The following is a 115,343-nucleotide window of genomic DNA, read 5'->3' as shown; positions in this document are numbered from 1 at the left end:
CCGCTAAAAACGACGCCGTATACACCTACCCCGGTGAAGGCGAAGGCCAGACCGAGCGCATCATGAAGGACCTCGTGGAAACTGGCTACAACGGCTACATCAGCATCGAGCCCCACGTCGCTGTCGTCTTCCACGGTGCCGGCGCCGCCGATGACCTTTCCCCCGAGCAGAAGGCCAAAGAGCAGTACGACAGCTACATCAGGTATGGCCGCCAGCTCGAAGCCATGCTGCAAAAGCTGGGGGCCAACCTCGGCTAATCCCCCGCCTCTTTCGACTCCACCCCCGGCCCTCTGGCATCCCCAGAGACCAGCCGGGGGTATTTTGTTTTAAAAGCTCATCCATCTTCGACAAACACCGGCCCCGAGAGGAGCGCGGACACTTTGTCCGCATCCTAAACCCATCGGATGCGCAGCATCCCACTCCCACCGTCCGCCCCCGCCATCTCCGAGCTTCCCCAACGCCCCCAAGGAGCGGGACTTGCCAAGTCCCGGCCTCTGAACCTGCACATGCCCTCACGGCCCCACCTCCCAGAAATAGGCAAAAAGATGCTCAGTAAAAAATCCCCCCACTTCACCTAACTACAAGTGTTTCATACTACTGAGCGAATCCCCCCTCCCCCTCAAACCACGGGACTTGGCAAGTCCCGCTCCTTGGGCCTTTCCCTCATCCCTCCATCCCTCCCCCTCCTGTTAATCCTGCCCATCCTGCAATCCTGTCTAAAAAATCCCCCACAAAAAAGGGTGGAGACGGAAGCCGTCTCCACCCTCAAAACCTAACCAACAACGCAACCAAAAATCACGCTGGATTCGCCGAAAGGTCCTTGTTGAAGAACACCTTGATGTACTTCATGCCCTTGTTGTCATCGTAGCCGCGCTCCAGCACCGGCTCATTCTCCGTGGAGAGCGTGGACTTCACGTGGATCTCCACCCCCGTGTCCAGTTTCAGCACCGCGTTGATGCGCTTCTTCGCCTTGGTCACGTCCTTCTTGGAAATCTCAAACGAGGTCTCCAGCGGCTGCCCCTGCTCTTCTTCCAAACGGGCGCGATGTTCCTGGAACTTCGTCTTCGCCTCCGGCGTCTTCAGCACCTCTTCTTCGAACTCCTGCAGATCGAATTTTTCACGCTCTTCGAAGTACTCCAGCGCACCGCGTGCGGCATTGCAGGTGTCCCACGGCGGCGTGTCGTCCGCAGGCTTTTCCTCCTCCAGAAACTCCACCGCCATCTTCGTGTACGCATTCGTCAGGAAGGCCGCATCCGGCACTGCCTCCACCCCCAGGAAATCGCGCACCCAGAAGCGCGAATCCGAGCCGCTGCGATCAAAGGTCAGCACGTAGTAGCCCTTCTTTGACCAGTAGTCCAAGATCAGGCAGCCCTTGTCAATCTTGTCTGGGTTGATCCCCTGCTCCGTCGAAATTTGCAAGTCGCCATCCTTTGTGGAGATGCTCAAAAACGGCACCACACTTTCAGATTTCAGGATGCACAGACCCTGCACAAATTCGCCCTCCACCTGCGCCTCCTTGATGTGGGCGATACACAGATCTCCAGCCTTGATGTTCGGGTGGTTCGACTTCGAATACAGGCGCTTAGCGATCTCCACCCCGCGCTGGTAAAGCCCATCCTTCGTTTCAAAGATCGCCTTCACGCAGGTGTTCATTTCATGCTGGTCCAGCGAGGAATGATGCGTGAATCGATGCGCCATCAGGTTCTTGAACGGCTTCAGGAAAATGGCCGTCAGCGAGGGCTGATCTTCGTCTGAAATTGGGAACACTTCCTTCGAAGTCTCCAGCGGCTCCTCCCGCTGGGGATTCCCGACCTTGGCAAGGACGACGTGGGTGGCAGAGGCAGTATTGAGACGGATCTTAACGGACATGGGGGGACTGAGTCTAAAAAGGAAATGCCTTTCGCAAAGCAATTCATGCACCCCATTTTCGTCACTTCCGCCAGTAGGCCAGAAAGGTGAGAAAAAAACAGATCGCCCTCGACACTTACCGCGCCAGCAGCTTCGTCTTCTCAGCGGCAGAGACGGTTTCCGGATCTGAAAAGGCCATCGTCAAGCTCGCGCCATCGCCTTGCAGCACACGCAGTTGCAGCAGGCGAAAGGTCTTCGGAGAAATCTGTAGATCGAGCTGGCGCAGGTGCCGCCGGATGAAGGGGGCCTTGGGCCGCAGCGTGATGGCCGTCACCTCCGCTGTTTGCTCCGCCGCATCCACCAGGAAGTGCTGCTGCAGTTCCTCGGGCGAGGCTTCCTGCCCACTGAGAAAGCGCGACCACATGCGGTAGCGGGCATCCTTTTCATCCAGGGCCTGCCAGGCACCATCGGCCCCTTCGCGCACACGAAATTCCGTGCCATCCCGCACCAAGATTGTGGCCGCAGGCTGGCCCAGTTCCCAGCGGAAAGCCCCATCCTTGAATCGCCAAAACTTGCCCGGCGTACTCACTGGCTGCTTCAGCGCCGGAGTCGTACGCGTCTGGCGAAAGGCCACCACCATGTCTGGCATGTCCTTTTGCGCCTCGGCCCATTGCAGAAGCACGGGCGGCAGTGGTTTCGGTGCCTGGGCCTGGACCGTCAAGGCTGAAACAACCAGCAAAAAGGCGATGCGTAGCACAGGGACGAGGGCCATAAAATCAGGGCAGTGAAGATTTGATCTGTCGTACATACGCCTGCACATCCGGGGCCAGCAAAAAAGCCGACACCACCACCACACGACGCGCGCCTGCGGTGAGTATTTCCGGCAGCCGTTCCGCATTCACCCCACCGATGCAAAAGATAGGGAGCTGCACCTTTTGATGCACCTCCGTAATGTCCTGCAGGCCGATGGGGACATAGTCCGGCTTTGTCCCGGTGGCATACAGCGGGCCAAAGCCGATGTAATCCGCCGCCTCCGCCTGGGCCGCCACGGCCTGGGCCAGACTGTGGGTGGACTTGCCCACAAAAACACCCGGCCCCACGGCTGCACGCGCCCTGGCCACCGCCTCATCATCCTGGCCCACATGCACGCCTTCACTGCCGATGCTGGCGGCGATTTCGAGGTGGTCATTGATGATCAGCGGAACGCCGTGGTCGCGGGTGATCGGGTGCATCCGTCGTGCCAGTTTTTCGATCTCCGGCAGTGTGAGCTTTTTCGCCCGCAGTTGCAAAAGATCCACTCCGCCCTCACACAGTGCCGCCGTCATCGCCTCCACCTGCGCCGGAGTGCAATAGCCGAGATCCACAATTCCATACAGCCGCGCAGATTGCAGCCGGGGGAAGGATGAGGCAGGAGATGACATGCGGAATGGGAGGAAGGGGCAGCAGCGCTCGGGATTAAGACTCGGTGGAGTCTGCCTCAGGTGTTTCAGATGCTTCTTCAGCCGGGGCCTCGCTGCCCGCAACCGGGGTGTCTCCACCTTCGGCGACGATGGCGGCTTCGCCTTCTTCGCTGGTGGCGGAGTCATCCTCTTCATCTGCGATCACCGTGGCCACATCCTGAATGGTCTCGTCTTTTTTGAGGTCCATCAGCTTCACACCCTGGGCCACACGACCCGTTTCGCGGATGCCTTTGTCCCCACCCACACGGATGCGCACGTTTTGCCCTTTGCTGGTGATCAGCATCAGTTCATCATCGTCATGCACCGCGATGGCGGCCACCACCTTGCCGGTCTTCTCCGTGATGTTGATGGTCTTCACGCCCTTGCCGCCACGGTTGATCAGGCGGTAATCTTCAAACGGCGTGCGTTTGCCCAGGCCTTTTTCAGAAACAACAAGGAGCTGGGTATCTGGCTCCACCGCCGTCAGCGCCACCAGGTAGTCGCCTTCATCCAGGCGAATGCCGCGCACGCCAGCGGCCCCACGGCCCATGGCGCGGATGTCCGTCTCCACACAGCGCAGACACATGCCCTCGCGGGTGGCAAAGCAGATCTCGCTGCTGCCGTTGGTCAGCACCACGTCCACGAGGTCGTTTCCTTCCTCGATGTTGATCGCGATGATGCCGTCCTTGCGGTAGTTTTTGAAGGCTTCCAGCGCCGTCTTTTTCACCGTACCGTCCTTGGTCGCAAAGAGCACAAATTTCTCCGGGCTCCACATCGCATCGTCTTCCACGCCTTGGGCTTCCAGACGCAGCACGCTGTTGATCTTCTCTTCGGGGCGCAGGTTCAGCACGTTTTTGATGCTGCGGCCACGGCCTGTGCGCGGGGCCTCGGGGAGCTGATACACACGCTCCACATAGACACGCCCGGTGTTCGTGAAGAATAACAGGAAGTCATGCATATTCGCGCTGAACAGCGTCTCCACGAAGTCATTCTTGTCCTCCTTCGTCGCGGCCTCGCGGGCCTCCATGCCTTTCAGGCCTTTGCCGCCACGTGCCTGCAGGCGGTACTCGGTGGTCAGCGTGCGCTTCACGTAACCAAAGTGCGTCAGCGTGACGATGTTCGCATCATTCGGGATGAGGTCGATCGTCTCGATGCCGCCGCCAGCCGCATCAATGCGGGTGTAGCGCGGGGTGCCGTGCTTGGCCTTGATAGCCTGCAACTCATCCTTGATGATGGTCAGCACGCGGTGCTCTTTCGCCAAGATGTCCATCAGGTCTGTGATGGTGGCCAGCAGCTCATCGTAGTCCGCCTTGATCTTCTCGCGCTCCATGCCCGTGAGCTGATAGAGGCGCAGTTCCAGGATCTGATCCACCTGCGTATCCGTGAAGACGTAGCTGTCTCCCTGGATGCTCGGTTGGCTGCGAATGAGGATGCCCAGGTTTCGCGCCGTCGTCACACTGAACTGGTAAGACTTCAGCCCGGCACGCGCTTCGTCACGGTTGCGGCTGTCGCGGATGATCTTGATGAAGTCATCCAGATGGCCCAAGGCCAGCAAGTAAGCCTCCAGCTTTTCCGCCTGTTGCTCCGCCTTACGCAGGAGGAAGCGGGTGCGGCGGATGATGACCTCGCGGCGGTGCTCGATATAGCAAGCGATGGCGTCCTTGATGCTCAGCACGCGCGGGCGACCGCCATCAATGGCCAGCATGTGAATGCTGAAGCTGCTCTCCAGCGCCGTGAATTTATACAAATTATTCAGCACCACCTGCGGGCGGGCATCGCGCTTTAGCTCCACCACCACACGGGTGTTTTCATCGGACTCATCCCGCACGGAGGTGATGTCTGTGATGATCTTCTCATTGGCCAGTTCCGCGATGCGCTTCACCAGCTCCGCACGGTTCACGTTGTACGGGATTTCCGTGATGATGATCTGCTCGCGACCGCCATTTTCCGTGATTTCTGCCTGGCCGCGCACACGCACACTGCCGTGGCCGGTCTCCATGTATTCGCGGATGCCGTCCAGCCCGTGAATCACACACCCCGTCGGGAAGTCAGGACCTTTGATGAACTGGGCAAGCCCACTGTTTGTGATGGCCGGATTGTCAATCTGCGCGCAGACACCGTCCACGATTTCGCCCAGATTGTGCGGCGGCATGTTCGTCGCCATGCCCACGGCAATGCCGGTGCCTCCGTTCACCAAAAGGTTAGGAAACGCCGCCGGGAACACGGTCGGCTCCGTCAGACGTTCATCGTAGTTCGGGACGAAGTCCACGGTGTCCTTCTCCATGTCGGACATCAGCGTGCCGCCAAGGGGCGTCATGCGGGCTTCCGTGTATCGCATGGCAGCCGGCGGGTCACCTTCCACCGAGCCGAAGTTCCCCTGCGGATCGATCAGCGTCTCACGCATCGCCCACGGCTGGCCCATGTGGACCAGAGTCGGGTAGATGACGGCCTCACCGTGCGGGTGATAGTTACCCGAAGTGTCACCGCAGATCTTCGCGCACTTCATCTGCTTCTTCGGCGGATACAGGCCCAGCTCATGCATCGCATACAGAATGCGGCGCTGGGAAGGCTTCAGCCCGTCCCGCACATCCGGCAGCGCACGGGAGATGATGACTGACATCGAGTAATCAAGAAAGGAGTTCTTGACCTCGTCAGCGACTGAGATGGGACGGGTGTTGGATTCTTGCATGGCGGGAAAGGCTGGAGTCAAGGCGTCAAGACCGTCAAAAGGTCAAGGCCGGTAGAAAAGTTAGGAGGCTGACGAATCGAATTGGGCTAAAAATTCTTCCAGAGAAGGAAGTTCAATGAACGAAGAACCATCGTGAGGAGGATCTTCGCTGAGTGTGGAGGCAGAAGACCGTCCGAGTGAGTGAATGTAGTTGTCGAGTTGCCGGCGCAAAGCGTCGAGCTTCATGGGCAGGTCCAGGTCAAAGGGCGGAGGGACCAATGCCCGCTCAAAAGACTTGGCCAGCCAAGTCTCCGTTTCGCGGAGTGAACCTCGGGCATAATAGCAAAACCGGGCGTTCTCCTTGAAGGAGAAACGACCATAGCCCTCGCTGATATTGGCAGCGATGGAATCCGCCGCACGAACCCACTGCAATCCAAGGGCCTGTTTGCTGAACCAGGGCCAGCCGTCCACAATGGACCACACATCGCTCCCAACCCGCATCGCGAGTTGGTAAACACGAAGTTCTGTGAGATCGACAGTGGCCATGCTAATCAAGTTTTGAGTCACCGATGGCTGGCAGCTTGACCGGCCTTGACCGTTGACTCTTGACTTCCCTTACACATCCAAATTCCGCACATTCAGCGCATTCTCTTCGATGAAATGCTTCCGGGGCTCTACCACATCACCCATCAAAATGGTGAAGATTCGCTCGGCTTCCTGGGCGTTCGATTCATCAAGCTTAACCTGAAGCAGCGTGCGCTTGTTCGGGTCCATCGTGGTCTCAAAAAGCTGCTTGGCGTTCATTTCACCCAGACCTTTGAAGCGCTTGATTTCCATCCCGCGTTTGCCGATCTCCATCACCTTGTCCAGGATGCCGGGGATGCTGAAAACGGGGTGGACTTTGGCGTGATCTCCCTCGCCTTCGATGACCTCGAAAAGCGGCACGTCCTGGCTGCTGAAATGGTCCACATGCAGGCCCAATTCATCCAACTGCTGGAAGCGTCTTTTCATGCCGTGCGCTTCATGAATTTCGATGAGGCGAGCGCGGCGATGCGCCTTCGGTGCAGCGGCTCCATTGCCTTCCGGATCCACCTCGGGTTTGCCAAAGAGATGCAGGTCGTTGTTCTCGCGAGCAAAGGCGGCAAGCTGCTCATTGCCGAGGAAATAGAGAATCTTTGCCTCGTTACCTTCACGGATTGAAACGAGGTAGTGCGGCAGGTTGCCGGAGACCTCATCACGAGCCTGGAGATAGGCCTCGAAATCGCCGCCATGACGGCGGATGATGTCGGCAAATTTCGCCACTGGCACCAGCAGTTCCAAGATGGATTTCAGGCGGTCATCCGCCACCGTGCTGCCATCGGAAATGTTGCGCAGGCTGATTTCGCCCGAACCCATTTCCAACAGCATGGCGTCCATTTCCGCGTCGTCCTGCACGTACTCCTCGCGCTTCTTGCGCGTCACCTGATAAAGCGGCGGCTGCGCCACGTAGATGTGGCCGCCTTTCACCAGCTCCGGCATCTGGCGGAAGAAGAACGTCAGCAGCAGAGTGCGGATGTGGGAGCCATCCACGTCGGCATCGGTCATGATGACGATTTTGTGATAGCGCAGCTTCTCGATGTTGAAGGAGCCTTCCACCTCGCTATCGCCACCGATGCCGGTGCCGATGGCGGTGATCATGGTCTGCACTTCCTTGTTCTGCAGCACCTTCTCCAGGCGGGCCTTCTCCGTGTTGATCAGCTTGCCTCGCAGAGGCAGGATGGCTTGATTGTGACGATTGCGGCCCATTTTGGCAGAGCCACCGGCGGAGTCACCCTCGACAATAAACAGCTCAGTCTTCGATGGGTCGCGCTCGGAGCAGTCTGCCAATTTCCCAGGCAGACCACCGCTGCTCATGGCATCCTTGCGGATGGCTTCACGAGCCTTGCGGGCTGCTTCACGCGACTTGGCCGCAATGATGATGTTGTTGATGACGGTGACCGCGATGTCCGGGGTCTCATCAAAGAAACGCATCAGCCCTTCATAGACGATGGAACTGACCACGCCCTCCACCTCGCCATTCACCAGCTTCACCTTCGTCTGGGAGTTGAAGCGCGGGTTCGGCAGCTTCACGCTCAGCACGCAGATCAGACCTTCGCGGCAGTCATCACTCTCGATATCCGGCAACTTATCCTTAAAGCTCTTTGGATTGGTATTGATGTAGGCCTTCACCGCACGGGTGAGGGCCGCTTTCAGGCCGCTGTAATGCGTGCCGCCGTCCGGGTTCGGAATCGCGTTGGCAAAGCACAGCGTTTGCTCATTCAGCCCCTTGTTCCACTGCAACACGCAGTCCACCAGGATGAACTTATTCTTGTCATCAATCACCACTTCGCGGCGACCCGCCAGCGCGATGGCATCCGGGTGAATCTTGTCCTTGTCCGCGCCAAGTTCACGCACGAACTGCTTCACGCCTTCCTGGTAATACAGCACTTCCTGGCGCTCCGTCTCACCGCGCTCATCGGTCAGCGTGATGCGGATGCCCGGGTTCAGGAAAGCGAGCTCCCGCAGGCGTACCAACAGGCGCTCAAACACAAACACCGTCGTCACGGTAAAGATCGTCGCATCTGGGAAAAACGAAATCTTCGTTCCTGTCGTTTTCGGGTCATCCAGATCGCCCAGCACCGTTAGCGGCTCCGTCGTTTTGCCACGCTCAAAGCCGATCGCGTAGATCTTGCCATCGCGGAAAACTTCGCACTTAAACCAGTCCGAGAGAGCATTCACGCACTTCGCCCCCACGCCGTGGAGACCGCCGGAAAACTCATACGCCCCATCGCCGAATTTGCCACCTGCGTGCAGGCTGGTGAGCACCAACTCCACCGTCGGGATTCCCGCCTTCGGGTGCATTTCCACTGGGATACCACGGCCATCGTCCTGCAGGCTGATGGAGCCATCCGTATGGATGTTGATCCAGATGTTTTTGCAGTAGCCAGCCAGGTGCTCGTCAATCGAGTTATCCACCACTTCGAACACGCAGTGGTGCAGGCCGCGCTCATCCGGATCGCCAATGTACATCCCTGGGCGGAGGCGCACCGCTTCCAGTCCTTCGAGCTTCTGGATCTGGTCGGCACCGTAGGCCTGGTCAACAGCTACAGCGGTGGAGTTTGAATCAATGGATTCAATGATTTCGTCTGGCATAAAAGTGGTCGTTGTTCCATCGCCTGAGTCTGTCCAAAAACCCGCTTCAGAAACGTGCTCGATGGGGAGGTTTCCAGGGTAGCAAGCTGCCCCCTCCTGCCAAGGAATTTTGACGAAAAAAACACGATTTTTTACAGGTCGATTTTCACCCTCGTAAAAACCCAGCCCAGCCCGCTGAAATCGGGCGTTCCACACACTTTTACCCACCCACGTTCCACAAGCAGAAAAACACGCCTGCACACCCGCCTCCGACCACGTCTCAAAAACCCTCCTCCTCCAGCCTCTTTTTTGCCTCTCACCGCCGCCCCGGAATGCCCCCTCCCACGCCGTCAGGAATCCTGGCTAGGAACGAGCCACAACCTCGCCCCGTCGCAAACCCGGGACTTGGGCTGCCCATCCTGACAACATCGCTTTTCGAAAGCTCATTCCCCTTCGTCCGCCCAAACCCCACGCCTTGGCGGGCGCAGCCACACCGTCGCAAAGCGTCCTGGACTGCGCCAGTCCTCTGGCACTCTCGTAAGCTCTCCCACCTCCGAGCTTCTCCACGCCCCAAGGAGCGGGAATTGCCAAGTCCCGGCCTTTGAACCCCTGTAGCCCCTTACTGCACCGCCTTCACGCGCCAGAACTCATCAAAGAAGTCCGCCACCACCACCCTCCCTGCGCTCTCCGCATTCGGGGCCTGGGTGATGTCCAAAATGGCCCAGTCTGGCAGCTTCGGGTTCTGCAGCGAGTTCGTCCGGTCATGCGCTTCCCGGAAAGTCAGGCCGGAGTTTAGCACGATTCGGTGCCACTGCTTATCCTGCACCCAGGCATAGCTCATCACCGGCACGTGAGTCGCCACATCGTAGCTCTTCCCAGCCATCGTCAGTTCAGACACCGTCCATTTCACTGGCAGATTTTTGAGCGCACGCGCCACCACCGCATTGCCCTGCGGATCGCCCCACAGGCACAGATTGGCCAGCTCAGCATCAGCGGGGATTTCCGAGGCCTTCACCACTTTCGGGTCTCCCCGCATCAGACTGCGCCAGCGTTGGATGAAATGGGCGGATTCTGTTTTAACCCAAGCATCCACCTGCGGGTTCGCACAAGGCTTGTCTGGTAGCACAATGGTAAAGCTCTCCTGAAACGTCGAGTCAATCAACCCATCCTCTCCCCAGCCTTTCGCGCCAAGCCGTTGATTCCGGCCCGCCCCTGTCCAGCCAGGCTTGGATTCCCCATTCAGCGTCATCCAGGCGTATCCATGGGCATTAGGCTCAAGAGGTGCTGAATCATTGATCACCACTTTATAGCCCGCCTGATCCCCCTGATCCCAGAAAGGCAGGTCCAGATCAAAGACGGCCACGTTGGTCGTCTTCACCCGCACCAGCTTGGCTTTGCCGTCGATCTCCGCCTCGATACGCCCATCTTCCCATTGCTTCTCGAGCGCCCCCAGAGTGACCCAAAACATCTTGTTGTACCGATTCGATTTCGTCTGGAGCACCACCTTCTTCGGCATCGGATTCCTGCCCTTCTCCACCGCAGCTTCGATCTTCGCCTGTACCTCCTTGATCACCTCTGGGTGATACTTGTGCCCCATGCCGGGGCCGATGAGGTGCGGGATCGTCAGCCCTTCGTTTTTTAGGATACCCTCCATGTAGGCCGCTGCATCGCGCTGCGTGTCATTTTCACCGCTGTACACCACCAGGGGCACATTGAAAAAATTGCGCGCATAGTCCGGCACATCGTACACGCCCCACAGCTTCTGCTCATACCAAGCGGGATACTTGTCCGGCGTCAGCTTTTGATAGCGCTTCACATCCGCAAAGCCCGCCCCGGGATGCACACAGGCCCACTGGTCCGCAAAGTGCGCCCCCATGTGCCAGGCCCCCGCCCCACCCATGCTAAAGCCCGTCAGCGCGATGCGGTCCGCATCCACGTTAAAGCGGGCCTTCGCATCGTCCCGTGCCTCGAAAACATCCGTCTCCCCCGCACTCTTCCAGCCATTGCAGTAACGGCCAAAAGGATGAATCACAATCGTGCCCTTCGGCTGAAACTGGCCCGGCTTTTTCGCATTCAGGCGGCTGTAAACAAAGTGCAAATCCGTGGCCGTATCGCCCCGCCCATGCAGCCAGATCCACATCGGCACCGCCTTCTTGCCTGGGCCATATTCCAGCCCCTCCGGTACCTCCACCCCATAGGGCTGGGCACTGCCATCAATGGCCGAGTAAAAGCCCAGCACCTTCTGCCCGCTGCCATCCATCCAGGGCGTCTTGCCCGCCTTCAGCGCGGCGATGCGCGTCTTCGCCTCCGCCAGCAGCGCCGTCGCTTTCTTGACGCCGTCCTCGGCCTTCTTGTCGTACCACTCATCGAAATCCAGCGCATAGCGCACTGCCTTCAAAAAGATATCCGCATCTGCCGCCCGCTCATGCTTCTTCACCGCCTGGAAGGCCTGCGTCACCTCGGCCAGATCCTTTTCGAGCCCCGCCTCCTGCTCCGCAGAAAGCGCCGCCACCGGTTTTGGCGGCAGGCTACCCCGGAACGAGGCCGTGGCCCCATCCGGACGAAGTTGAGCGGAAGCCAGGGTGGCGAAAGAGAGGGGCAGAAGAAGCGAGCGCAGCATAGGAGAACGGATACAAGCTAAACGACGCCCTCCATCACGGACAATCAGGAAAAGCGCTCGTGCCCATTTATCTACCCCTCCGCCAGAAGCCAAATCACCAGCACCAGCCAGACCCATGCCCCCACTTCCGTCTCATCTCATATCCCTTCCTGTAAATCTTGTCCATCGTGTCAATCCTGTAAAAAACACCTTCTCCAAGCTCTTCCGCCCGAACCTCCATCTCTTCCCCCATCCCCCTCCCCACCTACAAATCCTGTCATCCTGTCTAAAATTCCCGTCCCACCACCTCACGGCTTCCGCCGCACCTGCCGGCTTCCAGGCGCACCCTTGTGCCAATATGTCAGCCCTTCCTCAAAGCACGTCCCCGCCAGATCCTCCACCTTGTTGGCAAAGTACGCTTTCGCATCCTCCACCCCCTGATTGTACGCAAACGGCCCGATCTCCTTCAGAAAGTACTCCAGCAGATGCCCCGCCTGGATGTCCCCCAGCTCACAGCCCAGCTCCTGCGAAGCATAACGCTGCAAAGACGCGACTACCTCGCGCTTCTTGTCCTTGAAAAGGTTCATGTCCATGGCCACCAGGCTCTTTCCACCCTTCACTGGAAGGGTCAAGCCGAATGAAAACGAATGGATCTGCCGGGCTCTCTGTCATCAAGCACACTCGACGTTAGGCCATTTGCCAATTTCCGTTCAAATCCCGACGGGAGATTATTTTCCCCTCTTCTTCCAGGGCATAGAGATGCAGCCAACCGTGGTTGACGAGCTGCCGCACATTCTCGTGTTTGGCCAGGACATGCTCAATATTCACGCGGGGTGCTTCAATGAAGACGCTGAGACGCAGAGGTTCATGCATCCATGCATCTCCATTGTGCAAGCTTTGGATCGGCAGCCCAGACTGCAAATCACCGCCATTCCCCTGCTGAACACCGAAAGTGCCTACCACATTATGGGTGACCTTACTGCCGCTCCCCCAGAGACGATGGTTCACCGTGCTGGCGAAGTATTGCAAGTTGATCCAGCTCGTGACAATCATGGGCGCGGTCATGATGAGTTCTAGCGTGCTACCTGTGCTATCGCTTTGGTGGTCATAGTTATGCAGGAAGACCCGGCCATGGAGATTTAACGCCTGAGTGCGAGCACGTGGGGCCACGATAAAGGCAGCATTGTTCACCAGTCCCCATTCGGGCCGCACTTGCGACCAGTCGCGGCTACGTTCGATGATGAGGTTTTCAACCTGAAGCCCCCCTTTCTCATAGATGCCGAGACTCGGGGCGCGTTCGTCACGACAGCGCCGTGTCGCATCGGCAAACCAAAGCCGGAGCTGCTGAACATCCAATTCATGTGAAGGCGGGACCTTTTCTGCATCAAGCAGCCTAACTACATCCGTGGTCGTGTCATGGAGAGCTGCGATGAAGTAAGTGTCACAGGGAATAAAGAAACCTTCTTTTTCCAAAGCCCTGCGAACAGATGCCTCGTTCAGAATAGTCGTCGCAACTCGCGCATTGATATCCCCTGCATGACCGCCGCACGCACCGCAATCCAGCCCCGCAGCATACGGATTATTCTTCGTGTTGCTGCCATGACCGCAAAGCACCACCAGCCTGGCGAAGTTTTCCGTCAGCCCCATGTTTTTCAGAGCGGCCAGAGCAAGCTGCACCTGATCGTCCCAGGGGATTCCCCCGGCTTTGAAGGAGGTATCCCGAGGATTGTTCGGCAGACTATTGGGCGAGTTTAAGATCAACTCCGTGCAGCAGCTCTCTTTCGTTTTGTCCACCCAAGGTCCCCATTGAAAACTGTCCCTCAGCAGATGCCAGGCGTAGCTCACTCCCGCTGCCTCCACAAAGCTGAAACTGCTCACCGCAGAGGTTCTAAAAGCATTCCACGAATATGCGGTGCACCTCGCCATCTGTTGCTTGACGCGAACAAGACGCTCTTCTTCGGGCGTCGCACATACCGGCTGCTCTCTCACGCGATATTTAGGCGCAATCAGCACCGGCAGCCGAGATTCCGCATGCCTCTGGCCCAGAGGCACATGCTCAATAGGCATCCCAAAGAAGCCAGCAAACCCCAAGGTTTCCACTTCAGCAGAGACGCATTCCAATGACCTGCGCATGACCTCAGAGCGCACATCAATGCAGAAGACCGCCTGGACAGCAGGGCGGGCTTTTCCTGGCGTCATCCTGTCTTGAGGTGCTTTTTTAAATTGGCCGCACAACTCCCGCTGAAAGCCGATCTCCAGCGCCGTGTGCCACAACGTCTGCTTTTGGATCATGAGCCCCGTCTCTGGCTTCACCCCGGTCAGTGCATGGAACCATGTTTCATGAATGCCACTGGTCTTAAATTGTTTCATCAAAGTCACCTCAAAGACCAGCAGGACGGCAAGCAGGTCTAACAATGAATCCTTACACATCCCCTGTCTGCCAGCTTGATACTGCAAATAACTGCTCCACCCAGGCAACGTCATCAGCAGACGATGCAGATAGTCCTCCACCTTATCGGCATTTACAGCCAGGGTATCGAGCATCACAGGGATGGCCTCACAGGACTTGTCTGGGAGTTCATTGAGGACTTGATGAATCCCGCCAAGGCCGAGCAACCTAGGTGTGGCATCAATCGCATAGGCCTTTTTCCAGGCCGTGTAGAGTGGCTGGTTTTTCCAGGGCATTCGCCAGGCTGCCTGGCCTTCGTCACAATAGCAGGCACACCATTTGGATACTTCCTGTGTGACGAAGTCACTCCAGTTTTTCTTTGAGGATGCCGTGGCAATTTCAGCCACACTTTGGATACCCGCTCCAGGATCCATCTCAGGTTGCTTCAGCCAGCCGAGAAGTTGAGCCACCGTAAGCTCGGAATCCGAACGTGCCAGTGCCTCCTCCAAATCACGAGAGTTGATTCTCCCACTCGCAAACTGCTGGCGGAAGTATTCCACACTCATCAGCATGCCCCCCTTTGTGACTCGCTGCATCAGCTCACACACTTCAACAAAAGGCCGGTCCGTGAGGCCGACAAATGGGTTCACCGCCACGAAGCTTTGTAGCGGCCACAGTGGTGGAATGCGTTTGCATGCCCTGCGGGCGTGGGTGAGCCAGACTAACTTACCGTCTGTGGTTAGGCTGGATGAGCAGAGAGTCTTGGAAGAGGCAGTCATGGGGTCGAGTGTGGTATTCATGAAGAGAAGTTAGGCGATGATTTTTTGAATGAGCCGATTGAAAATTGCCCCCAGGTAAAAACCGTTGCTGGCATGCACATACAGACGTGCCATGGTTGGGTGCGTGCCCCAGGTTGGTAGTTGTGTCTGGAGGAAGAGCACCGCAAAGAAGAACAGGGCCAGTAGGGCCATCATCCCATATTCCAGGCTCCCACGTGGCGGCATGTAGGCGGGTATCGTTTCATGCAGCCACTGCTCGAAAACGCCGTGGATGGCGAAGCAAGCCACCGTGGTCGCCAGCGCCAGGAGTAATCCTCGGACTACCAGCCCCCCCCTCAGGCTGCTGCTCCACAGAGTCCACAGCAGGTGGGCCAAGGCCATGATAAAGACAGCCACCAGCAGCATCCGCCCAGGGGCCATCTCCACCTTCAGTCCGGGTGATAGCGCCACCCCTATCCCGATTACCCCAGCCGCAACCAGCGCCCCCAGGATGACCCAGGGATGTGCCGCAGGCCTGCCCACGGGAGTCCAGGCGGACTTAACCATGCCCACCACACTTCCACTGCTGAGAAACGCATGGGCCTTGTAAAGCGAGTGCGCCACCAGATGCATGATCGCCAGGGCAAAAGCACCCAGACCACATTGCAACATCATGAAGCCCATCTGTGCCACAGTGGACCAGGCGAGCGACTTCTTAATACTCGTCTGAGTCATCATGACGACCGAGCCTAACAAAGCCGTCACCGCTCCCGTTAGAGCAAGCACGTTGAGTGCCGTCGGTGACTGGATGATCAGCGGGCTTAACCTCACGATGAGAAACCCTCCCGCATTGATGATGCCCGCATGCATCAGTGCAGAGACGGGTGTAGGGGTCTCCAGCGTGTCCGGCAACCAGGAGTGAAAAGGAAACTGGGCAGACTTCAGCGTGGCCGCAGCCACGAACAAACCAGCAATGCCACCCGAATGCGGCCCCACAGGATGGGCAAACAGCTCATGAAATTCCCAGGTGCCATATCCCTGCCAGACAAGCACCAGTGCACCCAGCATGCATAGATCTGCCAGCCGACTGAGGTAAAATTTCTTCCGCGCAGCTAGCAAAGCCGCTGGTCTCTCGCGGTAGAACGTCAGCAACTGATGCAAGCAAAGGCTTGTCCCGATCCATGCCAACGTGAACATGAGTAGATTGCTCGACACAGCCAATATCAGCACACAACTCAAAGTGAGAACAAGCCAGCGCGAAAACCTCGCCTGGCCGGGATCTCCATCCAGATAATGGATGGAGAAGCGCGTCACCACCAGCCCCAAAAAACTCACGAGTGCTAACAGAGTGACAGAAAGAGGATCCACTAAAAACGCCAGCTTCGCAGGTCCATAAGCCGCGATTTCAATCCGCATCGATCCTGCCAGCAGCACCATGCCCCCGAATACCACAGCCCCTGCAAAGTAAAGGCGTGCCAACAACGCCGCCCCTTCCGCAGCTTGTCTTCCCTCCCGCATCAGAACGAGGACCGCCGCCATAACAAAAAGCAAAATCAGCGCAAACCATTCAGGACATTCAAGCAGGTGCGGAAACAATAGGGCTAGGTGCTGCATAAGATAAGATGAAGTGAGGTGACGGCCAACCTCTCCCGCAAATTCTCACTTCGCTCCAATTCATGTTTTGGCATTGATCGTTCGTTTTGTTAAAAGCATAAATTCATGTCATTCTTAAACTACCACCACCTTCGTTACTTCCGCGCCATTGCCACCGAGGGCAGCCTGACAAAGGCAGCCCGACATTTAAAAATCTCCCAGTCCGCACTCAGCGTGCAGTTGCGCAGCCTGGAGGAAAATCTCGGCCAGTCTCTCTTTGAGCGTAAACACAAAGCCCTGGTGCTGACGGAGTCCGGCCGCATCGCCCTGGAGTATGCAGACTCCATCTTCCGCAGCGGCGAAGAGCTGGCCGACCTCCTACAAAATCGTGCCAGCCGCAGCCGCAGCTTCCTACGGGTAGGCGCAGTCGCCAATCTCTCGCGCAATTTCCAGCTCACCTTTCTTCGCCCTCTGATCGGGCGTGAGGAAGTGGAATTGATCATCCATTCCGGTACCCTGCGGGAACTCTTGATGCAGCTCCAGAATCACACCCTCGATGTCGTCCTGTCCAACACACCCGTGCGTCGCGACGCGGAAACAGGCTGGCACAGCCACCTCCTGGATGAGCAGTCGGTCAGCCTCGTCGGCCACAAAACCCGGAGAATGAAGCCCTTTCGTTTTCCCGATGATTTAAAAACAACCCCCATCGTGCTACCCAGCCTCGAAAGCAGCATACGAACCGCCTTTGATGTGCTGATGGACCAGACGGGAATTCGCCCCATCATCGCAGCAGAAGTGGATGATATGGCCATGCTACGACTGATGGCCCGTGAAACAAAAGGAGTCACGCTGGTGCCCCCTGTCGTGGTCAAAGACGAACTGGAAAATGGCACCTTGGTGGAAAGGCATCACTTTCCCCAAATCAAAGAAACCTTCTACGCCATTACTCCCAGCAGACGATTTCCAAACTTGATCCTGCGCGAGCTGCTGACCAAGAAAAAGTAAAATCAAAGGTAGGTCATGGCACAGCTTAACGCAGCAGCGACGCGACAACCACACACAGAAGATAGCCTCATAATCCGCTGGGTAGATAACAACACCGAGAACTCGCCACACTCCGCCCAAGCCCCTGAAGGCCCTGCACTACCAACGCCAGATCACGGCCTTTGCTCACCGGAGAAATCATGTCGGATCGGTTTCCTCAGGAATCAGGAGGTGCCGCACCGTCTTAAACAATTCCGGCCAGCCGCTAAGCCCTCATTACAGAATCCGCCCAGCCAGTCAAAAAAACACACCTCACCTTTGGTTAGACCAGACTAGCCCCACCCCTGCCGCCGCAGCCGCTCCATCACCGCGTGAAACCTCTCTGCCTGCCGTGATGACAATATCGCCCGTTTGAGACGCGGCACCAGTTTCTGATGCATGTATTGCGAACGAAAGAAATACGGCCGCACCTCCACAAAGGCCAGAGCCTCCTCGATGGCCCTCTCCTCCCCCGCCTCCAGCCGCCTCAATCCCGATTCAAAGCCGCCCGGAAAAGCCAGCGCCTCATACTCTTGCCTGAATTCCGCACAGGCACGGCTCCACGCCTCCCAGGCCTCACGCCCCTCGCTCCGCCGTGCAAAGGTCTCATGAATGCGTTCACGCATCTGATTGATGCGCCGCGCATTCTCTTGGATCACACATCGAAAATGAAGGCTCTCTTTCATGCTCACTCGGCAGTCTTGCACCGCAGATCTCAGGGAGTCCCCGCAGGCTTCTTCAAACCTTCGAGAAACTGGATCGCCTTGTCAATCCTCTCACCGCTAGCCGCAGGTTCCCCAGCAGGCGTGACCGCCGCCTTTTCATCCGGCGAAAATTTCTTGCCCAAGTACACCTCCAGCGCCGTCGTCATGCGGTCCAGCTTCTGCCCCTGCGCCGTCGTGTATTGCGTCAGGCCCTCCAGCTTGCGCTGCACCAGCTCACTGTTGCGCCGTACCTCATAGGCATTGTAGGCCGTGCCTGCGAGGATCATCAGCGCTTCCACACCCGCCACTACCCACAAGGCCAGCAGATTGTGTGAGGACTCTCCCGATTCAGATGATTTCATATAGTTAAACAGAACTCCAGGCCGCAACACTCCAAACCTACATTCACCAGACACTGCAATCCTGCTGACGTTGTAAAATAGCCCACCACCTAACCACCTCCAGGCTGCTGACCCGTAGGACGGATGTGTTTGGCGCAAACCCACTTCGATCTCATCTCAAAACAACTTCGCCAAATTATCCGTCTGGTTTGGAACCCTCGAAGCCCCCAGACAGCCACCCATTCTCTACCTCATCATTTCAACTTTCCACTTTCCTTCCTTCTACTTTCCCCCACCTGCCGTCCTGGCCAATAAGTCACCGCAAAAAGGAAACCAAGGAAAGCAGGGATGCTCACCACCGCAGGAAGCCGCGACCGCGTCACCTCATCCACCTCTTCATAGACCGTCTGGGTCAGCCCCATGGATTCCCCATAGAGCAGAAGCACCAGGCAGACCGTCAGCAGCAGCACAGCCACCTTCGGGTTCCCATACCAGCACCGCCCCAGGGCATGAAAGCGCAACCCCTGCCCCAGCAGCACCACCACCGGAAACACTAGCACCGTCAGCACCGTGGCCACAATCGGTGCCCCCATGACCGAAGTGAACCCATCGTAATCATCATACAGCTTCAAAAGCGCAAAGAATACCCAGCACACCGTCAGGCCTAACAAATACCTCGTTCGTCGTTGAAAAGCGGGCGGTGTCATGGTGAGGTTGATGTCAGAAGATCCCACCCTTCACGCTTCCTGCCGGGTTTCCAGAAAATAGTCGAAGAGATCAAAATTGAAGAGATAGGATGAAGGATATATCCCGTCTATACAGTGTAAACTTCTGGGCGGTTCACACCTCGTTCGATCTTTCATACAGAGCTTCCAAAAGCGCGTTCCCTCTCCCCCAAGAATCGGGGGATGAGGCCAAGGTGAGGGGGTGGTCGCAGCACGCAGAAAGTCCGTCCGCAAAGGCAGCCCTCAAAAATCCTGAAATCAAGCTTGCTTCATAACACAGTTGCTGGCCTCTCCCCGCAAGCGGGGAGAGGGGGAACGTCTTTCCCCCTCGTTTGCCGAAGACTTGGCGAGAATTGAAAAATGAATGCAATCCAGCAATCCTTCGCAATTCAAGGATTCAATCTTTACGGTGGGTTCCACAATGATTTAAAACGCTCAAAACAGAAGGCTTCATATCAAAGGATCGGTTGCAACTTCCCCTCACAACCTCAGCGAACCGCGAAAGCCGCGCGCGTTGTAGTAGGACTGCGCGCCGTTGTAGGTAGATGAAGACGCGGCCAAAGCGGCGGTCGCCGAAGAGGGCACCGCCCAGCTTGCGGATGTCCGCCGGGGCCTGCACCCAGCTCGAGGTCTTCATATCAAAGCTACCCAGCTTCTGCAGATCCCGATACTCCTCCTCAGTCAAAAGCTCGATGCCCATGGCCTCGGCCACGTCCACCGCATTGTCCTTGGGCTTGTGTTCCTTCCGCGAATCCAGCGCCTCGCGATCGTAACACAAACTCACACGGCCTTTGGGACTCTCTGCCGAGCAATCGAAAAAGACATACTCCCCCGTCTTCGCATCGTGCCCCACCACATCCGGTTCACCGCCAGTGCTTTCCATCTCATGCAGGGACCACAGCTTCTCCGCCTTGGCTTCAAGCCGGGCCTTCACCTGGGCCCATTCCATTCCCGGATGGCGCTTTAGGTTCTTTTCAAAACGGGTCTCCAGCGTGGCCAACTGCTCCTCACGCAGTTGCGCTGACAGCTTCTTTTTAGCCTCAATGCTTTTCATGATTTTTTTGAACCACTTGGTTAGGCCACTCCCCCCCCCGCCAGCAGCGCCTGCAGCCGATCCAGCACCTGCTCATTGGCCGTGTCACTCAGCGGCCGCATCCGCTCGGCAAATTCGGGGCTTTCAAATTCCTGGTCCCAGGCCAGATGCGTGTGCTCCCCCTGCGGGGTCAGCGTCACCGTCAGCCGAAACCAGGGCTTCACCACATGCTCGATCACGATCTTCTCATCCGGCACGATCTCCCGGAAGAAACTCTCATTCGGATAGTTCGCCCCATTCGGCGCATGCATCATAAAGACCCACTGGCCGTCCGGCTCAAATTCGAACCGCTCAAACGTGTTCGTAAACCCCTCCGGTCCCCACCACTGCGCCAGCCGATCCGGCTGCTGAAAGGCGGCGAAGACCTGTTGGGGACTGGCTGGCAGCACACGCCCGGTGCTGACCACAGAGTTCAAAGAATGCGTCGAAGACATGGCGGAAAGGGATCGTAGCAACGCAGACTCCCGGATCTAAAAAGACCCGGCAAGGCGGCATCAGAGCCATCATAAAAACCCAAATCCACCTGTTGACCAGCCCAGAGTTCAGGGGAATCAAGCCCGGTTCTGTTTCGCCAGCAGATGCGCCAGAAAACCAAAAGCCCCCACCGAGGCCCAAAGCCCAAAAGGCGACGCCGAAAGAAACGCATGCACACCCCCAGCAAGGCCCGTGACCAGCAAACCCACCAGGGCCAGCCCCAGCATCAAGGACCGAGGATTGGAATCAGAGGGATCAGGCATAACGTGTGATTGGATCAGGGACCGTGTTTTCCAGTCTTATCAGAGATGGAAGAACTGCACAGCCCAAAATCAGAGATCAGTCGGCGAACCACCTCTGAAAGCTGTGCAAAGTGCTCCGAATGGTTATCACACACTCAGCCTTGCTCCGGCAAGCCTTCAAGAACCTTTGACAACCGTGTGTTTGTTCCAATCAATCGGCTTTCCCGCATGCTTTAATCCCAGAGGAAAAAGCGATTCAAAGCTGAAGTGAGTTTCCAGAAATACAGGTCGTGCTGAAGGATCCTCCACTTCTTCACATTCCTGAAAACGCCAAACAGGGAAAACCAGTTTGACCCCCGTCACCTTGAAATCGCGATAGGCTTCACTCTGTGCCATGTTGGGGGCCGATGGAGTCCATTTCTTCTCAGAGGCGAACTCACCCACAAGAAAGATGCCCTGCTCCCACCTGACTCCCTGGTGGTCTTCAAATCCCTTGGTGCCATAGATCCGCTTCTTCTGAAGAGCCTGAAAAACCGCCGCTGATTCATGATCCACAAAATCGAGTTTGACCGTCGTTTCCCTCCCTTCCGCATCATAGATGAGATCGCACAGGCCCGTGACTACTCCCTGACATCTGAAACGGTATTCTCCCGCTTGAGCGCCAAGGCTACCGATGAGAAACAGAACGAGGATGAGGAGATGATTCATTTCAGACAAGGATACTGGTGAGACAGGCAAACTCGCCAGTTTCAGACAGAGGAGAAGCAGGGCTGTTCATCCACATGAGGGATTTTAGAGACCACATTCCCCCCCTCAAGAAGAGGCCTCTTCCCTCACATCCTCCAAAGCATTCACCAGGGCCTGGGCAGTCTTGGGTTCCAGGTGGCTGTCGAGATCCACATGCTTCCCTTCGACGTAGAGGGCGACATGCCGGTAAAACTTGCCGTCGATCACCACTTCTGTGACGCCATCAATCTGGCTCCAGGCATAGGTCCAGGTTTTGCGGCCTAGAATCGAACGGCGCACTAGTCGAAGGCCGTCCTTGTCAGCCACCCCTTCCACCCGCACGAACGCCTTCCGGTAACCATCCTTGCAACTCAGTGCCCCGAGCACCGCCCAGCCCAAGGTCCAGAAGCAAAGAAATGTCCGGGTCACCGGAGTCATGGTCTCCGGAGACACAAAACCCAGGATGCCGCCCAGCATAAACACCCCTGCTCCCAACCAGATTAAGTACAGGACCAGAAAAGCAGGGATGGCCGCATAAGGCCAGCGGTTATGGATGACAAACTCCACCCGGCCCGCTTTCCGGGTGATGCGGCCTATTCTGGAAGCAAACATGGTTAGGTTTAAACGGTTTACCCAAGATCATCGGGCGGGTGCTTGAAGACGATTACAATTTGGATCGAAGATCCTTTTGCGGCTGGATCTCTCCAGCCCACCTCTTTCAAAGATCACTCGAAGTACTCTGGATGATGCTTCGGGCAGATGCATCGCCGACTGTCCACGGGTGGATCAATCCTCTCCAACGGAGCCTTCTCCAGCAGCTTTTCGAGCATCTCCGCCCGAGCCACGGCGGCGTCGGTAATTTCGAAACCATCATGCACGCCCAGAGTGACCTCACCACCATGGGCATATATGAAGACGGCCTGACCGGCGACTTGGCAATGAGACGGTTGCTCAATCCATTCAGTGCCTTGAACCAGGAAGGGAAACTGGTCATAGACATCCCCGGGATAAGGAACCCCTACCTCGGGCTGTGGCGGTTTCTCCGCATAGACCACGGGCTCAAGACCGAGGAAGCGGAAGAAGTTCAGTAACTCATCGGAACTGTGATACCGATAGGCAACATCCAGGGAGTCGCCATCACCTGCATGGCCACCTATAGCCCAAACTACCCTGAAGAGATGTAGCCGGTTTACCCAGTTTCTTAGATCCATAGGAACACGGCTATCCCATGTTTTTAGATTGTCTATTTCCCACCCCTACTCCACATCCAGCTCCGGCTTGAAGTCGGCGGCATGATAGGAGCTGCGGACGAGCGGGGCGCTGGCGACGTGGCGGAAGCCTTTTTTGCGGGCGATCTCTTTGTAGTTCTCGAACGTGTCCGGGTGGATGTATTCGATGACGGGGAGATGCTGCGGGGAGGGGCGCAAGTATTGGCCCAGAGTCAGCACCGTGACGTCGTGCTCCAGCAGGTCATCCATGGCCTGGAAGAGTTCCGTCTCCGTTTCACCGAGGCCGAGCATGAGGCCGCTTTTCGTCGCGCACTTGGTGCCCAGGTCCAGAGAGATCTGCTTGGCGCGTTTCAGCACCTTCAGGCTGCGATGATACTGGGCGCGACTGCGGACGAGGGGGGTCAGGCGCTCGACGGTTTCCAGGTTGTGATTGAAGATGTGCGGGCGGGCGCGCATCACCACATCCAGCGAGTCTTCCTTCTCATTGAAGTCAGGTACCAGAATCTCGATGGTGATGTGCGGCACGGCCTCGCGCACAGCCTCGATGGTGCGGGCAAAGTGCTCGGCACCGCCGTCCTTCACATCGTCGCGGGCAACCGCGGTGATCACGACGTGGTTCAGACCGAGCCGCTTAGTGGCGGCGGCCACGCGCTGCGGTTCATCGGCCTCGAGGGCGAAAGGCTTGGCGGTCTTGACGGCACAGAAGCCACAGGCGCGGGTGCAGCGGTCACCGGCGATCATGAAGGTGGCCGTGCCCTGGCTCCAGCATTCCCAGCGGTTCGGGCACTGGGCCTCTTCGCAGACAGTGTGCAGTTTCAGGTCAGAAATCAGGGATTTAGTGCTCCAGAAAACGGGGTCGCGGGGCAGCTTCACACGGATCCAGTCGGGCTTTTTTTCCGTGTGCAGAGCGGGGTCAATTTTACAGGACATGTCTTTCACTACGAATGGCCTGAAACGGCCAGATGGCAAATGATGAATGAGCTCACAGCCACTGCACGCCCCGCAGCGCCCCCTTGCATCCCAGGGAAATGCGGGCCTTCATGCGGGATGACGTCACCGCGCGGTCCCGGCGCTTTTTGGGCCCTCATTCTTTTCATCCTCATCGGCATCATCGGGCCATTCCTGGTCTGGGGCGCAGCCTTTGACCAGACGCTGAGCCTGGAGGGCACCCGCACTTGGCTGGGCCAATACGGGCACTGGGCCTGGGCGGCAGGCATGGCCCTGCTGATGAGCGACATCGTGCTACCCATCCCTGGCACCGTCGTCATGTCCGCCCTGGGCTGGATGTATGGCTGGGCCTGGGGCGGCCTCATCGCGGCGGCGGGCTCGTTTTTATCCGGCCTGCTGGCCTATGCTCTGTGCCGGGGCCTGGGGCGACCCGCCGCACGCTGGATCGCTGGGGAGGTGGGGCTTGCGAAAGGCGAGGCCTTCTTTGCCCAGCGCGGCGGCTGGGTAGTGGCCCTCTCCCGCTGGGCCCCCGTGCTGCCGGAGGCCGTGGCCTGCCTGGCGGGCCTCACACGTATGCCCTGGCGGACCTTTGTCCTGTCCCTGGCCTGCGGTTCCCTGCCCCTGGGCTTCGCCTTTGCCGCCATCGGCCATCTCGGGCACGCCAGCCCCACTTGGGCCATCGCCCTCAGCGCTAGCGTGCCCATTCTGCTCTGGGGCGTGCTGTGGCGGCGCTGGCAGGCCCGGTAGCCCAAAGTCCCATCCTTTTCTGCTCCGACCTTCAAGCACCCTCCACGCCCAACCTTCGAGCCTTATGTTCATTAAAAAACCGCTGTCGTTTTCCGGCAGCGGTTTTTCAAAACATTCTCGAGGGGCTTGGTAGATCAGGCCAACTTACTCAATACCTGCGCCACCGTGTTTTCCACCGTGAGGCCATGTTTTTTGCGCAAGATGGCAGGCGTGCCGTGCTCGACAAATTCATCCGGCCAACCCACTCGCACCACCGGCGTGGTGATGCCAGCAATGGCCAATTGCTCCATCACAGAACAGCCAAATCCATTCATCAGCACATGGTCTTCCAGAGTGCACACCACCTTCACTTTGCGGGCATAGGTTTCGATGACGGCATGGTCCAGAGGCTTAATCCAGCGCGGATTGATGAGCGCCACGGAATATCCTTTGGCCTCCAGTTCCTTCTTCGCCAATTCAGCCGTTGCGAACATGTCGCCCAGGGCAATGAGGGCCACGTCGTGACCATCGGCCACCACTTCAGCTTTGCCGATTTCAAGAAGATGTGGCTTCGCCTTGGGCGTCATCCCCGGGCCATTGCCACGAGGGTAACGGATGGCGATCGGCCCCTTGTCGTAGTTGGCCATCGTCCACAGCATGTCCACAAACTCATCCTCATCCTTCGGCTGCATGTGCACGAGGCCAGGAATCGCACGAAGATAAGCGATGTCGAAAAGACCATGGTGAGTCGGGCCATCATCTCCGCTGAGACCACCACGATCCATGCAAAGCCGTACCGGCAGATGTTGGATGGCCATGTCATGCAGGATCATGTCCACAGCCCGCTGCATGAAGGTCGAATAAATGGTTAGGAAAGGGCGCAGTCCCTGGACAGCCATGCCACAGGCGAAAAGAGCCGCGTGCTCTTCCGCAATGCCCACGTCAAAATACCGCTCCGGAATCTCCTTCTTGAAGGCCATCAACCCCGTGCCGCCAGGCATCGCAGCCGTGATGGCGACGATCTTTTGATCTTCCTTGGCAAAGTCCGTCACCGTGCGCGCATAGATCTGTGAGTAGGTCGGCTTATCCGTGGCCTGCACCTCACCTGTCTCGATGTTATACTTGCCCAGACCGTGGAACTTACCTGGATCTTCCAGAGCCGGTTTATAACCTCGCCCCTTCTCCGTCAGGATGTGCAGGATCACCGGCTCATTCTGCGTCTTCAAAAACTCAAACGTTTGGATCAGCAAAGGCAGGTCATGCCCATTGATAGGACCATAATAACGAATGCCAAATTCTTCAAACAATGTGCTACGATTGTGCGCACCTTCGCTCTGCGGCAGCAGCAATCCTTTGGCCGAATTCTCCACCCGCTCCGCCAGTTTGCGGGCTCCGTCGCCGAGGACAAATTCCACAAACTTCGCCGCCTTGTCATGCAGATTGGCAAAACCAGGATGGGTAGCGATGGTGTTGAAATATTTGGCGATGGCACCGACGTTTTTATCAATGCTCCACTCATTGTCATTCAGCACCGTGATGAGGCGCTTCGTGTGAGAGGAAATGTTATTCAGGGCCTCAAACACCGGGCCGCAGGTAAAGGCCGCATCGCCAGAAACGCAGACCACGTGCTCATCGGTCCCCTTCAGGTCCCGTGCAGTGGCCATGCCCAGGGCAGCGCCCAGAGCTGTACCTGCATGGCCTGCTCCATAACAATCATGCTCACTCTCACTGCGGAGTAGAAAGCCATTCAGACCTTCATACTGGCGGATGGTGTGAATCTTATCCCAGCGGCCCGTCAGCATCTTATGGACATACCCCTGGTGAGCCACGTCGAAGACAAATTTGTCCTTCGGCGTGTCAAACACACGATGCATAGCAAGGGTGAGCTCGACCACGCCCAGGTTAGGACCAAGGTGGCCCCCCGTCTGGCTTAGGGTCTCAATCAGAGTGGCACGGATCTTTTCAGCTAGCGCAGGCAGTTTTTCCAGCGGCAGAGCTTTGAGATCAGCAGGGCAAATAATGGCGGGCAGGGTGGTATCCACGTGGTGTCAAAAAAGTCGGATGTCGTCAGTGTCTTCCTCAGGCTCCGCAGGCTTCTTTTTGCGTGCAGGAGCAGTAGCGCGGGGCTTGTCTTCAGGGAGTTCAGTCGCCGTCGCGGGATCGAAAGGAGCCAATGCAGGCTTTCCCTCAGCATCGGCCGTGATCATCTCGATCCGGCGTCGCGCCACCTCGATCCTTTGTCGGCAGACTTTCAGCAAGCCCATGCCTTCCTCATAGCTGGAGACCATTTCATCCAGCGGCATGCGATCTCCCTCCATCAGCGCCACGATCTCCTCCAGGCGGTCCATGGCCTGTTCAAAGGAAGATTCGGGAGGGGCAGCGGCGCTCATAAGGAGGGAGTGATTCGAGGGCGCGCATTATCAGGACACAGGCAGCAGCCGCAAGCAGGAAAAAACAGAGATCTTCAGAAGAAGAAACCTGTCTTGATTCATTTTGCCAGCGTTCTTATGATTCTGCGACCATGAAAACCATCCTTTCATCCCTATCTTTTCTTTTTATTGCCGGCATTTCCGGCCTTCAGGCAAATCCTGAAGTCCCCGTAGCCGTCGCCCAGAGCTTTGGCACAGCCACGGCCGAAAGCCTCCTCCTTTTGAAAGGCACCGGGGCCACCGCTGAGCCCACGGAATGGACTGCCTACTCTCGCGATGCCTTTCGCCCAGAAGATATCCTCCGCATTTCCGTCAAGCTCGAAGGTGCTCTTTGGAAAGCTGCCCCCGCAGGTGCAGGCACCCGCATCCTAGACCGTGTGCCCTCCCGCCCACTCGACTTCACAAAACTGCGTTACCGCAGTGCCGATGCCCGAGTGGTCGCCGCTAAATCCGCAGCACTCGCCCAGACCACCTTCGCCAGCATTGACTACCAATTGGCCACCAGCAGCGAAACCGGCACCCCAGAGTGGGGCATGGCGCTGAAAGATGACACAGGATATGAAGTCGGGTTCGTCGTCGTCTCCGCAGAAACCGGCGCTGTCACCTTCCAGGACTGGTCCCCACGCGTCCCCAGCACAGCTACCACTCCAGAAGACGAAGGCGAACGCGCTGCCCGCGCCGTCAAACGCGCCGCCCGCAAGACCTGGAACTGGACGGACAACGCCCGCAAAGAGACCCGTGGGTTCTTCCGCGAACTCTTCCGTTAAGCGCTAAAATACGCGTTTTTCTCCCAAAACCCGCCGTCCTCCACCAGGATTCGGTGGGTTTTCTTTTGTGTAACTTAGAGATCAAACCTGTTTTTACACCTTGACGCCCCTTGTGAAGGTCAGCATTACTGCGGGGCTCCTTGCTCTTTAGGCTCGGGGTCATCAGTCCTTCTCCCGAACACCTCTCACGTCGTTATGATCCACGGAGTCCTCTCTTCTCCCCAAAACGCTCTGCGTCCGCTCTTGGTCGCTGCCTTCGTCACATTCGCCACCGTTGGCACTCACGCCCAGGTTTCTCTGGAGTCCCCAGCAGCCGCTGGTCGCCGTATCGTCCGTCAGGTGGATGTCGTATTCAAAGGCGCAGCTACCATGGACCCAGCCCGCGTCCGGGCCCAGATGTCCACCCGGGAAGGTGAGCCTTACACCGATGAGTCTGTCGAGCGTGACCTGCGCACCCTTTATGCAACCGGGGCGGTGGAAAACGTGGACATCCAGGCCGTGAACGTCGCTGGTGGTGTCCGTGTAGTCGTCACCATCTCTGGCCGTGGCGGCATCGGTGAGATCGGTTTCCTGGGCAATGCCGCTTTTGACAACGACAAGCTTCGCAAAGAGATCGAGGTGAAGGTCGGTGATCCAGTGGATGACGCCAAGCTCAGCGCCGCCCAACAAAAGATCCTGGAGATGTATCAGAAGAAAGGCTTCTCCGACGTGCTGGTGACGTATGACGTCACGCCATCCAGCAAGGAAGGTTTCTCCAGTGTTTTGTTCAAGGTTGAAGAAGGTGGCCGTGGCCTCATCGGTGACATTCGTTTTGAAGGCAATAACGCCATCAGCGCCCGCACACTGAAGTCAAAGCTCACCTCGAAAGAGAAGACCTTCTGGCGCCTCTGGGGCAAAGCTGGCAAGCTGGACAATCAAGCCGTCCTCGAAGACGTGCGCAAAATCGAACAGGCCTATCAGGACGAAGGCTATGTCTATGTGAAAGTGGGTTATCGTCGCGAAGCAGAGAGCGACACCAAAGTGGCCCTGGTCTTTGAAATCACGGAAGGCACCAAATACGACGTGGCAGCCGTCACCATCGAAGGCATCACCATCTTCTCTCAGGACGAACTGACCCCCGCGATCCTCACTGAAGCAGGCTTCGCCTACTCAGGCAGTGACGTCCGTGGCGACGAAAAAATGATCCAGGACTACTATGGTTCCCGTGGTTATGCCGATGCTCGTGTGGAGACACGCCTTTCCGATGCCGGCCCAGGCAAGCTCAATGTGACTTACAGTGTCTATGAAGGCACCAAGTCCTTCATCCGCAAAGTTAACATCAGCGGTAACATGAAGACCAAGGATGAAGTCATCCGTCGTGAGCTTCCCTTCTCCCCTGGCGATGAGTTGAACACCGTGCAGATGGAAACCGCCCAGACCCGTCTGGAAAACTTAAATTACTTCGAAGGCAAGGGCGAGGCCAATCCCCTCACCGTCCGCCCAGTCTCCACCGAGGTGGACGGCTTCAAGGACATCGAAGTCAACGTCGCAGAGAAACCCACCGGTTCTGTGAACTTTGGTGCAGGCTTCAGTTCCATCGACAGCATCGTCGGTTTCATTGACGTCACTCAGACGAACTTTGACATCACCGACTGGGGTGATTTCCGTGGCGCCGGTCAGCGTTTTAACATGAACATCCGCTACGGCCCACGCCGCCAGGACTTCAACCTCTCCTTCACGGAGCCTTGGTTCCTGGGTCAAAAGCTCGCCTTCACCACAGAGCTCTTCTATCGCAACATGTTCTACTTGTCTCAGGCAAACCGCTATGAGCAGACCAATGCCGGACTTTCCCTGGGCCTGCGCAAGCCCATCGGTGAAAACGCTTACTTCGAGACCACCTACACCCTTCAGAGCATTGATCTGAATGTTCAGGATGACGAAGATCCTAGCCAGCTCATCCGCAACGAAGATGGCGAATTCATCCAGAGCAAAGTGGACTTCGGTTTCGTCCATGACACTCGCGACAGCGTCTTCATCACTCGCAAGGGGCACAAGTTTGAGGCTGGCCTTATGGCCTCTGGTCTCGGTGGCGATGTCGAAGTCTGGGGCGGTAACATCGGTGGTCAGCAGTTCTTCTCCCTCCCAGGTGATACCATCCTCAGCTTCGAAGGTATGGCTCGTTTTGTGGACGGCTGGGGCAACTCTGGCACCTCTAGCTCGGACGTACCTATCTTTGAGCGTCTCTTCCTCGGCGGTGCCAATAACCTGCGTGGTTATGACTACCGTGAAGCTGGTCCTAAAGACAGCACCGGTGAGCCTATCGGTGGTAACGTCTCGCTTTACGCCAGTATTGAATATTCCTTCCCCATCATCGAAAAAGTGCGTGGCGCCGTTTTCTATGACGTCGGTTATGTTTCCACAGACATCACTGCCACCAATGCGAGTGTGGGTGGTGTGAAAAACGGCGGTCCTATCGTCGGTGATGGAGAAGTTTATTCGAACATCGGTATCGGTCTGCGCATGTTCCTCCCTGTCGGCCCGATCCGCCTGGATCTCGGCCTGCCGCTTGTGAAGGACGACTTCACGGGCGACAGCCCACGCTTCCAGTTCAACATGGGATACAAATTCTAACTCTCCCTACCTGAGCGCATTGAACAAAACCCCTTTCCGACCCCTCTCATCCTTCTCTATGATTCGTCTTCTGACTTTAGCCTTCCTTGCTACCAGCCTCACCCTCGCCAGCGCTGCCGACCTTAAATTCGGCGTCGTGGACATGTCCAAAGCCTTCTCTGAGTTTCACAAAACCAAAGATGCTGCTGAAAAGTTCAAGTCCAATGTGGATAAGGCTCAGAAGGAAATGAACGACCGCTGGGCCGTTTATAAAAATCTGATGACAGACATGCAGAAGCTGAAGAAGGAAGCGAGCGATCCGATCATGACACCGGATGCCCGCGCTAAGAAAGCGGCTGAGTTCGATGAAAAGGCTAAGGAACTGCGCACTCTGGAACAGGAAATCGGCGAGCAGCAGAACCGCCGCTCCACCCAGCTCAAGCAGGAAGACGTCCAGATCCGTCGTGGCATCTACGATGAAATCCTCGTCGTCGTCCGTGACAAAGCGAAGACCGAAGGCTACGACTTCATCTTTGACAAGTCTGGCATGAGCCTTTCCACCGTTCCTGTGCTTATCTACTACAAAGATGCCGTGGACGTGACCGACCAGATCGTGGTCGAGCTCAATAAAAACGCTCCGGCCGCTGCCGCCGCTCCAAAGGCTGAGGAAACGAAGAAGCCCTAATTTTTTCCTTACTTATTCAGGGCACGCCGAAGCGATTTCCGGCGTGCCCTTTTTTCTGTCTCGCGAAGCATGAGCACCTCCATCACGCACCAACGTCTGGCTGAATTGGTCGGCGGACAATTGTTCCAAGGAGATCCAGAAGGAGTTATCTCAGGACTGAATTCGATTTCAGAAGCTGAGCCCGGCGATATTACTTTTTTAGGAAATGAGCGTTATCTCAATGCGCTTCGTTCCACCCGTGCAACGGCGGCTCTAGTGGCAGCGGACTTTGCAGAGCCACTCCCAAACATAGCCCTCATCCGCGTCGAGAATCCCACCCTGGCGTTCTCCAGTGTCATCCGTTTTTTTGGTCCACCTTCACGTGAATTTCATGCGGGAGTACATCCTTCCGCAGTCGTCGCACAGTCCGCGCAGTTCAATCCTGAACAGGTCTCCATTGGCCCCTGCGCGGTCATTGAGGAAAATGTCATCATTGGAGACGGAACCACCATTCATGCGGGCGTTTTCATCGGCCACGGGGCCAGGCTCGGCATGGACTGCGTCCTCCATGCCAACTGCACCATCCGGGACATGACTCAGATCGGGAATCGCGTCATCATCCACAGCGGCTCCGCGATTGGTACCGATGGCTTTGGTTATCAATTCAGCCAAGGCCGACACCAAAAAATCGAGCAAGTGGGCATCGTCCAAATTGATGACGATGTTGAAATTGGCTCCTGCACCACCATTGATCGTGCCCGCTTTGGCCGCACTTGGATCGGTGAAGGTACAAAGATTGATAACCTCGTCCAGATCGCCCACAACGTTGTGATTGGTCAGCATAGCATCGTCGTCTCCCAGGTCGGTATTTCTGGCAGCACTCACATCGGCAGTCATGTCACCATCGCTGGTCAGGTCGGCATTGCCGGGCATCTGGAGATCAGCGACCAAGTCACGCTCTTGGCGAAGGCTGGCGTCACCAAAAACATCACCGAACCTGGTGCCTACACTGGCTTCCCCGCCAAGCCTCTCATGGAAGGCCGCCGCATGCTCTCCGCCCCTGCCAAAATTCCTGAGATGATGGAGCGCATTCGGGAATTGGAAAGAAAACTCGCCGCTCTCGAAAGAGCATAAGGTTAGACCGATTTCCAAAAAGATTGTCCGATCGAAAAGGCGGGCGCGGTGGGATGAGTGGCAAGGCAAGAACGCAGGCTGCTATCTTGACGATAACAGCCAAGTCCCGCTTGCGGTGACCGCCAATCGTCCCACCCCGTCGCCGCTTTTCGGACAAGATTTTTGGAAATCGGTCTAATTTGCTTCATCAATCCTGCATCCTTCCAGGCACTGCCCTCGATGTAGGCGAATGTGTCTGCGTTTTAGTCAGCACGAATGCTTTCATTCCCTGCGACCATATCCATCATCGGGCAGGTGCTGCCACTGGCGCTGGAGCAGGTGCCCCAGGAGCAGGAAGTGGCATCGGGCTCAGGCTTGTCGGCGTGCCTATGGTAGAAGACGGGCGCGCATCCATTGCCTGCGCAGCTTTGCCAAATCGCAACACATAACCCAGCAATGCCTTCATGCGTCCTGTCTGCGTGAATCGCCCAGTGACACGCCACCGCTCAGAAAGATCATAGGTCGCCTGCACGCTGTCACTGCTACGATCTGCCCCTGAAGGATTGAATGTCATGTTCAGCCGAGGCGGTTCTTCACGCACCACCTTCTTTTTATTGAAGGTCTTCCGGTAAAACTCACTCAGAAACAAAAATGCAGCGCGAGTGGCCGCTTCGGACGCAAGTTCACTCGCAGATCCATTCAGCGTCGTTCCCGTGGCCAGCAAGGTCACGATGTCCGGCTCAGTCATCGGCGGAGTGCTGGTGAACCGCGTCTTTGGATTCGTCGAGTCGCCATAAATGTAAAGAGTAATCTCGTTGCTGCCGATCCGGGACTCCCCTCGAATGTCCAAGTCAGGATCAAAGGGGTGCGCTGGGCGCAGAGTGATGACACCCTTCGTAATCTTGACCATGCTGAAGGGCAGCTTCAGCAGCAGACGATCAATCGTTGCCCCCCCTGTCAGTTGAGGAGCTGATCCCCGCCCACTTAGCAGCACATCTGCAGAGATCGCCCCATTGGCCAAATTACCCGCCACTAAAAGCGGATCGCGTGTACGCACTTTCAGATCAAAGATCCAATCCTTCAGCAGTGGCGGCAACGTCAGCTTAGCCTCACTGCGACTTGTATCCGGAGGTACTGGAGGCACGTCAGCAGGCAGTTTCAAAACTGGCAGCAAGTCAATCTCCTTGAAGACACGGCCACGCACCGCCTCCACCACGCCTGCCACCGTGGCTTGTTGCAAAGTTCCCCGGCAAGTAATATCTGCATTCGCCCGCAGAGACGTTGTCGGATCGCGAAATACCAGCGCTTCCCTCGCCTCCACCTTCAGGTCCAGGGCTGGGTTCGCACCGTCCGTCACATCCACGGTTCCGTCTAATTTCACACGCCCCCCCGCCAAGACCGCCGAAATGTCCTCCAGCGTGATCTTGCGGTCATTGCCCACGATCCGCACCCTCACATTCCGCACGGAAGGCAGGTCAGGTTTCGCCCACACCACCTCCGTCACATCCACATCCACCTCACCTTTCACGATCGGCTTGCCCACCGTTCCCGTCACCTCCGCATCAATCTTGGCGCGCGCGGGAATGCTGCGGATCATGTCCGGCGCATACTCTCGCAAAAAGCTCAAGTCGGTCTCGGGTAGCTTCACACTGAATTTCAGCGGTGTTTCATTCAGTGTCTGGGGAGACTTCACCAGCGCTGCGACATCCAGAGGCAAATCACCTTCCACCGTCAGCGGTTGCAAAGGCGGCTGAGTGACAGTGGTCAGCGTCTTCACACGCTTCTTTTCCAGAAGGGTTTCGGAACGCAATGTCGCAGGTCGAAATGCCTTCGGCCCTTTTGGCACAGTCACATCCTTCACCTCCACAAAGATGCGCCCCTGCGCGGATTCCAACCGCCCATGGACCTGAATATCCGCATTCAAAATCCCCGCAGGAATGTCTTGGATACCGGCAGCAGCCAAGATCTCGTGAAAACGCAGATCTTTGGCCGTGATTGCCACCTTGATCGGTTGGCCGTTCACCACGTCGGGTTGGATCACGTCAAACGGGGCACTCACGGCACCATCCAACAGCAAAGTTTGGTTTTGCCACACTTTCAGTTCGGCCAACTGTGCTTGCTTATCATCCACCGTGCCCGTAGCGGTCAACCGCCACGGTCCCAGGCTGGCCTCCAGCTTTTGCAGACTCGCTCGGGTGCCTTCAAAGGTCGTCTCTACCACCGCTGTTGCGGCTTGAGGCATGGTCGCCGTGCGCACGGTTGTTGCATCCACCTTCACCGTGCCCTGGCACAACCAAGGCTTGAGTTGCCCCGTTACTTTCAGGTCACCTATCATCGCACCACTTTCGATTGCGGGTGCACCCACGCTTTTCAGCAGCGCATTCATTGCCGTCAGTTCAGGTAGGCCAATATCCCCTTGAGCCGTAAAAGCAAAGGGAGCTTGAATGTCCATGCCCCCCGTCAGACTCACCGCATTTTTCGGGTTTAGCTGCACCCTCGCCACATCCACCACAGCGCGGCCCTTTTCCACTCGTGTTTGCAAGGCTACCCCCTGCAACTGCCCCTCACCGTAAGCAGCCTCGCTGACTTTCAGATTTAGATCTGCCACCAGCCCCTGATAATTTTGGGCGCTCAAATCCTGGATATTGAACTTTGCCAACCCGACACTTTCCACCCTGCCCTTCACGACCTTCTCCAATGGAGCTAGGCCAATTGTTTTCATCAGGTCCGCTGGATCAGCCACATTCAAAGTCCAGTTGGCCTGCACAGGCATCGCGTCCTGCATCAGCATCGTGGCAGTCAGGGTGACTGCGTTACCCGTGCCCAATTCCAAAGAAGGTAGCTCAAAGCGGGCCTCTTTACCCGTCAACGAAAAGAGGCTCCGGAGCTTCGGCAATTGATAAGTTTCAAAAGACAGGCGCTCGCCGGTCAGTTCTCCATTCACTTTCAGCGGCGTTGCCCCCTGGCCTTCGGCAGAGACATTTAGTGCCAGGGGCCCCTTGAACGGCGGCGGCTGGTCTAAAAAGTCCGTTACCTCTGGCAGCGTCGCCCTCACCTGCGCAGTCCAGGGAGTCGCCATCAGGTCCTTTAAATCCGCCGGTAAAGTCGCCTGCGCTGTAACCTCCAGTTGGTTAGGCCCGCGAGTTACTTTCGCACCCTTCACTTCGGCTCTCCCTTCTTTAACGGTAGCAGCCACAGAGATGGCATCCACCGTGGCACCTGCTGTGCGTAAATGAGCCAGGGATAGGGCGGCATCCACACTCAAGTTGACAGGAGCCGCCGGATCTCCAGCCACATTCAAGTCCAGTGTGCCTTTCTCAAAGAACACTTCCTTCGGCAGTCCCAGTGTCTGCAATTCTTCGGAGCGTAAATCTCGCCCCAGGACCTTGGCCCGCATCTGCATCGGCCCCTTCAGCAGACCTGCAGCCCTGGCATTCACTTCAAACTTGGCCGCCCCTAGTTTTGCCAGCAGCACCACGAGAGCCGAATGATCAGCCTCCCAGAGCCCCTGCACGTCCACTTCCAATCGCTCAAGAATGACAGCCTTTGGCAATGTCAGGTTCTTGACCACCAGCTTTCGCGTTTCCCACTCCACATCCGCACGCAGGTTTTCCAGTTTGACGTGACCCGGCTCCTGACTGAATTCGCGACACTCAAACACCCCAGGCATCCCCTCCCCCATCTGGAGCGTCAGACCTCGCAAAATCAGCTTGCGACCATCCCCCAGAGTGACTTCCGCATTGATGTTTTTGATATCCACGGTTCGCGGCCAGACAATGGGCGGCATCGCATCCGACTTTTGGTTAGGCGCAGGTGGTTTATCCTTCGGCTGACTTTGAGGAAGGCGGCGCAGGTCAGCCTCAGCCTCCACATCATGCAGCTTGATCCGTTTCACCGAATTCTCATAGTCGCCGTGTGCGAGAGCCCGCCAGTCATAGTCCGCCGCGAACTCCCCGATCCTCGCCTTCGGCAGCCAGTGTTCTGGCCCACCGCCGGTTTCCAAGCTTGTGATCTTCAGATCATTCCACAAGGACCCGTCCACCGCCCAGCTCAGAGGCAGATCCAGTTTGTGCGCAGCCTTCGGGCCAGCCCAACGAATCAGCGACAGCAACAAGGGACGGTGAAATACCGCCACCCCTACGAGTAGGAGCAAAAAGGTGATCAAAAAACGCCGACACCATTTCCAAAAACGGCGGCGAGGAGGCGGTGACGGGGGCGACTGCGACACGTTTCAGCCATCGCCCTTGAAATGCCAGCCTGCAATCAGCATCGAAGGCAAAAAATCACTCCTCACTGAAGAGTGATGGATCCAGAAAAGCCTTTGCGAACGAATCGCGCTGACCGCCTAGATTTCATTACTTGCCAGATGACTTTATTTGGCCGCAGCAGCTTTGGCCTGTGCCTGACTTTCTGCCGAAAGGCGACTGAGGGGAAAGGTAAATTCCCTTTGAGTATCTGACATCCGGAGTGTGATCTGATCCCCGACCAAAGTCACGAAGCTCGCTTCAATAGCCTTACCATCGCTGCTGGTCCAGGTCAGTGGTGCGTGAACCGGAGTCTTAGCCGCCGAACTGGTCAGGCTAGCGCCTTCTTTGATCCATGTTTCCAGCAGGGCGATTTCAGCAGCCGTTAGACGATTTTTTCCTCTAGGAGGCATCACGTCCTCATCATCATCCGGCAGTTTACAGATGCGGAGCATGACACTTACAGCCGGATTTCCTGGAATGATGTATTGGTCAGGGCCAATGATGGCCTTCAATTTCGCTTCCGTATCCAGCGCCACGTCTCCCTTCTCTTTCCCCTTCTCCTCACTGTGGCATTCATAGCATTTGGCGGCCAAGATGGGCTTAATCTGTCGCGCATAGTCCACACTCAGAGCAGAGGCGGTGGAGGCGATGAGAGCCACGGTCGTCGGAATGGTTTGATTCATCGAGGGAGACTCCAAAGCAACGGACTCCGCCATCGAATTGTTGGCACCCATCACCGAAGAATTTCCCGGCTCCATGGTCTGCACTGCGGAGGTCACCTTTGGAGCTTCAGTCATAGGTTCTACTTGGGGTTCTACCACTGGGGAGGGCATGGAGGCCAGGGCCTCGCTTTCAGTCAAAACCAAGGGCTTTTGGAAATGATCTTTCCAAACCAACCAACCTAGGCCCCCTAACGCAACCACACATGCCAGTGCCCATCCCAGCGTTCCCAGCCAAGCAGAGTCGGCCACTGGAGTTGGGGCCGTCTGCATGGGTGCAGGATAACGTCTTGGCCCTGCTGTCGGCGGATTCACGGGAGCTATGGCTGCTTTTTTCTGTGCCGTCGCCGCTGCGGCAAGAAGGGCCGCACGCACATCACTGGCTTTTTGGTAGCGCCGTGCAGGATCATGCATGAGGCATTTGGAAAGTACGCCGGCAAATCCATCCGGCAAACCAAGCCCAGCGGAAGCACCAGCCGCACGCGGAGTCTTGCCCGTGAGAATTTCATGGATCACGACCCCCAATGAATAAACATCCGCACGGTGATCCACCGGTGCACCTGCGATAAAACGCTCTGGCGCAGTGTAATCAGGTGTGCCGTATTCGGAAACATCCACTGAAGGCTGGAGGGTCAAGTCTCGCGCCAGGCCAAAATCCACCACCTTCACCTGCCAATCCGGCGTGATGAGGATATTGGCAGGCTTAATATCGCGATGAATCACCCCGTGCTCGTGCGCGTATTGCAAAGCCTCACAAAGCTGGGCGATGACGGCTCTTGCTCGCTCGGGCGTGATTTCCCCTGCCCGAGTTCGCCAATGCAAGTCTGCACCCTCCACGTATTCCATCGCTAGATACAAATGCCCCGCAGCCGTCTGCCCAAAATCAAACACCGCAACGATGTGCGGGTGAGCTAACCGTGCCATGGCACGAGCTTCTGTATTAAAGCGTTCAGAATCTTCCGGATTTTGAGCCGCTGAGGCAGGCAGTACCTTCAAGGCAACCCATCGATCCAGATGCGGTTGTCGCGCCAAATACACGGCCCCCATGCCTCCGATTCCAATCACTTGGTGCATCTCATACTGGGGCAGTAGTTGCCCCAACTCCTCCAGAGAGGGAAACCCATCACTTGCACCCGTCCTCCCCTCTGAAAGCAGCTCAGGAAGATCATCGGAGAGGGAATCAGACATAAGGAAAGGAATAACGAAATTAGATAGCTATGTTTATGCCTAATGAGGCAGAAAATATGAAACTATCCAGCAATCTGCACGATTGAAAAAATTTGCCATGACACTGGCCAGCGCTCTTACAGTCGCTTAACATAATCTAAGCATGGACGAACACGCCGCTCGACTAATCCACTGGCAGCAGCAGGCAAAGCTGACGGCTAGGAAGGTCAATCTAGGCTGGTTCCTCGCTTGCCTCACCCCATCTCTTATTATGGGAGGTATCCTGGGTTTTATTGCCATCCTTTGGTGGCGCACCCAAGATCAAAATGAGGTCCCTCTCCTCTCCGGGCTCCTCTTAGCACTGGCGCTCGCTTTGTTCACCGCGTTCTGGCGCGCACGGGCTCACTTCATCACTCCCACACAAGCACTGATACGGCTGGAATCGCACCTCCATCTACACAATGCCCTCAGCGTGGCCCAGGCAGGGCATGGCCCCTGGCCAGCTATTCAGGCTGCTCCTACGGATGGTTGGAAGTGGCACTGGTTCCACATCACCACCCCATGGCTGAGCAGCGCTGCATGCCTAGCCCTCGCCTTCTGGATGCCCTTATCGCATGAAGTCCTTCCCTCATTGCCCGCGATGCAGCCCCAAGCCTGGCAGCAGATGGACGAGTGGCTCCAAAAGTTAGAAGAAGAAAAACTCATCACTCCAGAAGAAAAGGAAGAGCAAGCGGCCAAGGTCACGAACCTACGAGATCAGCCACCAGACCAATGGTTCAGCCATGACAGCCTGCATGCCACAGACACACTGAAAGAACAACTGCAGCGTGATCTGGCTGAAATCGCCCAAAATTTAAAGACTGCCGAGAGAAGTCTGAACGCACTGCAAAATCACGCGGACAAGTTGTCTCAGGCAGGCAAAGAACAACTGCTCAAAGACCTGGATGAGGCCGTCAAAGGATTGCAATCCAGTGCGCTGGAACTCAATCCTGCCCTGCTCAAAGAGCTGGCCCAGATGGATCCAAAGAACATTCCTTCTCTATCCAAGAACCAGCTTGATCAACTCCGCGAGACCCTAAAAAAAGGAGCCAAAGAATCCCAGGGCCTCAGCCAAAACCCAGGTTTTTTAGGCGATGGTGAAGGCGAAGATGATGAACTTGCCGAAATGCTGAATCAGTTCAAACAAAGTCCCGGCACTGGCGAAGGCGAGGGAGAAAGCCCAGGCGCAGGAGACGTCAGCCGTGGCCCAGGTACTGCACCCTTGACGCTTGCCAATGAGGAAAATGACTTTGGAACGGAGAAGAATGAAGCCGTTTCCAACAGTGACCTGTCACGTGCTCAACTCAGCAGTGTCTTGGGCATTAAAGACGGCAAACATGAGGTGGATAAAACCTATGCAGGACCGATCGCTGCAGGCCAGGCTCAACATCAAGGTCTGGGGGGAGAGCAGGTCTGGCGGGAAACCCTGACCCCTGAGGAGAAAGCCGTGCTCAAGCGAGTCTTCAAGTGAGTCAGCCCCCGACCCCACGACCATCACAACGTGGCGAGGTGAGTCACACAGATTTGCGACCAACTTTCCAAGCTGTCTTTTTGAGCTAAAAGCTCCTCCAAAGAAACAAAACGCAGATCCTGGATAGCATCTTCATTGGACTGCACATCATCACTGCTGAGTTCAAAGACATGCACCACTCCTAAGTGCACACTCCCCACCTCACTGGAGTCATCGTTGATGAGACCGATGACCCGCTGCGTGTGCGTGCCACCCATCTGGAGCTCTTCGGAAATCTCGCGTTCGATGCTGTTAAAATACATCGCCTCGCCCATTTGATCCTGCGCCTGATCCACGGGATTGATATGTCCCCCGATGCCGATGCTGCGCTTTGCCACCAGACGTTTTTCACCAGAGCTACCGCCACGGGTGTAACAGAGATAACGATCTCCGTGTTTGAAGATGGAATATGGAATGAGTTGCTTATGCGTCGGGTCTGCCTCTGCCGCAGGGCGTTCCATAAAAAAATTCGCGCCAGGAGCCAGAATGGCGTTCAGGTAGCGCTCCACCTCAGGCTGAAAACCTTGAAAGCTACCGAGGGAATCAAAAAGGGCGCGGGGGATAACGAGAACGTGTTCCATGAGAATGGCGAGTGTGCCGCTGCTGGGCGCTGGGTCAATCAGCAATCCATCACGGATCTTTTTCTCCTTGAGGGGCATGACCTCACCTGAAATAACCAGGAAATGCGCCTTCCTCGCTTTGTTTATTTTCTCCCCGCAATCATTGCCCTTGGTTGGTTCGGATGGTGGGTGTGGGGCACCCCCGCTGAAAAGCAGATGCTCGCAGCGCAGGCTGAGTTTTTAACAGCCCTTGAGGATCGTGACTGGGACGAAGTGAAAGGCTTGCTTGCCACGACCTATACGGATGCCATGGGCCATACCCGAGAGACTGCCGTGGAAGATGCACAACAAATCCTCAGCCAGTTTATCAGCATTACCCTCCAAACGCAAAACCTCCATTTCCAGACGCAGAAGGATCAGGGGCAAACAGCCATTCAGATTCGCATGGATGGGCAAGGGTTAGGCTTTGGCCCCATGGTCATGGCGCGAGTCAATGCCATGCAGGAGCCCTGGCAATTTCACTGGCATAAGGAAGGACTCTGGCCGTGGACATGGCGCATTCTCCGCATCCACCATCCAGAACTACATCCCATCCAGTTACCCTAAACGGAGTTCATTCAGGCCACAAAAAAACCCGGCAGCGATAACGCGGCCGGGGTTTCCAAAGAGTGAGATCAGTCCCCTGCGAGCAGACGTTCCCACAGGAGATCATTCATCAGCACCTTCGTCACAAAGTCTCGGCTACTGGTAGCGACGGCGGGAGGGTTTTCCGCCAAGAGAGGAATATCAATCTTAAACTGAGCCCCTTGGCCGATGTTATTTTCGGCCTGGATATTACCGCCATGGTGATAAACCAAGAAGAATACCGCCATCAGATTGAGCCCAAAGTCTGGGGCATCTTCCAGACGAATGGCAAACGGATCAAAGACGGAGCGTAGAGCCCCCTGAGGCAGCCCTGGGCCATTGTCTTGTAGGGTGAACTGAATAGAGACAGGACGGTCTGCAAAGCGCTGCGCATGGGCACGGAGGGCAATGCGGGAACCTGCGGGCAAGACATCAATCTCGTCCTGTAATAGCAACTGGAACATCCGTTCGAAACGGGCGCGCTCCGTAGAAATCTGGGGCAACCCATCTGCGATATCGAGGTCTAACTGAATGTTCTTCGCTTCCAGTCCAGAGCGCAGTCCTGCAACGACGTTGTTAATGCTGACCTCCACATTAAGCGGAACTTCCGCCTTAATCGCATCGGCCAAACTTCCGCCATCCAGCTCGCCAATAAGCTCGGAAATCCGGCCAGCCTGCTTGAGCACCTGAGAGTGAAAGTCACGCCAGAAGGAAGGATCCTGCAAGCGATCCATATCCACACTTTCTTGACGCAGCTTGGTCGGTGTCAGATTGAGAAAGGTCTGCACGGCCTCAAGCGGGTTGCGAAGATTCTGACAAAGGCCACTGGCCAGCACGCCCAGGCTGATGACTCGATCTGTGATGACCATGTTTTGCAGCACACTCAGCTTCTCACGCAGCAAGTCATCCCGCTCGCGCTGGAGGAGGAAGAACTCCATCGCACGGCGCAGCGTGTTGCGCATATCTTCCACCTGTAGAGGCTTTGATACATAACGAAAAACATTGCCCAAATTCACCGCGTCCACTGTGACTCCAAAATCAGCAAAAGCAGTGATCATCATCCGCACGATTTTGGGCCGGATCTGGCGGGCACGCTCCAGTAACTGTACCCCTTTTTGACCAGGCATGCGTTGGTCCGTCAGCAGTACTCCGATTTCATCGCCACGGGACTCGATCAACTTCAAACCTTCATTGGCATTTGTCGCGGTCAGGATACGGAATTCACTACCGAAGGTTTTCTCAAAGTACTTCAGCGCCATTTCTTCGTCATCCACGTAAAGGACTGCGTAGCGTTTATAATCGTAGAGGTTTTGCATGAGGGAGTCTATTAGACGTTGCTGCGTCAGGCTTCGAGTATCGGAGCGGTAACGGGAAATTCCAAAACAAATTCGCAGAACTCACCAGGAGTGCTTTCAAGGAGGATACGCCCTCCATGCTCAGCAATAATCTGGTGGCAAATGGATAAACCTAGGCCCATTCCTGCCCCCACATCCTTCGTGGTGAAAAAGGGATCGAAGATATTGTTCCGATTTTCCTCAGGAATGCCGGGGCCGTTATCACGGATGTGTAGGGCCGCCATGGTGCCGGACTGCACGGCCCAGATGGAGAGGCAGCGCTCCTGACCTTCCGGATAAGTCTTCTCGGCCATCGCATCCATGGAGTTTTGGATGAGGTTGATGAGGACTTGGATAAATTGGTTTTGATCCCCTACGGCTTCAACATAAGGCGGCAGGTCTAGTTTCACCTCTACCCCGTCCTTGATCGCGTGAGAGAAAAACCTCAGGGTTGTTTCCACGGCCTGGCTCAAATTGAAATTCCCCGCGACTTGATGGGTCGTCCGAGAAAAACCTCGAAGGTCACTGATAATGCGGGCTACGCGGTCCACGCCATTTTCAATATCTCCCAAAGTCTCAACGAAATCTGGGCGGTCTGCATCCGTCAATTTATTCGCCGTATCACGCAGCACAAACAGTGCTTGTTTGGCATAGTTCAAAGGGTTGTTGATCTCATGGATCAAACCCGCACTTAGACGTCCTAGTGAAGCAAGCTTTTCATTGCGGACGAGAAGGGCTTCAGTCTCTTTCACCTGTTCCAGCGCAGCTTCCAGACGCTGCTTCTGTACCTGCAATTCACGCTGGAAAAGGTGGGAGTCGGTCAAGTTTTTCAGTCTGACTGAAAGCTCCGTTAGTGAAAACGGTTTGCCTAAAAAGTCACTCGCCCCCGCCATAAGGCAATCAATCTTGGTCTTCTCATCCGCTCGCGCCGTAAGCAATACCACGGGGATGCTGCGGGTGGTGGTGCGCTCGCGCAATTCCCGGCAGACCTGCAGCCCATCCTTTTCAGGCATCATCATGTCAGAAAGAATGATGTCAGGTAGGAATTGCGCCGCCTTTTCCACAGCTTGATGTCCATCTACGGCCTCAATGACTTCAAAGGTGTCAGCAAGCTGGGTGCGAAGAAACCGCAGCATGTCAGGCTCGTCATCAGCAATGAGCAATTTCGGCTTCTTGCTACGACGGCCTAACCCCACTTCGACAGGACGTAAGGTAGCCTGAAGAGACGTCATGGCGGGGAACATCTCAGCACGGCGGTAGAGATCACTGATCCATTCTTTCTGAGCCACTGGCTCCAGATCGAGCTGTTCGTCCTCGGTTTCCTTTGCAGACGTTTCCTCCGCCTGCTGGAAGGGGAGAACGACTGACATGGAAGTTCCCTTACCACGCTCACTCTGCACGGCCACACTGCCGCCATGCGCCTCAGCGATTTCTTTGACGAGAGAGAGGCCGATGCCCATGCCCTGATACTTGCGCTGAGAGGAGGTATCCGCCTGCCAGAAACGATTGAAAATGTTCGGCACATCTGCCGCCGCGATGCCTACGCCTGAATCCTTAACCTCCAACTGGAACCAAGAACCATTGCGCGTCGCATTCAGTTCCACCGTGCCGCCGGCGGGCGTGAATTTGAGGGCATTGAAAAGGAGGTTTAGACAGATGCGCTCCAGTTTTTCAGCATCAGCCAGGACACGCCCCAGGCCACCTTCGCATTCTACCTTGAGATGAATACGCTTATCCTTCGCCACGCCAGCCACAGCATTGCCTAACCCGCGAACGAAATCTTCTAAAGCCACGGGCGCACGCCGAATTTGAATGGTGCCAGATTCCAATCGAACTAGATCTAACAAATCATTGATCAGCTTCAAAAGACGCATGGCATTGCTCTGCATGGTCGCCAGCAAGTCAGATCTTTGTTCCTCACTCAGATAATCTTTTTGACTGATCAAAGACTCGATAGGCGCAATGAGCAGCGTCAATGGCGTGCGCAATTCATGGCTGACATTGGCAAAGAAACGGCTCTTGGCTTCATCCAGTTCCCTCAGCTTGGTATTGCTCTCCTCTAACAAAACGTTGGCATCCAGGAGCTCAGAGCTTTTCTCATTCAGCCGCTTCCGCAGCATGTATTCATTGAAACGAATCCCGGTGTAAACCCAGGTCCCTACGACGACCATGACGGCTGTGAGAGTCAGGAAAAAAAGATTGTTGTAGAGGGTTTTTTCATGCCCAGCAAGGTCGTTGCCCAGGCAGGCCGCACCGTACGAAAGCAGGGTGAGGCTCACAATAAAAAGACTGTCCCAAGTGGTCCAACGCATGAGCAAAGCTGCGCCGACCATGATAAGATTCATCCCTGCATAATAAGGCGATACAGCCCCCCCTACTTGATCAATCATCCAAGCAATGGAGAGGATGGGAGGAATCGCCACCATCAGTCCCCATAGGCGCACTGAACTGACCGACTTCGTGAAGCCGAAGACAAACCATAATGCCAGCAAGCAGACACTGCTCAAAAGGCGCGCAGGCAAGAATTGCAGCATCCGGTCAAAATCATACACCAGCCAATCCAAGCTCGCTCCAAACGGCATGAAAACCGCCGTTAGTAAGCAGCACAGACGGAAATTCCGTCGGCGGATTTGTACTTCATCCGCCTCGAAAGCCTGCCAATGCAGAACCTGATCACTGGGGCTGAATTCAGACATGCATCGGTTTACGCACCTCCATAAAGATATTCACGCCCGTCTCATCCTCCCGGATGGCGGTGACACCTGCCGGAGCCCGCGACGGGGCAAGACCTAAAAATTGCTCATCGTTGCGATACACCAGATGCCAGTCCATGACGCACTCCATCCAGTAACGGGAAGGATTGCGGGAATGCACATTGGTGGCGATCAAAAGCCCGCCCGGCGCAACCATGTCATAAAAGATCTCGAGCAAACGGCGGCAGACACGATCTGAAAGGTAGTCAAAAAGCCCCGCACAATAAACAATGTCATAACCACTGCCGCCAGCCTGAGGCCTACCAGCTTCCTTCATCATTTGGTGCACAGACTTTTTGATGAATTGCAGCCCGGTCTGACGACCGTGGAGATCACGCAATTGCTCCAGGGTTTCCTGCGTGTGTTGCAGCGTCTCGTCATTGAAATCAACGAGGGTGAAATCAATCTGGTCACTCAAATCATCCGTAGAGATCATTCTTTGCACTTCCTGTGCCGGACCACAGCCCAGGTTAAAGACACGAATTCTACGCCCTTCCGCCTGCACGCGCTGAGTCTCCTCATGCAGCTTTTGAGTCAGGTAAGTGATGCGATTCCGGTGAGCGACAACGGTAGGGGATTCCAAAAAGACCCGGTTGATGAGCTTGGCAAAAACAGAACTGCCCTCATAAGGGGAGCGCAGCATCATGCTCACCATTTCGTAGTCCCCTGCATAGCCCAACGGCTTTTGGTAAGTACGATAGGTGAAAGGGGAGCAAAGCACAATGGGGTGCAACTGCCGCTTGATGTAACCGCGATGCACCGGGAGCAGTTCCTGGGGTACTTCAGCGGCAGCTTCTTCAAATTTCAGAAACAAGGGCCATAAAGCGGGTAGAACCAATTTCTCCACCTCCTGAATGGCATAAAGTTCAGACTCCAATCGGTCTCCTGTGGGCAGGGAGCGCACGCACAATTCGACCTGTTCTAGCCAGCGGCGTAAATCCGTCAGCACGGTCAAAATATCAATGACGACGATTTTGAAATTCGGACTGACTTGGAAGATGCGACTGGTGTCGCGCAGCAGGGTTGCCAATTCTTCGCCTAACCCCAAACGCTGCTGCAAAGGAGCAAAGATGTCAGGGTCCATCCACCCTTCCTCTTCCAAGGAAGCTTCAAGAATGAGCATGATGCCCGTGTTGACCAAATTGGTCACCACAGCGCGCCCTGAATACAGCATCCGATCATTCACAGTGACACGGAAATCTGTCAGCACTTCTGAGAGCTGAAGGATGCTGTATGGATTATACACCTCAAAAACCGCCATGTGTCTGCTCAGGCGGTGAACCGTTCCCCGCACTTCTGCCCCCTGACTGTTCCGGCACACGATGATGCTGAGATTTTCAGCATTCAGCCCTTGTGAGCTAGGAATCAGGTCTGCGGAGTCTGATGGCATCTTTCAGTGGGAAATTGAAATATGGCTCTGGGAATAAATAACTCTTCGAGCGCAGACCCCTGTTTGCAGACAACCCTACCAGCGGTCAACAAGATTATTTGAGATATGAAATACAGTATATCGAAACCTAATTTATCGTCTTACTACGAGTTGTAATGACATTTGCAGGATTAATGAACATCTAATGTCCGTTGATCAGTTCAGAGGCAAAATGAAAATCAGAGGATATTTCAAGAATTTTCACACCCCGAAAATCTGAACTATTTAAAAAAATCCGTTTTTCACAGAAGAGGCACTGTTGTTCATTTGCCTAACTTTCAAGAGATAAATCTTTACCTCCGCACGCTAAAAAACAAAGTCCAAATAAGTCTGAACCAATCTTTCCTATGACACCTAGCCCATGACTTACTCAGCAAATACTCAAGTTAGTTCAGTCTCACTTTCGAACCTACATTTTTAAAGTCGTTGCGCCAGTTGACAAAATGCCCTCCGAAAATGGTCAATCGAGAGGAAGCCCGCTTTTGAAAAATGCCTGGCACCTTCCCTTGAACTGCCATCGTAAAAAGGCATGATGTCTGTGATGATGGAAGATCCGCCTGAAGTTGTGATTGTAGGTGCAGGCCCGGCGGGCTGCACGCTCGCTGCTTTGCTTGCTCAAAGAGGCATTCCTTGCACCGTCTTTGATGATGACAAGCGCCCGAGCTTGCTAGTGGGCGAGTCGCTCATACCTGGAGTCGTCCCTATTTTCCGCCAGTTGGGCATCGAAGATCGTGTGGCTGCGATGTCTGTGCGAAAGCCTGGGGCGTCTTTTTTTGTTACGGACGAAGGGCCACGCATCCACTTCAGTTTTAAGAATGTGGAAGGCCACCTGCCGCCCTACTCGTACAATACACCTCGACCAGAATTAGACAACTTGCTTCGAGTCAGAGCCGAAGAGCTTGGAGCTCGATTCGTGCATGCACGCGCAGGCCTGGAATCCAGCCTTGAAAATGGAGAGCCAAACATTCGTTTGAATGCGGAGAGCCTGAAGAAAGCTGGCCTGGCGCCCGATGCAAAGCCTCTGCTGGTAGATGCGTCTGGCCGAGCACGCACCTTTGCACGCGGGATGAACATTCCCGCTCTACGAGGGGAACGAGATGACATTGCTTACTTCGCCCACTTTGAGGACTTCGATCATGACGAAGTCGAGTCTGGTCAAGTCATCATCTCCGTCTTGAGAGCTGGCTGGAGCTGGCGCATTCCATTGCCTGGACGCTTATCGGTAGGTATCGTGGTGAATAAAGCACACGCGCCTAGATTGGGTGCAACGGCAGAAGAACGACTGGAAAACGCCATTCGCCAGGAGCCCATCTTGGCAGCGAAAGGAAGTCGAGCCAAGCGGGTTTCCCCCGTAATGACTTACACGAATTATCAATTGCTCTCAGAGCAGGGCCATGGCCCCGGGTGGGTGCTGTTAGGTGATGCCTTTGGATTTGTAGATCCCATGCTTTCCCCTGGGCTTTTTATGTCCCTCGAAGGGGCACGCCAATTGGACGAATGCGTCTTTTCTCAGGGCCGCCAGATTCTTCAAGACACGCAGGCACTGAAACGTGCACTTGACCGTTATAGCCGCCGCATCGTGGAGTGGCATCATGCCTGGACTGATCTGGTGCGGTATTTTTACGATGGGCGCATTTTCCAGATTCATCTCGCTGGGAAGAATCTAGCGATGAAGCCCTCCCCCTTCAATATTGCCAGCGTCATGGAAAGGCATTCCACCTTCCACATTGCCAGCATGGCTTCGGGGGGCTACACGCGCTCCAGTTACAGTCGCAGTCTGATGAAGATGCTTTCCAAATACCTCGTCTGGCAAGTGCCTGCGGCGGAGAATTTCGCAGTCCGCAATGCGTGGCATCCACCACTGCGCGAAGCTGCCTAGACCCGAAAGTAAGACAAAACGGATCTTCCATAGGAAGATCCGTTCATCAGTCTGCAAGGCGTGCAGGTAAGGGATCGACGACTACTTTTCCGTAATTTTGATGCCGCGCATCCAGACTTTGTCGTGGTGATCGGTCAACATGATGCGGCCCTTACCAGGGGCAAATCCTTCTTTGGTTTTGAACTTGCTGCCAGCGATCATGGTTTTCCAAGCTTCCGTGGTCGTATCCGCAGAACAGACGAGTTTACCATTCAGCCAATGCTCGATTTTGCCATCCTGCACCACCACGCGGCTGCTGTTCCACTGGCCTGGGGGATTGAGGGGCTTATCCGCCTCAGGAGCTTTGATGTCATAAATAGAGCCTGTGGTGTGGCTACCACCTTTAAGCCCATCAGGATGCTTGGCGTCATCAATCATCTGATATTCGATGCCGAGCCATTCCTTGCCACCCACTTTGGTCACCCAGTACTTGATGCCGTTGTTGCCGCCTTCTTCCACCTTCCATTCCCATTCGAGTTCGAAGTTGGTGTATTCTTTCTCGGACAGCAGGTTGCCACCTTTTTCGCCATTGAGATGCAGTGTGCCATCCACGATGACCCAGCCAGCCCCCGGCTTAGCGCCATCGGGTCCAGTCCATCCGGCGAGGGACTTTCCATCGAATAAAGAAACGGTATCTGCGGCGATGATGCGGCAGGCACCTAGAACGAGAAAAACAAAAAGGGAAGCTTTCATGAATGACCAAATTAAAGAGTCTGGAGCTGCTGGCAAGCACTGTGCAAGCCGTGAGCCCTTGGCCTCAAACGTAAAATTTCGCCTGCTCTATTCAAGAGTCTGGCTTACAGAGAAGAAACATGACTAACGAGGAGCAGTCAGGTCCATCCCCCACCCCACCTTGGGAAGCAAAAAGAGCCCCATCGAAGCGCGGATTGTTTCGCAAGCTGGTGCTGTGGTCTATCGGTATCGGGCTGCTGACCACGGTGATTTATGGCCTTCGTCCGCGCCCGACGCCTGTAGAGTTAGCGGAAGTCAAACGGGGCCCGCTGACGGTGCATGTGATGGAAGAGGGCAAAACACGCATCCGCAATCGCTACATCGTCGCAGCACCGGTGACGGGCAGCATGCGACGGGTGCCCCTGAAAGCGGGTGACGAGGTGAAAGCGGGTGAAACCGTCCTGACACAGATCGAACCCGGGATTGCGCCGCTGATTGATGCACGTAGCCAAGCGCAGGCCGATGCCCGAATCGCAGCCACAGAAGCTGCTCTCCAGCAGGCAGGTCAATCGTTAGAAATGACCCGCACTGCGGCCCGCTTTGCCCAGGCAAACTGGGAGCGCGTGAAATCCAAGGCGACCGAGGGCAGTATTTCAATCACGGACCGGGATGCCATCGAACGCGAAGCTGAAATGCGCGGTCGTGAAGTGCGGGCGCAAGAGTTCGCCCTGAAAGTGGCCGAATATGAACTGGCTCAGGCCAAGGCTGCCCTCATCCAAATGAACAGCCCGGGCAGTGATAGCCAGCCGATCCCTGTGCTAGCCCCCGTCAATGGCCGGGTCCTGAGAGTGGAGCAAGAGAGTGCCATGATCATTGCGGCAGGTTCTCCCATTTTGGAAATCGGAGATGTGAGTGATCTGGAAGTGGAAGCTGAAATCCTTTCTCGCGATGCCGTGCTCATCCGTCCCGGTGCACCCGCCAGCATTGAGCAATGGGGTGGCGATTCACCGCTCAAAGCCAGTGTTCGCCGTGTCGAGCCTGCCGCTTTCACCAAAGTCTCTGCCCTAGGAGTGGAAGAGCAACGAGTCATCGTGCTGTGTGATTTAGACCCGGCAGGCCTTCAAAATATGCCTTTGGGAGATCGCTTCCGCGTCGAAGTGCGCGTGGCGGTGTGGCATGAAAACGATGTCCTGCAAGTGCCTAGCGGGGCCTTGTTTCGGGAAGGGTCCGTATGGCGTAGTTTCATCCTAGATCAGGGTAAGGCGCGCGTCATTACGGTGGAAATTGGCCGGTCCGATGGCAAGTGGACGCAGGTCATCCAAGGCCTGAAGGCCGGAGATCGAGTCCTCATGCACCCGCCTGACTCCGTCAAAGATGGCACGGAAGTGATCGCACGCGAGTGAAGCACCTCAAGCCCCGGTGGCGTACATCTGCTGGAATGCCTGCTGAACAGCGAGCGTGACGGACCCTGGAGCTTGCAAGGCACGGCCATTGAGCAGCGAAATGGGGTGGACATCCCGTGTGGAGGAGGTCAGAAAGGCTTCTTCACATTCCTCCAAAACCACGACAGGGAGGTCCTCCTCCAGACATACGATCCCCACTTTGGCACAGGCCTCTAGCACAAGCTGGCGGGTGATCCCGGCGAGACATCCCGAAGAAAGAGGTGGGGTCAACAAGCGACCTTCGAGGACCACGAAGACATTGGACCCGGTTCCCTCGCAAAGTTGGTTAGACTCATTGACCACCAAGGCTTCACCACAGCCGCGCTCTTTGGCGTAAAGAAGCGCGCGAACATTTTCACCATAAGAGACGCTCTTCACACTGGCGAGTGCCCCGCGTGAATTGCGTGTCCAGGGCGCAAGCTGGACTTTTTCGGTCGGTGGCCAGGAGTTCAAAGGAGTGGCTACCACCAATACAGTCCCCTCCCCAGCCCCCCGATCCGACCCGAGAGGACCATCGCCACTGGTGAGAGTCACTCGCACACGAGCATCTTGAAGACCATTCGCCTGCATGACGGCGGAGATGCTTTCATGGAACGTCGGCTCTGAAATACAGTGCAGCCCTGTGACCTCACAAGACTTCACTAGCCTTTCATAGTGCTGCTTAGCCGCAAAAGGTTTGCCACGACGCACCACCAAGGTTTCAAACACCCCATCTCCCACGAGGAAGCCGTGGTCCAAAGGAGAAAGCCGCGCCTCCTCCGTGGATTGAATACGACCATTGAGCCAAAGGAACTGCGGGGGAGTCATGAGCTGAATTTGTGCTGATAAAACTTCGCATTCAAGCCTTGAAAGCACTCATCCATGAGCGCATGAGGAGAAACGATTGCCACTTTTTTGTGAATCCATGCGCATCCTTTGGCAGTCTTCTCTAATACCAAGCCACTTTTCACGTTCATTGATTCAATATGCTGCGTCTTCTCAATGTTCAGGGAAAGCAGATTGAGCCCTATGTGGATGCACTTGGGGCCCTGCGGATCACCGTTTTCAGGGACTATCCTTATCTGTATGATGGCAGCCTGGAATATGAACGGGATTACCTCAAAGTGTACACTGAGGGGGAGCGCAGCCTGGCCGTTTTAGCGTTTCATGGAGATGCCGTGGTGGGGGCTACCACCTGCATGCCGATGGCCGATGAGGGCCCAGAATTTCAGGCTCCATTCCTCCAAGCAGGGCACGACATCTCCCAGATCTGCTATTTGGGAGAGTCCATTCTGCTACCGCAATATCGAGGGCGAGGCATTGGCAGGCAGTTTTTCAAACATCGTGAAAACCATGCTCTATCGCTTGGACTGAACCAAGCCGCTTTCTGTGCGGTTGATCGGCCACCGGATCATCCTTCGCGGCCAGATAACTATCGGCCCCTGGATGAGTTTTGGAAGGCACGTGGCTACCAAAAGCAACCTCACTTACAGGCCCTTTTTCGCTGGAAGGAAGTGAATGAAGTGGAGGAGTCGGCCAAAACGCTCACCTTCTGGACCAAAGAACTGAAGTAGCGTGGAAGGAGCTTTTGCGCTTCTTTGGATGCGCTTCGGTGTTCCGCTTTATGACTCTCGATATCCTCACTTTTGACCCCGGCTTTGCGTGTGATAGCCCGACCGCTTATGCAAATGAGGTGGTGCGTGTGGTGGAGCAGTCCTGGGAAAGTGGCGCAGACATGGTGCTGCTGCCTGAGTTTACCTGGATGGGCTTGGAAACCTTCGTGACCCGGACACCCGAAGATCCCACGATTTATCATGCACTTTCCCGACTTTTTTGGCAGACGTTGCTCCCTACGCTGCGAGTGCGTTTGGACCGGCCAGGAAAAGCGGCGGTCCTGGGAACCGTGCCTTTTGTGGATGGTGAGACGCACCGTCTCTTTAACCGGGCCCCCATCTTCGTGGGAGGTCAACTGAGTCATCAGGATAAGCTGCACCTCACGCCGTGGGAGAAAGTATTCAGCCCAGGCGGCATCCTTTATCTTTGGGAATTTCAGAGCTTCCGCATCGCCGTCGTCATCTGTCTAGACATTGAAATTCCAGAGATCTCCGCCCGGCTGCGAGGAGACGGCGTGGACCTCATTCTTTGCCCCAGTGCGACGGAAAGTATCCTGGGCGTGGAACGTGTGGACCGCTGCGCTTCGGCCCGTGCCATCGAGCTGGGCTGCCATGTCGCTGTATGTCATCTCACCGGAAAAGCGGAATCCGAATTGATTGATGTCAATGTGGGGCGCCTGGCTTTTTACTCGCCCTCTCAAGCTGCCTTTCGGCAGGTTCCACGCTGGATCGAAACCGAGGTTTTCACCGAAGGTCAGCATCAACTTCGAGTGAGTTTGGAAAAAAGAGCCCTCGAAGTGATGCGACGAATGCAGGTGGAGACGAATCCTTCCCACCTTGGCAAAGATTTGGCTGGTCATTTTATCATCCATCAGGTCGAATCCTGAGCAGCAACCCAACAAATTATCATCATGAGCATCGTCAATGAATTCAAAGAGTTTGTCATGCGCGGCAGCATTGTGGATCTCGCCGTGGGCGTGGTCATCGGTGGTGCCTTTGGCAAGCTGGTAGATGGCGTCGTGAAAGGCGTCATCGGTCCCGTCGTTGAAATGGTCAAAGGCAACGACGCCTGGCCTTCCTTCGTCCAAGGAGTCTGGGACCTGGGCAATGGCGTGCTGAACTTTTTGCTCTTGGCCGCTGTGGTCTTTTTCATCTTTGTAAAACCGATCAACAAGATCCGCGCCCTGCGCGCTAAGCCAGTCGAACCCGCCGGCCCGCCACCGGTCCCGGAAGATGTGCAATTGCTCAAAGAGATCCGTGATCTCCTCAAGGCACGCTGAACCAGCGGTCTTGCTTCGGTGTTTAAAACAGACCCATCCTCACCCACCCGTCGGCTGGGTCTGGATCTATTCTCAACTGCACACCGCATGCCCATCAACATCTATTCAGAGGATTCCCCAACCGAGAAAATTGACCAGCTCTGTGACGACATTTGGAACCTTCCTCAACAGGTAAACACACTGGAAAAGTGGCTCGCAGCATCCGAGTTAAAACTTAAATCCGGCAAGTACGTGGCCGACATTGGGTTCATGATTCGCCGTAACGCGACTGGAGGAGGTGCGGCCATCGCACCCGAAATGATGCGGTCCATGGCTGACTTGGGCATGTCTCTGTATTTATCCGAATAGCCAGGTGAGGCTGAGAGTGACGAGGATTGAACAAGTCGCAACGTGGTCTTCATTTGCCCCCACACACCTAACAAAAAGAGTGTCTTCATCGAAGACACTCTTTGGAAGAGCGCCGCCCAATCTGTGAAGATAGGCGGGAGAAATCTTGTTACCGCGCTTACGGCACCTCAAAGACCTTTTGGGTGGTCGGGTCCAGAGCCAGGGAGCCGCTGCTGAGGCCCGTCACATCCAGTTCCTGATAAGGCGCATAGGGACTGATGACACGGCCAGGCTTGCTGGCGCGCTTGCCTTTAAGGAAAGAGCCGCTGTTGCCTGCGGTTTTATCCGTTGTTGGTTTGCTTGGGGGAGAAGATTTGGCTGTCTCTGTCTTCGGCTTAGCACCAGGAAGAGGGTAGTATTCTTTCTCTGCTTCACCCACACTCTGTTTTTTTTCCACCACAGGAGGCGGCATTTCTTCGACAGTGCGTTTGGGCTTTTGCGACATGGTCGGCGGCGTGTATTTCTTTGCCGGCGTTTGGGTGGATTTTGACTTTAATGAAGTGCGCGGAGGTGGGGCGCTGCCCATGCGGCCATTTGACTGAGGGGCTGGCTGAGTGGTCTGACGTGGGGGAGCGGGAGGTGTCTGATACTGCGGCACACCCGGCTGAGGTGCAGGGGGCTGTTGGTAACGAGGCTGCTCCTGGTACCGTGGCGGTGGTGTGGCATAGCCTGGCTGGGGTTGGCTATACTGACTCTGATAAGATGGGGGGGCGCTATCCAGGCTGCGTCCCCGCTGAGCATAGCCCTGTGGGGGATAGGCCTGCTGTGGGTAACTCTGCGGCGCCTGCGTGGCGTACCCTTCCGGCGGTGAATCGCCATAAAACACACGGCGGAACATATCGCCAAATTTGCGACCAAAAGTGGGCAGGAACTGCATCGGGCTCACATACTCGGTCTGGTAACCTGGCTGTGCATATCCCTGGGCCTGAGGGTAAGCGGGTGCCTGCGAATAGCCTTGCTGAGGATAACCCTGCTGCGGATAGGCAGGCGCCTGAGCAGGATACTGCGGGGCTGAATACTGCGGCTGAGCCCCATACCCAGGAGGGGGGGGATAGCTGTAGCCTGAGGGCTGCTGAGCATGAGCCGACGCCGCCATAAAGGACAGTGCGAGCACTCGCCAAAGCGAGCCTTTTCCATGCTCAGGGAGGAGGCGTGTATTCATATCGGTTAAGGTTTCTTAAATTTTATCTGGATCAAGGCGTTTCTTTGAACCCGAGCAACGGCCAAATGAGCCGCCCTCGGGCAAAATAAATGCCTTCATGCCATCTGACGGGAGCGTCGTCTGAATTGTTCAGATCAAGCTGTTCCTTTTCTCCGCCAGCGTGCCAACCAAGAGCGACCCATGAAGGTCAATAGAATCCAGATTTTACGCAGAGGGTGGAGACGACAGCGTTTTTCAAAAACGGGGTATCGCTCGCGATGCAACTTCTCTAAGATTTCAAAATACACCTGCCCCATCATGCGCGCAGGCAAAAGCGCATCGCGATCCACCGTGGGAAGCAGCTTAGCAGCCGCATCATACATCTCACGTGCGCGCTTGTATTCGAAGTCCATGAGCTGAATGAAGCGGGAATCATGACGCTCATGGAGAATGTCTATCTCCGTCAGACCAAAACGTTTGAGGTCCTCAAGGGGCAAATAGATGCGGCCCGTCTCACGAGCATCCTGGCCGACATCGCGAATGATGTTGGTCAGTTGGAGGGCATAGCCCAATTGCACCGCATACTCACGGGATTGTGGATGTGTGCTGCCAAAGATTTCAGCACTCACCAGCCCGACCACTGAGGCCACTTTGTAGCAGTAAGCCAAGAGCTCCTCATACGTCTCATAGCGCACATGGAGGATGTCACTGGCGACTCCATCCACGATCTCCGCCAGCCAAGCTCGAGGGAATCCATATTTGCGAGGCAGCGGCACCACTTCATCCAGCACAGGATGTCCAGGGGCCTGGCCTTCACTCACACAGCGCCGCCAGTGGGCCAGCTCCTTTTCCTTTTCTTCTTCGCTCAGGACGGTGCTATCCGCGATGTCATCCACCACGCGGCAGAACGCATAAAAGGAGATCATGTCCCGCCTGCGTTCCTCAGGCAAGCAGCCCAGGGCCATAGCCAGATTCGACTTCGCCCGTTTGGCGATTTCAGATGAGGAAAGGTTGGGATCAGTCATGACACATCAATTCGCCTGCCCATGTGAGGAGGCAGCTTTTAAACCATGACGGAGAAGAGTGAGCACAAAGGCTAGAAATAGCCAACTGCGCACAGTCGCAAGCACCAAAGCAGACAAGATGCGAATCATTCCCTGACCAAGAGCCCCTTCAGGAAACCAAGAAGCCACCCCACGAAGAGCAAAATGCGCCCACATTAATAGCGCCGTGGCACTGACCGCATAACCCAACAGTGGCCACAAAGTCTTCATGAAGACATGGGCCGTCACCTCCAGCATCACATGCAGCGGTGCCCGCAGTCTAGCCACCACGACAGGCACGGCAGCAAATAAAAGCGAAGATTCCACCATGACCCAGAGGGACCAATCCGTGCTTCCTGAACCCAGGCTCCGCCAGGCAAGGAGCCATAAAAGATCCAGCGCCACCAAAACGACCACCCCTTTCCAGCGAGCCAGTGTGTGCTCGAGTGCTAGCCATAGGTCTTTTTCATCCTCGGGCTCAGTGGGCTCCTCCCAGCCAATAACCAGACGCATCATGTAAATCTGCAAGCCTGCCATCATGCAAGCCTCTGCCAGCCAGCGAAAAGTCACCCGCAGAGTCTCCAACCATTCAGGCATCAAACGCAGTCCACTGCTGATCTCTAGCGCCAACCAGCCCCAGGCCGAAAGAGCTGCGATGATAAGAGCCCAAAATACCGCAGGGCGCTTGCGCCGTGAATCGTAGCGGTAAGGGAACTTCTTCACTCGCCACATCAGCAACGTCAGCAAAAACGGTACCGCCAGAGCCATCGGCCAGGGAGGGAAGAAACCATGCATGAAAGCTGCCATCTCCTGCGCAGCCACAGGTAGCTGGATGAGCAGGTAGGCCCAAGCAGTGTGACCGTTTGCTCCGGCATCTCTCAGCGAAATACCCCATGGCCCGATTTCACCTGAAAGAAGCAGCAAGGCCGCCATCATGGGCACGATCCAACGCAGGGATTGCAACATGTCCCAGGCTTCTGAAAATTCCTCACGCAGCGGATGCCACTTTAGATGAAGCATCAGCCCTGCCCCCAGTACCATCAGGACCAAAAAGGTCTGAAGCCAAAGGGTGTGAGTGGGATCCGTCATGGGCGAGGGCTGTATCCCTGCTGCAAAGAAAGGCCTCTGCCAAGGAGCGGTTTCATGAAGCGTGCCAAGAGTGGGTTGCACACAACTACTCACAGTGTTTTCACAGCTTATTCACGGGTTATACAGAGATGCTTAAGGAGTGGCCTTGATATTTTTTGATGAAGCCGCCCCCAGAACCCAAAAACTTTAAAAATTAGCTCAAGATTTGCTTGTGAATCGTGTCACTTTCGACATACACAGGTGCAGATTTTAAAAACAAAACGCGGCGCTGCATTCCCTCCCGAATCAGCGCCGCGTTTGTCCCTTCCCGAACCTTCCCGACCCGCAGCTACATCCCTTATGGAGACCGATCATGAAGACAGCCCCAATCCCCTCTCCATCTCAACTGAAGGCCCTGAAGGACAAGACCTCTTCCATCTCCAGCCGACCGCTTGGGATCAAATCTGTGGCATCTTGCTGAAGAAACTGGGCCACGATAACTTTCAGCGCTGTTTTTCAGGAACCACGGCGCGCATTGCCGATGGTCATCGTTTCATCGTCAATGTGCCGAACCCGATCCATCAACTTTGGATCGAAAGTAACTTCGCGGGCATCTTGGCCGATGCAGCGGCTGAAGTGCTAGGCACCGCTGCGCGTATCGAATACAGCATTGCCAACGAATTGCAGCCCATCTTCCCCGCCACAGCCAAGCAGGAGTTAAAGGCAGCACGCGTTATCAACACTCGTGCTGATTCAGACCGTCCGCTAGCCAGCCCTCATGTCACTGCTGAGGCCAATGGCACGCGCTCCTTTGCCGAAGCGGGGCTGAACCTGAAGTTTAATTTCGATAACTTTGTTGTTGGGTCCAACTGTAGCTACTCCGCCGCAGTCGCACGTGCCGTGGCAGAAAAGCCAGGCCGCATTTACAATCCCCTCTTCTTCTACGGTGCGACTGGTCTGGGCAAGACCCACCTCATGCAAGCCATCGGCCAGGAAGTGCTGATGCGCAAAAAAAAGGCCATCGTCCGCTATGTGACCTCCGAGCAATTCACCAACGAGTTCGTCGAGGCCATCAAAAAGCAGAGCTTCACGCAGTTCCGCCAGAAGTACCGCAAGGTGGATGTGCTGCTGATTGACGATGTCCACTTTTTTGAAGGCAAAGACAGCACCCAGGAGGAGTTCTTCCACACGTTCAATGAGCTCTTCAACAACGCCAAGCAGATCGTCCTCGCCAGCGACCGTCCACCGAGCGACATCAAGAACCTAGAAAGCCGCCTTGTCTCCCGTTTCGAATGGGGTCTCACCACCCAGATCCAGACGCCGGACTTCGAAACCCGCGTGGCCATCCTGCGCCGCAAGATGAGCGATTTCAATGTCCAGCTTGACCCCTGGATCCTCGAGTTCATCGCCCAGCGCGTACGCACCAACGTCCGCAAGCTGGAAGGTGCCCTCATGCGTGTGGCCGCCCACTTTTCCCTCGAAGGCGTGATGCAGAACGAAGCCGCACTAGCCGCCTTCCTGCACGACGTCATCGATGAGGAACCCACCAAGTCCATCACTGTGGACCGCGTGCAGCGCGCCGTGGCTAATCAGTATGACCTTCGCGTCAGTGACCTCACCGGCCCTCGCCGCCCCAAGAACATCGCCGAAGCCCGCCAAGTGGCCATGTACCTCACCCGTCACATGGTGAAACTGCCCCTCATCCAGATCGGCGAAGAGTTCGGCGGTCGCGACCACGGCACCGTCATCCATGCCTGTAAAGTCATCACCCAGCGCATGAGTGAAACCCATGACTTCCGTGCCATGGTGGACCGCCTCAGCTCCAAGCTGCTGGAGGCATGATCCGTATTTAAACAGATCCTAATCTGACCAGAATTTGGGCGAAGGGATGCGTATGAGTCTGCATGCCTCGCGTTTGTCTCCTCGCCCTTTTCATAACCGCCCTCGGTCATGCCGCTGATCCCTTGTGGGAATCCATCGCCCCCAGCTTCCAGCCTCCGGCTGAGTTCGCTGGTGTCTATGGCGACTATGCCAGCCCACTGAAATTCAAAGATGGCCGTGAGGTGAAAACAACTGCGGATTGGGTCCAGCGCCGCCAGGAGATTCTTACCACTTGGCACGGCCTCATGGGCGAATGGCCACCGCTCGTCGAAAAGCCTCAGCTCGACATCCTGGAGAGCCAACATCGCGACAACTTTACCCAGCACCGCATCCGCTTACAGATCGCTACGCAGCAGACCGGTGAAGGGTATCTTCTTATCCCCGATGGTAAAGGCCCCTTCCCCGCCGTCTTTGTGCCTTTTTATGATCCTGAGACCAGCATCGGCTATTCAGACAAGCCTCTGCGTGACTTTGCCTACCAACTCACCAAGCGCGGGTTTGTGACACTTTCTATCGGCTCTCCTGGGGGGGATGCCCGCAAGCCTGTGCTCACAGCCGGGGCGAAATGCCAACCGCTAAGTTACCTGGGCTATGTCTCCGCCAATGCCTGGACCGCTCTTTCACAAAGGCCCGAAGTGGATGCCAAACGCATCGGCATCATGGGCCACTCTTATGGCGGCAAGTGGGCCATGTTTGGTGCCTGCCTGTGGGACAGGTATGCCTGCGGCGTGTGGTCAGATCCCGGCATCGTTTTTGATGAAACCCGCCAGAGCATCAACTACCAGGAACCTTGGTATCTGGGACTAGATCCCACGCTGACGCGTAAGACCGGACTCATCCGCCCAGACAGCCCGCGCACCGGTGCCTACAAGGCACTCATCGAAAAAGGCCACGACCTCATTGAATTCCAGGCCCTCATGGCCCCGCGGCCCTTTCTTGTATCGGGCGGTGCGGAGGACCCGCCGAAACGCTGGGTGCCACTGAACCATCTCATTCAGTTGAATACTTTGTTAGGCTATAAAAAACGCATAGCAATGACTAACCGGCCCGACCACTCCCCCACGCCCGAGTCCAACGAGCACCTCTACCGCTTCCTTGAGTGGGCACTGAAGGCCCCGCATTAAGTGGGACCGCCCTAAAGAGCTGCAACCCATTGCACTCCACTTGGCATCGTGCCCATTCTGTGCCACCAAGTCATATGTCCTTCTGCCTGTCCTTCCCTACCACTGGCAATCCCGCCGAAGTCCTTGAAGTCGTCGAGCGTCCGCTGCTGCCTCTTACGGGGCATGAGATCCGCGTGCATATGCGTTACGCGCCCGTCAATCCGGCCGATCTCAACTTCATCGAAGGCAACTACGGCCGTGCAGCCCATCCTCCCGCCATCCCTGGCCATGAAGGCTGTGGTGAAATCATGGCCATCGGCCCAGACGTGACCTCGTTGGAAGTGGGAGATCTTGTCATTCCGCTACTAGGCGCAGGCTGTTGGGCACAGCACATGACGGCGGACGAGCAGTTTTTCGCCAAGCTCCCCCCCGGCATTGATCGTGTGCAGGCTTCCATGCTTCGCGTCAATCCTGTCACAGCATGGCACCTTCTCAAAAAGCATGTCAGCCTTGAAGAAGGCGAATGGGTGATGCAAAACGCAGGCAATTCCGGTGTGGGCCGCGCGCTTATTCAAGTGGCCAAAAGTCTCGGCATCAAAACCGTGAGCTTCGTGCGCCGCGAGGAGCTCATTCCTGAATTGAAAGCCTTGGGAGCGGATGCTGTTTTTCTGGATGATGAAAACGGATTTGCAGCAGCAAAAGAGCTTCTCCAAGGACATGAATTAAAGCTTGCCGCCAATGCAGTGGGGGGGGACAGCGCCATCCGCCTCATGGATCTACTTTCCCCAGAAGGCACCCTCGTCACTTACGGGGCCATGAGCCGCCGCAGCCTGAAAGTGCCTAACAAATTTTTGATCTTCAAGAACCTTCACTTAGAGGGATTATGGATCACACGTTGGTTTGAAAAGGCCAGCACGGCTGAGCTTTATGAAGTCCTCGAACCGCTAGTCAAAATGATCCTCCATGGTGAACTCGTCACAGCCGTGGATGAAGTCATCCCTATGGCCGAACACCGCCGTGCCATGCAACGCGCCCAAGAAGGCGGCCGCGCCGGCAAGGTCATCCTCGACCTAGCGTGATCTGCCCCGCTCCATGGAGCGCGAGTATGCCGAGCGCAGCGACGCTATTCGCCTCTTTAGGGGGTCTCACGCACACAACGGACTAGCCATTGCCTCCTACAATAATGACCGGGTAAAAGATAAAGGTCCTGCCTTTCCCCACATCTTTTTACCATTTCCTGGCGTGTGTAAATTCCAGTGCATCCGAGTTTCTGAAGGGAGGTCGATTCGTTTTATCCTCGACGGGCCGCCTGTTCCTCCCATAGAACCAGTGCATTCCCTGCGTATGTCTCGCCCTGTTTTATCCGTCATGTTTCAACGCCCAGCCCTTCTCGCCGCCAGCCTCCTGGCCAGTCTTTGTTTTACCGCCCCTGCTGCTACGCCAGAAGAGGCCGCAAAGAAGGTTCATGATGAAATTTGGGAACGGTTTGTGGATGAGTACAATCTCGTGCTCGATTACACCGGGCTGGATGGTAAAATCATTCGCCCCACGCCGGAAGACTGCCGCGAGATGAAACCCAGCGCCCTGAGCTGGGGCGTGCCTAATGAGGACGGCCCCATGTTCAACGGGCTCTACCTCGATGCTCTCTGCACCCAATGGAAACTGACGAAAGACGAAGCTATTCGTGCCAAGGCCCGGCGTCTCATTGATGGCCTTCTGCTCGTCTCCACTGTGGGCAAAACTCCGGGCTTCATCGCCCGCGGCATCGCCACCGATGGCAAGACCACCTACCCCCTCGGCTCCAACGACCAGAGCACCCCCTGGCACTATGGCATCTGGCGTTACCTCACCGACGGCCTCGCCTCCCCGGAGGAAAAAACCAAGCTCACTGCCGCCTTCATTGAGCAGATGAACATCCTCGACAAAAACGGCTGGAAGATGCCCACCGACGGACCTCCCTGCCCCTATCGTGGCGATTTTACCAAGCCCACCTGGGAAGGTGTGCCGCGCCTCCTCTTTGTCATGAAGGCCATGCATCACTTCACAGGTGAGGACTCCTGGCACCAACGCTACCTGGCTGCGGCTAACGAAAAGGTTGGTAAAAAGGAACGCCCGCGCATTGACTTCTGCCGCGAGGGCATGGTCTTCGATCCCGGCCAGGGCCCACGTCATTCCTGGACTGGCAGCGAGGGCGTTATCTGTCTGCGCGCTCTATGGGAAATGGAAAAAGACCCGACCTTCAAGGCCGCCTATGCCGAGGGCCTCCGCCACAGTGCCGAACTCTCCGCCAAGAGCCTACCCCTGATTGAGAAATTCGATGTCAACGGCACCGAAGTTTTTAACCTCGACTGGCGTGTCATGAACGAAGCTTGGAAACCCCAGTTCAGCGAAAAGGATGCCGTAGATGTCGCCGTCGCCGGCCTGCGCGTGCAGAGCAAAAACTCCCCCCGCCTACATCTGGAAAAAGACTACCTGCGCGAACCCTGTTTCGCAGCCTGGATTGTCACCCTCTGCCCTGACTCCGCCTATGTCGAGACTCAGCGCAGCACGATCGAAAAAGTCATTACCCATTACAATCCAGACAAGGCTTATCTCTCCCAGTTTTTCCCGCTGGAATCCGCGTGGTGGCGCCTGCGCGAACACGCTGCCAAGTAATCCCATGACTAGCCGCCGATCCTTCTTTCAGCAGGGCACGCTCTGCCTCGCCGGTCTGGGTTCGTCCTCAATGCTCGCCGCTGAGCCTGAGGCAAAACCGCTCTTGCGCATCGGCCTCATGACCGATCTCCATTACGCCGACAAAGCCCCTACCAAGACCCGCTTCTATCGCGAAGCACTCGCCAAACTGGATGAGGCCGTCGCCTTCATGAACCGGGAAAAGCCCGCCGCTGTGGTGGAACTGGGCGACTTCATTGATCAGGCCCCGACGGTGGACCAGGAACTGGAATGGCTGAAGACCATGGAGCAGCATTATGCCCGCCTGGCCATGCCGCGGCACTATGTGTTAGGCAATCACTGCGTCACCACCCTCACCAAGGCAGAATTCGCTGCGCACACGGGGGCCGCCCTATCCGGCTACAGCTCCTTTGAGCAGAATGGCATCCGCTTCATCCTGCTGGACGCCTGCTTCCGCGAAGATGGCACTGCCTATGGCCGCAACAACGCCCACTGGCAGGACTGCAACATCCCCGCCCAGGAACTCTCCTGGCTGCAGGATGAACTCGCCCGCTCCCCCGGCCCCGTCATCATCCTGGCCCATCAGCGGCTGGATCTAGACAAAGCCCATGCCGTGAAAAACGCCGCCGAAGTGCGAGCCATCCTCGAAAAGTCAAAGAAGGTCCTCGCCGTCTTCCAGGGCCACTCGCACAAAAACGACCTCCAGGAAATCAACGGCATCCCCTACTGCACCCTCGTCGCTATGATCGAGGGTACTGGCATCGAAAGCAGCGGTTACACGATGCTCGATGTCCTGCCCGATAGCTCCCTGCGCCTGCACGGCTTCCGTCGCCAGACCAGCCGCAGTCTGAAGTCCACCGCTCTCTGATGAAAAGCCTCTGCCTTGCCATCAGTCTCGCCCTTTTCAGTCCTGCATTTGCCGCAGATAAGGCCGAGGAGGCGCTGCCCCTCATCACCACCGGAATCTGGAAGCATGAGGAACTGAAACGATTCAAAGCTCCCGAGGCTAACCAAGGCGTGGCCGCCGATGCCGAGCACATTTATGTGATCACCAATCGCGCCCTGGGCAAGTATCGCAAAGACACCCTGGCACGAGTCGGCGAGTGGAAGGATGAAAAAGGCGGCCCCTTCATTCACATGAATTCCGGCATCATCCATGAGGGCAAACTCTGGTGTGCCCACTCCAATTTTCCCGCCTTGCCGATGACGAGCTCCATCGAGATCTTCGACCCCGTGGCCATGAAGCACGTAGGCACCTACAGCTTCGGCATCGCCCCCGGCTCCCTCACCTGGATCGCCCGCCACCAGGACCACTGGTATGCCTGTTTTGCCCACTACTCCAAGGACAGGCCCAAGACCGGCCGCGATCCCGCCTGGACGGAGCTCGTCCGTTACGACGACCAGTGGCGGCGCACCTCTGGCTGGGTCTTCCCCAGCGGCATTCTGGAAATCTTCGGCGGCTCCAGTTGCTCCGGCGGCAGCATCGCCGCAGACGGCACCCTCTTCATCACCGGTCACGATGCGAAGCAGCTCTTCGTCCTACGCTTCCCCACCGCCGGCTCCGTCTTGGAATGGACCGATACCATCCCCATCACCGCCGAAGGCCAGGCCTTCTCCTGGGACCCCACCCAACCCGGCTACTTTTACGGCATCATCAAAAAGACCCGGGAAGTCGTGGTTTCGCGCATCCGACGCCACTCAGATGGCCCACCCAACTGAGGAAGCGTTATAAAGCCGGGTTTCCGCCGGAATTCACGGGAATCAGCGCTCAATATCAACATTACAAATGAGCTAAAAACCTAGAGTGTGTTATGAACTTTGAAAAGGAGCTGTACAAGGGGTGAAACATTGGGCATAAGCTTGGGATGGCCGCCAAGACCGTGAAACCCAAGCCTCCTTATCCAACGGATGTCAGTGATGAAGAATGGCAGTTCTGCCGCCCTTATCTTGAACTCATGACCGAGGATGCCCCTCAGCGTGAGCACCCGTTGCGCGATTTGTTCAATGCCGTGCGTTACGTCGCCCGGGCTGGCTGCCCCTGGAGAATGCTTCCTCATGACCTGCCGCCCTGGGCCGCTGTTTACCAGCAATGGCAGCGCTGGATCAAGGCCGGGTGCATGGAGGCCATGGCCCATGATCTGCGCGTGCTTTTGCGGATGCTCTCCCAGAAGAACGCCCAGCCCAGCGCTGTCATCCTGGACGGCCGCACCATGCAGTCCACGCCTGAAAGCGGAGCCCGTGCCGGGTATGACGGCCATAAGAGGCGCAAAGGTTCCAAGGTCCATATCGCGGTGGATACTCTGGGCCATCTGCTCGCCTTGAAGATTACAGCGGCCAATGAACAGGAGAGGGCGCAAGTTGGAGAACTGGCGCAGAAGCTTCAGGAGGTAACTGGAGAAAAGGTTGAACTGGCCTATGTGGACCAAGGCTACACGGGAGAAACAGCCGCCGAAGCGGCGCAAACCGAAGGCATCCGCTTGGAGGTGGTGAAACTGCAGGAGGCCAAGAAGGGCTTTGTGCTGCTGCCGAGGCGCTGGGTGGTGGAACGCTCCTTTGCGTGGTCGGCCCGGTTCCGGCGTCTGGCCAGGGACTATGAACGGTTAACCACTTCCCTGGAGGGCATCCATTGGCTGGCCTTTGCTACCTTGATGTTGAACTCCCTCTTTAAAAGTTCATAACACGCTCTAGACAACGTAAATGAAACGGTTCAGATATCCTGCTCTTACGCACCTTACCTCAGCATAGGTGCCGACCATTCTGTTTAACACGCTTCAGAGAACTCGGTAGTAACTGACATGCCTCGTTTTTCTTTTGCTCGCTGCCCATGTTAAATGACTGAAGCCCACTGGAACAGCCTGCTTACCGCCATCACGACAAAACAGGTGATTCCTGTCGTCGGTGAGGGCGTTGTCACCATCCCAAAATCGCTTGGTGGTGGAGTTTTAAATCCGTGGTTGTCCAGAACCTTGCAGAGAAGCCTTAGCCTGGAAGTGGCACCTGACCTGACTCTGAACCAGGTCGTCTGCAACCACTTGATGAACCACGGGAACCGGCAGCCGCTCTATAACCAGGTGAAACAGTTGCTGGATGAGCACGCGGAGACACTGCGGCCACAACAGCCACTTCTTGATCTTGCTTCCATCAGTGATTTCTCCCTCTACCTGAGCACCACCTTTGACAGTCTTTTGCTCGAGGCCCTCAATCAAGTGAGGTATGGCGGCGACCCTAAAACCAGCGTTTCCGTTTACCGGCCGAATGCGCACATCAAGGACAAAGACACCCCTGTTCTTAAAGACCAGATTCCCCAGGGCAGGACAATGCTGAGCCATCTCCTGGGAAGGGCCTCCACAAAACCCGACTACGCGCTTTGGGATGAAGACATCCTCGAGTTCATTCTCGGCCTGCACCGAGATCTGAACACCGATTATATGGGCAATCTGGCGTATGATCTCCAGGACAACCATTTGCTTTTTATTGGCCTGCGCTATTCAGACTGGCTTACCCGCTTCCTGGTCCGGGTCACGGAACAAAAACAGCTTTCCGAAACCCAACAAAACAGCCGCTTCCTGGCTACCAATCCTGATTGGGTAGAATCAAGCATGGTCATATTCTTTGACTCGCTTCGTCAGGAAACCAAAATCTGGCAGGTTGATCCCGCCGCATTTGTGAGTGAACTGCGTGAACGCTGGGAGAAGCGCACGGGAGTAACTCCAAAAGCAGCGGCAATGCACCAGTCGGCTTCATTGCCCGGCAAGGTCATGCCTCTGAACTCAATCTTTTTGAGTTATGCGCGGGAAGATTTTGACGTTGTAAAACACCTCAAAGAACAGCTGGAATTTTATGGCTGTGAAGAGGTTTGGTTCGATATGGACAGACTCCAGGTCGGAGAAAACTGGCGCAGTGCCCTTGAGCAGGAAGTGCGCTGCCGTTGTGCGGTGTTTGTTTCATGCATTTCCCGCACGACTGTAGGCAGAGCCGGCGAGTTGCACCGGGAGCGTTTTTGGGCAGCAGACACCGCCCCCATCTTTGGAGACGGCGCCACGTTTTACGTCCCTCTGATTATCGATGACCTCCCCATTAAAGAAGTGCGGAGAGAACCGACAGCCCTTTTTAACGAAAAGCATGCGATCCGTCTCAGTGATGACCCGGGCGTCTTTGAATCCCTGGCGAAGCGACTGCATGAAATTCAGCATCAAAACCGCCGTCAATGAGTGCCACCTTACTGACCCCGGATCGTCCCTGGCTTGGCCTCGCCTCCTATCAGGAGCAGCACCGGCCTTATTTCTTCGGCAGGCGGCAGGAAGAAAATGAGCTTTTTGAACGGGTCAAAAGGCACCGCCTCACGGTTCTCTATGGTCCGTCGGGCCTCGGCAAGACCTCCCTGCTGCAGGCGGGTCTTTACCCGCGTCTGGCCGCTGAAAACTGGCTGCCCATCAGGGTTCGTCTCACGTTTCCTGAACGCTCAGAAAACAACGTCGAGGCAGAACCTCAAACACTCCTCATCCAGATTCTCGCTCACCTTGCAGATGCGTTGATCGCGGCGGGAAGCGAGTCTGGGAAAAGATTGCAGGACACTCTCGCCAAGGCGGGCGCGCCCGGTTTTACTCTCCCCAGCCTCTGGGAAATCTGGCATGACAGCAGTTGGGGACTCCGGGATCCTGACGCCCCGAGGCCGGTTTTTCTCTTTGATCAGTTTGAGGAGATCTTCACTCTCGGTGAAGACGAGGCCCGTGCCCGCAATGCTACATTGATCCTCCGGGATGCACTGGCAGATCTGATCGAGGACCGCCCGTCACCCGATCTGGACCGCAGGCTGAGCGAAGACGCAGCCATGGTGGGACGCTTTGACTTCACGGCAGACAGTGCCCGTGTGGTCCTGGTATTGCGCGAAGAATATCTGGCCCGATTGGAGCGCTGGAGAAAAATCATCCCGAGTCTTCTGCGTAACCGCCAGGAACTCCGGCTTCTCGACGGTCCCCGTGCCTTGGAAGCCGTCACAGGCCCGGCTCGCATCGGCCGTGCACCAGGCCATCCCGGCCTTGTCACCAATGAAGTGGGTGCGGCCATTGTTCGAGCCGTGTCGAATGTTTCCGAAGACACGCCGTTGGAAGACATCGAAGCCGTGCCCCCGCTCTTGAGCCTGCTGTGCCGCGAGCTTAACGAACGGCGCCTGTCGGATGCCCAGGATGTCCTCGATCCCGCCAGCGCGGTGATTGATCTGGATCTTGTCCGGGGTAGCCGCAGCGAAATCCTCAACCGCTTCTACACCGATTGTTTTGCTGATCTGCCAGATGATGTTCGCATCATCCTGGAGGAAGACCTTCTGTCTCCCGGTGGCTACCGGGAAAGTCCCAGTTATGACAGCCTGGCCGTGCGGCTGAAACAACATGGTATTGATGAGCATGACAGAGTGCTCGCCATTCTTGTCGAACGCCGTTTGATTACCGCTGAAGAACGCAACGGCCATCGGCGGGTCGAACTGACTCACGACGTCCTTGCGCCCATTGTCAGAGCCAGCCGTGACGAACGGGAGCAACATGAAGAAAAGCTGGCCGCTGAAAAACGTGCTCTAGAGTCCGAACAGGCACAAAAAAAGGCGGAGGATGAAAAGCTTAAAGCCCAGCGCAGCGAAGCACTGCTGCGCCGCCGCTACTTTCACAGCATCGTCTTCGCCGCCTGTGCCTCGGTGCTTTTCCTCGTCACCGTTTACTTTTACAGCCTCTCGACAAGTGCACGCAAGGCAGCAGACAACGAAAAAAACAAAGCCATCGTCGCCAGTGACCAATTGAACCTCATGCGGCAAAATGCGCTCCAACTGGCCAAATCCCAAGCCATTGGGAAAACAGGCCTGGAAGCCATTTCAGCCTGGGCTGTGGCCGTCCAGATCAAACCAGATGATGATGAGGCTTTCGTCCAGTTGCTGGATGCTACACTGGACACCCCATTTACCCTTCCTGCACGCCTTTGGACCGGAGGCACGGTGCCCTCATTCAAGAGCATGCTGGAAAGAAAAGTTACGGTAGATGCTGACCAGCGGCATTTTGCGGTCATCAGCAACGGCGTTGCTGTGATCCGGAACACGGATCACCTAGCAGCTGAGGCTGTCACATTTCCCATTCCCGCAGAATTTCATTCAGCCATCTTCAGACTCGGAAAACAGGGACGCAGACTCGTCGCCTTGCAGATAACAAATAAAAATCAGACAATCGATGCCGCAGCGCCTCCTGTCGGGGAGAGATCCCAGTACGGAGACTCCGCAACCACGAGAATGTGGATCGCCGATTATGAAAACGGCAATCCGGTGCCGCATACCCGGACCTTCGATCTGGATCTGAAAATAAGAAAACCCGTCAACGCACTTGGAGAAGCCAATGTGCAATTGAGCCCCACAGGTAAATGGCTGGTCGCGGCCAACACGGAAATCGGCTCTTTCATCATCGATGAAAACGGCCAGATTCTCCCCCCGTTAGATTTGCCCCCAATTCCATCCGACATACAGCAGGCCGTTTTTCACCCGACCGATGCTATGCTGGTGGTGAAAACCCCGTATCAACGCTGCATGCTTTGGCAGCCGGATATAAGCGATTGGAAATGGATCGAATCGCCTCCTTCCTCCGCATCCCCCTCTTTAAAAGCCCAAGTCGCAGCCCCACAACCAAGTGTGGACGACAACGGCCCCAGCAAGACCGGTTATCCGCCTCCAAATTCCAGCGAGCAGCCAATACCGGCCGCCCAGTATCCGTCGCCGCAACAGTTGGCACAAGCCTATTACCAACAGCATCAGGCTTACCAGGCCTACCAGCAGCAACAAGCAGTACAGGCCTATTACTCACAATATCGGGCTTACCAAGCCTACCAACAACAAGCAGTACTGGCTTACTCACAGCAACTACAGACCATACCATCATATGACACAGAAACCCAACAACAGGCCCAATTCAGCCCTGATGGCGAGTGGCTGATAAAAACATCCAATAGCCAAAAGCTGCGTTTCTGGAACTCCATAGATTTACTGAATCTTCCAGCATCCAACTACGAGCTGAATCTGACGACACCGTTCTTCTCCAGTTCCCCCGGTCTGCCTTCAACAATGGCATGGGTGTTCCCACACCGTTCAAAAGATGACAACAACATCCTTCATCGGAGTTCCGTCATTTTTGGTGAAAGCCAGTCCAACATCCCAGGAGCCTGGCTGACACAGTTCTATTCATCCGGCAGTGCCAGGACGCTGGCCAGTGTCTTGAATCTTGAACAACGATTCTGCGAAGTTGACCAGACCCGGCGTTGGGCACTGCTTTCATCTGCGGTGGTCAGAGATTTGGCCGGTCCTTCAAAGCTGGATTATTCATCCACCAGCCTGGGTGCAGAAGATTACATTCGGCCGGATTATGACATTGCGACAGGGTACTTCGTCAACAGAGAGGGGATTTCTTACCTCAGGCAAATCAGCAACATTGGAATCGTCGCCGAATTCGCATTGGAACCAAACAGACGGCTATATCCTGAACTGATATCCCTGGGTAAGGGGCAGCGCACCGGGTGGCTGACCAGCAACGGCCAATGCCTCATGGTTTTGGATGAGGTCAACAACACCATCCACGCCACCGATATTGCCACCGGGCAGCCTCTGCCCAATCTGCAAACCATTACTCTCGACCAGAACTACCAGCCTGTTACTATTTGTCATCAGCGATGGTTTGTTGCCTCCACCAGTGGCGAGATTCTCACTGTACGGGTTTGGGATCTGCAGACGGGCAAGGCCCATTCCCCCGCTGTGTCCCTTCCGGATGATGCTGTCGGAGATTTGAATTCGAAGACTCTTGGCCTGGATTCATCAGGAGATTTTATTTACTGCATCTTCGGGAAATCGGGAGATGACGAGACGACGCTGTACAGATGGAAAATCGCTGAAGGCACTTCCTGGGAACCGGTCAAACATCTCCCCCCGGAGGAAGACATGGATTTGGGCCAGTGTATGGCCATCATCAAATCCACCGGCGACAAACCGGCTTTTTCACTTTTTAACCTGACCACTCAAACAAAAGTCCCTCTGCCACTGTCCAACGATCTCGACGCCTCTTCAGGCCCCCACCTGCGTTTTCATCTGAGCAGCGACCACCAACGCCTGACCTGCGTCTCCTCCCACCAGTCAGGCTTCTTAAACATCACGGTCTGCATCCTGAAGAACAATAAGTGGGAGGCATCCCCTGCACAAACCGTTGTCGACACCGTAGGCTTGGATCAACTTTCAGCCATCACCGTGAGTGATGATGGCAAATATCTGGCTATACACGATACGGCAGAACTATGCGTCTGGAGGTTGGGAAACAATCCCTCATACCGGACACCTTTGCCCAAGCTAAGCTGGGTGAAAACTTGGGCGAAAGATCAGTTTTCTGGCATGGCCTTCATTCCAGGCAGTTCCCGACTGAGCATCTCCACTTCAGAACTTATCCGGACTGTGGATGTCAAAGAATGGGACTTCAATACAACCCCTGAAGAACGGAAGGCCTTTGTCGAAGCGGTTACAAGCTTCCACACATCAAACGCATTGGTAAAAAATGCCGAATTGGCCTCAGACTTTGTCAGTCCAGGGAATGAAGTCTGGAACCGATATGGTCCCGGAAACAGCCAGAGTGAAATCAAGGCAGGCAGCAAACTGGCTGGCATCCTGGCCTGGCTGCTTAATCGAGAAAAGCGGCTTCCAAATCCTTTTGCAAAACAGGATCTCCGTGAACTGGCCCAAGTGGCCGGAGAATCCGATAAACTGAATATCCTGGAGCAGATTCTTCAAGTTGCCCCCTCCGATCCCACAGTCCTGGCAAAGTGGCAGGATTTGAACAGGCCCAAGACGATCTATCCATCGCTAATTCGCTTTGACGGTCGCTACGCATCCGCTTCAGCCTCACTGCCAATGCAAGTTACAATGGCCATCAATGCGGCCAACCACATTCAAGGAAAGCCGTATGTCCGAGGAGCCGGTCATACCAACATTGAAGATCGGGCCTATGACAGCTCCAGCTCCGTCTCCTACACTCTGATCAAGGCAGGCCTTCTTAAAAGCCCCATCACCTCTGCAGGTTTCGCCAAATATGGCCAGGCAGGTGAAGGCCGTTTCATCACCGTCTGGGTGAAGCCTGGAGAACACGTGTTCATGACCGTCTGCGGTCTCCGTCTGGACACTTCCGGGGACAGTGCCAGCGAAGGTCCCCGCTGGCGCACCCAAAGCCGCAGCTACGAAGGATTCACCCCACGGCATCCTTTTGGGTTCTAAGAAAGTCTGGTCCCGATATTCACACCGCCTCACTCGCAGCCTTCTCTCTCCCGTGTTCGCACCGAGGAGACGCATACCGCCAAGCCGGAGCCCAGCTCATTCCCCCCGGTCAGTGGCAGCATGGCACCTGAATCCGAAGTCGCCATCCGCGGCATTGTCCGGGCCCTCATACACTTCCAAAATCCTTGCTGGCCAGCACAGTCCCTTCTGTTCCATCATCTTCTTTGCAATGATTTGATGTGTGTCATGGCGGCCATACCCGCCATAGGGCGGCTTCGCTTGATTCAGATCTTTTAGAGTCTCGTCCAGCAACTCGCGGATGTGGGGTTCCTCTGCCGCCCCAACCTCCCGCCACCAGGTGTCACGGGCGAAGTAAAAGACACAGTTCAGTGCCTCCGCCTTGATCCAATAATCCTCCCTAGGCCAGTCAGCGAAAGGCGGCTCAACGTGATAACGGATATGTCTCTGAAAAAAGAAATGCTCCTGCGCTTGCGCTCCGCTCATCCACCACTCGTCCTCTTCCGTCAGCGTGCCAGGCACATGCTCGTATTCGCCAGTTTCGAAATTCCACTCTGCTCCGAAATGCATGTGTAGAACCTTCACCGTTTGCTCCACGGACAGCTCTATTTTCATCTGGATAAATTCATCATAATCCGGGCAGAGTTCCGCTAGTCGTCGCATCAGCCCCGTGCGCACAAACGCCACCTCCTCATCTGTCCACATCTCTCCAGTCTTGAGTTTTTGATTGAGCGTGGGCGGGAAAACGTTTTTGAGCAAATCCATCCCTTTACCTGCCATGCTTCAACCTCCAGATCAATCGGACCAGCACCTAGGACATAGACTCAGCCTCATGAAGACCAAAGAGACATTGCGGCTTTTGAAAGCCTCTTAGCCTCTCCGGTCCTTGAGAGGCAAACGAATCATTAGATCGTACCAATCCTCGGAAAGACATGATCACACCGCCTCGCTCGCTGCCTTTACGGCTTCCAGTTCTTCCCAGCGGGCATAGAGTTGGGCGACGTGGGCCTTTGCCTTGTCCAATTCGGCCATCAGTCCTTCTGCTTCGGTGGAGCGAGTGACGTAAAACGATGGATCATTCAGCGTGGTATCGAGTGTTTCCACCTTGCCTTCGGCTTCCAGGATCACGCCTTCGATCTCCTCCAGCTCGCGCACTTCTTTGAAGCTGAGTTTGCGTGGCTTCACCTGGCTCTTCGCCGCAGCAGGTTTCTCCGCTTTCACTGGCGCGCTCCACAGTTTGCCCCTGGCTTCGCGTTCTTTACGCTTCTCCAGGTAGTAGCTGTAGTTGCCCACCTGCACATGCACGCCGTTTTCTTCAAAAGCGATGATCTGGTCGCACACGCGGTCCAGAAAATAGCGGTCATGGCTGACCACGATGGAGCTGCCGCCAAAGTTGCTCAGCGCCTCTTCAAGGATGCGCAAGCTTTGCAGGTCCAGGTCGTTCGTCGGCTCATCCAGCACGATGACGTTGCCGCCGCGCTTCAGCACCTTCGCCAGCATGAGGCGGGCACGCTCGCCACCGGACAGGCGGTCCACGCGTTCATTGGTGCGGTCATCGCTGAAAAGGAAACGCCGCAGGTAGGCGCGGGCGCTCATGCGCTGTTGGCCAAAGAAGACCACGTCATCTTGATCGGCCACCTCGGCCAAAACGGTACCATCCCCCATGAGCTGCATGCGCGTCTGGTCGATGTAGTTGAACACCACTTTCTTGCCCACCGTGGCTTTGCCGATGTCCGGCTCCCGCTGACCCATGCAGATGCGCAGCAGCGTGGTCTTGCCTGCGCCATTGCGGCCCACGATGCCCGTGCACTGGCCAGGGCGAAAGACCACATCCAGATTCTTGAACAGCCAGCGCACGTCGCCGTTGTCTTGGTCTACCTTGCCGCCCACGTTTTCCAGGTTCACGGCGATGTCCCCCATCTCCGCGGGTGGCGGCAGCAGCAGGTCCATCTCGCGCTCTTCAGGCGGGGCTTCCTGGCCCTCAATGGCGTAAAAGGCATCCAGTCGGCTGCGCTGCTTGGTCCCACGTGCCTTCACCCCGGCACGCACCCATTCCAGCTCCGTACGCAGGAAGCGCTGGCGGCGGCGTTCCGCCTGTTCGGCGATCTGCTGACGGGCCGCTTTGCTCTCCAAAAAGGCCGTGTAGTTCCCTGGATGCGAGTAGCAACGTCCATCGGAAAGCTCAATCACCCGCGTGGCGATGACATCGAGGAAATAGCGGTCATGCGTGACGAAAATGGTGGCTCCAGGGAAACCGCGCAGGCAGTCCTCCAGCCAGCGGATGGAGTCGGCATCCAGATGGTTGGTCGGCTCATCCAACAGCAGCAGGTCCGGCTGCGCCACCAGGGCGCGACACAGGGCCACGCGGCGTTTTTCACCCCCGGAAAGCGGCGCCACGATGGCCTCCATGGGCGGGGCAGACAAAGCCGTGGCTGTGGCACGGATGCGCGCGTCCAGGTTCCAGCCATCCGCCGCCTCGATCTGGTGCAGCATTTCCGCTAGCTCAGCATCGCTGCCGTCCCCGGCTTCGTAGCGGGTGATCCAGCTTACCAAATCCGCCGCACCGGCCTGGATGTTTTCCAAAACCGTGCCGTTCATGTCCAGCTCAAACTCCTGCGGTAGGTAGCCCATGCGTAAGCCACGGCGGAGGGAGAGCTCACCCGAATCGGGACGCTCCACCCCAGCCAGGATCTTCAGCAGGCTGGTCTTGCCACAGCCATTGCGACCTACCAGGCCTACTTTCTCACCGGCGGCCACCGCCAGCGTCACCTCTTCCAGCAGGCGTTGATTGCCATAGGAAAGGGCCAGTTCATTGGCGGAAAGGAGGGCAGCAGTCGGCGGGGGCATAGCGGGGGGCGCAAGACATACCCGGCAGAACTTCACACGCCAGAGCGAATGCAGGCTCGACACCGGATATCTTCTGCATCATGAAAGCGGGATATTGCGTTTTTTACTGCCATGAAACTCTTGTTCCTCACCCTCGCCACTACCGTTCTCCTCATGACCTCCGCCGCCGCTGAAGCTCCCTACCGCCACGTCGTTTTCTTCAAATTCAAGGACACCGCCACGCCTGAGCAGGTGCAAACCATCGAAAAAGCCTTCATCGAACTGGCCAAAAAGATTGATACCGTAGAGGCCTTCGAGTGGGGCACCAATGTGAGCCCGGAGAACCTTAACGACGGCTTCACCCACTGTTTCTTCGTCACCTTCGCCAACAAAGCCGGACTGGAAACCTACCTCCCCCACCCATCCCACCAGAGCTTTGTCGCCCAGCTCAAGCCGATCCTGGATAAGGTCTGTGTGCTCGACTACGTGGCCAAGTAAGCCCCCCTGCCCTCCATCCCTGTGAGCACGGCCGCCGCCAAATACCACTTCGCTTCAGACAATACCTCCGGCATCTGCCCGGAGGCCTGGCAGGCTATGGCGGAGGCCAATGCGGGCTACCAGCCCAGCTACGGGGCCGATGCCATCACAGCCGCCGCATGCGAAAGCTTCCGTCAGTTTTTCGAGACTGACTGCGAAGTGTTCTTTGTCTTCAATGGCACCTCGGCCAATTCCCTCTCTCTCGCCAGCCTGTGCCAGAGCTACCACAGCGTGATCTGCAGCGATGTAGCCCACGTGGAGACCGATGAATGCGGCGCACCCGAGTTCTTTTCCAATGGCTCAAAGCTGCTGCTGGCGAAAAGTTCGTTAGGCAAGCTGGACCCTACAGATGTCGAACGCCTCATCACCCATCGCACGGACCTGCACTATCCCCGCCCTAGAGCTTTGAGCCTCAGCCAAAGCACCGAACTGGGCAGCACCTACCGCCCTGGTGAAATCGCCGGGCTCTGTCAGGTGGCGAAACAGCATGGCGTGCACGTGCACATGGATGGAGCGCGTTTTTTCAATGCCCTCGCCGCCCTGGGCTGCAAGCCCGCAGACATCACCTGGAAGGCCGGAGTGGATGTGCTGTGCTGTGGCGGAACGAAGCTAGGCATGGCCGTTACAGAAGCCGTCGTCTTCTTCAACCGCGACCTCGCCCGCGACTTTGAATACCGCTGCAAACAGGCCGGGCAGCTTTGTTCCAAAATGCGCTTCATCTCTGCCCAGTGGCTACGCATCCTCAGCGATGACACTTGGCGCAAGCACGCCAACAGCGCCAATCACCTGGCCCGCAAACTTGCCGATGGCCTCGGCCACCTGCCCGGGGTGCAGATCCTTTACCCCGTGGATGCCAATGCCGTCTTTGCCCGCCTTCCTGAGTCCATCAAAACCGGGCTGAAGGAGCGCGGCTGGATCTTTTACAGCTTCATCGGTGGTGGCTCCCGCCTCATGTGCTCCTGGGCCACCACCGAGGCCGATGTGCAGGCCTTCCTGGCCGATGCCCAGGCCTGCCTGTGATCCTCACCGCGCTGCTGTCGCGGCTGTGCGTTTGCCGATGCAGAAGAGGTGCTTGCTACCCCGGACAAAAATCTGCCCCTCGCTCATGGCGGGGGAGGCATACACCTTTTCATCCAGTTCGCTTTCAGCCAGCAGTTCATACTTCGTGCCCGGCTTCACGGTACGCAGCAGACCGAAGTCATTGATGAAATAGACATGCCTTTCGGCACTTACCAGGGAGGCGTGGTGCTCCTTCATCCGTTCTTCCCACACGATCTCGCCCGTCTCCGCATCAAAGCAGTGACCGATGCCGGAATCGCTAACGATGAGCAGCCAACCCTTTTCGCAGATAGGGCTGGGCACATACGAAACGCCCTTGTTCGTGCGCCATTCGATGTGGGTATTCGTCACATCCCCCGCGCCATCAGGGCGGATCGCCAGGATGTGGTGCTCAGGAAAACCGCCACTCAGCAGTAACAGGCCCGACTTTTCATCAAAGACAGGCGAGGCCACAAACTGCTCGGTCGGCCCGTCCATCATCCACAGCAGGCGGCCATCGCGTGGATCATAACTGGTCACGCACTTGCTGCCCGTCAGGACCATCTGGGTGCGCCCAGCCATCTCACGAATCAGTGGCACGCAGTAGCTGCGCGTCTGGTTGGGCCGCTGGATACGCCACAGCTCGCGCCCATCAGCACGGGACAGAGCCACCATGTAGCCTGGACCATCGTGGTCGCAGTTCACGATCACTTTGTCCTCAAACAGAATGGGGCTGGAGCAAAAGCCATGCTTGCTAGCGAACGTGCCCGGCCGCACCTGCCACACCTGCTTGCCACTAAAGTCATGGGCACTGATAACCACCTCCGTTTGGTCTAGGAACGCGGTGAATACCTTCTCGCCATCGGTCGCTGGCGTGCTGGAGGCGTGGCTGTTCAGACGATGCTTCCCTTCCAGGCCTGTTTTCAGTACCTCCTTTTGCCACTGCACCTTGCCCGTAGCGCGGTCCAGGCACAGCAGCACACGCACCTGCTCCTCCGGCAGGGAGGCCACAGTAAAAATACGGTCCCCCCACACGATGGGTGAGGCATGGCCCTCCCCAGGGAGTTCCGCCTTCCAGGCCAGCGTCTTTTCTGTCAGCTCCGTGGGAAAGCCCCGGTCCAGGCTCGTGCCATCCAGGCGCGGTCCTCGCCACTGCGGCCAGTTCTCAGCATGGAGCGTGGCAGCAAACAGGAAGGGCAAAACAAAACGCATGGTGAAACAGTATCGGTTTGAATCCAAGGCTTCAATCAAAAGTGCGGTGACTCTTGATGGATCGCACTTTCTACTTGGGCACAAAAAAGCGGGACCCTCTCGCGATGGTCCCGCCTCAAAGTTCAATCCAGCGTGGCTTACTTGGCCTTGGCAAAAAGATCCGCCACCGCCGTCCAGTTCACCACATTCCACCAGGCAGTGATGTAGTCAGGGCGCTTGTTCTGATACTTCAGGTAGTAGGCGTGCTCCCAGACGTCGCAACCCAGGATCGGGGTGCCGCTACCATCCATAAGGGGGTTATCCTGGTTCGGGGTGGAGGTCACGGCCACTTTGCCATCTTTCACCACCAGCCATGCCCAGCCGGAGCCGAAACGAGTGGCACCTGCCTTTGCGAAGGCTTCTTTGAAGGCATCAAAACTTCCGAAAGCGGCATTGATGGCCTCTGCCAACTCACCCGTCGGGGCTCCACCAGCGTTCGGGCCCATGATATTCCAGAACAGGCTGTGGTTGAAATGACCACCGCCATTGTTGCGAACGGCAGCCTGGATGTCAGCAGGCACGCTGCTGATTTTCTTGCACAGATCTTCGATCGAAAGAGCCTCAAGATCAGCCTTGCCAGCGATGGCGTTGTTCAAATTGGTCACATAGGCGTTGTGATGGCGACCATGATGGATCTCCATAGTAGCAGCGTCAATGTGTGGTTCGAGTGCCGTCTTGTCGTAGGGGAGTGCGGGCAGTGTATGAGCCATAATCGTTTGGTTTGGGTTAGAATGGGTAGGTAGAGGGCGATACGCCGCGGGGCAAGGTCGCTCTCAACAAACTCGTCAAAAAAAGAACCGAAAGCCTGGACTGTCCAGCTTTGGAATGAATCACTTCATCCATCATCTTCGCAGCAGCAGCGGCATTCACGCTCCTGATTTTCGTGAATCTTGTCACTCGAAGGATTTTTTGCACCGCTTTGATGCCCTCCAATGTGACAATTCCGTCACCTTTGCGTCGTTTTTGTCGTTTGCAAAAACCGCCACCACCGTCTTTCTAGCCACTCGGGTCGGTGAGACCCGGTCTCCCCCTAGCATGCCGCCCAGTCCCTCAGACGCACCCGCCACGAAGACACCGGGTGCATCACGCCCAGTTCCAGAACGCTTCATTGTCTCTAAAGGCACTTTGCGCTGGGACCGATTTATGAATTCGGCCATCGTCTTCGGTGGCATTGGCATCATCGTCGCAGTCTCAGGCATTTTTGCTTTTATCGCGCTGGAGATCGCACCGCTCTTCCAGGGTGCCCGCGTGGAAGAAAAAACCAAGATCGCGCTGGCCGCACCTTCGGGTGCACTCGTGGGCCTCGATGAATGGTCCGAGCTACCTTTTTACTTCGATGGCGGAAGCGAGGTGGTCTTCCAACCCGTCAAAGGCGGACCTGCCCAGCGCTTGCCCACCGGATTGCCAACTGGCACCCAAATCACTGCGAAACGTCACAATCCCGTCACAGGCCGCATGGCCATCGGTACTGCAGACGGTCAGGTAGGGTTCGTCGCTATTCAATACCAGTCTGAGTATCAAGGTCAGAGCAAACCTGTGATCAAACCAGCGGTTAAAGCCGAGCCCCTGCTCCCCCTCCGCGAGGCCGGCACCTCTGCCCCTGCCAACTTGACTCCGATTCTAGACATGGATTACGCAGACTCGGGGGACAAAAAGCTCTTCGCGGCGATTCAGGAGGTCAATGGTCAGCACCAGCTCACTACCATGAGCCTGCGACAAAAAAAGAGCCTCATGGGCAAGGGTAAAACCGAGATCGACGCCCGGGAAGATCTCACACCGCTTCTTGCAGGGGCCAAGCCTCAGCGGGTGCTCGTCGCAGGGACGGCCGATAGCCTCGTGGCCCTCACTGATGCCGGAGAGGTGCTGTATTTTTACCGTCTGAGCAGCGGCTGGGAACTGCGCCAGCGATTCAAGCCTTTCGATGGTGGCCAAGTCTCTGGAGTGGACTATCTTTTTGGCCAGGTCAGCCTCGTTTGTTACAACAATCAGGGGAAAGTCCGCATCTTTAGCCTCTTCGTGCCGGAGGGCGGCACCACACGGCTTTTTGGCCAGACCAAGGAGTTCCAACCGATCAATGGCCCCATCACCTACTACCGTGCCAGCCAGAGGAATAAATCCTTCCTCGTCGGCAATGCTCAGGAGTGTGCCCTCTGCTATGCCACCACTGCCAGTGTTCGCCGCAATGTGAAGCTACCTTTCGAAGCCGTCTCCGTGGCCATGGATGCCAAGGCGGAGCACATCGGTTTTCTCGATACCCAGGGCAGCATGCACCTCTACGAGATTAGTGATCCACACCCCGAGGCTGGCTGGAGCGCTTTTTTTGGCAAGGTCTGGTATGAAGGCTTTGCCGGTCCCAAATACGAGTGGCAGAGCACCAGCGGCACAGATGACTTTGAGCCCAAGCTGTCTTTGATCCCCCTCATCATGGGTTCCTTAAAGGGCACTTTTTATGCCATGCTCTTTGCGGTGCCGATTGCCCTACTAGCCGCCATTTACACATCTCAGTTCCTGGCTCCGGGCATGAAAAAGATCGTCAAACCGGCGATGGAAATTATGGCCTCATTGCCCTCCGTCGTGCTGGGTTTCCTGGCAGCCCTGTGGCTGGCCCCTCTGATAGAAAACCGCGTGCCCTCGGTCATCTTGCTGGTCATCTCCATCCCTATTTCCGCCAGTCTTCTGGGCATTTTATGGGGTCGCATGCCGATTGTTTATCGCAACCGCCTGCCCAAAGGCACTGAGTACTTAATCATAGCCCCCGTGATGTTGGGTTTCGCCTGGTTAGGATGGCAACTGGGCCCCGCTCTGGAAAAAGCCGTTTTTGTCGCCACCATGCCAGATGGCAGCCAGATCGCAGATTTCCGCATGTGGTGGCCGCGCTTCACCGGCATGTCTTATGACCAACGTAACTGTCTCGTTGTCGGTTTCATGATGGGCTTCGCCGTCATTCCCGTCATCTTCACCATCGCGGAGGATGCCCTTTCCAATGTCCCGCCTTCCCTCACCTCGGCCTCAGAGGCCCTCGGTGCTTCACGCTGGCAGGTGGTGCGCACCGTTGTATTGCCCGTCGCCTCTGCTGGCATCCTATCAGCAGTCATGATCGGCCTAGGCCGTGCCGTCGGAGAAACGATGGTTGTGGTGATGGCTACAGGTAATACCGGCTTTTTCGATGCTTCAGGCAACTTTTTGTTAGGCGAATTAGGCCTCGGTGCGGGTAAGTTTCCTCTGGCAGATCATTGGAACCCCTTCAACGGCATGCGCACCCTTTCCGCCAATATCGCCGTGGAACTGCCTGAAGCAGCCCAGAACTCCACCCACTACCGCACCCTCTTCCTCGGTGCCCTGGTTCTCTTCGGCATGACCTTTGTGCTGAACACCGTGGCCGAAGTCCTGCGCCAGAAACTGCGCGACAAATTCAAAATCGTCTGATGCCTTCCCCGACTCCCCAACAGCCGGCCCGTACCAAAGGTGAGGTGAAAGTGTGGCTCACCGCCGCAGGACTCACGCTCGGCCTCATCATGATCAGCGGCCTGCTGCTGCTCATTGCCATCAATGGTCTCTCAGTCTTTTGGCCAGACCGCGTGGCTGTTTATACCATCAAAGAAGGTGATAAGGAAACCCGTATTGCAGGCAGCTTGGTCAAAACACAGCAGCGCCGCAAACCTGACGGCAGCTTTGTCAGCGAACACTCTATTTTTACCGGCAACAAAGACGCCTACAATCTCGCCTTCCGTTTCATCAACGACTCTGACATCGTCAATCAAACAGATGCCAAAGGCATCTATGTAGCCGAGCGTATGGAGTATGGCGATGCTATCTTCACCCCCGTCGCTCTCCAATTAGGCGATGGTAAAAAAGTCCCCGGCGAGGATGCCGCCTTCGCCAGCGAATTTGCCCGTCTGGTCAAAGAGGGGAACGAACGACGCGAAGAAATCCTGCGGATTGAAAAGCATGAAATCGGCGACATCAATGCTCGCATGAAGCGGCTAGAGATCCGCTCACGCAAAGAAGACGTCAAAGCAGAGATTGCTAAAGAGCAGGCGCTTTATCAGACACTCGCTGATCAGGCTCAGAAGCTCCGCACGGCCCAGACAGCGGATAAACTTATCTACAAGCTAGCCTCAGGGGAAGAGCGCTCGCAGAACGTCGGTGACATCCTCCATTTCTACCAGCCAAACGACATTGGAGTGTTCGATCAGTTCATCGTTTTCCTCCAAGCCATCTGGGAATTTCTCATGGCGGAGCCGCGTGAAGCCAATACCGAAGGGGGTATCTTCCCCGCCATTTTCGGCACTTTTGTCATGACTGTGCTCATGGCTGTGATGGTCACCCCCTTTGGTATCATCGCCGCCATCTACCTGCGCGAATATGCTCGCCAAGGTTTTCTGGTGCAGGTGGTTCGTATTTGCGTCAATAACCTCGCCGGGGTGCCATCCATCGTCTTCGGTGTTTTCGGCTTGGGCTTCTTCGTTTACGGAGTCGGTGGCTTCATCGATGGCGGCGTGCAGTATCCCCTCGCGCCGAATTGGTGGTTCGCCGCAGGCTTTGGTGCTCTGGCCTGCATCGGCCTCGCTGTTTACCTCTCCACCCATAATCGCACCGCCATTCCTACCCAGCAAAAACGGCAAAAGTTTCTGCAAAAGGTCGAAGGTGTTCTGTGGATTTCCAGTGTCTTCCTTGTCATCATCACCGTGGCCCGTTGCCCCTATTTCGGCGGCTTTTTCAGCGATAGCCTGCCCACGCCCACCTTTGGTACCGGCGGCATTCTTTGGGCATCGCTCACCCTGGCCCTGATGACCCTGCCTGTGGTGATCGTCGCCACAGAAGAAGCCCTTGTCGCAGTGCCGCGTGGCGTGCGTGAGGCGGCCCTTGCCTGTGGTGCTTCTAAATGGCAGACGATTCAGCGAATCGTGCTTCCCAGCGCTCTACCCGGTGTGATGACGGGTGTCATCTTGGCCATGGCACGTGGCGCAGGCGAAGTCGCCCCTCTCATGATCACTGGTGTGGTCAAACTGGCACCTTCCCTGCCCCTGGATCTCTCCTGGCCCTTCATCCATGCCGAGCGCAAGTTCATGCACCTCGGCTTCCACATCTTCGACCTCGGCTTTCAGTCCCCCGATTCCGAAGGGGCCAAGCCCATGGTCTTTGCGACCACGCTCCTGCTCATCCTCCTCGTTGTGGCCCTGAATCTCGCTGCCATTAAGATCCGAGCCCGACTGCGCAAACGCTACCAGGCCAGCGCCTTTTGAGCAGATAATCGCTGCTCCTTAGCCGCCTGCGTCCCGCACGCAGGATGCTCGATGCTCTGGACGGAAAGCCAACTCCCCCTTGAGCTTCCTCTCCCCCAAGTACGAGACCTACCGAGTCCTCTGTTTTTGTGAGCCGCTTAGGCAGATTGAGATCAATGATTGAATGGGGGCAAGTTTACAGGATTAACAAAATGTGTGGGAAGGCGGTGAATTTGTTCGGTCTGTCGGTGTCTAGCCTTTAGGCGACTCAATGACCTACCTTTCTCCGAATCGTCGCAAGGAGAACCTGCCAAGCTGGCGTGAACGGAAAGCGAAGATGACGGAATAGCTCCCAAGAAGCGGGACTTGCCAAGTCTCGGCCACTGGCCCTTCGTCCATTTCACGCACTCCCTCCAACCACTGGCCTTGAAAAGTCACGCTCGTTGGGCCTTTCCTCGTATCATCCACCCACGCCCCAAATAAAAGCCCCCTGGACTCTTGCGAATCCAGGGAGCTAAGAGAGCAGCTTTACTGCGAAGTGTTAAAGGCCAGCTGGAACCATGGCCTGGCTGGTCGAACCATCTGTAAAGACGATGAGAACCACGATGTTTCCATCGCCATCAATGACCAACTGCTCCCAGCGGCGGTCCGTGGTGCTGGTGGTGTCAGAACCGGGGAAGTCAATGGTGGAGACGGTTTTCATCCCATGCAGAGTCGTCCCAAGGGGGTCACCGCTGCGCAGCACCAATTCCAATTCACCGCCGTTCGGCTCTTGACGCCATAGGCCCTTGTCATTCACGCCGGCCACGATACCAGGCCCAGTGACTTTGCCCAGGAAGATCATCTGCTCCTGCCCACCCACCATCGGGATTTCAAGGCTGGAGAAGGTTGCTCCAGTGATCCCTGGCGCGGCATCGCCAACTTTGACGACCATGCGCATCGTGCCGGAGACATCGGTAAACAGAGCGTGTACATCCGTGGGTGCCTTACTGACGCCATCGCCATTCACATCCAGCCAGGTTTTCCAGGCCCCATGATTTTGGTTTGTCAGCCAGCCACCCCAGGTGTTGCCCACCTTGGACCCCACAGGCATGCCTGCGATGCCACTATCACCACTGCGCAATACACAGGTGTAGGTACCTGTCGCCGCACTGCCGCGCCAGATACCATCGCCTTTGAGCCCGCCTGTATTGTCCCCGTTGCGGTTGAGCAAGCCACGGAAGCTGATCACGCTATTAGAGCCCATCGTCGGACGCTGAATGCGAGAGAAGGTAGCACCGCCTGTTCCAGGAGCGACATCTCCTGTGAAGACCGCCCGCACTGGAGCGCCAGCATTGTTAGCTGCATGATACCAGATGCCTTCTTTATTCGTTTTGGTAACGGCCGCAAAGACTGCGTTACCCGTGCCATCCATACGGGCAGGATCAGAGAAGCTGCCCATCAGGTTGCCGAAGTTTTCTGCGGTGCCAGGAGCCGGGGAATTTTCACGCGCCAGCACCTGCATGGAAACGGTGCCTAGCGTACGATTCACTCGACTACGAAGGATGGCGGTATCCACACTCGCACCGCCAAAACCGACGGAGTAAACCGCATCGCCTCTATCTGCGGCTATTTTTGCCGTGGCATACACACCTGCACAGAAAGTCTTGATAAAGACGCCCGGCAGACCCACCACCGGATCTCCCTCCCGAGCCAGCAAACGCATGGTCGACCCACCCAACTCGCTCCATACTCCGACATCATTGGCGGAGGTTATTCCCCCGACACCGATCCGCAGGGAGGCCAATAAAGTCACCTCGCCATCTTCGTTGATACCAGGAACAATGGGGAGGTAATCAAAGGTCGTGCCAGCCACATCCGGCACGGTTTCTCCCGTGCGGGCGATCATCCAGACATCTCCCGTGGTCCCTGCTTTCCAGACACCTTGAGAGTTGTTCACCGTCACGGCAGGTGAGCCAGAACCGATCAAGAGAGAGCCTGGGAAAACGACCACCCCATTCTCCGCCACAAAACCGCCACGACGCAAAATGTCGTAAAGACCGATCTCCGACACCCCATCCGCCCCTTTCACAGGGTTTTGCGTCACGATGTCCTTACCCGCATCTTTCGCCACAGGAATGACGGTGAGACGGGCCTTCGCCTGCACGGCGATCACGAAAGGGTTTTCATTCGGATCATTGCTGGCGATTTGCAGCGTGGCCGAACGGATACCACCTAGATAGCCTGTTGGAGTAAACGTAAGGTTAAAGGTGGTGAAGTTGGAACCCGCAACTGTGGTGCTCCCCAGAGCAGAGACCGTGAAATCAGCCGGGTTTGTACCAGCCTTGGTGATGACCAGATTCTCCAAGTTGGCCTCGCCGTCATTGCGCACCGTGAAGGTGATCGGCGTGCCGCTTTGTCCGGCCAACACAACTTCTGGAATCACGATCGTGGAAGCCCCGGAGACAAGCGATGTGCCTGTTGGATACTGCACAGTGATGTCCGCAGGGAGCTGATCCACATTGTAAGGGCCTGAAGCATTATTGGCTTCATTGGCCTCGATCACAGCCTGGGTTGAATCCAGGTAAACCCACACGGAGGTAGCCCCGCCTAGATTCACTCCAGTCAGATTCACGGTCGTGGTCAATCCCGAAGGCAGGTTCACCAAATAGGGCAAACCAATCGGCCCACCGCCTGCATAAGGATTACCGTTGTAAATGCGCAGCACCACATTGTTAAACGACTGACCGGATCCTGGATCGTTGCTGATTTGGATACTGAAGTCGGCAGAGGTGCGCGGCACTAGATTTGACAGCGTGACGGATTCCAGGCTGATGTCTGCATCTGCGGCCTGAATGTCCACCACGGCGGTGTTATTGCTCGTCTTGCCATTGGCCGTTACGCGTAGCCCGAGGCTGCCGACATAAGGCGAGTTATACGTCACGGTGACAGTCACGCCCGTGGCATCCCCATAGATACCGTCGCCATTCAAATCCCAGCTATAACTTTCGATGACATCGCCATCTGGGTCATAAGAATTGGAGCCATTCAAGGTGATCGGCACGCCGACCTTGCCTGCATATCCCTGGAAGCCGCCCAACGGCAAAGCGACAGCCACCGGGGCCACATCGGTAGCCACCACGGTCACCTGCACGGTCGAGGTTTTGGTTAGCGCGGGATCATTGTTATCTTTCACACGAAGCGTCACCGTGTATGTGCCAGTGGTGGCATAACCAGGGTTGGTTACCTGTGCCCCAGTGGCATCTGGGGTGGTCCAGTTCAGCCCGTCAGCGGCGTTCCAGTCCCACAGATATTCCACAATGGCGCGGTCTGGGTCCAGGTGATAAGAGCCGGAGGCACTGAGATTGAAAGAACGGAAACCGACTTTATTGCTCTGCTCACCGACTTCAGAGATCACGGGCACAGGTGGAGCCTGAGTGACGGAGGCAGATAAGATCAAAACGCCATGGGCGGTGCTCAGGTCATTGTAACTCGTGGAACTCGGCCAATCTTGGCTGATCCAGCGCCCATCAGACTGCTGACCGAACATGTCGTTTGCCGTGCGATAGCTAGGGGACAAAGTCCCAGGCAAATACGAAGCCTCTCCCAGCAGCCAAGCGGTCATTTCTTTCTTCCAGTCACGGGAGACTCCACCGACCGTCACATGAGTGATTCCCTGCAGAGTCAGGCCTTTTTTGATCCCGTACATCGCATACCAGTTTCCTGCCCAACCCGAATTGATAAAGGAGCTGTCGCCACCGCGATTCGCATCCCAGTAAGTCTGGATATAGGAAAAAGCAGTATCCACTTCCGAAGTGCCTTGGAATCGGCCACTAAACGCCATTCCAGTCAGCAACCCACCGGTCTTAGCCGTATTAACCCATTGGGTATTGCTGCTGTAGCCCACACCGCCATTGGCATTCTGCATCTGCTTGAAGCCATAAACCACATTGTCTAAATACCATGTCGGAGGCGTGATCTTGAGCCGATCTAGCGCAGCCTTATAGCATAGCACCGGCCACTGTTGAGACGAACCGTCGTATCGGCCACCGCTCGTTGCCGTCACCGTGTATTCATATCCGCCACGGTAAGCTCCATCTCCCATGCACCATTTGAAAGTGTCCAGCAGGTCAATCACCACATCGTAGTAGCTCATATTGACGAAGGGACCGCTGGGGATGATCGATGCCTGAGCAGCCGCTGGATTACGGTAAGCAAAGATGACGGCCATACCGGCAAAGGAATTGACATACGTTCCGTGGCCGCCATTCCAAAGATAGGCCCCCTTGCCATCGTTATCGTCATCCACATCCCGTACCGCGATGCCATCGCTATGATCGGCGATGTTTTGCATGGCACCGTAGTTTGTGCCAGCACCAATACCTAACAAAGTGTTTAGACCGCGACGAACGGTATCTGTGTAAACCCACTCTACGGAATCATTTCCAGGAAGATGCCCCTGCTCTTCAAAGGCCAATACACTGGCCCCAGTCGTGCCAAAACCATAATCCGAATTCGACTGATACCAATAAATGCGGTCCGAGTTCTGTTCGAGGGCGCTGTTGTAAAGATACACCAAGGCTTTTTCGATGGCGATGTTGGACTTCTCATCCAGATCCACCGAAGGCAGCACACGCACAACCGACGAGCGAGAGGCGCTGGCCCCCGTGGAATCCGTCACGGTCAGAGTCACGGTTTTGGAACCGGATGTCGTGAAGGTGTGGGGAGCTGTGATGTATTTTACATTGCTCACCACGCCGTTGGTGTCAGCCGTGCCGTCCCCATAACTCATGCGATAGGTAAAGGGGGCTGTGCCACCCCAGACGCGACCCCACACGTTGATGGAGGTATTGATCAGCGCATTCGCATAGGTGGGATTCTGCGTGTAGCTGGGCATCATGGACACTTTCAAAAGTGCCAGGCCTGTGGAGGTCGTCGTGTTCAGGCTATTCGTCGCGACAACGCGCCAATAATAAACGGTGCTCGCATTCAGCCCTGAGATGGGGGCGCTCACATTCACCAAAGCGGTGCTGCTCCCAATGTTTTGCACTGCGGTGGTCACCAATCCCACGTCAAAAGCAGCGCTGGTGGAATACTGAAATCTAACCGAAGTCGCCGCGCCACCTGGATTGACTTTCGCCGTCAAAGTCGCAGCAGTAGAACTTGTTGTCACTGCTAAGCGATCGCTGATGACGGGGACACTTTGAGCCCGCGCAGTCAGTGGCAGATTGAAAGGATTTTCATCCGGATCATTCGAGGCAATCAGCAGTTGAGCGCTCGCATTGAGTGCTGCCACCGATTGAAAACGCACAGTAAAGTTGGTCACGCCGCCCGCAGCGAGTGTGCTAGCCGGAGCGGACTGAAGACTGTACTGCGCTGCATGAGTGCCTGCAAAACTAACTGCGATCCCACTCATCCCACCCGCACCGTCATTCCGCAAAGTGAACACTCGATCAATGCTTCCACCTGCGGTCATGCTACCAAAGTCCACCGCAGCAGCTTGGTCATCACTCAAAGCCGGATCCAGCACTGTCGTTCCATTAAAAAGACTCACGTCTGCCACCATCAAAGCACTGCCAACAGCCTGCGCTCCTTGAGTATTGAAATTTGTATCCGCATCCCCCGCATCGCGGGCATCTTGAATCCAAAAGACCGAAGACAGCAAGGAGTTTACCCCGTTGGGCAAGTAGGTAGAGGAATCATAAATGGCGAGGCGCCCCAACTTGACCGAATACCCGGAGGCTGCATCAACAGCGTTTGTGGTCAGCGTGATGGAATAATCACCCGCCAGCAGCAACTGCTCAGCAAAGCCGAAAAGCTCTTCAGTCTCCACAGAATTGTCCACCTGTGCTGGTGTTAACGAAACCTGGGCCACCACAGCATTCCCACCAGTGTTTCCACCTAGTCCTGAATATAGCGTGAATGTAACAGGCTCCGTGGTTCCGACATTTTTGCTCAATCGAAAGTAGGATTTATCTACACGCATTAAAGAACCTGCGGCTGCGGATATACGAAAATTCCACACCCCAGCAGATCCGGCACTCAAATCACGTGTGCCCGCAGCATTTTCTGTGCCTATGTTAATGGTTGGGCTTGCCTGAATATCCTTTCCCTGAAAGGAAAAAAATATCAGCAACACAAACAGTAATTTCCATAACAATGAAATCGAATTAGTGAGCATATTGCAGTGTTTTCGGGGTGACGTGACTTTTTCTGCCTACAAAATAAAGCAAATCACACGATCAAATAGTGATCAACTAAATAGTACATAAGATACAAAATAGCCATTCACGAATCGATTTTTTACTTCATCTGCAATTTTAACCTTATCCCTACACTTATTTTTACCTCAAAGATGACATATAAACAGTCATTTTTCTTAATTTTAATCTATTTTCTTCAAAAATTTGCATTTTGTAACCATCAAATGCGATTTTGGGCAGGCTGAATCGAAATAACTGGGCCTTGTAGGCATGGACGAATTTTATCCACTTTTACTCTGACGTTGTGCTCGTACACTCACGTATTCATGGTTTCTTAATCTTTGAGTCCAACGTGATCGGGGCTGAAACATCCCTCTGAGGCACGCTCACTGGCACCCAAGTTCGCTCCCCCATTACAGAAACTTTTTTGTCACTTGCTTGTGTTGGTAGAAGATCCTCTACATGCTGCTCATTAGTGCGTTCTGATGCCTAGCCAGCCTTTAGCTAAAGCATTCTTTCCGCTGTTTTTTGTCATGCTTTCTTCTCCCTTTATTCGTGTGGATAGGTTCTCGTTTTGGTACGGAGCCAAACAGGTGCTGCACAATATTTGCCTGGATATCCCTGAAAATGAAATCACGGCCTTCATCGGTCCTTCAGGCTGCGGGAAGACCACGCTTTTGCGAAACATCAACCGCATGAATGATCTGGTGGATGGCATCAAGCATGAAGGTGACATCTTCATTGATGGCCAGAGTCTCTATGATCCTGAAGTGGAGGTCATCTCTCTGCGCAAGCGTGTGGGGATGGTTTTCCAAAAGTACAATCCTTTCCCAAAAAGCATTTACGAAAACGTGATCTTCTCTCTGCGAGTCGCTGGGCGGAATGCCAAGAGTGAGTTGGATGATGTGGTGGAGCAAAGCCTGCGCGGCGCTGCTTTATGGGATGAGGTCAAGGACAAGCTGCATGAAAGCGCCTTTGGCCTCTCAGGCGGCCAGCAACAACGCCTTTGCATTGCACGAGCGATCGCTAACCGTCCTCAAATCTTGTTGATGGATGAGCCTTGCGCCGCGCTTGACCCAGTGGCGACACTGAAGATTGAAGAACTCATGCATGGACTCAAGAAGGAGTTCACCATCGTCATCGTCACTCACAATATGGAGCAAGCGAAACGCTGCGCAGACCAAACCGCCTTTTTCTACTTGGGAAAGCTGATCGAATTCCGACCCACACTCGAACTATTTAGCACGCCAAAAGATCCGCAGACTGAGGCTTATGTGCGCGGCAAGTTCAGTTGAAATTTGGTCCTAACCAAAGATCTGGTTACAGAGCGTTTGCGTTATGGGAGAGATGTGGCGTCATTGTCACCCGTCGGCTCATCCTTTGCCCATTGTGGACTTATTCGCGTATGTCTCCCATCTTAAACCAGGCTTTTCATTGCCCGTCCGTTCCTGCGGAGGTGATGGATCGTCTCTGGGAAGCGGGATGGCGACATTTTGGCCCGCATTTTTATCGTTACAGCCTCAGTGTGGATGATGGAGGGGTGCGCACCATCACACCTCTACGTCTGGACTTGGCCCAGTTTCACGCCAGCAAAAGCCAGCGCCGGGTACTGCGAAAAAACGAGGATCTTCGCTGTGAGTTTCTTCCTGCTACGCTTTCCATGCAGGCCCGCATGATGTTCCAACGCCACAAGACACGTTTCAAAGACAATGTGCCAGACGATCTGGATACCTTTCTCTCTGAAACCCCCGCCACCACTCCCTGCACCTGTCAGGAATGTCGCATCTATCTAGGCCAGGAACTCATCGCCATCAGTTATTTGGACATCGGACAGCAGGCCACCTCTGCAGTTTACGGTCTCTTTGAGCCAGAGCACTCTGCTCGCAGTCTGGGCACTTTGACGCTGTTGAAAGAGATCGAGCACAGTCAGACACTAGGCTGCCAATATTATTATCCCGGCTACGCCACCGTCGAGCCCAGCCCTTACGATTATAAAAAGCAGCTTCATGGCCTGGAGGTGCTGGATTGGGAAAGCGGTACGTGGTCCCCCCTGCCGAGATCCATTCCTGGTCGATAATTGTAATTTGTAATCTGACGCAGTATCCGCTTTTATACGCTTGTGGATTCCCCGACGACTGATCACACACACGCCAGCCGCCGCTACGACTGCCCGCAATGCGGGGCACCGGTCGAGTTTCGTTCTTCCATAAGTCTCTCGTCGGTCTGCGGTCACTGCCGCTCCATCGTCGTAAGACGAGATCTCCAGGTGGAAACTTTTGGGCAGGTGGCTGAATTACCGCCAGATCTTTCACCCCTCCAGATTGGAACACGCGGTCATTGGCAGGGCCGCGCCTTTACCCTCATTGGTCGCATGCGACTTCACTATGGGGATGGCTCATGGACCGAGTGGTGTGCGGACTTCGGCCAAGGCACCTACGGCTGGGTGGCAGAAGTCATGGGCTTTTACATGATAAGTTTCGCCCACAGCGTGAAAGTGCCTCTGGTCACAGAAGACATCCCTGCGGGACAAATCCTCAACATCAACGGGGAAGCCTGGCGCGTGGCAGATGTCAAAGAAGGCCGTTGCATCGCTGCCGAGGGGGAACTGCCGATGGTTGCCCCTCCAGGCTGGTCACGCACTAGCATCGATTTGGTAAGTCCGGATGGGCAATTTGGCAGCGTGGAAATCACACCTGAAGGGCGTGAATTTTTCGTGGGTGCTTATGCTGAATTTGCAGACCTTCATTTCACAGAACTGCGCAAGTTACCTGGCTGGGAAAAAGATGCAGAAATCACTCGCCGCCAGAGTCAAGCCCTCGGTTGCCCGAACTGCGGTGCACCAGTGAACCTCCGAGCGGAAGGCCAGTCTATGGCTGCCGTCTGTGGCTCTTGCGCTACCATTTTAGATACCAGCACCCCCAATCTCCAAGAGATCGGCAAGGTCGCCCAGACTACCCTGAAACTGAATCTCCTGCTCCCGATCGGGACTCGGGGACTGTTTAAAGATGAAATGTGGGAAGTGGTGGGCTTCATGCGCAGGAAGGACCGCTGGTGTTCATGGGATGAATACCTTTTATTCAATCCTTGGTTAGGCTTCCGTTTCCTTGTTACCTTCCAGGGTCACTGGAGCTTTGTTCGCATTCTTCCTGGCCACCACAGCCAAAACCAGTGGCAGGGCCAGACCTTCAAACTTTTCGCCCGAGAAGAGGCGGTCACCACTGACGTGCTGGGTGAGTTTTACTGGCGGGTCAAAAATGGGGAGCGCGCCCTGCTGACCGACTACGTTTCTCCGCCCTTTGTGCTCTCCAAAGAAGAGATGCCAGGGCTGAACGAAATCACTTGGTCGGGTGGTGAATACGTGGAAGCTGCTGAAGTACAAAAAGCCTTCGTCAAAGCAGGGGGTTCCCTTCCCCAGCCCAGTGGCACTTACCTCAACCAGCCCAATCCTCATGGCCAACGCTGGAAAGAGGTACGCACCACCTTTATTTTCACCGTCATCGCCTACATTCTCATCCAAGTGCTGTTCATGGGATGGGGAACGCCCAGACATGTGGCTCACACGGGCATTGAATATCAGAATGCACGGGCTGGTGAAACCCTCGTCTCAGAGCCTTTTAAACTTGAGGGTAGCTCGGCCCCACTGCACATCACTGCCACGGGTCTGCTTCTTAGCGATACCTACTTAGGCCTCAAAGGTAGCCTCGTAGAATCCAAATCGCAGCGTAGTTTCCCCGTCGCTTTTCCTCTGGCCAATTACACCACGGCACCTGATGGCAGCCGCCAAAAAGTCACCCTGCCCGGTATTCCTTCCGGTGAATATGTGCTGAGGCTCACTCCAGATGCCTCAGCCACATTGGCCAATGCCACGGTCACGTTCACCATTGAAAGAGGTGGTCTCTTTTGGTCTAATTTTTGGTTAGGCCTCATCTTAATCTGCGTTTGGCCCATCTGGATCATGCTGCGTAGTGGCAGCTTTGAAAAACGCCGTTGGTATGAGAGCGAATTCAATCCATACGGAGGAAGTGACGACTGATGAAACACCCCATTTACACAGCTCTCGGTCTAATGACCTGTGCCTTCCTCGCCACATCGAATGCGCGCGGCTGGTCTTTTTGGCAAAACAGCGCAAACCGCAGCGCCTTTAGCAACACTGCTTACCGTTACCGCCCCTCCGTCTTCTCCAGCAGCAGCGGGGGAGGTGGCTGGTCATTTGGCAGCTCACATAAATAGTTCCCTTCCTCAACATTCACTCGCCACCCTTTATGGACATCGCCATCCTCATCAATTCCATCATTTATGCCATCCTGGGCATCGTCATCTTCGTCACTGGTTTCATCATTGTGGATAAATTGACGCCGTATGACCTCTGGAAACAGCTCGTCGAAGAAAAGAATCTTGCCTTAGCCATTGTCGTCGGCGCAGCAGCTCTCGGCATCTGCCAGATCATTGCCGCTGCGATTCATTGATAAGCGTTCCCCCATTGAGGGTAGAGACTCAATAGCCTCCACTGAAAGTAGCTTTGGCCTTTTTATAAAAGGTCAACGCAACTCAAAATTTCTTCATTCATGATGTGAGAGACTGCATCTCAGTCCGAGCACATTTTCAACGTTCATGAACGCACGCCCTTGGCTCCTACTGCTCTCCGTCTTTGCCATCGCGACTTGCGGTTTGGTTTATGAGCTCATTGCGGGCACCCTCGCCTCCTACTTATTGGGAGATTCTGTCACCCAATTCTCCACCATTATTGGGGTCTATCTCTTTGCCATGGGCGTGGGGTCTTACCTTTCACGCTTTGTCACGAATAACCTGATTGGCACCTTCATTCGGGTCGAGTTTCTCATTGCTCTGCTTGGCGGTTGCTCGGCCTCCATCCTATTTTTGATTTTTGGCTGGACCATCTCTTTTCGCATTCCCCTTTACAGCATCGTCTTCCTCATCGGCACCTTTGTAGGACTAGAGATACCCCTGCTGCTACGCATTCTAGAAGGTCGGTTCGCCTTTAAAGATCTAGTCTCGAATGTCTTCAGTTTCGACTACATCGGGGCCTTGCTTGCCTCTCTGCTGTTTCCGTTAGTTCTCGTCCCCCACCTAGGCCTCGTTCGTTCAGCCTTTTTGTTTGGCCTCATCAATACAGCCGTGGGGATCCTAGCCCTCATCATGCTGAAGCATGAAATCCCTCGTCTGCGCGTGCATTGGGTCATGGGGCTCAGTGTTGCAGGCATACTCATCGCAGGGTTTATCCATGGCAGTGAAATCACCCGTTGGGGAGAGTATGCAGCGTTTCCAGATCCGGTCATTTACGCAGACTCCACGCCTTATCAGCGCATCGTTCTAACCAAAAGGAAGGAAGAAATGCGTCTCTACCTCAACAGCAATCTCCAGTTCAGCAGCAGGGACGAATACCGCTACCATGAGGCGCTCGTTCACCCAGGTTTATCGCGACTGCCACAGGCTAGGCGCATCCTCATTCTTGGGGGTGGGGATGGACTCGCTGCACGTGAGGCGCTGCGTTACCCCCGAGTGGAAAGCATCACGCTGGTGGATCTCGACCCCGCCATGACAGAGCTTTTTTCCAGCAATGCCATGCTTAGCCAGCAAAACGCAGGAGCTCTAAAATCCCCGCGCGTGAAGGTGGAAAATGCCGATGCCTTTGCCTGGCTAGCGGAAAAGCATGAACCCTTCGACTTTGTCATCATTGACTTTCCAGACCCTTCCAATTTTTCCCTCGGCAAACTCTATTCCACCACCTTTTACCAGCGCCTGCTGAAGGTGATGACTTCTGATTCAGCCCTGGTCGTGCAAAGCACCTCCCCTTTTGTCGCACGTCAGTCCTTCTGGTGTGTGGATGCCACCTTGAGAGCTTGCGGCCTCCAGACGGAGCCTTATCACGCTCTCGTCCCCAGCTTCGGCGAATGGGGTTTCATTTTGGCTTTTCGTCAGCCGTTGAGTGGTCCCGCGATCCTCCCCGAGGGCCTGCGCTTCATCAATGAAGAAGTGCTGAGTCAACTCCCTCAATTCCCCCCCGACATGGCTCGGGTGGAAACGGAAATCAATCGCCTCAATAATCAGGCGCTTGTGCACTACTTTGAAGACGACTGGGCTCGATGAATCACGCCTCGACATAGATTCCCTTTTTCTTGTGATCATCGCATGAATCGTCGTCGTTTTCTCCAGGCCAGTGTCGCAGCCCCAGCATTGCTCACGGGCTCTTGCGCCCCACGGCAAACCATGCCCGGAAGTATCGTCGGAGCTGCAGCCAGCATCGGCCACCGCCTGCGAGACCTTAAAGGGATACCGACACCGACACGCACCGTCAAAACGGACATTGTGATTGCAGGCGCAGGCATCGCAGGTTTGGCAGCGGCTCATCAGTTGCAAAAACAGGGGCTCGAAGCCTTTGTTGTGCTCGATTTGGAAGCCCATGCTGGAGGTAACTCGGCCTCAGGGAGCAATTCAGTTTCGGGATATCCGTGGGGAGCGCATTATGTGCCTTTGCCAGGTCGAGATTGCCATGAAGTCCTCGCTTTTTTTGAGGAGCTCGGCTTGATCCTCGGTCACGATGCAGCGGGGCGTCCTATCTACGATGAACTGGCTCTCTGTCACGCACCCCATGAGCGGCTTTTCATTCATGGCCAATGGGAAAACGGCCTTCAACCTGTCACCGGGCTGACTCAACGCGAGCGCGAGGAATTTGCCGCTTTTGATGCTGCCATTCAGCAATGGCAGGCGAAACACTCCTTTACCCTTCCCCTAGATCGCAGCCCACGGGATCCAGACCTCCTTGCACTTGACCTCCTGACGATGGATGCATGGATGAGTCAGCAAGGTTGGACGACAAAGCCCCTGCGTTGGTATGTGGACTACGCCTGCCGAGATGACTTTGGCGGGACACTCCAGCAAGTCTCCGCCTGGGCAGGTATTCATTACTTCGCCAGCCGCAGTGGTGAGGCTGCAAATGCCACTCGCAGTACAGTGCTCACTTGGCCTGAAGGCAATGGATACTTGGTCAAACAATTGGTTAAACCTCTCCGTGAGCGCCTACACACAGGCAGCATCGTGCTGCACATGCAGCCAGAGCGTGATCGCGTTTTAACAGATATTCTCCAAAGCCACACAGGTGAAGTCATTCGTTATGAAAGCCGGGCGGCTCTTTGCGCCATGCCGCGTTTCATCGCACAGCGCATTGTGCCGGGACTCAAGCCACTCGCCCTCAATTACGCCCCCTGGGTGGTCACCAATCTCACCTTGGATGAGCTACCCCCAAGCCCCGGCGTGCTACCCGCCTGGGACAGTGTGATTTATCAGGGCCCCACACTTGGCTACATCAATGCCACGCATCAAAACCTTACGGCTGTCCCTCAGGCCACCGTCATCACACACTATGAAGCGCTCTGTGATCAGCCACCGGCACAAGCCCGACAGTGGATGCAACAGCAGAGTCATGCGCAGTGGTCTCAGCGCGCACTCAGCAGTCTGCAAGCTGCCCATCCAGATCTCACTCATCATGTGCAACAGACCGATGTCTGGCTCTGGGGCCATGGCATGATCCGCCCAGATCCCGGTTTCATCTGGGGGCCTGAACGCGCGCAAATGCTACTACAAGCACCGCCGCTTTTCTATGCCCATTCTGACATGAGTGGCATGTCTCTTTTTGAGGAAGCTTACACGCGCGGCATCCTCACCGGACAGGCTATCCAGCAGTGGTTAGGTTAACGGGATCCGCCAAAAGGCAGGTAGCCTGAAGACGAATGCATGAGCGAAACCCAGACTCATCATGCGATTGATTCCCATCAACATGTAGGGGGCAAGGCCATCCAAAACTTGCTTTAGATCCGTATTGCCTTTTGAATCACATCAGCCACCCGCAAACCATCTTAGATTATGACCTTGAATCCCAAACTGACCCAACTGCTCAATGAGCAGATCAACAATGAAATGTCTTCTAGCTACGTTTACCTCGCCATGGCTGCGTGGTTCGAGCAGACCCCCTACATGGGCTTTGCTAGCTGGATGTTTAATCAGAGCCGTGAGGAAACCATGCATGCCTTGAAGTTCTACCAATACGTGGTGGATCGTGATGCCGTGGTCGTTCTTCAGCCCATCGCTCAGCCAAAAGCCACCTTCGAATCTCCCATTGATGTCTTTGAACACAGCCTCAAACAAGAACAGTTGGTCACTCAGCAGATCAACGATCTTTATGACGTAGCAGAGCAGGTCAAGGATCACTCATCCAAGAATCTCCTTCTCTGGTTCCTAAACGAACAGATCGAAGAAGAAAAAACAGTTCGTGACATGCTGGACCGCCTGAGACTTGCTGGCACAGATCCAGCCAGCTTGCTCGTCTTGGATCGCGAAGCCGCCCAGCGGCAGAGCCCTACGGGCTCAGGGGGTCACGGCGGACACGGTAAATGAGCACCTAATTCTTGTTAGGCAAAACCGTACCTGAGGGAGACTCAGGTGCGGTTTTTTGTCTCGTCTCAGGAAAGAATTTCTCGCATCACGTGACCGTGTACATCCGTCAGCCGCACGTTTCGCCCACTGAAAAGGTAAGTTAGTTGTTCATGATCCACGCCCATCAGGTGCAGCACCGTCGCCCAGAGATCATAGACTGTTTGCGGCTTATCCACCGCCTTGTAGCCAAACTCATCCGTCTCCCCCAAGGTGGTCCCTCCTTTGATGCCACCACCAGCCATCCAGATGCTGAAGCCGTAAGGATCATGATCACGGCCATCGCTGCCTTGAGCAAAGGGTGTGCGCCCAAACTCGCCTGCCCAGACCACCAACGTGCTATCCAATAGACCGCGCGATTTCAAATCCTTGATCAAAGCGGCAATGGGCTGGTCCACCTGATGCGCCATCTTGCCATGACCGCTCTTCAGAGCGCCATGTTGATCCCAAGGGTTCGCTGCCTGACCACCGCCGATGTTTTGCGCTAAGCAGCTAAGCTCAACAAAACGCACCCCACGCTCCACCAGCCGCCGTGCCAGCAGACACTGCCGTGCATAGGCAGTGCGGGAACTTTCAGGCCCATCCATGCCATACATTTTTTTCGTCGCTTCCGTCTCCCCCCGGATGTCGCAGAGTTCAGGTACCGCCGCCTGCATGCGCCAGGCCATTTCGTAGTTTTGAATAGCAGCCTCCACTTGGCTATTCGCTCCGAGTTCACCTAGAAAACTCTGGTCCATCTCGCCAATGAAATCCAGGCGTTGTCGTTGCAGCATCGCCGCCTCGCGAGGTTGAATATTGCGCACAGGTTCGCTGCTATCTGCTTTGATGATTGAAGCCTGGTGCTGCGCAGGCAGAAATCCATTCCCAAACAGCCCTACGCCGCCATGCGGAGCCGTGGCACCACCACTCTGCAGCACCACATATCCAGGCAGATCCTTTGACTCCGTGCCCAGGCCATAACTCGTCCATGCTCCAGCGCTCGGATAGCCCACAAAAGGGAAGCCCGTGTGCATGAAAAAGTTTCCCTGAGCGTGTTCGCTAAACTTCGCCGTCATGCTACGCACCACGGCCAGTTCATCCGCTACACTACCCATGTGGGGAAAAAGATCGCTCACAGGCAAGCCACTTTGCCCATAATTTTTGAAACCCCAATGCGAGGGCTGAATTACCCCATCATTGTTAAATTGGGTCCTCGCTGTGGCAAAGGGTGGCGGCTTGCCCGCATACTTTTCCAAAGTCGGTTTGGGGTCAAACGAGTCCACCTGAGACACGCCACCACTCATGTAGCAGAAAATGACGCTGCGTGCTTTCGGCGCGATCTTTCGTGCCCGATGCACTGCCGAATCTGCCCTGGCTTGTTCCGCCATGAGCCCACTCAGAGCAGCAAGCCCAAAGCCCGAGGATGTCCTTGAAAGAAGCTGACGACGTGTGAGGTAAGGATTCATCTCAGGTAAAGAAATTCTTTTAGATTAATGAGTGAGAGGGCCAGACTTTCCCAACCAGCTTTAGTAGGGTCCAATGATTCAGCATTTTCAGTTAGGCGAGTTAGATTCCCCATCACCTCATTCAGTTCGCTTTTAGCTTTTTCCAGATCTTTACGCTGTCCTTCGCTAAGGGCATTTAGCACATCACGTTCGCTCACTGTTGAACCTTCCAAGTGACGAGAAAGGGCTATCTCTTTATCTGTCAGAGCCCGGTCATAAAGTCTTGCCCGCAAGATGCGCCCTCGCAGCATGCGATTTCCCCCAGGGGCACCGTGGCGGCAGCCCAGTAGCACCTCAGCGTCGCCTGCCTCAAACTGGCTCACCTCCTTATTTGTGTATGATTCACCATAAGGCTGTCCATCGCGATAGCCAGTGACTTTGCTGCCTTGATAAGTGATGGCAATGTGCACCGTGCGTTTATCCGCTTCCGTATCTGCGGCTCCACCGAACTCTTGCGTGCGACGGTGATTGTTACTGCCAGACAGCCACTCCTGAGGAGCACGCTCTGCATACACGATGGCATCAAACACACTTCCGCGACGATCCTGTAAGGTAAGCACCCCACCGCCTTTTTGATCCAAGGTATCCAAGACCACCCAGGCCTCTAAAGTCTTATCTTCCAGACTTTTGGTTAACGGTGCACTCCGCGCAAATGCTGTGCGCCCATCCAACATCAGCGCTCCATCTTTGATCTTTGCACGACCTTCCAACTTTAATGGCAGGCGATTGAGTGAATCATCCGTTCCGTCTTCAAAAGTCCACTCGGCATAAGGCAGTGGCGCATCGGCAACGTTAGCGAAGGGCTTTTCCTGCGACAGCTTGGCACGCACAGGATAAAGGATCTCTTGGATGCGTTTTTGGAGATCCGTATGTTTCGCTTCTAATGTCGCGATTTCAGATCGCTGCTGGAGTGCAAAAGCTGCGGATCGTTGAACAAAGGCCTGACTCGCTAGGAACTCTTGTTTCGTTGCCTGCCTTCCCAGCGCCTGCATGAACATCTGGTTCACACGTGCTTCATCGTTAGGCTCGACCAGGGCACGTCGAGCCCAATTTCCACTCCAATTAATAATCGTGGGATCATTCAGCAAGGCCAGAGATTGGGCAGGTACATTTGTCACATCTCGCCGCCCTCGCGTGCTGGACGGCACCGGCATGTCAAAGGCGTTTAAAAAGGGCTCCAGGCTGTTTCGGATGACTCCCACATAGATACTGCGACGTCCATCCTTCCCATACACAGGTTCGCCATACATTTGCGGATCCAGCTTCCCGGAGAGTAGGAGGATGCTATCGCGAATAGACTCCGCCTCCAGGCGCCGGACAGACCAGTGGCTCAGCAGCTTGTTCTCCGGATCTTTCTGTTCAGCCTGTTCAGATCCTTTATCGCCACGTCGGAAAGCTTCCGTCAACATCAGTGCTTTGATCGTCGCTTTTAGGCTCCCGCCACTTTTTTGAAAGTGCGTGGCGAGAGCATCGAGCAATTCCGGATGCGAAGGCAACTCACCGAGCCGACCAAAGTTATCCGTCGTGCCCACGATTCCACGACCAAAAACATGATGCCACAAACGATTCACCATCACCCGCGAGGTTAAAGGATTGGCCGCATCGGTGAGGCTTTGCGCCAGCTCCAGTCGCCCACTGCTCTTGGTCTTATACGGAGTCGGATTGATGCCATCAAGAAACCGACGCGCGACGATCTCAGCAGGCTGCTTGTGATCACCGCGAACAAACAATGCAGCATCATAGCTATCAGCCTCTAGAACCCCAGGGGCTCGTGTAGGCTGTGGCAGCTTCGCCTCCATCTCCCGATAACGTTTCATCAGCGTAGCCGCTTCAGGAACACTCCTCACATCATTCGGAAGCTGACCCTGGCGTAACAAAGAACCTAGCAACTCCGCCTGCGCATCCGTCATTGCACCCGTTTTCCAGGCAGCTACGGCTTCACGCGGATCACCCCCGATCAGTGTGCTTGGAGGCGCTTCGTCCGTGGCAGTCACAAACGCTTCAGTAATGCCAAACCAAGAGCGTGCATCCTCCTTCGTCTCTGCGGGCATGTCCGCCACAGTTGCCATCTGCAAAAAGAGATCGTCTCCCTTCCAATAGTTGAGATCTAGCTTATGCCAGCCCAAAACAGCATCCCCGTCCTCTTTCAGCTCTTTAGCCCGATGCACCGTGCCTGTGCGCGGATAATTTTGCACTATATACTTCGCCTTCACACCACCACCACCGGCCACACGCATCCAAAGAAAACCGCCCTCGTTTTTAAATCGTGGTGACATCGCAATGGCGCGATCTTGAGTCGAAAGCAGATCACTGAATAAACCCCTTGGATAAATACGGGCGATGATCCCCTGGCCTTCGTGTTCCAGACTGAATTCTCCCGCCGCAGTCACCCCTTGTTTGAGCCCCTGCCCGTCCAGATACCAAGATTCTTGATGGAGATCCCACACTTTTGTCGTCTTGGGTTTCGCTCTCTGATCAGGCAGTGATTTGGTAGGGATCCCTTCCACTGCCTGCATCCAAGCAGAAGCCATGACGGCTTTGATCTCCTGCTTTAACTTCTTCATTTCTTCACGCTGAGACTGTCCTAGATCGGGAGGATTCACATCCACCACCGCCGGCTTCGTGCTCGTAAAAATACCATATAAAGAGTAAAAATCAGCTTGGCTGATGGCGTCAAACTTATGGTTATGGCAACGTGCACATGAAACGGTCAAGGCCTGAAAAGTCTTCGTTACGGTATCAATCTGATTGTCCGTGAAAGTCACCAATTCATCCAAAGAATCTGTGGGTGAAAATCCGTGCAACACCATTCGCAATTGGCCGATGCCCAGCGCACTTTCATTCAGTCCATTTTTGATTCGAGGCTTCGCTAAAAGATCTCCAGCAATGGCTTCCTTCACCATCTGCGGGTAAGGCACATCGTCATTGAAAGCTCGGATCACATAGTCCCGGTAACGCCAAGCATAAGGGATGCGAGGATCACCTTCGCTTCCATAACTTTCCGCGTAGCGCACCCAGTCAAGCCAATGTCGAGCCCAGCGTTCTCCATAAGCAGAGCTGGCAAAGAGACGATCCAGAAGCTGCTCATAAGCTTTCGGTGAACTTTCAAATTCTGCAGTAAAAGCTCGAACTTGCTCTGGAGTGGGTGGTAGGCCCGTGAGGATAAAGCTGGCGCGACGGATCAGCTTTGCGGCATCGGCGGGTGCCGCTGGGTCTAGACCTTCTGTTTTCAGCTTCGTTAGAAGCTGCCGATCAATCTCTGTGGCCACTTGCTGTGCATCTTCATTCCCATTTAACACACCCGATTTGACGGGTTGAAAGCACCACCACTGTTTACGTCTCTCCAGCACGGCAGTCCAGTCTGTCTCCTTAGCTAGCTGCGCTGCAGAGGGGGCTTTGTCACGCGGATCATAAGCACCTTCGATAATCCACTTTTCAAAATCAGCGATTACACTGTCATCCAGCTTTGCGCCGTTTTTTGGCATCTTCAGGTCATCATGCGTGTGCTTAATGGAGTCTAACAACAAGGATGATCCTAGATCTCCAGGCTTAATCGCCGCTCCACTGTCTCCACCCGCTAGCCAGCCTGGGCGAGAGTCTAGTAGCAGCCCTCCCTTTTGTTTACCGGCCTCGCTGTGGCATTCATAACACTCCTGGGCCAGCACGGGGCGGATGCGAGACTCAAAGAATTCGACCTGCTCGGGTGTCACCGCAGCCAGGGAGCTGACGTTGGAGATCGCTAGAAGAATAAGAGAATAACGCTTCATGCCAGCAGCCTCCGTGTAATGTTTTCTGCAGCCTGCATGCAGATACGTCCCATCTTGTCGAATTGATCACGCTTCAGCCGGAAAGCCGGGGCCATCACCGTGATCGCCGCCACGGGATAACGGTATTCATCCAAAATGGCAGCCCCCACACACTGGATTCCCTCCAGTCCTTCAGAGAGATCTAGGGAGTAACCACGCTTGCGCACTTTTGATAGATCCGCTTCCAATGCTTCCCGAGTGGCCAAGGTGGTCGGAGTGAATTGCTTGAGGGTCACCTGCTCGAAAAAAGCCTCCAGCTCTCCCTTCGGCAGGTGAGCTAGGACAGCCTTGCCTGGCGCACAGGAATACATGGGCACCCGCAGGCCTACGGTGCCACTTACCTTGATAGGCTGCGTGGAAATGCACTGCTCTAACAATGTCATTTTGTGATTCACCCCAGCAAGCAATTGCACCGTTTCGCCACTTTCGTCGCGCAGCCATTTCAGCGATTCCAGGGCACAAACCACAAGACTTTTTTCACGCACCTGCGGCCGCGAGAGATCGAATAGTTTGTTCGTCAAAACGAAGCGTTTGTCATCCTCGCGCCGCTGCAGATAGCCCCGTGCATGCAGGGTGCCTGCAATACGAAACACTGAGTTCACTGGCAGGTCCAGATCTCGCGCGATTTCAGTCAGGCTCAAACCGACCCGATGCCTTCCCAATAACTCGAGAATCGCCAGTGTGCGCTCCGTCCCTGGAGCGGCGGAATTGTCATCCAACTGAATGGCAGAGTCTTCGTCTGAAAATCGTTTCATTTCTAAATCCAGAAACGTTTCCAGATTTGGAAATCTTTCAAGACTTCATTTTTCACAAATTGGCGACTGAGGTACAGTCCCCTCTCCCTCCTCCACAACACCCGCGGTCGGCTCATGATGCAGCGGTTTCTTCAACACCTCAGTGCAGAGTTTATCCCCGTAGGATCGGGTATAGACCCTATGCAGATGCCATGCCTGGTTCATCTCCTCCGAGGGCGTTACCGGGGACCCTGCCTGCTGTGTCATCAGCAAAAAGCGCTTACACTCGAAAATCACGCGTTCCGCAAAGCGGTGGCTCCAGCCATTTTCACGTGCCAGTCGGTCAGCATATCCATACACAGCGTCATTGTCATTGAGCTGGAACCTTTTCAGCCTCTCCCAGAAGGCCTGAACTTCAGGCGTTCGTTGAATCGCGGTCATGCAATTGGATTACCTCTCGATCATGACAAAGCCCTGCCCTAGTGGCACAGAGAATTTTGAGAACCGTTTGGAACCAACTGCTTCTTCGAGAATCATCCCGAGATCACTCCATCAAATGAATTTACTTTTCCAAGTTCAGAATGCCTTCTAAATTTGGAAAATCATCCTTTTCCCCGGGCGCTTGTTAAAATGCCAGGGTCAGAGAGCTACACCTCATGAAATCCGTCATCGCCCTGCATCCTCGTCAGATCGAAATCCTCGATACCCCCACACCAAAACCAGGTCCTTATCAGGCCCTCGTCAAAACTGAGTGCGCCTGCCTGTGCAACCGGACGGACAGTGAACTGCTGCATGGGAATTTCCCGGGCATGGAGGACAAATTCCCTTTTGCCCTGGGTCATGAAAGCGTAGGCATTGTGGTCGCAGTGGGAGAAAAGGTGCGTCACTTCGCAGTCGGGGATCGCGCAGTTGGAGGCCTCTCTTTCGATCTTCAAATGGAAGGCGTGGATTCCGGTTGGGGAGGGTTTGGCGAATATACTTTGGCCAATGACCACGAGGCCATGGTAGCAGATGGCGTGGCCGAGGAAGCGCATGGCTGGTTTGAAGTCTATGAAATCCAAACCAAAGTAGATGCTGATATCCCTGCTGAAGAAGCTGTCCTACTCTGCACTTGGCGCGAGGTGCTCGGTGCTTTCCGCGACTTTCATCTCCAGCCGGGAGATGACGTGATCATCTATGGAGCAGGTCCCGTTGGCCTCAGCTTTGTCAAACTTGGCCGTCTCTTCGGTCTTGGCTGGATCGGCATTGTGGACCGGCATGCCGATAAGCAGGCCAAGGCTCTCGCTTTCGGTGCGGATGCCGTCTTTGCCCCCGGTGACAAAATTGAATGCCCCAAAAAACTGGATGCGGTGATTGATGCCGTAGGGCACCCCGATATCCTCCACGAGGGTCTTCCCCTGCTCCGCCGGGGCGGCTCACATTGTATCTACGGTGTGCTTTCGCACCCCATACTTCACATTGATAAATCCAAGGCTGATTTCAATTTCAATCTCCTGGTACACCAGTGGCCCACACGCCGCTACGAAAAGGAAAGCCAGCCCCAGATTTGCCAATGGATACGCGAGGGCAAGCTCACCTCCGCTGACTTCATCACCCACCGCTTCCCCTTGCATCAAATTGTAGAAGCCTTCGATGAAGTCGCCCGTCGCAAGGTGATCAAAGCCTTGATTGAATACCCCCAATCCTGAAATCAGCTAACCAACTTTAAATCACGAGGCTTGATTTCATCTTCTCCCCTTGAAGCAGGGCCTTGAAGCGTAGCTCATCACTCTCACGGGTGTCACTCACCAAGCAGTAGCGGTAGTCCCGCCAGTGTTGCAGTTCCGCTTCGGCATTTCGCATGCGTAGCTCGAAGGCTTCAGCACTTTCAGTATTTCGTCCGCTTAGCCTCTGGCGCAGCTCCTCCATGCTCGGTGGCATGACAAAGATATCCGTCAGGCAGCGCCCCACCAGCTCATCCTCACAACCGCGCACTTGGCCCGCGCCCTGCACATCGATGTCCATAAACACATCCACACCACGGCGCAGGTAATCATACACGTAACTTTTGAGCGTACCATACCAGCGGTTGTGAACACGGGCGTATTCAAAAAACTCCCCACGATCCACTCGGGCCAGAAAGTCTTCTTCCTGAAGAAAGAAGTAGTCTTTGCCATCCACCTCACCTGGACGAGGGGCACGGGTAGTGCAGGAGACCGAAAAAACAGCGTGGTCGCCATCGCACACTTTGCGGCAGAGTGTGGTTTTACCCGTGCCTGAAGGGCCAGAGACCACCACCAAGAGACCGAGACGAGGAGACGCGAGATTCATGCCCCAGCGTTTAGCGATGACAATGCATCCCTGCAACTGAAAGCACTATTCCTCACCATCATCCCCATCATCCACGAGGCCATCCGGCTCAGCTAACATTCGCTGGAAACGCAGTTGCAGCACCCGGCGTTGGTCCGCTTTGGTCGTCGTGACCTCATAACCTTCGATGATCACTTTCTCACCCACCTTCGGCAGTCGCCCCAGCAAATGGGTAACATACCCCCCGATGGTGGTGACATCTTCACTTTCGATATCGAGGCCAGCTTGATCCTTCAATTCGTAGAGATTAAGCGTGCCTTCGACGATGAACTCATCTTCATCCACCCGACGGAACTCACTATTTTCCTGATCAAATTCGTCTTGAATATCCCCGACGATCTCTTCCAAAACGTTGTCTAGAGTGACTACCCCGACGGTGCCGCCATACTCATCCACAGCGAGGGCGATATGGACGTGACGATCCAAGAAAAAGCGCAGAAGCTTATCAATAGGCATCATCTCTGGAACCATGGGCAGATCCCTTTTGATCTTGCGCAAATCCGCTGAGGGTTTGCCAATGAGAGCCAGCAGATCCTTGATGTGAATCAGGCCGATGCTGTGATCCAAATGTCCTTCCACCAGAGGGTAACGGGTGTGTTTGCAGTCCACAGCGACCTTAAGATTGGCTTCGAAGGAATCATCTGCATCCAGGGAGATGACTTGATTACGCGGCGTCATCACATCCCGCACACAGCGATCATTGAGAGCTAGGGCGTTGAGCAGAATGTCTTTCTCTGTCTCCGTGACCTCTTTGGCATTCTGGCTCTCTGCCACGATGTGACGGAGCTCTTCCTCCGAGTGGGCCAGCTCGCTTTCAGAAGCAGGTTCTAGACGGAACAAGGTCTTCAATAGCCAGTTAGCTGTGCCATTCAGCACCCAAATCGCCGGCTTGAAGAGAACGTAGAAGAAATGCAGTGGCGCGCTGATCACCAGCACCGTGGCCAGCGACTTGCGAATGGCCAAAGATTTAGGCGTCAACTCCCCCAACACGACGTGTAAGAAAGTCACCACACCAAAGCCAATACCTATAGAAACAGAAGAAATAACAGGGTCACTCGTCACGCCCAATTTCCACATCAGAGGCTGGATCACTCGCGCCACGTACGGCTCGCCGATCATCCCGAGCGCGATACTCGCGAGCGTAATGCCCAACTGGGTTGCCGAAAGATAGCCATCCAGATTCTTCAGCGCCTTGCGGGCTACCTTGGCACTGGCGTGCCCTTCATCCACAAGGGCATCAAGCTGTGTGCTGCGCACCTTCACGATCGCAAACTCTGCGGCCACAAAGAAGGCATTTAGCAGGACAAAAAATAGCACCAGTGCGGCAGACCATGCAATCTCACTCGGAGTCAGATTCCACTCATGCAAGACTTCATGCGGAGCACTGCTCATGGCGAGCAGGTGACGAATAAAAAAGAAATCGTTCATGAGAGAGCGCTGACGCAGAACGATGCAGCAAGATTAGAGCCGCTCGTAGTTACCATCGCAGCGTTTTTCCAGGATGGTAAAGCCTGCACTTTTTGCGTCCGATATGGACACAGGCTTAGTGACTTTGGGAGTAGAAAAGGCGCTGATCTGCTTTTTTACCGGTTTACGGCAAAGAGGGCAATGAGTCAGCGGGGCACGATCCATAGGGCGGCGTAAGTCAAAACCGCGCCTGCAAGAAGGACATCCCTCTTCTAGATTTTCCGCAATGTAGGAATACGTGGGCATAACATGAGTATCCACGCCTCCCTGGACTTGGTCCAGAGAGACTTTCCCTGGACCCTGAACTGGCGATTACCAGCTCGACTTAGTCACTCCAGGAATAAGACCAGCAAGGGCCATTTCACGGAAAGTCAGACGGGACATCTGGAAGCGGCGCATGAAAGCGCGACGACGACCGGAAACGCGGCAGCGATTGGTCAAGCGAGTCGGGCTGGCATCGCGGGGAAGCAGGGACAGGCCCACGTGATCACCATTCGCCTTCAACTCTGCACGGAGTTTAGCGTACTTACTGACGGTCTTCTGTTTGCGCTTCTCGCGCTCAAGCCAAGCTGTTTTTGCCATAGGGGCCGCGAAATTGCCTCAAGTGGAACACTAAGCAAGGAGAAATTTCATTTGTCAGTCAGACGGAACGTGGCAATCTGGTTTTCATGATCATTGGAATCCTTGTCGCCGTCGGCTTTCTTCTTCTAGGTGTGTTCGTTTTCACCTTCCTCCAGAAAGCTTAATCTTCGCCATCGCTGCGCGAAATGCCCTTGTAGAGCTCTGGAAAACGGCGCTCCAGGGCTTTCGGTGTAACATAGCCGATCAATTGCGCTTCGGACCAGTCAGCTAATCCCCAATAAGCGTGGGGGAGTGCTAGCAATACGGCTGTACAAGTGGGCATTTTAGGCACATGCGCGCGCGCCAGCAGGCGCTCGGCGAAATCATGGATACCTGGATTATGGCCGAAAAGCACAGCGTGCTTCCAGTTTTCATCCAACTCACGCACCACTTCGAGGATCCGAGAGGCCTCCGCCAAATAAAGGCGCGAATCTAATAGCAAGGTTTCTAACGGCATGCGCGAGATCTCCATCATGATTTTCGCCGTACCGAGAGCTCTAGCCGCCGTGCTCGAAACCAACCGATCTGGAGGGGGAATCAGGGGCGGAGTCTCACCACCTCCAAAATAGGTTCGATGCAAAAATGAGGCCATGGCAGGCGCGGCCCGCAGACCTCGCTCATTCAACGGACGATCGTGATCCGCCAGTCCGGCTTGGGCCCAACTGGATTTCGCATGGCGGACGAGGGTGAGATACTTCATTCGAATTCTTAGCATCCATCCCCTCGCATGAGGGGTGCCAAGTGTCAAACCGCAGGAGGGTAAGGGATGACCACAACGGCCACTCCAAGGTGATTTATCTCCTAGATCAAGACTGTCACCATCTGTCCAGCGGTCACACGTTCATCTGACTCCAGGCGCAGTAGCGCATTGGCCTGACTGAGGGCGAACAGGGCGTGACTTTGCTGCAAGCCCTGCACAGTAAATACCCCCTCTTTTAATACACCACGCAGATAATGCGGGCGATTGCCGTCATTGTGAAGATCCCCTGCCGAAATAGCTGAAATCTGAACGGGCGCTACCTCCGCAGCCCCCATCCAGCGTAGCATGGCAGGACGTACAAATAGCTGATAGGTCATGTAGCTGGAGACCGGATTTCCCGGCAGCCCGAAGATGAACTTACCCGCATGCTGGGCAAAAAGAAAGGGCTTGCCCGGCTTCACCTTTACCCGCCAGAGATCCGGCGTGATACCCAGCGCTAACAAAGCCGGTTTAATATGATCATGATCCCCTACGGAAACACCGCCACTCAGTAGAATGACATCGTGAGACTGCAAAAGCTGCCGCACAGTGCTCATCGTTGCTTCCAGGTCATCTGGGCAATGCACCGCAAGAGTGTCATGGATACCTTGCACGGCCAGCATCCCCTGGAGCATGAGGCCATTGCTATTATAAATCTGGCCCGCTGCCAGTGGCTGTCCTGCCGACACCAGTTCATCCCCCGTACTTAGCACCGCCACCCGTGGAGTTGCATGCACCCATACATTGTTCAGACCTTGGGAAGCCAGCACACCTAGTCGGCCCGGCGTCAGGCATTCCCCACGCCGCAGCAAGATCTGCCCTTCGCACAGATCCGCGCCGGCATGCCTTATATTTTCCCCTTGAGCCACGGATTCACGACAAAAAATCGCCTCCCCCTTCCGTTCCACATCTTCTTGCATGATCACGGCATCGGCCCCAGCTGGCATAGGTGCCCCAGTAAAAATGCGGATGGCTTGGCCCTGCCCACACTCTAGCCCCAGGTCTCTGCCCGCAGGCTGCTCACCGACGACGGAAATGGGAGAGCTAGGATCCGTGGTTTCCACAGCTCGCACGGCGTACCCGTCCATCATTGAATTATCAAACCCAGGCAGGGGCACCGTCGCCCGCAGCTCCACAGCAGCGTAGCGCCCCAGAGCATTCAGCAATGGCATTTCAATCTTCGGTCCTGGCGCGATGGCCGTCAGCACTCGCTCGCGCGCTTCAATCTCAGTAATCATTGGATAGGAGGCTCGAGTTCACCCACGGGCGCAGGATTGGCAGGAGGAGAGGCCGGCGGTGCTGATCCAGGCAATGAGGGCCCAGGCTCCAAAGGAGTCTGTGGAGAGGTCACTGAATCCAATGAAAAAGCTGGCAAAGTCGGCATGAGGGGCATCGGTGCCGCCCCCCCTGGCGGATTACCAGGAACAGGCGTAGGGACTACTGGCGCATCCAAAGGCCCATCTCCGCGGGTGCGACGGACCACCAAATTCATCACCTTGGGCTGACCAGACTCGATGTCAGCCGTCAGGTAGCGGCCTTTGCGTTCCTGGGTCAGCTTTAATTTAGCCTCCGTTCCGGCTGCATCCATGGCCACCAGCTCTGTTCCCGTACCGAGATTGGGCACGACGTCACAGCGGATGAGCACGTAATTTTGCTCAGGGTTCACCATTTCTACGATGCCTACCACGGTGGTTTTGGGACCTTGCGGCTCCGGCTTTTTTTTCTTCTTGAATAGCCCACAGCCTGGGAGCACCAGCGCTAGGACCAGGGGGAAAAGCACACATTTAATCGGCCACATGTTGCCATCCTAGAGCATCCTTCCCAGGAAAGCCAAGGATGTGGATGAGTTTCCCCAAAATCTGTTCGCCTCCCCCGCCACACACGCTAGCATCACAGCGTGAGTTATCAGGTATTCGCCCGCAAGTATCGCCCCAAAACCTTCGCCGATGTGCTCGGCCAGGAGCATGTCGTCCGCACCCTGCGCAATGCCATCGCGCAGAACCGTCTGGCTCATGCCTACCTCTTCGTCGGCCCGCGTGGCACGGGGAAGACTTCCACGGCACGCATTTTCGCCAAAGCCCTCAACTGCCCGAATGGGCCCAGCATTGAATTTGATCCCGAAGACGAGCTCTGCAAAGAAATCGCTGAAGGCCGGAGCCTAGATGTGCTGGAAATCGACGGTGCCAGCAACAATGGCGTGGATCAGGTGCGTGATTTGCGGGAAAGCGTCAAATACGCCCCCTCCCGCTGCCGCTATAAGATCTACTACATTGATGAGGTCCACATGCTCTCCACCGCCGCTTTCAATGCGCTGTTGAAGACCCTAGAAGAGCCGCCTGATCATGTAAAATTCATCTTCGCGACGACAGAGGCGAACAAGATCTTGCCCACCATCATCAGTCGCTGCCAGCGGTTTGATTTGCGCCGTATCCCAAACACCATCATTGCAAAGCATCTCCTCCACATCGCCACCCTGGAAAACGTGGATCTGGATGAGAAAGCAGCGTTTGCCATTGCTAAAGGGGCCGATGGCGGTATGCGCGATGCCCAGTCCATGCTGGATCAACTCGTGGCCTTCTGCGGCAATACCATCCGTGAAGTGGATGTGCTGGAAATCTTCGGCTTCACTGCTGTACAGTCCGTGGCAAAGATGGCGCAGCACATTTTGGATAGCGACACCGTCAGTGCCCTCCGCCTCGTTCATGACACCAGTGAGGCTGGCAAGGACCTCGGCCGCATGCTAGGAGATCTCATCCAGCATTTTCGCACGCTTTTGGTTAGCCAAGCTGACCCCGATGCTGCGGCCGAAGATCTGGAGCCTGACATCGCTGAACAAGTCAGCTACCAGGCCCAGATAGCCAGTACGGACCAGCTTCTGCGAATCGTCGATGGACTCGCCGAAGTGGATGCACGCATGCGCTGGGCGACCAATAAGCGTCTGCATTTCGAGCTGGGAGTCATCCAGGCTGTGCAGCATTATAACGAAGTCAGCATCAGCGACGTCATCGAAGCCCTAGAGGGCAACGGCACCGTCACCGTGCCCCGCCCTGCCCCGCGCCCACAGCCCGCGCCGCGCCGCGCCGCCCCGGTGGAGATCGCCCCCTCTCAGCCTCCCGAACCAGCCCCTTTGGCCAAGGCCCCCGAGCCCGCACCCGTCATCATCGAAGAGGCTCTCCCGCCCCTGGCTGCTGCACCTGCACCTGCACCTGCACCTGCACCTGCACCTGCACCAGTTCCTGAGCCCGAGCCACCTCCAGCCGCCGCACCGGAACCCGAGCCCCAACCTGCTCCTGCTCCTGCTCCTGCTCCTGCTCCTGAACCAGCACCGACTCCCAAACCGACCTCGGCGCCTATTGCAGCTCCTTCCCCGGCCCCTATAGCGCCTTCATTAACGAATGAAGAATTCCGCCTCGAACTCCTGGGGCGTGTCCAGCAAAAGCGCCCGCTCATCTCCTCGTGGCTAGAAGCCACAACCGTCATGTCCATGGCGCGCGGGACCATCAAACTTGGTTTTCCATCCAGCGAAAGCCACGCCAAAGAGAGCCTCGCCCGCGACAATCAGCGCACCTTCCTCGAAGGTCTTGCACAAGACATCCTTGGTACGCCAATGAAGTTTGAAATGATCGTGGACCCGAGTCTGAAACCACCACCGGCGGCAGAACTTTTCGGTGCGTTGGACCTGCCTGTAGCCACACCAGCCCCAGCCCCGAGTGCCCCCCCGCGCCCGGCTACAGCCCCTATACCCGTCGTGGAACGGCCAAGGGAGAAGGCTCCAGCCGCAGAAGCACCTGCTCCAGAAACAAATGAAGCAGCCACACCCGAAGATATCACTGCCGACTTTCAAAACGATCCGCTCATCAAGAGCGCCATCGAGAAATTCAAACTGAAGCTAGCAGGCACCACTGCACCCCAATCTTAATCCCTCAATCACTTTAACCCCCTACTATTTTTCCATGAACATCCAGAAAATGATGAAGCAGGTGCAGGACATGCAGAGCCAGATGCAAAAGTCTCAGGCTCAGCTCGCCACCAAATCCTTTGAATCCACTGTCGCAGGCGGCAAAATCATCGTCACAGCCAATGGTCACGGCGATATCCAAAGCATCAAGATCGCCAAAGAAGTGGTGGATCCCGAAGATGTGGACATGCTCCAAGACCTCCTCCTTTCCGCCGTCCAGCAGGTCCAGAAAAAAGTAAAGGACACTCAGGCGGCCGAAATGAGCAAAATGACGGGCGGCCTGGGCCTCCCTCCAGGACTCGGTTTTTAAAGATGCGATGTAGCCACCTGCGCTCTGAGCGCAGAGTGGCCACACATTTTGTTATTCCGTGGGTGGGGGTGACAGGATGTGTTCCATCTCACTCACCTGTTTCCTGCACTCTCATAGGCCACACGCCACAGGCAATCGCCCGTATCATCGCTGACCAGTAAGGCACCATCTTTGGCCACAGTTACCCCGACAGGTCGCCCCCAGACATCCCCGTCGGGCGTCACAAAACCCGTCAAAAAGTCCACGTACTCGCCTGTGGCTTTTCCTTCCTTAACTGGAATTTGCACCACCTTGTAACCCGTCCGACGGCTGCGGTTCCAGGAGCCATGCTCTGCCGCGAAGCCGTCTTGACGATACGCAGCAGGAAACTGTTTCCCATCGTAAAAAGTCATATCCAGAGACGCCGAATGAGCTTGTAAAATCACGTCTGGAGTCAGGACTTTTTCTTTCAATTCCGGCTTCGCCCCTTGATGTCGAGGATCCTGGTGACCGCCCATGTAATACCACGGCCAGCCATAGAAACCTCCCTCCTTCACCTTCGTGACGTAATCTGGCACCAGATTATCCCCAAGTTCATCTCGTTCATTGACGGAAGCCCACAATTCGCCGGTGACAGGATGGATCGCGAGCCCCACAGGATTCCGAATACCCCAGGCATACACACGTTTGTCCTGCCCCTCCGGACCCGTCTCAAAGATCCGCGCGCGCTCTTCCTCCTCCTTATTCCAGTCCACATTCGATTTAGAACCGATTGCGATAAAAAGCTTCTTTCCATCCTTGGAAAAGACAATGTCTCGCGTCCAGTGGCCCCCACCCGTCAGTTGACCTCCCTCTGAGAGTTCCACCAGCTTATCAGGCTTGCCTTCGGCCTCCGTCTGCCCGTTGCGGTAAGGCAACCTTACCACCGCATCCGTGTTACCGATGTAAAGGTGCGTGGGCTCCGGCCCCGGTGGATAAAAGGCAAGACCAAAGGGCTGGTTCAGCCCCACCGCAAACACCGTTTGTAGCTCCGGTTTCCCATCACCATCCGCATCCCGCAGGAGGGAGATCTGGCCCGCCTTGCTCTCCGCCACGAATATATCGCCATTCGGCGCTGTAACGATGACACGCGGCTTTTTCAATCCCGTCGCAAACTGAGTCACCGTGAAATTCGCCGGAGCCTTTGGCCAAGTCCCCTCAGGACGCTTCACTTCTTTGGGGCGATTTTTCGCCGATTCTTTCTCATTCGGCTCTGGCAAATCCCCCACCCGCAGATGCCTCCTCACCCCCGGGGCATCCGTCGTCCAGTCCCCCATCGCCGCATTGCCTGTGAGAAGTTTTGGAGGCCCCGGTTCAGCCAATGATGGCGTGGCTGCATCTTGCGCTGAAACACCATGAATGACAGCGAGAGAGCTGAAGCAAAGAAGCTGGATCGTTTTCATTGAGGATGATTCGAAAGCCAAGCCTCAATCGCGGGTATCGGGGTAGGCCTAACCACAAACAAGATGAAACTATGCACCGTTTGTTAGGCAGCTATAGAACACAAAACAAAGTGCTCATGTGAGCCACAAAAAAATGCTCCGTTCTTGATTCTACAAGCAACGGAGCGCATTTTTCAGTGGTGCCCAGGGAGGGATTCGAACCCACGACCAATTGGTTAAGAGCCAACTGCTCTACCACTGAGCTACCTGGGCAATAAAACTGACAACCACAAGGTGGTGCGCGGGGTGGGATTCGAACCCACGACCAATTGGTTAAAAGCCAACTGCTCTACCACTGAGCTACCCGCGCGAGTGGGGCGGATTACCTACCCTTTACTGCGACATGTGCAAGCTTGAATTTGCCTCCAAATGGACTTTTTCTACCAAATCCCACAAATCGCGCTCAGGCCGAGAGATCCAGACAGGTTTCCAGCCATTTGCCACAGCTCCTTGGATGTCGCAGCGCTCATCATCACCCACATGCCAGCGGGTCACTTCCGCTGCATTCATGAGGCGTTTGGCCGTGTCAAAGATACGTGGGTGAGGTTTGGAGACACCAACTTCACTGGAGAGGATGATGTGATCAAAATATCCATCTAGCCCATGCCCTTTCAGCACGCCTCTCAAACGACGATCAAAGTTCGAGAGAACACAAAGGCGATGATCCTGAGCGAGCTTGTCCAAAACTGGCTTTACATCCTCATAAACGGACCAGGCCTCCGGTAGAGAAAAATGCATGTAGAGAGCCTCGAACAAAGGCTCCAAAGTGGCTTCAGGTAGAGGTACTCGAAGTGCTT

General features: G+C 55.6%; 89 protein-coding genes, 2 tRNA genes and 1 pseudogene (2 of these 92 cut by a window edge). 39 read left to right on the top strand and 53 right to left on the bottom strand.

Annotation, left to right across the window (positions count from 1 at the left end):
* Positions 1–257, top strand: the end of a protein-coding gene (locus tag HNQ64_RS07805; protein WP_184207178.1) for a sugar phosphate isomerase/epimerase family protein. Its footprint begins 661 nt before the window's first position; the window shows 257 of its 918 coding nt (coding positions 662–918); its start codon lies off the left edge, out of view; the stop codon is at positions 255–257.
* Between the two features lie 538 nt (positions 258–795).
* Here HNQ64_RS07805 and HNQ64_RS07800 read toward each other — a convergent pair.
* The 10 genes from HNQ64_RS07800 to HNQ64_RS07755 all read right to left on the bottom strand — a co-directional run bounded on the left by HNQ64_RS07800 (position 796) and on the right by HNQ64_RS07755 (position 16,465).
* Positions 796–1,869: a nucleoid-associated protein gene (locus tag HNQ64_RS07800; protein ID WP_184207176.1), complete on the bottom strand. Its 1,074-nt coding sequence runs from the start codon at positions 1,867–1,869 to the stop codon at positions 796–798.
* Positions 1,870–1,984: 115 nt separating this feature from the next.
* Positions 1,985–2,620: a LolA family protein gene (locus HNQ64_RS07795; protein WP_184207174.1), complete on the bottom strand. Its 636-nt coding sequence runs from the start codon at positions 2,618–2,620 to the stop codon at positions 1,985–1,987.
* Positions 2,621–2,624: 4 nt separating this feature from the next.
* Positions 2,625–3,269, bottom strand: coding sequence for a thiamine phosphate synthase (thiE, locus tag HNQ64_RS07790; protein WP_184207173.1), 645 nt, complete (start codon positions 3,267–3,269; stop codon positions 2,625–2,627).
* A 34-nt stretch (positions 3,270–3,303) separates the two neighbouring features.
* Positions 3,304–5,976, bottom strand: coding sequence for a DNA gyrase subunit A (gyrA, locus tag HNQ64_RS07785; RefSeq protein WP_184207171.1), 2,673 nt, complete (start codon positions 5,974–5,976; stop codon positions 3,304–3,306).
* A 60-nt stretch (positions 5,977–6,036) separates the two neighbouring features.
* Positions 6,037–6,501, bottom strand: a complete 465-nt coding sequence (locus HNQ64_RS07780; RefSeq protein ID WP_184207169.1) for a four helix bundle protein — start codon at positions 6,499–6,501, stop codon at positions 6,037–6,039.
* 69 nt (positions 6,502–6,570) lie between these two features.
* Complete coding sequence (locus tag HNQ64_RS07775; RefSeq protein ID WP_184207167.1) at positions 6,571–9,126, bottom strand: DNA gyrase subunit B; 2,556 nt, start codon at positions 9,124–9,126, stop codon at positions 6,571–6,573.
* Positions 9,127–9,724: 598 nt separating this feature from the next.
* Positions 9,725–11,725 carry a prolyl oligopeptidase family serine peptidase gene (locus HNQ64_RS07770; protein ID WP_184207166.1) on the bottom strand — a complete coding sequence of 667 codons (2,001 nt, stop codon included), beginning with the start codon at positions 11,723–11,725 and terminating at the stop codon, positions 9,725–9,727.
* A gap of 287 nt (positions 11,726–12,012) precedes the next feature.
* Positions 12,013–12,291 carry a DUF2164 domain-containing protein gene (locus tag HNQ64_RS07765; RefSeq protein WP_221305375.1) on the bottom strand — a complete coding sequence of 93 codons (279 nt, stop codon included), beginning with the start codon at positions 12,289–12,291 and terminating at the stop codon, positions 12,013–12,015.
* Positions 12,292–12,391: 100 nt separating this feature from the next.
* Complete coding sequence (locus HNQ64_RS07760) at positions 12,392–14,893, bottom strand: YbcC family protein (protein WP_184207163.1); 2,502 nt, start codon at positions 14,891–14,893, stop codon at positions 12,392–12,394.
* 9 nt (positions 14,894–14,902) lie between these two features.
* Complete coding sequence (locus HNQ64_RS07755; RefSeq protein ID WP_221305374.1) at positions 14,903–16,465, bottom strand: proton-conducting transporter transmembrane domain-containing protein; 1,563 nt, start codon at positions 16,463–16,465, stop codon at positions 14,903–14,905.
* Between the two features lie 105 nt (positions 16,466–16,570).
* On the opposite strand from HNQ64_RS07755, the gene HNQ64_RS07750 reads away from it, so the two are divergent.
* Positions 16,571–17,449 carry a LysR family transcriptional regulator gene (locus HNQ64_RS07750; protein WP_184207159.1) on the top strand — a complete coding sequence of 293 codons (879 nt, stop codon included), beginning with the start codon at positions 16,571–16,573 and terminating at the stop codon, positions 17,447–17,449.
* Between the two features lie 311 nt (positions 17,450–17,760).
* Here HNQ64_RS07750 and HNQ64_RS07745 read toward each other — a convergent pair whose 3' ends face one another.
* From HNQ64_RS07745 to lipA, 10 genes and pseudogenes are all read right to left on the bottom strand, one after another.
* Positions 17,761–18,153, bottom strand: coding sequence for a hypothetical protein (locus HNQ64_RS07745; protein WP_184207157.1), 393 nt, complete (start codon positions 18,151–18,153; stop codon positions 17,761–17,763).
* A gap of 29 nt (positions 18,154–18,182) precedes the next feature.
* Positions 18,183–18,533, bottom strand: coding sequence for a hypothetical protein (locus HNQ64_RS07740; RefSeq protein WP_184207155.1), 351 nt, complete (start codon positions 18,531–18,533; stop codon positions 18,183–18,185).
* Positions 18,534–18,766: 233 nt separating this feature from the next.
* Complete coding sequence (locus HNQ64_RS07735; protein WP_184207153.1) at positions 18,767–19,219, bottom strand: hypothetical protein; 453 nt, start codon at positions 19,217–19,219, stop codon at positions 18,767–18,769.
* Positions 19,220–19,717: 498 nt separating this feature from the next.
* Positions 19,718–20,291, bottom strand: a pseudogene (locus tag HNQ64_RS07730) (DUF4256 domain-containing protein).
* Between the two features lie 20 nt (positions 20,292–20,311).
* The gene (locus HNQ64_RS07725; RefSeq protein ID WP_184207151.1) at positions 20,312–20,764 is read right to left on the bottom strand and encodes an SRPBCC domain-containing protein; all 453 of its coding nucleotides are present in this window, start codon (positions 20,762–20,764) and stop codon (positions 20,312–20,314) included.
* Between the two features lie 117 nt (positions 20,765–20,881).
* On the bottom strand, positions 20,882–21,067 hold the full coding sequence (locus HNQ64_RS07720) for a hypothetical protein (protein ID WP_184207143.1): 186 nt from the start codon (positions 21,065–21,067) through the stop codon (positions 20,882–20,884).
* A gap of 156 nt (positions 21,068–21,223) precedes the next feature.
* Positions 21,224–21,754, bottom strand: a complete 531-nt coding sequence (locus HNQ64_RS07715; RefSeq protein ID WP_184207141.1) for a hypothetical protein — start codon at positions 21,752–21,754, stop codon at positions 21,224–21,226.
* Positions 21,755–21,859: 105 nt separating this feature from the next.
* On the bottom strand, positions 21,860–22,384 hold the full coding sequence (locus tag HNQ64_RS07710; protein WP_184207139.1) for a hypothetical protein: 525 nt from the start codon (positions 22,382–22,384) through the stop codon (positions 21,860–21,862).
* Between the two features lie 113 nt (positions 22,385–22,497).
* Positions 22,498–22,983: a hypothetical protein gene (locus HNQ64_RS07705; RefSeq protein WP_184207137.1), complete on the bottom strand. Its 486-nt coding sequence runs from the start codon at positions 22,981–22,983 to the stop codon at positions 22,498–22,500.
* Between the two features lie 45 nt (positions 22,984–23,028).
* Positions 23,029–23,931: a lipoyl synthase gene (lipA, locus tag HNQ64_RS07700; protein ID WP_184207135.1), complete on the bottom strand. Its 903-nt coding sequence runs from the start codon at positions 23,929–23,931 to the stop codon at positions 23,029–23,031.
* Between the two features lie 117 nt (positions 23,932–24,048).
* Between lipA and HNQ64_RS07695 the strand changes: the two genes are divergently transcribed.
* Entirely contained in the window at positions 24,049–24,696 is a 648-nt protein-coding gene (locus tag HNQ64_RS07695; RefSeq protein ID WP_184207133.1) for a TVP38/TMEM64 family protein, read from the top strand.
* Positions 24,697–24,830: 134 nt separating this feature from the next.
* On the opposite strand, the gene dxs is transcribed toward HNQ64_RS07695, so the two are convergent.
* Together dxs and xseB are read right to left on the bottom strand one after the other, a co-directional pair.
* Positions 24,831–26,717 carry a 1-deoxy-D-xylulose-5-phosphate synthase gene (gene dxs, locus HNQ64_RS07690; RefSeq protein ID WP_184207131.1) on the bottom strand — a complete coding sequence of 629 codons (1,887 nt, stop codon included), beginning with the start codon at positions 26,715–26,717 and terminating at the stop codon, positions 24,831–24,833.
* Between the two features lie 6 nt (positions 26,718–26,723).
* Complete coding sequence (gene xseB, locus HNQ64_RS07685; RefSeq protein WP_184207130.1) at positions 26,724–27,065, bottom strand: exodeoxyribonuclease VII small subunit; 342 nt, start codon at positions 27,063–27,065, stop codon at positions 26,724–26,726.
* A gap of 131 nt (positions 27,066–27,196) precedes the next feature.
* On the opposite strand from xseB, the gene HNQ64_RS07680 reads away from it, so the two are divergent.
* The 4 genes from HNQ64_RS07680 (at position 27,197) to lpxD (ending at position 32,258) form a co-directional block, all read left to right on the top strand.
* Complete coding sequence (locus tag HNQ64_RS07680) at positions 27,197–27,871, top strand: hypothetical protein (RefSeq protein WP_184207128.1); 675 nt, start codon at positions 27,197–27,199, stop codon at positions 27,869–27,871.
* Between the two features lie 195 nt (positions 27,872–28,066).
* Positions 28,067–30,481 (top strand): outer membrane protein assembly factor BamA, encoded by a 2,415-nt coding sequence (gene bamA / locus HNQ64_RS07675; protein WP_184207125.1) that lies wholly within the window; start codon positions 28,067–28,069, stop codon positions 30,479–30,481.
* 58 nt (positions 30,482–30,539) lie between these two features.
* Positions 30,540–31,145 carry an OmpH family outer membrane protein gene (locus HNQ64_RS07670; RefSeq protein WP_184207123.1) on the top strand — a complete coding sequence of 202 codons (606 nt, stop codon included), beginning with the start codon at positions 30,540–30,542 and terminating at the stop codon, positions 31,143–31,145.
* Between the two features lie 69 nt (positions 31,146–31,214).
* Positions 31,215–32,258: a UDP-3-O-(3-hydroxymyristoyl)glucosamine N-acyltransferase gene (lpxD, locus tag HNQ64_RS07665; protein WP_184207121.1), complete on the top strand. Its 1,044-nt coding sequence runs from the start codon at positions 31,215–31,217 to the stop codon at positions 32,256–32,258.
* A 283-nt stretch (positions 32,259–32,541) separates the two neighbouring features.
* On the opposite strand, the gene HNQ64_RS07660 is transcribed toward lpxD, so the two are convergent.
* Complete coding sequence (locus HNQ64_RS07660; RefSeq protein WP_184207120.1) at positions 32,542–36,402, bottom strand: translocation/assembly module TamB domain-containing protein; 3,861 nt, start codon at positions 36,400–36,402, stop codon at positions 32,542–32,544.
* A gap of 207 nt (positions 36,403–36,609) precedes the next feature.
* Entirely contained in the window at positions 36,610–38,391 is a 1,782-nt protein-coding gene (locus tag HNQ64_RS07655; RefSeq protein WP_184207118.1) for a serine/threonine-protein kinase, read from the bottom strand.
* Positions 38,392–38,533: 142 nt separating this feature from the next.
* Between HNQ64_RS07655 and HNQ64_RS07650 the strand changes: the two genes are divergently transcribed.
* The gene (locus HNQ64_RS07650) at positions 38,534–39,880 is read left to right on the top strand and encodes a hypothetical protein (protein ID WP_184207116.1); all 1,347 of its coding nucleotides are present in this window, start codon (positions 38,534–38,536) and stop codon (positions 39,878–39,880) included.
* A gap of 23 nt (positions 39,881–39,903) precedes the next feature.
* Here the strand turns inward: HNQ64_RS07650 and HNQ64_RS07645 are convergent, their stop codons facing one another.
* Positions 39,904–40,578, bottom strand: coding sequence for a hypothetical protein (locus tag HNQ64_RS07645; RefSeq protein ID WP_246430965.1), 675 nt, complete (start codon positions 40,576–40,578; stop codon positions 39,904–39,906).
* Between the two features lie 24 nt (positions 40,579–40,602).
* Between HNQ64_RS07645 and HNQ64_RS07640 the strand changes: the two genes are divergently transcribed.
* Positions 40,603–41,085 (top strand): hypothetical protein, encoded by a 483-nt coding sequence (locus HNQ64_RS07640; protein ID WP_184207114.1) that lies wholly within the window; start codon positions 40,603–40,605, stop codon positions 41,083–41,085.
* A 68-nt stretch (positions 41,086–41,153) separates the two neighbouring features.
* Here the strand turns inward: HNQ64_RS07640 and HNQ64_RS07635 are convergent, their stop codons facing one another.
* Genes HNQ64_RS07635 through HNQ64_RS07625 form a run of 3 tightly spaced genes read right to left on the bottom strand, consistent with a single transcriptional unit; the run spans position 41,154 to position 46,580 of the window.
* The gene (locus HNQ64_RS07635; RefSeq protein ID WP_184207112.1) at positions 41,154–42,419 is read right to left on the bottom strand and encodes a hybrid sensor histidine kinase/response regulator; all 1,266 of its coding nucleotides are present in this window, start codon (positions 42,417–42,419) and stop codon (positions 41,154–41,156) included.
* Between the two features lie 26 nt (positions 42,420–42,445).
* On the bottom strand, positions 42,446–45,133 hold the full coding sequence (locus HNQ64_RS07630) for an ATP-binding protein (RefSeq protein ID WP_184207110.1): 2,688 nt from the start codon (positions 45,131–45,133) through the stop codon (positions 42,446–42,448).
* Positions 45,126–46,580 carry a class I SAM-dependent methyltransferase gene (locus HNQ64_RS07625; RefSeq protein WP_184207108.1) on the bottom strand — a complete coding sequence of 485 codons (1,455 nt, stop codon included), beginning with the start codon at positions 46,578–46,580 and terminating at the stop codon, positions 45,126–45,128. The genes HNQ64_RS07630 and HNQ64_RS07625 overlap by 8 nt, the downstream gene beginning before the upstream one ends.
* Positions 46,581–47,148: 568 nt before the next feature.
* Here HNQ64_RS07625 and HNQ64_RS07620 point away from each other — a divergent pair.
* Positions 47,149–48,498, top strand: coding sequence for an NAD(P)/FAD-dependent oxidoreductase (locus HNQ64_RS07620; protein WP_184207106.1), 1,350 nt, complete (start codon positions 47,149–47,151; stop codon positions 48,496–48,498).
* 81 nt (positions 48,499–48,579) lie between these two features.
* Here HNQ64_RS07620 and HNQ64_RS07615 read toward each other — a convergent pair whose 3' ends face one another.
* Positions 48,580–49,230 (bottom strand): 3-keto-disaccharide hydrolase, encoded by a 651-nt coding sequence (locus tag HNQ64_RS07615; RefSeq protein ID WP_184207104.1) that lies wholly within the window; start codon positions 49,228–49,230, stop codon positions 48,580–48,582.
* A 119-nt stretch (positions 49,231–49,349) separates the two neighbouring features.
* Between HNQ64_RS07615 and HNQ64_RS07610 the strand changes: the two genes are divergently transcribed.
* Positions 49,350–50,612, top strand: a complete 1,263-nt coding sequence (locus tag HNQ64_RS07610; RefSeq protein ID WP_184207102.1) for an efflux RND transporter periplasmic adaptor subunit — start codon at positions 49,350–49,352, stop codon at positions 50,610–50,612.
* Between the two features lie 6 nt (positions 50,613–50,618).
* Here the strand turns inward: HNQ64_RS07610 and HNQ64_RS07605 are convergent, their stop codons facing one another.
* Entirely contained in the window at positions 50,619–51,458 is an 840-nt protein-coding gene (locus HNQ64_RS07605) for an aminotransferase class IV (protein ID WP_184207100.1), read from the bottom strand.
* 158 nt (positions 51,459–51,616) lie between these two features.
* On the opposite strand from HNQ64_RS07605, the gene HNQ64_RS07600 reads away from it, so the two are divergent.
* From HNQ64_RS07600 to HNQ64_RS07585, 4 genes are all read left to right on the top strand, one after another.
* Complete coding sequence (locus HNQ64_RS07600) at positions 51,617–52,204, top strand: GNAT family N-acetyltransferase (protein ID WP_184207098.1); 588 nt, start codon at positions 51,617–51,619, stop codon at positions 52,202–52,204.
* A gap of 50 nt (positions 52,205–52,254) precedes the next feature.
* Entirely contained in the window at positions 52,255–53,130 is an 876-nt protein-coding gene (locus HNQ64_RS07595; RefSeq protein WP_184207096.1) for a nitrilase-related carbon-nitrogen hydrolase, read from the top strand.
* 24 nt (positions 53,131–53,154) lie between these two features.
* Positions 53,155–53,523, top strand: coding sequence for a large conductance mechanosensitive channel protein MscL (gene mscL / locus HNQ64_RS07590; protein ID WP_184207094.1), 369 nt, complete (start codon positions 53,155–53,157; stop codon positions 53,521–53,523).
* Between the two features lie 87 nt (positions 53,524–53,610).
* Entirely contained in the window at positions 53,611–53,871 is a 261-nt protein-coding gene (locus HNQ64_RS07585; RefSeq protein ID WP_184207092.1) for a hypothetical protein, read from the top strand.
* A gap of 157 nt (positions 53,872–54,028) precedes the next feature.
* On the opposite strand, the gene HNQ64_RS07580 is transcribed toward HNQ64_RS07585, so the two are convergent.
* The 3 genes from HNQ64_RS07580 to HNQ64_RS07570 all read right to left on the bottom strand — a co-directional run bounded on the left by HNQ64_RS07580 (position 54,029) and on the right by HNQ64_RS07570 (position 57,183).
* Positions 54,029–55,072 carry a hypothetical protein gene (locus HNQ64_RS07580; RefSeq protein WP_184207281.1) on the bottom strand — a complete coding sequence of 348 codons (1,044 nt, stop codon included), beginning with the start codon at positions 55,070–55,072 and terminating at the stop codon, positions 54,029–54,031.
* Between the two features lie 134 nt (positions 55,073–55,206).
* Positions 55,207–56,076 carry a phytoene/squalene synthase family protein gene (locus HNQ64_RS07575; protein WP_184207091.1) on the bottom strand — a complete coding sequence of 290 codons (870 nt, stop codon included), beginning with the start codon at positions 56,074–56,076 and terminating at the stop codon, positions 55,207–55,209.
* A 6-nt stretch (positions 56,077–56,082) separates the two neighbouring features.
* On the bottom strand, positions 56,083–57,183 hold the full coding sequence (locus tag HNQ64_RS07570) for a hypothetical protein (RefSeq protein ID WP_184207089.1): 1,101 nt from the start codon (positions 57,181–57,183) through the stop codon (positions 56,083–56,085).
* Between the two features lie 339 nt (positions 57,184–57,522).
* On the opposite strand from HNQ64_RS07570, the gene dnaA reads away from it, so the two are divergent.
* The 9 genes from dnaA (at position 57,523) to HNQ64_RS07525 (ending at position 72,093) form a co-directional block, all read left to right on the top strand.
* Positions 57,523–59,004 (top strand): chromosomal replication initiator protein DnaA, encoded by a 1,482-nt coding sequence (gene dnaA, locus HNQ64_RS07565; RefSeq protein WP_184207087.1) that lies wholly within the window; start codon positions 57,523–57,525, stop codon positions 59,002–59,004.
* A 62-nt stretch (positions 59,005–59,066) separates the two neighbouring features.
* A complete protein-coding gene (locus HNQ64_RS07560) occupies positions 59,067–60,167 on the top strand; it encodes a prolyl oligopeptidase family serine peptidase (protein WP_184207085.1) in 1,101 nt (366 codons plus the stop codon).
* A gap of 74 nt (positions 60,168–60,241) precedes the next feature.
* Positions 60,242–61,225, top strand: coding sequence for an MDR family NADPH-dependent oxidoreductase (locus HNQ64_RS07555; RefSeq protein ID WP_184207083.1), 984 nt, complete (start codon positions 60,242–60,244; stop codon positions 61,223–61,225).
* 265 nt (positions 61,226–61,490) lie between these two features.
* A complete protein-coding gene (locus HNQ64_RS07550; protein ID WP_221305372.1) occupies positions 61,491–62,801 on the top strand; it encodes a hypothetical protein in 1,311 nt (436 codons plus the stop codon).
* A gap of 4 nt (positions 62,802–62,805) precedes the next feature.
* Entirely contained in the window at positions 62,806–63,687 is an 882-nt protein-coding gene (locus HNQ64_RS07545; protein ID WP_184207079.1) for a metallophosphoesterase, read from the top strand.
* Positions 63,687–64,538 (top strand): hypothetical protein, encoded by an 852-nt coding sequence (locus HNQ64_RS07540; RefSeq protein WP_184207077.1) that lies wholly within the window; start codon positions 63,687–63,689, stop codon positions 64,536–64,538. The genes HNQ64_RS07545 and HNQ64_RS07540 overlap by 1 nt, the downstream gene beginning before the upstream one ends.
* 146 nt (positions 64,539–64,684) lie before the next feature.
* Entirely contained in the window at positions 64,685–65,497 is an 813-nt protein-coding gene (locus HNQ64_RS07535) for an IS5 family transposase (protein ID WP_184207075.1), read from the top strand.
* 153 nt (positions 65,498–65,650) lie between these two features.
* Positions 65,651–67,030: a toll/interleukin-1 receptor domain-containing protein gene (locus tag HNQ64_RS07530; RefSeq protein WP_221305371.1), complete on the top strand. Its 1,380-nt coding sequence runs from the start codon at positions 65,651–65,653 to the stop codon at positions 67,028–67,030.
* The gene (locus HNQ64_RS07525) at positions 67,027–72,093 is read left to right on the top strand and encodes an ATP-binding protein (RefSeq protein ID WP_343075881.1); all 5,067 of its coding nucleotides are present in this window, start codon (positions 67,027–67,029) and stop codon (positions 72,091–72,093) included. Before HNQ64_RS07530 ends, HNQ64_RS07525 begins: the two co-directional genes overlap by 4 nt.
* Before the next feature lie 96 nt (positions 72,094–72,189).
* Here HNQ64_RS07525 and HNQ64_RS07520 read toward each other — a convergent pair whose 3' ends face one another.
* Together HNQ64_RS07520 and HNQ64_RS07515 are read right to left on the bottom strand one after the other, a co-directional pair.
* A complete protein-coding gene (locus HNQ64_RS07520; RefSeq protein ID WP_184207070.1) occupies positions 72,190–72,876 on the bottom strand; it encodes a hypothetical protein in 687 nt (228 codons plus the stop codon).
* Between the two features lie 171 nt (positions 72,877–73,047).
* Positions 73,048–74,958 carry an ABC-F family ATP-binding cassette domain-containing protein gene (locus tag HNQ64_RS07515; RefSeq protein ID WP_184207068.1) on the bottom strand — a complete coding sequence of 637 codons (1,911 nt, stop codon included), beginning with the start codon at positions 74,956–74,958 and terminating at the stop codon, positions 73,048–73,050.
* 111 nt (positions 74,959–75,069) lie between these two features.
* Between HNQ64_RS07515 and HNQ64_RS07510 the strand changes: the two genes are divergently transcribed.
* Both HNQ64_RS07510 and HNQ64_RS07505 read left to right on the top strand, forming a co-directional pair.
* On the top strand, positions 75,070–75,435 hold the full coding sequence (locus tag HNQ64_RS07510) for a Dabb family protein (protein ID WP_184207066.1): 366 nt from the start codon (positions 75,070–75,072) through the stop codon (positions 75,433–75,435).
* A gap of 21 nt (positions 75,436–75,456) precedes the next feature.
* Positions 75,457–76,494, top strand: a complete 1,038-nt coding sequence (locus HNQ64_RS07505) for a beta-eliminating lyase-related protein (protein WP_184207064.1) — start codon at positions 75,457–75,459, stop codon at positions 76,492–76,494.
* A 3-nt stretch (positions 76,495–76,497) separates the two neighbouring features.
* Here HNQ64_RS07505 and HNQ64_RS07500 read toward each other — a convergent pair whose 3' ends face one another.
* Positions 76,498–77,724 carry a PQQ-like beta-propeller repeat protein gene (locus tag HNQ64_RS07500; protein ID WP_184207062.1) on the bottom strand — a complete coding sequence of 409 codons (1,227 nt, stop codon included), beginning with the start codon at positions 77,722–77,724 and terminating at the stop codon, positions 76,498–76,500.
* A 137-nt stretch (positions 77,725–77,861) separates the two neighbouring features.
* Positions 77,862–78,473 carry a superoxide dismutase gene (locus tag HNQ64_RS07495; protein ID WP_184207060.1) on the bottom strand — a complete coding sequence of 204 codons (612 nt, stop codon included), beginning with the start codon at positions 78,471–78,473 and terminating at the stop codon, positions 77,862–77,864.
* Between the two features lie 115 nt (positions 78,474–78,588).
* On the opposite strand from HNQ64_RS07495, the gene HNQ64_RS07490 reads away from it, so the two are divergent.
* Positions 78,589–81,189 carry an ABC transporter permease subunit gene (locus HNQ64_RS07490; RefSeq protein WP_184207058.1) on the top strand — a complete coding sequence of 867 codons (2,601 nt, stop codon included), beginning with the start codon at positions 78,589–78,591 and terminating at the stop codon, positions 81,187–81,189.
* Entirely contained in the window at positions 81,189–83,009 is a 1,821-nt protein-coding gene (locus tag HNQ64_RS07485; protein ID WP_184207056.1) for an ABC transporter permease subunit, read from the top strand. Before HNQ64_RS07490 ends, HNQ64_RS07485 begins: the two co-directional genes overlap by 1 nt.
* Positions 83,010–83,529: 520 nt before the next feature.
* On the opposite strand, the gene HNQ64_RS07480 is transcribed toward HNQ64_RS07485, so the two are convergent.
* Positions 83,530–88,926, bottom strand: a complete 5,397-nt coding sequence (locus HNQ64_RS07480; RefSeq protein WP_221305370.1) for a choice-of-anchor tandem repeat NxxGxxAF-containing protein — start codon at positions 88,924–88,926, stop codon at positions 83,530–83,532.
* A gap of 777 nt (positions 88,927–89,703) precedes the next feature.
* On the opposite strand from HNQ64_RS07480, the gene pstB reads away from it, so the two are divergent.
* The 8 genes from pstB to HNQ64_RS07440 all read left to right on the top strand — a co-directional run bounded on the left by pstB (position 89,704) and on the right by HNQ64_RS07440 (position 97,582).
* Positions 89,704–90,465: a phosphate ABC transporter ATP-binding protein PstB gene (gene pstB / locus HNQ64_RS07475; RefSeq protein WP_221305369.1), complete on the top strand. Its 762-nt coding sequence runs from the start codon at positions 89,704–89,706 to the stop codon at positions 90,463–90,465.
* Positions 90,466–90,575: 110 nt separating this feature from the next.
* Positions 90,576–91,247 (top strand): arginine-tRNA-protein transferase, encoded by a 672-nt coding sequence (locus tag HNQ64_RS07470; RefSeq protein ID WP_184207051.1) that lies wholly within the window; start codon positions 90,576–90,578, stop codon positions 91,245–91,247.
* 42 nt (positions 91,248–91,289) lie between these two features.
* Positions 91,290–93,203, top strand: a complete 1,914-nt coding sequence (locus tag HNQ64_RS24300; RefSeq protein ID WP_221305368.1) for a DUF4178 domain-containing protein — start codon at positions 91,290–91,292, stop codon at positions 93,201–93,203.
* Complete coding sequence (locus HNQ64_RS07460) at positions 93,203–93,400, top strand: hypothetical protein (RefSeq protein ID WP_184207047.1); 198 nt, start codon at positions 93,203–93,205, stop codon at positions 93,398–93,400. Before HNQ64_RS24300 ends, HNQ64_RS07460 begins: the two co-directional genes overlap by 1 nt.
* Positions 93,401–93,432: 32 nt before the next feature.
* Complete coding sequence (locus tag HNQ64_RS07455; RefSeq protein ID WP_184207045.1) at positions 93,433–93,636, top strand: DUF350 domain-containing protein; 204 nt, start codon at positions 93,433–93,435, stop codon at positions 93,634–93,636.
* Positions 93,637–93,781: 145 nt separating this feature from the next.
* A complete protein-coding gene (locus HNQ64_RS07450) occupies positions 93,782–95,278 on the top strand; it encodes a polyamine aminopropyltransferase (RefSeq protein WP_184207043.1) in 1,497 nt (498 codons plus the stop codon).
* 42 nt (positions 95,279–95,320) lie between these two features.
* A complete protein-coding gene (locus HNQ64_RS07445; RefSeq protein ID WP_184207041.1) occupies positions 95,321–96,883 on the top strand; it encodes an FAD-dependent oxidoreductase in 1,563 nt (520 codons plus the stop codon).
* A 168-nt stretch (positions 96,884–97,051) separates the two neighbouring features.
* The gene (locus HNQ64_RS07440) at positions 97,052–97,582 is read left to right on the top strand and encodes a ferritin (protein WP_184207039.1); all 531 of its coding nucleotides are present in this window, start codon (positions 97,052–97,054) and stop codon (positions 97,580–97,582) included.
* Between the two features lie 65 nt (positions 97,583–97,647).
* On the opposite strand, the gene HNQ64_RS07435 is transcribed toward HNQ64_RS07440, so the two are convergent.
* The 4 genes from HNQ64_RS07435 to HNQ64_RS07420 are packed head-to-tail and all read right to left on the bottom strand — an operon-like array spanning position 97,648 to position 104,083.
* Positions 97,648–99,063, bottom strand: coding sequence for a DUF1501 domain-containing protein (locus HNQ64_RS07435; protein ID WP_184207037.1), 1,416 nt, complete (start codon positions 99,061–99,063; stop codon positions 97,648–97,650).
* Positions 99,060–102,869 carry a DUF1553 domain-containing protein gene (locus tag HNQ64_RS07430; protein ID WP_184207036.1) on the bottom strand — a complete coding sequence of 1,270 codons (3,810 nt, stop codon included), beginning with the start codon at positions 102,867–102,869 and terminating at the stop codon, positions 99,060–99,062. Before HNQ64_RS07430 ends, HNQ64_RS07435 begins: the two co-directional genes overlap by 4 nt.
* Positions 102,866–103,663 (bottom strand): IclR family transcriptional regulator, encoded by a 798-nt coding sequence (locus tag HNQ64_RS07425; RefSeq protein ID WP_184207034.1) that lies wholly within the window; start codon positions 103,661–103,663, stop codon positions 102,866–102,868. Before HNQ64_RS07425 ends, HNQ64_RS07430 begins: the two co-directional genes overlap by 4 nt.
* 45 nt (positions 103,664–103,708) lie before the next feature.
* The gene (locus tag HNQ64_RS07420) at positions 103,709–104,083 is read right to left on the bottom strand and encodes a glycine-rich domain-containing protein (RefSeq protein WP_184207032.1); all 375 of its coding nucleotides are present in this window, start codon (positions 104,081–104,083) and stop codon (positions 103,709–103,711) included.
* Between the two features lie 215 nt (positions 104,084–104,298).
* On the opposite strand from HNQ64_RS07420, the gene HNQ64_RS07415 reads away from it, so the two are divergent.
* Positions 104,299–105,330: a zinc-dependent alcohol dehydrogenase gene (locus HNQ64_RS07415; protein ID WP_184207030.1), complete on the top strand. Its 1,032-nt coding sequence runs from the start codon at positions 104,299–104,301 to the stop codon at positions 105,328–105,330.
* A 16-nt stretch (positions 105,331–105,346) separates the two neighbouring features.
* Here the strand turns inward: HNQ64_RS07415 and gmk are convergent, their stop codons facing one another.
* From gmk to HNQ64_RS07380, 7 genes are all read right to left on the bottom strand, one after another.
* On the bottom strand, positions 105,347–105,952 hold the full coding sequence (gene gmk, locus HNQ64_RS07410; RefSeq protein WP_184207029.1) for a guanylate kinase: 606 nt from the start codon (positions 105,950–105,952) through the stop codon (positions 105,347–105,349).
* Between the two features lie 45 nt (positions 105,953–105,997).
* Positions 105,998–107,419, bottom strand: coding sequence for a hemolysin family protein (locus HNQ64_RS07405; protein ID WP_184207027.1), 1,422 nt, complete (start codon positions 107,417–107,419; stop codon positions 105,998–106,000).
* Between the two features lie 33 nt (positions 107,420–107,452).
* A complete protein-coding gene (locus HNQ64_RS07400) occupies positions 107,453–107,704 on the bottom strand; it encodes an FmdB family zinc ribbon protein (RefSeq protein ID WP_184207025.1) in 252 nt (83 codons plus the stop codon).
* A 66-nt stretch (positions 107,705–107,770) separates the two neighbouring features.
* Positions 107,771–108,040, bottom strand: coding sequence for a 30S ribosomal protein S14 (gene rpsN, locus HNQ64_RS07395; RefSeq protein WP_184207023.1), 270 nt, complete (start codon positions 108,038–108,040; stop codon positions 107,771–107,773).
* Positions 108,041–108,200: 160 nt separating this feature from the next.
* Complete coding sequence (locus HNQ64_RS07390) at positions 108,201–108,779, bottom strand: SixA phosphatase family protein (protein WP_184207021.1); 579 nt, start codon at positions 108,777–108,779, stop codon at positions 108,201–108,203.
* Between the two features lie 101 nt (positions 108,780–108,880).
* The gene (locus tag HNQ64_RS07385) at positions 108,881–110,056 is read right to left on the bottom strand and encodes a molybdopterin molybdotransferase MoeA (protein ID WP_184207019.1); all 1,176 of its coding nucleotides are present in this window, start codon (positions 110,054–110,056) and stop codon (positions 108,881–108,883) included.
* A complete protein-coding gene (locus HNQ64_RS07380; RefSeq protein ID WP_184207017.1) occupies positions 110,053–110,598 on the bottom strand; it encodes a hypothetical protein in 546 nt (181 codons plus the stop codon). Before HNQ64_RS07380 ends, HNQ64_RS07385 begins: the two co-directional genes overlap by 4 nt.
* Before the next feature lie 117 nt (positions 110,599–110,715).
* Here HNQ64_RS07380 and dnaX point away from each other — a divergent pair, with 117 nt between their 5' ends.
* Both dnaX and HNQ64_RS07370 read left to right on the top strand, forming a co-directional pair.
* Entirely contained in the window at positions 110,716–112,737 is a 2,022-nt protein-coding gene (dnaX, locus tag HNQ64_RS23785; protein ID WP_221305367.1) for a DNA polymerase III subunit gamma/tau, read from the top strand.
* Between the two features lie 34 nt (positions 112,738–112,771).
* Positions 112,772–113,086, top strand: coding sequence for a YbaB/EbfC family nucleoid-associated protein (locus HNQ64_RS07370; protein WP_184207016.1), 315 nt, complete (start codon positions 112,772–112,774; stop codon positions 113,084–113,086).
* Between the two features lie 92 nt (positions 113,087–113,178).
* Here HNQ64_RS07370 and HNQ64_RS07365 read toward each other — a convergent pair whose 3' ends face one another.
* From HNQ64_RS07365 to HNQ64_RS07350, 4 genes are all read right to left on the bottom strand, one after another.
* Positions 113,179–114,507: a PQQ-dependent sugar dehydrogenase gene (locus HNQ64_RS07365; protein ID WP_184207014.1), complete on the bottom strand. Its 1,329-nt coding sequence runs from the start codon at positions 114,505–114,507 to the stop codon at positions 113,179–113,181.
* Positions 114,508–114,684: 177 nt separating this feature from the next.
* A tRNA-Lys gene (locus tag HNQ64_RS07360) sits at positions 114,685–114,759 on the bottom strand.
* 22 nt (positions 114,760–114,781) lie between these two features.
* Positions 114,782–114,856, bottom strand: a tRNA-Lys gene (locus tag HNQ64_RS07355).
* 23 nt (positions 114,857–114,879) lie between these two features.
* On the bottom strand, positions 114,880–115,343 hold the 3' portion of the coding sequence (locus HNQ64_RS07350) for an HAD-IA family hydrolase (protein WP_184207013.1). It continues 241 nt past the right edge of the window; only the last 464 of its 705 coding nucleotides appear in the window; the start codon falls outside the window, past its right edge — the gene reads right to left on this strand; its stop codon occupies positions 114,880–114,882.

The sequence above is a fragment of the Prosthecobacter dejongeii genome (assembly GCF_014203045.1).
GTDB lineage: Bacteria > Verrucomicrobiota > Verrucomicrobiia > Verrucomicrobiales > Verrucomicrobiaceae > Prosthecobacter > Prosthecobacter dejongeii.
Note: the sequence above shows the minus strand (reverse complement) of the source record. Positions and strands in the feature narration are given on the sequence as shown.

Coding starts and splice junctions, on each gene's coding strand:
- HNQ64_RS07435 (WP_184207037.1), bottom strand. CDS start 99,063: ATGAATCCTTACCTCACACGTCGTCAGCTTCTTTCAAGGACATCCTCG.
- HNQ64_RS07655 (WP_184207118.1), bottom strand. CDS start 38,391: ATGTCTGATTCCCTCTCCGATGATCTTCCTGAGCTGCTTTCAGAGGGG.
- HNQ64_RS07445 (WP_184207041.1), top strand. CDS start 95,321: ATGAATCGTCGTCGTTTTCTCCAGGCCAGTGTCGCAGCCCCAGCATTG.
- HNQ64_RS07625 (WP_184207108.1), bottom strand. CDS start 46,580: ATGCCATCAGACTCCGCAGACCTGATTCCTAGCTCACAAGGGCTGAAT.
- HNQ64_RS07705 (WP_184207137.1), bottom strand. CDS start 22,983: ATGGATCTAAGAAACTGGGTAAACCGGCTACATCTCTTCAGGGTAGTT.
- HNQ64_RS07670 (WP_184207123.1), top strand. CDS start 30,540: ATGATTCGTCTTCTGACTTTAGCCTTCCTTGCTACCAGCCTCACCCTC.
- bamA (WP_184207125.1), top strand. CDS start 28,067: ATGATCCACGGAGTCCTCTCTTCTCCCCAAAACGCTCTGCGTCCGCTC.
- HNQ64_RS07610 (WP_184207102.1), top strand. CDS start 49,350: ATGACTAACGAGGAGCAGTCAGGTCCATCCCCCACCCCACCTTGGGAA.
- HNQ64_RS07365 (WP_184207014.1), bottom strand. CDS start 114,507: ATGAAAACGATCCAGCTTCTTTGCTTCAGCTCTCTCGCTGTCATTCAT.
- HNQ64_RS07550 (WP_221305372.1), top strand. CDS start 61,491: ATGTCTCGCCCTGTTTTATCCGTCATGTTTCAACGCCCAGCCCTTCTC.
- HNQ64_RS07455 (WP_184207045.1), top strand. CDS start 93,433: ATGGACATCGCCATCCTCATCAATTCCATCATTTATGCCATCCTGGGC.
- HNQ64_RS07495 (WP_184207060.1), bottom strand. CDS start 78,473: ATGGCTCATACACTGCCCGCACTCCCCTACGACAAGACGGCACTCGAA.
- HNQ64_RS07600 (WP_184207098.1), top strand. CDS start 51,617: ATGCTGCGTCTTCTCAATGTTCAGGGAAAGCAGATTGAGCCCTATGTG.
- HNQ64_RS07795 (WP_184207174.1), bottom strand. CDS start 2,620: ATGGCCCTCGTCCCTGTGCTACGCATCGCCTTTTTGCTGGTTGTTTCA.
- HNQ64_RS07390 (WP_184207021.1), bottom strand. CDS start 108,779: ATGAAGTATCTCACCCTCGTCCGCCATGCGAAATCCAGTTGGGCCCAA.
- HNQ64_RS07580 (WP_184207281.1), bottom strand. CDS start 55,072: ATGAATACACGCCTCCTCCCTGAGCATGGAAAAGGCTCGCTTTGGCGA.
- HNQ64_RS07370 (WP_184207016.1), top strand. CDS start 112,772: ATGAACATCCAGAAAATGATGAAGCAGGTGCAGGACATGCAGAGCCAG.
- gmk (WP_184207029.1), bottom strand. CDS start 105,952: ATGAATCTCGCGTCTCCTCGTCTCGGTCTCTTGGTGGTGGTCTCTGGC.
- HNQ64_RS07725 (WP_184207151.1), bottom strand. CDS start 20,764: ATGTCTTCGACGCATTCTTTGAACTCTGTGGTCAGCACCGGGCGTGTG.
- HNQ64_RS07800 (WP_184207176.1), bottom strand. CDS start 1,869: ATGTCCGTTAAGATCCGTCTCAATACTGCCTCTGCCACCCACGTCGTC.
- HNQ64_RS07680 (WP_184207128.1), top strand. CDS start 27,197: ATGAAAACCATCCTTTCATCCCTATCTTTTCTTTTTATTGCCGGCATT.
- HNQ64_RS07425 (WP_184207034.1), bottom strand. CDS start 103,663: ATGAAACGATTTTCAGACGAAGACTCTGCCATTCAGTTGGATGACAAT.
- HNQ64_RS07620 (WP_184207106.1), top strand. CDS start 47,149: ATGATGTCTGTGATGATGGAAGATCCGCCTGAAGTTGTGATTGTAGGT.
- thiE (WP_184207173.1), bottom strand. CDS start 3,269: ATGTCATCTCCTGCCTCATCCTTCCCCCGGCTGCAATCTGCGCGGCTG.
- HNQ64_RS07775 (WP_184207167.1), bottom strand. CDS start 9,126: ATGCCAGACGAAATCATTGAATCCATTGATTCAAACTCCACCGCTGTA.
- HNQ64_RS07715 (WP_184207141.1), bottom strand. CDS start 21,754: ATGAATCATCTCCTCATCCTCGTTCTGTTTCTCATCGGTAGCCTTGGC.
- HNQ64_RS07630 (WP_184207110.1), bottom strand. CDS start 45,133: ATGTCTGAATTCAGCCCCAGTGATCAGGTTCTGCATTGGCAGGCTTTC.
- HNQ64_RS07485 (WP_184207056.1), top strand. CDS start 81,189: ATGCCTTCCCCGACTCCCCAACAGCCGGCCCGTACCAAAGGTGAGGTG.
- HNQ64_RS07745 (WP_184207157.1), bottom strand. CDS start 18,153: ATGAAAGAGAGCCTTCATTTTCGATGTGTGATCCAAGAGAATGCGCGG.
- HNQ64_RS07540 (WP_184207077.1), top strand. CDS start 63,687: ATGAAAAGCCTCTGCCTTGCCATCAGTCTCGCCCTTTTCAGTCCTGCA.
- HNQ64_RS07635 (WP_184207112.1), bottom strand. CDS start 42,419: ATGCAAAACCTCTACGATTATAAACGCTACGCAGTCCTTTACGTGGAT.
- HNQ64_RS07450 (WP_184207043.1), top strand. CDS start 93,782: ATGAACGCACGCCCTTGGCTCCTACTGCTCTCCGTCTTTGCCATCGCG.
- HNQ64_RS07530 (WP_221305371.1), top strand. CDS start 65,651: ATGACTGAAGCCCACTGGAACAGCCTGCTTACCGCCATCACGACAAAA.
- lipA (WP_184207135.1), bottom strand. CDS start 23,931: ATGTCCTGTAAAATTGACCCCGCTCTGCACACGGAAAAAAAGCCCGAC.
- HNQ64_RS07770 (WP_184207166.1), bottom strand. CDS start 11,725: ATGCTGCGCTCGCTTCTTCTGCCCCTCTCTTTCGCCACCCTGGCTTCC.
- HNQ64_RS07650 (WP_184207116.1), top strand. CDS start 38,534: ATGGACGAACACGCCGCTCGACTAATCCACTGGCAGCAGCAGGCAAAG.
- HNQ64_RS07595 (WP_184207096.1), top strand. CDS start 52,255: ATGACTCTCGATATCCTCACTTTTGACCCCGGCTTTGCGTGTGATAGC.
- mscL (WP_184207094.1), top strand. CDS start 53,155: ATGAGCATCGTCAATGAATTCAAAGAGTTTGTCATGCGCGGCAGCATT.
- HNQ64_RS07430 (WP_184207036.1), bottom strand. CDS start 102,869: ATGAAGCGTTATTCTCTTATTCTTCTAGCGATCTCCAACGTCAGCTCC.
- HNQ64_RS07555 (WP_184207083.1), top strand. CDS start 60,242: ATGTCCTTCTGCCTGTCCTTCCCTACCACTGGCAATCCCGCCGAAGTC.
- HNQ64_RS07405 (WP_184207027.1), bottom strand. CDS start 107,419: ATGAACGATTTCTTTTTTATTCGTCACCTGCTCGCCATGAGCAGTGCT.
- HNQ64_RS07535 (WP_184207075.1), top strand. CDS start 64,685: ATGGCCGCCAAGACCGTGAAACCCAAGCCTCCTTATCCAACGGATGTC.
- HNQ64_RS07500 (WP_184207062.1), bottom strand. CDS start 77,724: ATGCGTTTTGTTTTGCCCTTCCTGTTTGCTGCCACGCTCCATGCTGAG.
- HNQ64_RS07615 (WP_184207104.1), bottom strand. CDS start 49,230: ATGAAAGCTTCCCTTTTTGTTTTTCTCGTTCTAGGTGCCTGCCGCATC.
- HNQ64_RS07460 (WP_184207047.1), top strand. CDS start 93,203: ATGAAACACCCCATTTACACAGCTCTCGGTCTAATGACCTGTGCCTTC.
- HNQ64_RS07645 (WP_246430965.1), bottom strand. CDS start 40,578: ATGCCCCTCAAGGAGAAAAAGATCCGTGATGGATTGCTGATTGACCCA.
- HNQ64_RS07440 (WP_184207039.1), top strand. CDS start 97,052: ATGACCTTGAATCCCAAACTGACCCAACTGCTCAATGAGCAGATCAAC.
- HNQ64_RS07515 (WP_184207068.1), bottom strand. CDS start 74,958: ATGCCCCCGCCGACTGCTGCCCTCCTTTCCGCCAATGAACTGGCCCTT.
- xseB (WP_184207130.1), bottom strand. CDS start 27,065: ATGAGCGCCGCTGCCCCTCCCGAATCTTCCTTTGAACAGGCCATGGAC.
- HNQ64_RS07385 (WP_184207019.1), bottom strand. CDS start 110,056: ATGATTACTGAGATTGAAGCGCGCGAGCGAGTGCTGACGGCCATCGCG.
- HNQ64_RS07765 (WP_221305375.1), bottom strand. CDS start 12,291: ATGAACCTTTTCAAGGACAAGAAGCGCGAGGTAGTCGCGTCTTTGCAG.
- HNQ64_RS07545 (WP_184207079.1), top strand. CDS start 62,806: ATGACTAGCCGCCGATCCTTCTTTCAGCAGGGCACGCTCTGCCTCGCC.
- HNQ64_RS07510 (WP_184207066.1), top strand. CDS start 75,070: ATGAAACTCTTGTTCCTCACCCTCGCCACTACCGTTCTCCTCATGACC.
- rpsN (WP_184207023.1), bottom strand. CDS start 108,040: ATGGCAAAAACAGCTTGGCTTGAGCGCGAGAAGCGCAAACAGAAGACC.
- pstB (WP_221305369.1), top strand. CDS start 89,704: ATGCTTTCTTCTCCCTTTATTCGTGTGGATAGGTTCTCGTTTTGGTAC.
- HNQ64_RS07570 (WP_184207089.1), bottom strand. CDS start 57,183: ATGACGGATCCCACTCACACCCTTTGGCTTCAGACCTTTTTGGTCCTG.
- dnaA (WP_184207087.1), top strand. CDS start 57,523: ATGGAGACCGATCATGAAGACAGCCCCAATCCCCTCTCCATCTCAACT.
- HNQ64_RS07710 (WP_184207139.1), bottom strand. CDS start 22,384: ATGTTTGCTTCCAGAATAGGCCGCATCACCCGGAAAGCGGGCCGGGTG.
- HNQ64_RS07585 (WP_184207092.1), top strand. CDS start 53,611: ATGCCCATCAACATCTATTCAGAGGATTCCCCAACCGAGAAAATTGAC.
- HNQ64_RS07605 (WP_184207100.1), bottom strand. CDS start 51,458: ATGACTCCCCCGCAGTTCCTTTGGCTCAATGGTCGTATTCAATCCACG.
- lpxD (WP_184207121.1), top strand. CDS start 31,215: ATGAGCACCTCCATCACGCACCAACGTCTGGCTGAATTGGTCGGCGGA.
- HNQ64_RS07760 (WP_184207163.1), bottom strand. CDS start 14,893: ATGAATACCACACTCGACCCCATGACTGCCTCTTCCAAGACTCTCTGC.
- HNQ64_RS07420 (WP_184207032.1), bottom strand. CDS start 104,083: ATGACCGCGATTCAACGAACGCCTGAAGTTCAGGCCTTCTGGGAGAGG.
- HNQ64_RS07780 (WP_184207169.1), bottom strand. CDS start 6,501: ATGGCCACTGTCGATCTCACAGAACTTCGTGTTTACCAACTCGCGATG.
- HNQ64_RS07750 (WP_184207159.1), top strand. CDS start 16,571: ATGTCATTCTTAAACTACCACCACCTTCGTTACTTCCGCGCCATTGCC.
- HNQ64_RS07695 (WP_184207133.1), top strand. CDS start 24,049: ATGACGTCACCGCGCGGTCCCGGCGCTTTTTGGGCCCTCATTCTTTTC.
- HNQ64_RS07415 (WP_184207030.1), top strand. CDS start 104,299: ATGAAATCCGTCATCGCCCTGCATCCTCGTCAGATCGAAATCCTCGAT.
- HNQ64_RS07400 (WP_184207025.1), bottom strand. CDS start 107,704: ATGCCCACGTATTCCTACATTGCGGAAAATCTAGAAGAGGGATGTCCT.
- HNQ64_RS07740 (WP_184207155.1), bottom strand. CDS start 18,533: ATGAAATCATCTGAATCGGGAGAGTCCTCACACAATCTGCTGGCCTTG.
- HNQ64_RS07520 (WP_184207070.1), bottom strand. CDS start 72,876: ATGGATTTGCTCAAAAACGTTTTCCCGCCCACGCTCAATCAAAAACTC.
- HNQ64_RS07720 (WP_184207143.1), bottom strand. CDS start 21,067: ATGCCTGATCCCTCTGATTCCAATCCTCGGTCCTTGATGCTGGGGCTG.
- HNQ64_RS07470 (WP_184207051.1), top strand. CDS start 90,576: ATGTCTCCCATCTTAAACCAGGCTTTTCATTGCCCGTCCGTTCCTGCG.
- HNQ64_RS07755 (WP_221305374.1), bottom strand. CDS start 16,465: ATGCAGCACCTAGCCCTATTGTTTCCGCACCTGCTTGAATGTCCTGAA.
- HNQ64_RS07560 (WP_184207085.1), top strand. CDS start 59,067: ATGCCTCGCGTTTGTCTCCTCGCCCTTTTCATAACCGCCCTCGGTCAT.
- HNQ64_RS07525 (WP_343075881.1), top strand. CDS start 67,027: ATGAGTGCCACCTTACTGACCCCGGATCGTCCCTGGCTTGGCCTCGCC.
- HNQ64_RS07575 (WP_184207091.1), bottom strand. CDS start 56,076: ATGACTGATCCCAACCTTTCCTCATCTGAAATCGCCAAACGGGCGAAG.
- HNQ64_RS07640 (WP_184207114.1), top strand. CDS start 40,603: ATGCGCCTTCCTCGCTTTGTTTATTTTCTCCCCGCAATCATTGCCCTT.
- gyrA (WP_184207171.1), bottom strand. CDS start 5,976: ATGCAAGAATCCAACACCCGTCCCATCTCAGTCGCTGACGAGGTCAAG.
- HNQ64_RS07490 (WP_184207058.1), top strand. CDS start 78,589: ATGAATCACTTCATCCATCATCTTCGCAGCAGCAGCGGCATTCACGCT.
- HNQ64_RS07735 (WP_184207153.1), bottom strand. CDS start 19,219: ATGACACCGCCCGCTTTTCAACGACGAACGAGGTATTTGTTAGGCCTG.